The sequence below is a fragment of the Allosphingosinicella sp. genome (genome assembly GCF_036403745.1).
In the GTDB taxonomy this organism is placed as follows: Bacteria; Pseudomonadota; Alphaproteobacteria; order Sphingomonadales; family Sphingomonadaceae; genus Allosphingosinicella.
Window position 1 is genome coordinate 1 of the sequence record NZ_DASWQI010000055.1, and the last position, 113,292, is coordinate 113,292.

Genomic DNA, 113,292 nt, shown 5'->3' on the forward strand with positions numbered 1-113,292 from the left:
GTGCGCGTCGATACCGTCCCCGACCCCAGGATCGCCGACCCCACGGACGTCCTCATCCGCGTCACCTCGACCGCCATCTGCGGCTCCGACCTGCACCTGTACGACGGCTTCATGCCGACGATGCAGGAGGGCGACGTCGTCGGCCACGAGCCGATGGGCGTCGTCGTCGAGGCCGGCAAGGAGGTCAAGAAGCTCAAGAAGGGCGACCGCGTCGTCGTGCCGTTCACCATCTCCTGCGGCAACTGCTGGTTCTGCCAGCGGCAGATGTTCTCGCTGTGCGACACGTCCAACCCCAACGCCGAGATCGCGAAGAAGGTGATGGGCCAGTCGCCCGCGGCGCTGTTCGGCTACTCGCACATGCTCGGCGGCTTCGCCGGCGGCCAGGCGCAGTACCTGCGCGTCCCCTACGCCGACGTCGGCCCGGTCAAGATCCCCGACGGCATGCCCGACGAGAAGGTGCTGTTCCTGTCGGACGTCTTCCCGACCGGCTACATGGCCGCCGAGCAGGCCGAGATCGAGCCGGGCGACACGGTGGCGGTGTGGGGCTGTGGGCCGGTCGGGCTGTTCGCGATCCAGTCGGCGCTGATCATGGGCGCGCACCGGGTCATTGCCATCGATCATTTCCCGCACCGGCTGGAACTGGCCAAGGGCCTCGGCGCCGAGGTGCTGAACTTCCGCGAGGCCGATGTGCGCGATGCACTGTGGGAGATGACCGGCGGCATCGGCCCCGACGCCTGCATCGACTGTGTCGGCATGGAGGCGCACGGCCTCGCCATCGACAATATCGCCGACACGGTGAAGGCCCACACCTTCCTCGGCACCGATCGTCCCGCCGCGCTGCGCCAGGCGATCCTCGCCTGCCGGAAGGGCGGCCGCGTGTCGGTACCCGGCGTCTATGGCGGCATGGCCGACAAATTCCCGATCGGCGCCTTCATGGAGAAGGGGCTGACGATGAAGACGGGCCAGACCCACGTCCAGAAATATACCAAGACCCTGCTCGCGATGATCGAGGAGGGGAAGATCGACACCACCTTCCTCGTCTCGCACCACGCCAGCCTCGAGAACGGGCCGGACATGTACCGGCACTGGCACGACGAGCAGGACAGCTACACCAAGATCGTGCTCCGCCCCGGCATGGAGGGCGTGAAGCATGTCGCCAACGATACAGCCAACCAGGAGAAGCAGCATGAGCCAGCGTAAGTTCGCCATCGTCACCGGCGCCTCGAGCGGCATCGGCTACGAGCTCGCGAAGATCGCCGCGCAGGAGGGGTACGACCTCCTCGTCGCCGCCGACGAGCCGCTGGTCGACGCCTCCTCCGCGTTCCGCAACATGGGCGTCGAGGTGCAGTCGGTCGAGGCGGACCTCTCCACCGAGGAGGGGGTCAATCGGCTCCTCCAGACGGTGGGCGGGCGGCAGGTCGACCTGCTCCTTGCCAATGCCGGCCACGGTCTCGGCCGGGCGTTCCTTGGCCAGGATCCGCGCGAATGGCGGCACGTCATCGACACCAACATCACCGGCACCTTGCTGCTGGTCCAGCCGATCGCGCAGAAGATGGCGGCGCGGGGCGAAGGGCGGATCCTGTTCACCGGGTCGATCGCTGGGCATCTCGCGGGGGCCTATCAGGCGGTCTACAATGGCTCCAAGGCGTTCGTGGACAGCTTCGCCGCCGCGCTCGGCAACGAGCTGAAGGAGACCGGCGTCACCGTCACCTGCCTTAAACCCGGTGCCACCGACACCGAGTTTTTCGAGCGCGCCGACATGATGGACACGAAGGTCGGCACGTCCAAGAAGGACGACCCCGCCGACGTCGCCCGCACCGGTTGGGACGCGATGATGAAGGGCAAGGAATCGGTCGTCCACGGCCTCATGAACAAGGCCCAGGTGCTGGCCTCCGGCGTGCTGCCGGAGTCGGCGACGGCGGTGCTGCATCGCCAGCAGGCGGAGCCTGGGACGGCGAAGTAGGAGCAGGGGACAGTCTATCTGACTGTCCCCATTCGAGCGGTTGGAACGGGGACAGCCAGGCTGTCCCCGCGTCGCGCATCCAGCCACCCCCCGTCGGCCAGCCAATCCGCCAGACGGTCGGGCCAGTGGAGGATCGAGATGCGGTCCGACTCGTCGAGGTTGAAGGCGTGCTGGCCTTCCGCATACATGTGGAGCTCGGCTGAGACGCCGGCCTTGCGGAGCTGTTCGTAGAGGGCGACCGCGGGCGCCGCGCAGCATTCGTCGCGCGAGCCCGCGACGATGAAGGCAGGCGGCGCCTTCGCGATCGCGGCGCCGGGGATGCCGTGCGGGCCGGGAAAGACGAGGATCTGGAAATTGGGCCGGGCGCTCTGGCGGCCCACCGCGTCCGGTGCCATGCGGCTCGCGACCGCCGCCAGCGGGTCCGGCGGCTCGGGGTTGTCGGCGATCAGCGAGACGAGCTCGCCGCCGGCCGAAAAGCCCATCGCCCCGACCCGCGCCGGATCGACGCCGAACTCGTCGGCATGAGCCCGCACCCATTGCACCGCCCGGCGGGCATCCCAGGCCGCCTCGCGGTCGACCTGGAACTTCGAGCCTTCGTCGTTGGCGAGGCGGTATTTCACGACGAACACCGTGAGGCCGTAGCGGGTCAGTGCCTCGCCGACCTTTGTGCCTTCGGTGGTCCAGACGATGATCTTGTGGCCGCCGCCGGGAAAGACGACGATCGCCGCGCCGTTCCTGTGCCGCGGATCGGGCTGGAAGACGGTGATCGAGGGATTGTGGACGTTGCGGACCCAATAGTCCTTCGCCACCTCCGGCTCGCCGCGGCGCGGATCTGCGGCGAGGGCCCAGTCCGGCCACAGCGGGAAGCTGCGCGGCGCCGGCGGCTGGGCGAGGGCGAGGCTGGGGACGAGCAAGGCGAGGAGGGCGATGAGCTTGGCCATGGCCCCACCATGTCAGCCCGGCGCCGTCGTGGGAAGACGCGCCGCTAGGTCGCGGCGGTCCCGCCCTCCGGCTCGGCCGGGTCCTTCGGCGGCGTCGGGCTCGGCGTCGGCGTTGGCTTGGGTGCGGGCGACGGCGGGGGCGTCCTGTCTCCCCGCACGACCATTGTACGGGCCGGCATCGCCGCGGCCGGCCCAGCGGCGTTCGGGTTGACGTTGAAGATCCGTTTGATCAGCTCCTCCAGTGCCTGGAACACCGCCTCGACGCCAAAGCCGGCGATGAACGAGATGGCCGGGCCCGAGAGTCCGACCGGGTCCAGCAACCCCGCTCCGCCTCCCGCCTTGCCCGGGCTGGAGATGAAAAGGCCAATGCATGCCCCGGTGACGGCACCGAGTGCGAGCTGCTGCAGCGACAAGGTCAGGTCGCGTGGGCTGAGCAGGCTGGTCCTGATTTTCTTCGAGATGGTGCGGATCACCGCCGCGGCGGCGCCGAGCAGCCCGTAGAAGAAAGGAAGCACGGCCGAGCCGACGATGTTGGCGCGCAGCGAGGCCTGGGCCGGGGCGTCGTCGGTCTGGTAGTCGCTCGTCCCCGGCGCCGGCGGCGCCGCGCCGGCCTGCGCCCCGCACGGACTCGCGCAGCGAGAGAAGGGCCAGCTGATCCACTGCCGCAGGCGGCGCTTCACCCGGTCGCGGTCGTAGAGCCGCTCCTGTCGCGCCGCGCAGGTCTGGGCCTGAACCGCGTTGGTATAGGGAACGCGGTCGCAAAAGCGGGTGAACGGCTCCAGCTTGCCGTTCGCGTCGGCCGCGCTGGTGCCGGTGTCGGCGCCCCCATTCTGGCCGCTCGCCGCACTCTGTCCGGCGGCCGCATTTTGGCCGGCGGCAGGAGGCGGGGCGGCAGCAGCCGGGCGGGCGGCCGCCGCCGCGTGAGCGACGGGCGCTGGCGTCGCGCCGTTCTTCTCCTTGCCGATCTCCTCGTTGGCGATCGCCTCGTCGAGTTCGGCGATCGCCTCGTTGACCGTCTTGAGCTCGGCCAGCTGCGCGTTGCCGTAGGCGACGTACCAGGAGAGGAGGCAGGCGGCGACGAGGGTGAAGAGCAGCCCCCAGCTGATCCCCCGCATCCAGCGGCCGAAGAGGCGCGCCTTGATCATCAAGTCTGGATAGGCAGTCTCCGCCAGCGAGCGCCGCGTCGGGGAGGCAGCGCCCGAGGCGGCCGCGGCGGCGGCGGCCTCCGCCGCCTTGTCGTCGGCGCTCTGGACGTTGGCTAGCTCGCGCAGCAGCGCCGCGCCGGGCAGCTCGCGCTTCAGATTGCATTGCGTGACGAGCGTGGTGAAGGCGATGGTGAAGCCGCTGGCGGGATAGGAGAGGCGGTTCAAATGGTCCTTGGCACGGATCAGCAACGCCGCATCCTCGGCGCGCTCCTCGCGGGTGCCTTGGGAAGGCCAGGTGATATCGCAGATCCGCTCCAGCCAGTCGCGCGGCAGCTCGCCGTCGCCGCCCGCCTCCACCGTTCGCTCGGAGACGGTTGTCGCCGGATTGGCGGAGACGTTGTCGAGAAGGAGGTGGACCTCCGCAAGCTCGCGTTCGAGCACGAACACCTGCGGATTGCGGCTGCTGCGCCCGCTTGCGCCCGCGGCCGCCGCTTCCGTCGGCGCGGCCGCGCCCTCCGCCGGATCGTCCTGCGCCATCGCGATCTTCCCCCGGCGCGAGATCGGCTCAAATCGACCGGTAGATCACGCCAAGTAAAGGATCATGGCGGGTCTTGGCCAAACCTACAAGTCGGCTCGGCGGCTGGCGCCCGCCGTCGTCAGCCGAGCGCCTCCAAAATTCCCTCGAACAGCCGCCGGCCGTCGGTGCGGCCGTGGGCGTCTTCGGACATGCGCTCGGGGTGTGGCATCATGCCGAGCACGTTTCCTTTGTCGTTCAAGATGCCGGCGATGTCGCGGGCGGAGCCGTTGCATTGATCCGAATAACGGAAGGCGACGCGGCCTTCGCCTTCGAGCCGGTCGAGCGTGTCGGCGTCGGCCTGGAAATTGCCGTCATGGTGGGCGACGGGGATGACGATTTCCTCGCCCGCCTGGTAGCGGCTGGTGAAGGCGGAGGCGCCGTTCTCGACCTTCAGCGGCACTTCCCGGCAGATGTAATGGAGGCCGGCGTTACGCATCAGCGCGCCGGGGAGCAGACCCGCCTCGGTGAGGATCTGGAAGCCGTTGCAGATGCCGAGGACGGCGACGCCCTTGTCGGCTGCCTCGGCGACGGCGCGGAGGACCGGAGAGCGCGCCGCCATCGCCCCGGAGCGCAGATAGTCGCCGTAGGAGAAGCCGCCCGGGAGGCAGACGAGGTCGAGACCTTGCGGAAGCTCGGTGTCGCGGTGCCAGACCATGATCGGCGCCGTCCCGCTGGTCTTTTCGAGGGCGACGGCAAGGTCGCGGTCGCAGTTCGAGCCGGGGAAGACGATGACGGCGCTCTTCACGCCTGCGCCTCCTGAGGCTCCGCGGCGCGCTCGATGCGGAAATTTTCGATGACGATGTTGGCGAGGAGCTTGCGGCACATCGCCTCGACATCCGCGTCGGCGACGGACGGATCAAGATCGAGTTCGATCAGCTTGCCGGCGCGCACGTCGTTGACGCCGTGGAAGCCGAGCCCCTCGAGCGCATGGTGGATCGCCTTCCCCTGCGGGTCGAGCACTCCGTTCTTCAAGGTGACGTAGACGCGGGTCTTCATCTCGTCCTGCTCCGGCTGGGGTCGCGGCGGCTATGGCGCTCCGGGCAGATTCGGGCAAGTGTCGGCTTCGGCCTCCGGCGGCACGCGAAGCACTCGGGAGAGGAAGAATCCGAAGGTGAGCTGCCAGGGTAGATAGAGTGAGAGGAGCACCCCGAAGTCGCTCAGAGGAGTTCCTTCGAGGAAGTCCATTTCGGCAACTCCGACATAGCCGAGAAAGGTGAGAACGACGACTCCGGCGACCATCGTCACGGCCGTCCGGCGTCTGGCGAGGCGCAGGGCCGCGAGCCCGAGAAAGGAGAGGGTGGCGCCGATGACACCGCCGACGGCGCCCGGCGGAAGGATGCCGCTCCGGCCCAGTCCATCGAGGCTGTAGATGGCGGCGAGCACCGCCAGATAGTGGAATGCGGGGACCAGCAGGAGCAGGTAGAGGGCGGTGCGCCACCGCGGGCACCGGCCCAGCAGCAGGAAGGGCAAGCCGAAGAGCGGGATGAGGAGGTCGAACCCGGTGAGCCCATCTTCGCCGACGATCGTCACCCAGACTTTCGCGCCGGCGACGTAGAGCAGAGCGCCGGCGACGAAAAGCAGCATCGGCTCGCGCAATCGAATGTTCATTTGCCTTTCCCCCCGGATTGCGATCGACGAGAGTTATCCGCGCATTTTGAGCGATCGCAAACGGCGGCGTCCCTGCCTCGGGGGCCGCGCCTTCATCTTTTATTTACCAAAGCTTGCGAGATGGGAGGGGTACGAGCGGGAGACGGCCCCATGATGGGTCTCGCATTGATGATGTTTATCGGCCTGTTCGCCTTTGGCGGGCAGCTGCTCGGCTGGTCCGATACGGGCGGCGGGCAGATCCAGCTCGGCCTGTTCATGTCCTTCCTGTTCGGGATCATCTGCGGCTACCGCACGCGCAGCTGACGCGCTTGTCCGCCGACCTGGTCGCGCCTATCTCCAACGCATGGCCGAAGCCCTCGACATTGCCTTGACGCCCGCCGCCGCCGCCCGCGTCGCAGCGATCGCGTCTCGCCAGGGCAAGCCGGCCATCCTGCGCCTCGCCGTCGAGGGCGGCGGCTGCGCCGGCTTCTCCTACCGCTTCGGCCTCGCCGACGCGGCGGAGGAGGGGGATCTTTCCGGCGACTTCGACGGCGCCACTTTGGTGGTCGACGAGATGACCCACGAATTGGTGAAGGGCGGCGCGGTCGATTTCGTCGACAATCTCGGCGGCGCGCATTTCGAGGTCAGGAATCCCAACGCCCAGTCGGGCTGCGGCTGCGGATCGAGCTTCAGCGTCTAGGGACCCTAACCTGGCGCAATTGCCTTTGGCGCGCCACGGTCTATGGATCGGCTCCCCGCTCGAAGGACCCGTGACCCATGTCGGAACGTGAGGATCGCCGCTTCCACGACCAGCTCGATTTTATCGGCGTCCGCGCCCACGTCACCGCGACGGCGGTGCTCCAGATGTGCATCGAGCTGCGCCGCGCCGGCATCTTCGACGACGAGGCGATGGGCCGGATCAAGGATGCCATGGCGAAGGAAGTGGCGCTGTCCCGCCCGCGCGGTATCTACGCCGACGAATATGCCAATGCCCGGCGCCGACTCGACGAGATTTTCGCCGGCCGCGGCAAGCTCGCCAGCTCGGTCGAGGAGCTGGCCGGGCGGGAATAGGGCTTCCGTCCTGCCGCCGGGGGCGGCTAGACCCTCGCCCCATGAAGATCGTCACCTACAATCTGAACGGGGTTCGCGCGCGGCTGCCGCGGCTGGTCGAATATCTCGCGGAGGAGAAGCCGGATGCGGTCTGCCTCCAGGAGATCAAGTGCGCCGACGAGGCTTTCCCGATCGAGGATTTGCGCGCTGCCGGCTATGACGGGGCGTGGCACGGGCAGAAGGGCTTCAACGGCGTCGCCATCCTGACGCCGGTCGGCGGGCCGAAGCCGGAGGTACGGCGCATCGGCCTGCCGGGCGATCCCGACGACACCCACAGCCGCTATATCGAGGCCGAGGTGGACGGGGTGGTGATCGGCTCCATCTACCTTCCCAACGGCAATCCGGTGGGGACGGAGAAATTCGCCTACAAGCTGGCGTGGATGGACCGGCTGCGGGCGCATGCGCTGGAGCTGCTGGCCGAGGAGAAGCCGACGGTGCTGGCGGGCGACTGGAACGTCATCCCCACCGATCATCCCGACGACGTCTTCTCCGCGCGGGCGATGGCGCACGACGCGTTGATGCAGCCCGAGAGCCGCGCCGCCTTCCGGACCATCCTCAATCAGGGCTGGACCGACGCGATCCGCGCGCGGCATCCGGACGGGCCGGTCTACACCTTCTGGGACTATACGGCCGGCGCCTGGCAGCGCGACGCGGGGTTCCGGATCGATCACCTCCTGCTCTCGCCGCTGGCGGCGGACAGGCTGCTCGATGCCGGCGTCGACAAGGCCTATCGCGGCCGCGAGAAAGCGAGCGACCACGCGCCGACCTGGGTGGAACTGGACGGCGGGCGCTAAGGCTTCCTTCACCGGGGTACGCTAGGCAGCCTTCCGTTCGGGAGGAGGCCGGGATGGCGCACAGGCTGAGGAGCAAGGTCAGGGCGGCGGAAGCGGGCGCGGCGCTCGCGCCGGTGTCGCTGGTGGAGTGCCGGCGCGATCCGCACGCGAGCCCTGCCGAAGCGGCGGCCGAGCGGCGCCGGGCGGCGCAGCGGCGGAGTGCGCGTCACCAGGGCGTCGTCGAGCGCGCCGCGATCCAGTTTCGCGGCAAGCCGGCTCTGGTCCAGGTGGTCAATGCCTCCGAGGGCGGGATCACCATCGAGACGGCGCTGCGGCCCGAGCCGGATGAGACGATCGGCGTCGCGCTGGAGGGTCAGCCGCCGCGGACCGGCATCGTCCGCTGGGTGCGCGGCGGCCAAGTCGGTCTCGCCTTTCTCTAGGCGCTAGCGCGGGCCGGCGGGCTCGTTCGAGCCGGAATTGCCCGGCATCGCCTGCCCTGCCGGAAGTTTGGGCGGCGGGACCGGATCGCCGGGCCGGTGCGGCTTCGCGCCCTGCGCGCGGGGCGCCGCCTTCCCGATGGCCGAGGCCTGGACATTGCCGGCCTCCTGCATCGCCGCCTGCGCCGCGTTCGGATCCGAATTGTTGGAGGCGCGAATCTGGTCCGCCTGGTTCTTGAGGACGTTGGCGGCTTCGGGACTGCTCTGCGCGGCGGCGTTATCGAGCTGGCCGGCGCTGTTCTCAGCCGGGCTCGTGTTGCCGCCGCAGCCCGCGACGAAGAGTGCGGCGAGCGCGGCAAAGCTGAGATAAGGGGTTTTCATCGGCCGTCATCCTGTTGCAATGGCGCACGAATAACGACGCGCCGCAAGAAGGGTTGCCGTCCCGAGTCGGGGCGGAAGCGGACGTTTTCGGAGTATGCGTAATGGCCGAAGCTTTGGGGGTGGTCACCCTCGTCATGGTGGGAAGCGTGCTCGTCGAGCACCTCTTCCTCTCCGCCCGCCGCTCGCGCGGCGAAGCGCCCGCGGAGCGGTGACGCCCTGCCGCTACAGCGGCTTCTCGTAGATCCGGTAGACCTTGTTGATCTTGCTATCGATCGCGTCGGCGATCGAGCGCATCGGCTGGTTGTCCTCGAGGATCCAGCCGATCTCGCCGCGCTCCATGCCGTATTTGCCGACGCCGGCGTGGCGGATATATTCGATCATCATGAAGGCGAGCTGGCTGGCGAGGCGGGTGCCGTGGAGGCGCTTCAAGACGCCCATCAAAGGCACACGGGCGCCGACGAAGTTCGCCTTGTGGAGGCGCCACAGCAATTTCGCAAAGCCCGTCGGGAAGAGCTTGCCGTTCAGATCCTTCGTCAGGATGTTGAGATCGGGGAGGGTGAGCATGAAGGCGACCGGCTCGCCGTCATATTCGGCGACGCGAATGAGATCCTCGAACACGATCGGCTTCAGCTTCTTGCCGGCATAGGCGATCTCGGCCGGGGTGAGGGGAATGAAGCCCCAATTGTCCGACCATGCGTCATTGAGGATGCCGAGCAAAAGGGCGGCTTCCTCGTCGAACTTCTTCTTGTTGACGTTGCGAATCCGGATGCGCGGGTTGCGTTCCCCGGACGCGACGATGCGCTGGATGAGCGGCGGGAAATCCTGCCGGACGTCGAGCGCGTAGGTGTAGAGGTCCTTGGCCTTTTCGTAGCCGGCGGCGACGACCCAGCTTTCATAGGCGGGGCTGTTATGGCCCATCATCACCGTCGGCGGATGGTCGTGGCCCTCGATGAGCAGGCCCGGCTCGTCCCAGATGGAGAGGCTGAACGGGCCCATCGAGCGGGTCATGTCGCGGCCGCGGAGCCAGGATTCGGCGCGGTGGATGAGGGCGTGGGCGATCTCCTCGCTCTCCGCCTCGAGCATCCCCCACTGGCCGGTTCCCGCGCCCATATGCTCGAGGACGAGGGTGTCGACCTGCGCCGAGATGCGCCCGACCGGCTTGCCGTCGCGCTCGGCGAGGAACAAGCGGGCCTCGGCATGCTCGAACCAGGGATTGGTGCGCGGATCGAGGAGGCCGTGGACCTCGGTCTTCAACGGCGGGATCCAGCTGGGATCATTCGCATAGAGGCGAAAGGCGAGGTCGACGAAGGCCTTGCGGTCGGAGGCGTCCTCGACGGGGCGGATGGTGAGGCCTGGGGGAAGATCGGTCATGGCGGTTTCGTAGCGGGTCGGTTGGGGGCTGTCACCGCCGCTTCGGCCCCCGCGCGGGAGGGTTCCGGCGCGATTGCTCTTGAAAACCGGCGAAAGATGCCACTTTGGTGCCTGGGATGCGCCTCGTCTCCGACATCGACCGCTACATTGCGCGGCTGATCATCGTGCCGCTGGTCGGCACGCTGACGCTCGCCGCCATGTTGCTGGTGCTCGACCGGATGCTCAAGCTGTTCGATTTCGTCGTCAGCGAGGGCGGGCCCGTCAAAGTCGTCTGGCAGATGCTCGGCAATCTGCTGCCCGAATATCTCGGCCTCGGCATCCCGATCGGGCTGCTGCTCGGCGTGCTCCTCGCCTTTCGCCGCCTCGCCCAGTCGTCCGAGCTCGACGCGATGCGGGCCGTAGGCCTCGGCTACACGCGGCTGCTCAAGGTGCCGTATATGTATGCGGTCGCGCTCCTGCTCCTCAACCTGTTCGTCGTCGGCTTCCTGCAGCCGGTGTCGCGCTACGGCTACGAGCATCTCCGCTTCGACTTGAAATCGGGAGCGCTCGGGGCGTCGATCAAGGTCGGCGAGTTCACCAGCCTCGGCAAGCATATGACGATGCGGGTGGAGCGCAGCGAGAAGGAGGGGCGGCTGCTCCACGGCGTGTTCGTCGCGATCGACAACAAGGACGGCAAGACCATCGCGGTCACCGCCGACCACGGCACCTTCCTCGCCACCGAAGACCCTAACACGATCAACCTGCGGCTATCGAACGGGCGGCTGGTCCACAACCAGCCCGGCTACCGGGCGCCGCGAGTCCTCGCCTTCAAAATCCAGGACCTGCCGGTGAACCTGCCGAAGATCGAGGCCTTCCGCCACCGCGGCGGCACCGGCGCGGCCGACAATGAGGAGCTGACCCTGCCGGAGCTGCTGAAGCTCGGCCAGGCGGCGAAGACCAATCCGATCCGCCGCGAATCGGCGCTGGCCAACTTCTATTTCCGCTCGGCCGAAATCTTGATGATGCTGCTGATGCCGATGCTCGCGGTGGCGCTGGCGGTGCCGCCGAAGCGCAGCACGTCCGGCCTCGGCATATTCATCTCGATCGTGATGGTCGTCGTCTACCACAAGATAAACCAATATGGCCTGCGCATGGGCGAGATCGGCCGGCTCAACCCCCTGATCTCGCTGTGGACGCCGTTCCTGATATTCGCGGGCATCATCCTGTGGATGTACTGGACGCTTGCCTACAAGCCGGGCGGCCAGCCGATCGGCGCCCTCGACCGCGCCGCCGCCAAAGTCGCCAAGGCGATCGGGTCGGTGCTGCGGCTCGGGCGGCGCTCGCGGCGCGGGCGGGCCGCCGAGGCCGGCGCGGAAGCGGCGCCGGCGCAATGATCAACCTCAGCTTCTTTCCGTCGCGGCAGCTCGCCTGGTACATGGCGAAGATGTTCCTGCTGCGGACGCTCGCCGTCATCGCGGCGTTGGTCGTCATCCTCCAGACGCTCGATCTGCTGAGTGAATCCGGCAAGATCTTCGCCCATGCCGGCAATGGCGACGTCGAGCTGTGGCGCTACGTCTCGCTGCGCCTGCCGCAGCTCGTGGCCTTCGTGCTGCCGTTCGGGGCGCTGCTCGGCACGTTGATCGCGCTGGCGACGCTCAACCAGAATAGCGAGGTGGTGAGCATGAAGGCCGCCGGCCTCTCCGCGCACCAGATCATCGCGCCTTTGATCCTCGCCAGCATCCTCCTCGCGGGCGTCAGCTTCGCCTTCAACGAGCGCATCGTCACGCGGGCAAGCGAGACGCTCGCCGACTGGCAGGAGGCGGAATATGGGAAGATACCGCGCGATACCGGCATCCGGCCCAACGTGTGGGTGCGCTACAACGAGGATCTCGTCCTGGCGCGTGAGGTGCGCGCGGCGGGCGCGCAGACCGCTCTTTTCAACGTCACCATCTACGACCGCACCGGCGAGACGCTGCAGGCGATCCTTAACGCGCCGCGCGCCGAGCGGAAGGGGAGGGGGTGGCTGCTCCACGACGTCACCCGCTTCGACGTCACCACCGGCCAGACCAGCCGCGCTTCGACGATGGATTGGGGGGAGGGGCTCGAGCCGCTGCAATTCACCCTCGCCAAAGTGAAGGCGGACCAGCAGACCTTCCCGACGCTGCGGCACTCGATCGCGCAGCTCAAGGCGTCAGGGCGGCCGACGGCGGACCTGGAATCCGGGCTTTGGCATAAATTGTCGAAGCCGCTGTCGATCATCCTGATGCCGCTGCTCGGCGCCATCGCCGCCTTCGGCCTCGCCCGCTCCGGCCAGCTGCTGCTGCGCGCCGTCGTCGGCATGGCGCTCGGCTTCGCCTTTTTCGTCGCCGACAATTTCTCGTTGGCGATGGGTAATTTCGGGGCCTACCCGCCGCTCGTTGCGGCCTGGGCGCCGTTCCTCCTCTTCCTCCTGATCGGCGAGACCGTCCTCATCCGGACGGAGGAGTGAGCGAAGCGAACGTCACCCGCGGCGAGGTGGCGCGCGGCGCCGCGCTCGTCGCCTTCTCCCGTGCCGGCGCCCTCATCGAGGCGGTGGCGCAGCCTTTGTTCATCTGGCTCTACGGGCTCGAGACCTACGGCCTCTATGTGGTTCTGTGGGGCGCCATCAACCTTGCCGAGAACATCGTCGACCTCTCGCTCACCGCCGCCCTCCAGCGCATCGTGCCGCAGGAGGATGAGGAGGTCGCGCACGGGGCGGTGAAGGCGGCGCTGCTGGTCACCGTCGTCCCCGCCGCGGCCGTCGCGCTGGCGGTCAGCCTCGCGGCGCCATGGGTGGCGGGGTTCGTCTCCGCCGCGCCGTCGGACCGGCTGTGGCTGGTGCAGGCGGTGCGGCTGTTCGCCTGGGCGCTGCCTTTGTGGACCTTCGTCGAGGTGGCGACCTCGGCGGCGCGGGCGCGGCGGGCGTTCGGACCGGAAATCCGCCTGCGCATCTTCTGGGAGCAGATCGCGCGGATCGTCTTCGCCTGCGGTTTCTTCGCGCTGGGGGCAGGCCAGCTCGGCCTCGTCCTCGCCCATCTCGGCTCGCTGACCCTTACGGCGGCCTTGTGCGTGCCGCTGCTGGCGCGCTTCTACGACGTGCGGCGGCTGCTCGGCGCGCGGATCGGCCGGCGCCACTTCCTGCTGCTCCTCGTCACCGGCCTGGCGCTGCTCCCCGCCAACGTATCGCGGCGCCTGCTGGTCGACGCGCCGGCTCTGGTCATCAACCTGCTCATTCCCGGCGCCCGCGGGGCGACGGCGGCCGGGCTGTTCGAGATCGCCCGCAAGATCGCGACGCTCCCGCTGTCGGTCCGCCAGGCGTTCCAATATGTGATGGCGCCGCTCACCGCGCACCAGGCGCGAAGCGGCCGCGACGACATCGGCCCGCTCTACCATTTCGCGAGTCGCGTCTCGACCGCCCTCGTCGTGCCGCTCGCCGGCCTCCTCGCCTTTGCGGGACGGGACATCCTCTCCATCTATCGGCCCGAGGCGATGGCGGCCTTGCCGCTGCTCGTCATCCTGGTGACGGCGCGCGCCGCCGAAGCGATCGTCGGGCCTGCGACTCCCATCGTCGAGATGACCGGCCACCGCATCCTCCCCCTCGTCAACAGTCTCGTCGGCGCGGCTGTGTGGGGCTTGCTGAGCCTATTGCTCGTGCCCCGCTACGGCGCTGAGGGGATGGCGGTGGCGGTGGGCGTCGCCACCCTCGCCATCGCCTATGCGGCGACGATCGAGCTGCGCATCTCCGACGGGCTCACGCCGTTCGACCACAAGCTGTTCCAGGGGCTTGGCGCGGCGCTCGTGGGGCTGGCCCTGATGTATGGCGCCGTCCACCTGCTCGGGGGACCCGCGCGCTTTACCGCCTTGCTGCTCCTATGGGCCGCGGCCAGCTGGTGTGCGCTGCGCGTCGGGCTGACCCGCTCCGATCGGGCGGCGCTGGGCGGCTTTGCGCGGTTCGTGCGGCTCGCCTGAGGGGGCGTGGCGGCGCGCGGCGCACCATGCTATGGTCGAGAGGCACGGGAAGGGAGCCTCTCATGATCGGACCCATCATAGCCGCGCTCGCCGGAGTATCGACGATCCACGCGCCCAACCATGGCGTCCAGACCGGCTTTGGCAAGCCCGGCTACAATCCCGACAAGATGATCTGCGTCAGCCGCGACGTCACGGGCTCGCGCCTGCAGGCGGTGCGCGAATGCCATACCGCCCAGCAGTGGCAAGACCAGAAGGAGCAGGAGGTGGTCGGCCTCGCCCGGCAGCAGCATAATGGCGATTCCGGCTGCAACACCGGTCAGTGCTCCGGCATGCCGAAGAACGACACGCCCTGGTGATTGAGGGCGTGCGAAGGCCTCTTCGTACCGCCGACGCGCATGCGATTCTGCCCCTCCCGAGTAAGCGTTTCGAGGAGTGTGGATGATCGTCATGCCGGACTTGATCCGGCATCCATGAACACGGACCGTGAGAGTTAGAACGGAACGGTGTTCATGGACCCCGGATCAAGTCCGGGGGTGACGCCTGGTGGTTCTCAGGCCTTTTCGCTGCCGTCCTTTACCGGACCCGCTCTTCCACCGCCTCGATCGCCGCAGCGATGGCCGCTTCCGCGTCCATGTCGCTGGTGTCGATGCGCACCGCGTCCTCGGCCTGAACCAGCGGCGCGGCGGCGCGGTGGCTGTCGCGGTCGTCGCGGGCGCGAATGTCGGCGAGGACGTCCTCGTAATGGGCGGGGCGGCCCATGCGGACGAGTTCGTCGAAGCGTCGGCGGGCGCGCACTTCAGGCGCGGCGGTGACGAAGAGCTTGGCCTCGGCTTCGGGGGCGATCACCGTGCCGATGTCGCGGCCGTCGAGGACGGCGCCGCCCTCCTGCGCCGCGAAGGCGCGCTGGCGTTCGACCAGCGCCTGGCGGACCAGCGGGTAGGCCGAGATGCGCGAGGCGATGCCGCCGACCGCCTCGGTCTTGAGCTCCGGATCGTCGAAATCGACCTGCGAGAAGTCGCAGGCGCGGGCGGCGGCGAACTCGCTCTCCGGGTCGCCGTGCCATTGCAGGAGGTTGAGGGCGACGGCCCGGTAGAGGAGGCCGGTGTCCATGTGCGGCAGGCCGTAATGGCGGGCGAGCGCCTTCGCGATCGTGCCCTTGCCGCTCGCCGCGGGGCCGTCGACGGCGATGATCATCGGGTGAGGCCCTCGATCATGGCTTCGAAGCCGGGGAAGCTGGTGTCGGCGGGGCTCATGTCGGCGACCGATACCGGGGCGGCGCAGGCGAGGCCAGCCACCGCGAAGCTCATCGCGATGCGATGGTCGAGCCGCGGGTCGATCCGCCCGCCGCCGGGCAGCGGATCGCCGCCGGTACCGTGGAGGATGAGCCCGTCCGCTTGCTCCTCGATGCGGGCGCCGATGGCGCGGAGCCCTTCCGCCATGACGGCGAGGCGGTCCGATTCCTTGACCCGAAGCTCGCCGAGGCCGCTGGTGCGGGTGATACCCTGCGCAAAAGCGGCGGCGATGAACAGGATCGGGAATTCGTCGATCATCGACGGTGCGAGCGCGGGCGGAACGTCGACGCCGCGCAGCGCGGAATGGCGGGCGGTGATGTCGGCGACGGGCTCGCCGCCTTCCTCGCGCTCGTTCTCGATGGAAAGGTCTGCTCCCATCTCCCTCAGCACATGGAAAAGGCCGGCCCGTCCCGGGTTCATGCCGACGCCCTCCACCCGCACCTCGGACCCAGGCACGATCAGCGACGCCACCAATGGGAACGCCGCCGCCGAGGCATCGGCCGGAACCACGACCAGCTGCGGCTTGAGCTCTGCCTCGCCACCGAGGAGGATCTCCTCGCCTTCGACTCTTATGTCGGCACCGAAGGCCTTCAGCATCCGCTCGCTATGGTCGCGCGTCGGGACCGGCTCAATCACCCGGGTGATGCCGGGGATGTTGAGGCCAGCTAGAAGGATCGCGGACTTCACTTGGGCGGAAGCCACGGTCATGCGGTGGGCGAGGGGGATTGCGGGGCAGAGGCCGCGGACCCTCAGCGGCAGCCGTCGGCCGGGACTGCTGTCGATGGCGGCGCCGAGCCGCCGCAGCGGCTCCACCACCCGCGCCATCGGCCGCCGCGAGAGAGACGCGTCGCCGGTGAAGGTCGCGGTGATCGGGTGGCTGGCGACGAGGCCCATGAGCAGGCGGGTCGACGTGCCGCTATTGCCCATGTCCAGTGCGCCGCTGGGCTGGAGCAGGCAGCCGGTGCCGACGCCGTCGACGGTCCAGGCGCCGCCCTCGCGTTCGATCGGCACGCCCATGGCACGGAGGGCCGCGGCTGTTGCTCGCACGTCCTCGCCCTCCGAGAGTCCCTCGATCCGGCTCGTGCCGCGCGCCATCGCCGCGAGCATCAGCGCGCGGTGGGAGATGGACTTGTCGCCGGGGACGCGCGCCGTTCCGCGCAAGGGCGGGGAGGCTCCGAACGTGCCCGGCCGGGCCTCTTTGTGGCTCATGGGCTTGGCTTTTGACAGCGGCCTACCCATGTGGCAAGGCGCCGCCCGACAGGCTGCGACGCGGCCGTTTTCACCTATTTGCGAACTGGAGACATCGCCCATGGCGAAGGCTGAATGGGGCACGAAGCGGACCTGCCCCAAGTGCGCCACCCGCTTCTACGACCTCGGCAAGGAAGATCCGGTGACCTGCATCAATTGCGGGATCGCCTGGGATCCGGAGCCGGTCCTGAAGTCCAAGCAGCCGATGCCGTTCGACGCCCCCAAGAAGGAGGTCGAGGTCGAGAAGGAGGATTCCGATCTCGCGGCCGAGGATCTCGTCATCGACGAGGATGCCGAGGAGAATCCGGACGACGAGGTCGATCTCGGCGGGGACGACGATATCGGCGTGCCGGGTGCCGGCGGCGACGACGAGGAGGTCTGACGCGACCGCCCCGGGGCAATGCTTCGGGGCCATGGTTCGGGACGGTCGAAGAGGCCGTTCAAACAGCCTTGCGCCGGGGGCGGGCCTCCCCTAAGTCCGGCGCCGCACCGCCTGCCTCCCAGGGCAGGTCATGAAGGGTTCGGGGCCGTAGCTCAGCTGGGAGAGCGCTGCAATGGCATTGCAGAGGTCAGGGGTTCGATCCCCCTCGGCTCCACCATTCCCCAGAAAAAACGTCCTGAACCGGCGCCCCGGCAGTCGCTCGAGCGCCGCTCGACGGCGTTCCCGCGCGCCCTGGAGCGGTCGACCCATAGAGCGTGGGCCTGCGCCCTCCGCTTCCGGCAATGGCGGCAGACGCGCTACGCTCCTGACGTCCGCCGTCCGCCCAGGAAGAGCGGCTGCAGCGGCTGATCATCGCCGTCTTTGGAAGGCGGCGCGGGACTCACCTCGCGATCAAGCGATGGTGCCGCGCCGGCTTCAACTTGCCGGCTCCTCGTCTCGTAAGGTTACGAACAGGTAAACCTTAGACAGGCTCATGATCTGGGAATGTAATGCGCCCAAAATGGCGAAACATTCCATGTTGCCAACCCGTTACAACCTGATACCTTGGGCCTGACACGGGGTAGGGGCAAAGACGCAGCTATCGCCACCGGGACGTCGGACGCATGTCATTCATGCGCCGATGAACCCTGTCTGGCGACCGCAGCGGCTCCGTGTCGAGGGGAGGGGCGCGGACCGATGCGGGCTCACAGGTCATCCGAACCGGCGGCGCCGCCCGAGCGCGCCGCAGCGCCATCCCTCATGCCTCCCGCCGCATTTCCAGCCCGATCCAGGGCCGCACAGCACGCGCGACGAATCGCGCCATCAGGGGAGATCTGACATGTCGAAGAAGGTGGAGACGAATGCGGCGAAGGGCCGCGCGGCGCCGGGCGACGCCAACGGGGCGGCGAACGGCGCGGCGGCCGGGGAAGGGCAGGGCGCTCCCGACGCCCCCGCCCCCGCCCCCGCCACACCCGCCGTCTCGCCCGAGCTGCTGGCCCAGATCGGCGCGCTCCGGTCGAAGATTCACACCAGCGTCGGCCAAGTCGTCCTGACGATGATGAACCTGCCGCGCTACCGCCACCAGACGCTGGCCGATCTCGGCCACGTTCTCGTCGACCCGCTGCTGCGCGACCGGCTCGCCATCGCGCACCGCAGCGTCACCGCCGAGGACGGCAGTGTCACGGCCGACGAAGACAATGTCGCCGGCATCGCCATCTGGGCGAGCGTCTCGGCCGAAGTCGACGCCAGGATCGCCGAGCAGGTCAAGGCCGGCGTCTTCCCGGTGAGGCTCGGCGCGGACGATTGGGCGAGCGGCGAGAATGTCTGGCTGCTCGACGTCATCGCCGCGGACCGCCAGGCGGCGACCTCGGTGCTGGCGAACTTCCGCCAGGTGGCGGGCGACAAGCAGATCAAGGTGCACCCGATCGTCGGCCGGCTGATCGATCCCGCCGTGCTCGAGCGGCTGCGGGCCGGCAGCGAGGGGGCACGGGCGCAGGTTGCCGCCGAGCCGGAGGCGAACCCGGCTGCGTAGCCGGGCCGCCTTGACCGGAGCGGGAAGCGGCCGGGGAGTCGGCGAGCGTTCGCGCGCGCGTCGTGACGACCACCGGATGGAGGTGACGGCATGAAGTGGCGTGTGTTGCTCGCCCTCGTCGCGGTCCTTGCGGTGGGAGTGTGGTGGATGACGTCTCCCCGGGACAGCTGGCGGTACAAGATGACGGTGGAGGTCGAAACGCCGGAGGGCGTCAGGACCGGTTCGGCAGTCCGTGAGGTAAGATACCAGGGCCGAAACGGATTCTTTATCGCGGAAAGTCAGCCGCAATGGCGCGTCCATGGTGAAGCGATAGCCGTCGATATGCCAGGAGGCCGGACCGTCTACGCCCTCCTCCGCGGTAATGACGGGGGTGCGGATTACGGGGCCCGGATCGCCGACATGGCCTATAGCGACGACGGCCGAGTTCACGGGTCGCCGGGTCCAGTACAATTGTACCCGACTGCGGCAAACAGGCCACTTCTGCGCAACAGCGACCCGTTGCCGATGCTGGTGATGTTTGCCGACCCTAAAGATCCGAAAACAGTCGAACGGATCGATCCACGGAACATCAGCGCCATTTTCGGTCCCGGATATGCGCTCAAATCCATCACTTTGCAGATCACAGATGAGGCCGTGACCACCGGACTTGAGAAGCGGTTGCCCAGCTTCGGCAAAGGCACAGGCTTCGACCGATGGTACGCCAGCCTTTCGTGGAGCGACCCTCATCGAGTGGGGCTTGAAGATTTTCGTCAAGGGGATCCAAAATGAACCGCCCCATCGCGCAGATAATTACGGTGCGCATGAGAAGGCGGCGCGTGATCGGGCTGCTGGCCGCCCTAGCTTCTGTCCCGATTCTGAGCGGCTGTGGACTCGCCGGCAATTCGATCAGCTATCGTTACCGGATGACGGTCGAGGTCGACACGCCGGAGGGGCTTAAGCGCGGGTCGAGTGTCATCCAGGTCGACGAGTCGAAAGGTACTGGCCTCGGAGGCAGCCACATCGAAGCGCGCGTTACGGGGGACGCGGTAGTGGTCGATCTGCCCGGCGGACAGACTTTGTTCGCATTGCTCGACAGGGCCGTAAAGATAGCGAACTGTGGCGCTCCGCCGGAGCCTCCGGGACCTAACGACCCCGACCAGTGGCGCAAGATAGTTGAAAAGATAAAGGCGCGACCCGGCACATGCGACCTGCCGCGCATGGCGCTCTCTCCGTTCGGCGTGAACGAGATGGAGAACCAGTGGCCGACGCTGGTGCGCTTCGGGGACGTTCATGACCCCCGGACGCTGGAGCGCGTCGATCCCGACAATGCGGAGGCGGCCTTGGGCAGCGGCGTACGGATTACGCGTATCACGGTGCAGATGACGAACGACCCGGTGACGACCGGAATCGAGAAGAGATTGGGGTGGCTAAATCACCTCGAGCAATACCGCACTGACAAAAGCAACCCCTTCACCGAAAACCTCCCCAAAGGTGTTGGCGATCTGCGGATGAAAGGAGAAGTCGTTTGACTATTTCCATAGACCTGCTTGTAGTCACTCTGGCACTTGATTCGTATAATCGTGGGCCTGGCTAAGCCACACACGTGCCAATTGATCTTCAGGGCGCCGGATTCGACGATCGCTGCATTCGTCGGATGCGGTTCGCGTGATCGGGCGGCGGGACGTGCTGCTTGGGGCGGCGGGAGCGACGGTGGGCGCGATGGCGCTCGGCGGTTGCGCCCTCTTTGAAACGAATGCGTCCTATCGCTTCCGGATGACGGTCCACGCCCTGACGCCCGCCGGGTTGAGGTCGGCGTCTACGGTTCTTCAGGTAAACGCGATGAAGGGCGTCAAGCTTCTTCCGGAAGAGCATCCCGGCGGGGTCGGCATCGCCGGCGAGGCGGTCGTTCTCGATTTTCCGCAGGGACCGGTGTTCGCGCTGCTGACCATCGGCGATGCCAAGCAGCTTCTTCCGACCCAGGTCACCAAGGCGCTCGATCCGGCGGTGAATACCGCTGATGCCGCGTCCTTCGTAGCCGCCGTGAAGCGGCTCGGCGGCCGCTCCGCGAACGCCAAGGCCGAACTGACGCGTGACGACTGGCCGATGATGGTGCGGTTCGGCGATCTTAAGGATCCGGCCAGCGTGGAACAGGTCGATCCCGACGCAATCGGTGTCAAGCGCATCTTGCTCGAGACCACCAGAGACCAAGTGACCAAGGGCATTGAAAAGCGGATGCCTCCTTGGTTTATGCAGCTTGTTAAAAGGAAGGCGAGCCTGAGTGGAAGTACGTCCCTCACAATCTCAACCAATGATTTAGCTGACAAGCTGAGTCCAGGCAGCTTCAGCACGGAGATCTGGCGATGAGCAACAACCCCCAGGCAGACCTGATTTACGCATTACTTACTCTCGATTCCTATAATCGTGGGTACGGATCTGGCATTACGAAGCTCTCCGACGACAGTGGAACTCACATCGGTAACTTTACTATCACTAGTCATACCAATGACGAAGCGATCGCGGCGAGGAATTCCGCGTATGCCGACGGGTTCTATGCCATCGCGTACCAGAGTGGTGACCAGACCGTCATCTCGTATCGGGGAACGGACACCAATTTCGACAAGACCGACAGCGGGGCCGGTGGTAGCGACCTGACCCACGGCTACGGCATGGCGCTTGGCCTCACGCCGAACCAGCCCGCGACGGACCAGTCGCAGCTCGCCGCCCAGTTCTATGCGGACGTGACCGGCGGGCGGGAAGGCGCAGCGGCAAGCAACGTCACTCTGGTTGGGCATTCGCTCGGCGGCGGATTGGCCGGATACGTGGGCGCGGTCGCCGGAACGCAGGCGGTCGTCTTCGACAATATGCCGTTCGCGCTGGCTGCGCTCAATCGTGCCGGTGAGATTGGAGTCACCGCTCACATCAGCGACGTAAGAGGTTATTTTACGGAAGGCGAATTCCTGCAGCCGGTGCGAGCAGGCGATTTTCAAGGAATCGTAGGCGGGCTTCTCGCAGGCGTTCCCGGTCTCGGCCCGATCATCGCCGCCTATGGCGTGACCCTAGGGACTCAGACGGCGATACTGGAGGGGCAGGTCCAAAAGGACGCGCTCCATTCGAACTACCTCACGCTCAACCCGCTCGACGTGTTCAGCAAGTTCCACTCGATGGCATTGCTGACCTCCCTGTTGTGGAACCGGGCCTACGGCGACGAGAAGTGGGTGCCGGCTGCGCAACAGCTCTGGGGCGCCTATTTCGATGCGGGCGTCGCCGCGGCTTTGCCGGACGCTCAGGCGCGAACGAAGGCGCCGCTCGGATCGGCGGACAACACGCTGCGAACCGCGATCGCGTATTCCGCTCTTCCCGTCGGTGAGGGGGAGCGGCCGTTCGGCGATACCGCCATCTGGTCGATGTTCAGCGATGCCGGCGATCTGGGTCAGGCGCTGACCGCCGCGAACGGATCCGGCTTCCTCAACGACAGCGAGCCCGACGGCGGCACTTTCCTTGGACTGGCGACGACGAAAAAGGTCAGCCAGATGCTGGCCGATATGCTGGTGCAATATGCGGGCGCGCTCGCGCTGGGTAACATCAGCCAGGCGATGAAGTCCGGAACGGGCGGGAACGACGTGCGGCAAGGCATGCTGGCTTACGGCGCAGGGGCCGGCGGCGGGAGCGGCGTGCTGTCGGTCGACCTTTCCGGAAACATGTGGACGACCTTGCTCGGCAAGGCCGTTACGCCCATCGAAGGGGTGCAATTCCGCGACGCATTCTTCAAGGACGCCGCCGGCAGCGCCTTTCCCGACGCGATCAGAGCCCTCGGCTTCAAATCTGCCGACGATCTCGCGCAGAAGATGTGGGGCGCCAAGGACGCGAGCGTCATCAACCGCTTCGATCTGGCGACCGGCACGTCCGGCGGCGCCTATACGATCGCGTCGCGCAATTATGCCACCACGACCGGCATCGACGTCGACATCTTCGTCGGCACGACGGGGAACGAGCATGTCACCGGCACCGAGGGCGGCGACATCCTCGTCGGCCACGGCGGCGCCGACTTCATGGACGCGGGCGCGGGCAACGACGTGGTCGTCGCCAGCGGCGACCGGAACGCCAAGACGATCGGCGGCCTCGGGCAGGACCGTATCTATAACACCTCGGTCGGCGGCGAGATCTGGGGAGACGTATACAATTCCGAGCTGGATCTGAGCGAGGCCAACGGACATTACGATCAACGCTACTACGTCACGATGGAGGAACACCCCAACGGAATAAGCACTGCGAAGATCAACTACATCGCTGACGATTCGAGCAACGCCGATTATTTCATCTGGTCCGGCGGCACCACGATCAAGGACCCGCAATATCACGACCGGCTGTTCTTCTTCGGCATCCCGCTGATCGGCGGCAACGATACCGGCGGCATGGTCGGAACGATCTTCTCCGGGCTGACCGGCGGCCTCGCCACCGGGGCGCTGGCGCTGGCCCAGGGGCGGACCAAAGCGAGCCAGACCGTCTACACCGACGATATCCTACCGTTCATCACCTACAAGATGGTCGCCAACGCCTATGGCGGCTACGACCTCCACGTCAGCAATATCCTCACCGCCTTCGTCGACGCCTTCGAGGCGCTGACCGGCGACGACGAGTCCGGTCTGGACCAGACGCTGAAGCGCTACCTCGGCACGATGTCGATCGAGGACTTCGTCTCGCCGAAGGACGCGGCGGCGAACAACCTGCCGGTCGCGATCGGCGGCGCGAACTTGGCGGCGCTGAAGCCCGGCAAGCTCGGGCTGACCTTCAAGAAGACGGATCCGCGCACCATCGGCCTTGCCTTCTGGGCGGCGCTCGATCCCTTCTACGCGACCGCGGCCGGCGGCGTGAACGCGCCGCTCGTCGACGAGGCGCTGACCGCCTCTTATTATGCGCGCAAATACAGCAGCGCGCTCAAGTGGACGGCGGCGAACGATCCTTTGGTCCTCGATCTCACCGGCCTGGGCCTCGAGACGGCGGGGCTCGCCGGCAGCAACGTCCATTTCGACTTCGGCAACGATCTGTTCGCCGAGCGGACCGGCTGGCTGCAGCGCCAGGAGGGCTTCCTCGTCCTCGACCGCAACGGCAACGGCCGGATCGACGACGGCACCGAGATGTTCGGCGTGGCCTCGGGATCGGGCTTTGCCGACCTTGCCGCCTATGACGGCAACCACGACCGCGTCATCAACGCGCTCGATGCGGCGTTCCCGCAGCTGCAGGTGTGGGTCGACGCGAACGGCGACGGAGTTACCGACGCCGGCGAGCTGCATACGCTCGCCGACCTCGGCATCGTCTCGCTGTCGCTGAACGCGATCCCGCTCGACGCGACGACCGGGGACGGGACGGCGCTTTCCGCGGTCGCCGGCTTCACCCGCTCCGACGGCAGCAGCGGCGCCATCTACCAGGCTTTGTTCCAGACCGACGAGACCGATACGGCCTATCGCGGCGAGAGCGGCCATCCGGCCTGGGCGCCGGCGATCGACATCAAGGGGTTCGGCGCGCTCACCAACCTCGCCGTCGCGACGGCCAACGATCCCGACTTCGCCGCCCTCGTCACGGCGCGCGCCGCGCAGATGACGACGCCGGACCTGCGCACGCTCGTGGCGCAGGCCGGGGACGTGCTCGGCCAGTGGGGGGAGGCGCAGCCGCTGACCCGCGAGCTGGCCCCGGTGCTGGTCTCGGCCGACGGCAAGACGCTGGTCGACCGCGCGGTCTATGTCGAGGATGCCGCCGGCGGCTATTGGACGCTGGCGTCGCACCATGCGGTGCTCGACGCCGGCGGCAATGCCGTCGCGCGTCCGACGATGGAGCAGGTGCTGGCGCAGGCCACGACGGCCGGCGCGCACTGGCAGCTCGAGCAGATGTGGTCGCCGACCTCGCGCGGCGCTGCGCTCCACGCCCGCACCGGTGCCCCCTATCTCGTGCAGGTCGTCGACGGCCGCGCCATGGTGCTCGACCACGGCGTCCAGCAGGCGGACGGCAGCTGGCGCCTCGCCAGCGGCACGGCGATCCTCGACGCGAACGGCAGTGCGATCGCCCATCCGACGCTGAGCGACGTCCTTGCCCAGGGCCATGCCGCCGGTACCGAATGGCGGACCGAGGCGCTCGGCTACAATGCGCTAGCCAACATCCCGGTCCAGAATATCGGCATCGACATCGTCAACGGCAGCGTCGCCGATTACACCGTCCAGATCACCGACCAGGACGGCACTTTCTACGTCTGGGCGCGCAATCTCGACCGGGCGCTGGCGCTCCAGGCCAAGCAGGGCAATGCGCGCGCGTTCAACCTGCGCAACTACGCCGTGGATTTCACCGCGCTGCAGCAGCAGGTCAACGCCACCGACGACAGCGCCTACCGGATCGAGTTGCTGACCCCGGCCGAGTTCAACTTCGCGCTGGAGATGAGCAGCATCGCCTTCGAGCCGCAGATGCTCTCCGCCTCGATCGACAACGGCACCGGCATCATCTCCTACTCGGTCAATTTTTCGGGCCAGGCGAGCCTGTCCAGCACCTCCTACGTCTCCGGCATCACCCAGGCGATCGGCCTGCTCGACGCGGTGATGAAGGAATATGTCACCGCCAGCCGCGCGATGGCGGTGCGGATGGCGCTGCAGGGCGGCCTGTCCGCATTCGCGCACCGTGGTCGCGCCTGCGACGGGGCACCGATGTGGCGCTATCGGCACGCGCTATTCCTGAAGGCTTGCCGCCGTGCCGGCCGAGGCTATTCAGCGGCTTGGTGACCCCTACGGGAGGAGCCACTTTTGGCAATTAGCTATTTAAAATCAACAGTTTAGCCGCTACAACTTTTTGGCCATTAATGAGGGTTTGTACTACCGTTTTGTACCAGCTCATGCAAGCCGTCAGTCCGAGCTGGCGCACTCGAGCGAGCTGGTGCACAATGGCCGCTAAGCGCCACTCCCAGTCGTTCGCGCCGGGACACAGGGCGGCGAACAGCGGAATGTGCGCATTGGTCGAAATGGAAACACTGGGGGACAGAGAGGAGCGAGCGAAAAGCAATTACACTACGCTACATCCGTTTCCCTTCGGCCGCTCCATCGTTCAAAACCGTGCCACCCGCGCATGAGCGTGGCGGTAGAGGCGGCCTGGGTCACTTTCCATTCCGTGGTCCGAGAGCGAAACTAGGTGGCGTTCGCCCAGCGTCGAAGCTGCCAGAGGGTCGACCGGAGGCGACGCCGCCCTGACCCGTCCCCGAATCGCATATCGTAGGTCGTCGGCCCTTGGCGATAGTTCGTCAGACCCAGCCACGCCGAGGGATATCCGATCGGGACCGCCGCGGCATTCTGCGGCAGGGATTCCGGGGGGTTCACGTATCCATCGGAATATTTGGCGATCAGCCGATCGGCCATCGCCCACCACTCGCTCGCGACCCGCTCGGCGTGCCGAGCGCAGTCCGCGGTCAAGAGCGTCAAATCGCCATCGGCTGCCCGCGCGTCCCATTCAGCCAATGCCGCGATTCCGGCAGCCTCGAGCCTCCGCTGGAGGGGCGCGATGTCGGCTGTGCACATTCGCTGATAGTTGAGCCGCGCCCAGTTGGCGACGAAATCGAACGCCCACCATGCCGATGTTCGGCTGAAGACCTGCGGATCCCCGTTTGGTAGGCGGCCGGGAGGTTCAGGACCTTACTCGGAAAGGGTGCGAAGCAGGTGGTGTAGGCGACGTCGGGGCCGAACCAACATACCCCGCTGGTTGACGCGGGCGCGTCCAGCCGCGCTTGCGAAACGGTGATATAACCTTGGCAAAAGATGGAGATTGCGCGCTCCCAGGCGCCGAACAGCTTCTCATCCGAGATGTTGTTCTGCGCGCCGTCGTAGGGCCCGACGAAGCGATTGGGATCGCCGTACGGCCCCGCTGCGACGCCTTTGGTGAGGTCGAATTCCGTTCCCTCGTAGTGATCGCGGTAGAGCGCGAACACGTCCGTGATCGACAGCTTCTCACGGCGCGACCGAGAAGGGATAGTCACGCGTGAAGCTGCCGCCGTTCACCCACGGGCTGAGCGCCAGATCCGGACTTACGCGGTCGAACACCCGCCAGACCCGCGCAGCGAGTAGTAGGAATGGTTATATTCGCCGTCGCTCACGGAGGGCAGCCAGTCAATCTTGCCGTCGTGCTCCTTGGCCCAGCCGAGCTTGCGCAAGCCGGGGATCAGCAGCGGCGAAAATAGTGCCGATAGCTCGGCTGGCTTGGGCAAGGCGGCGGCTGGCGCAGATGTCTAGTCGCCCGAACGTCCGCTTTCCCACTCGCGCCTACCCGAAAGGGAGGGTCCGGGCCCGGCCAGACCTCCTCATAAAGACACGCGGGTTCTCCTCACGGCCAGCCCGGCCTTAGGAGAAGCACAATGGGACACTCGATCTACAATCCTTGCCAGGAGTATCGCACCGCGTGGAACGCGGGACACAAGGTGGGCGCGAAGCGCCCGCTGAAGCCCAAGCAGGTTGGGGCATCCGGTTTGGCTCGATCGGGAGGCTCGGCTGCGGGATCGCGCGCTTTTCCACCAAGAAGCTCTTGACTAGCCCGTAAGCAGCCGCTCGTTTACATTCCGCCGCCCGGCTTATCCGGCCAATCAGCTCGCGTCGAATAAGGCCCAGTCCGAATTTCATATCTAGCGAAATCCAAAATCGAGGTTCGCGGAGATGCTAAAACGTCGAAGGCCTCTGTTGTAGAACGTAACCACCCACACCGCTCATATTTGCGCGAAGGATAAGGTCATGGGTCGGAGCAAAGTTGCGTTCATACTAGCAACCATCCTCGTTGGCGCATCGTGCTCCGCTAAGGCGGCGCCCAACGATCTTTCGCAGGTGATGATCGACGTGTCTCAAGCGAACGATCTCGCGGCCGTCCTCAAGAATGCAAGGCGGCGCAACATTGAGCTCGTGGTCGCCCGGGCCACAGTGGGGATCGGAGACCCTGACACAGCCTTCGACAAGAATCTCGCGCTGCTCCGCGCATCGAAGGGAATGATGATGGGTGCATATCATGCGCTGTACCCGACACACCCTGGAGCTGAGCAGGCGGCGGAGTTCCTGCGTCGGGTCAAACGATCTTGTCGCGCCGGCGACACGATCTTGCTTGCGGTGGATTGGGAACGTGCGTCGCTTCACCACAAGACCATTGCGCCGGCAGGTGGCGCCATCCTCGCCGACTTTGTGCGCGCAATCGTGACCGCCACCGGGCAGCCCCCGCTTGTCTACACCGATCCCGACGTAATTGCGGCGGACCGCGCCGCCGCTGGTCAGGTGGCATCGGCTCCGCTGTGGCTGTCGACCTATTACACAAAGCTCTCGCTGTTCCGAAAATGCCAGAACGAAAAGAAAAGCGGCATTTCGATCTGCAAAAATTTCATCCGCGGCCTACTCTTCCCCGACGACGCGGATTTCGCGCCGTGGACAGACTGGACGTTCTGGCAGTTCACCGAAGCTAGCAAGGAGGATCCGGCGTATCTGCGGCGAAGGGTGACGAATGATCTGCCGGTCGACGTCAGCTTCTTCGGCGGCAGCCGCGAAGACTTCCATCAATTTTTCGATCAGCATGCAGTCCGTTGCGAAGCTATCAATGTCGCAGATTGACTGGTTGCAGCATTCCATCTGCCGCTAGCATCACCGGAAGGCAGGCCCAGAGCATGAGCCGCGGGCCCTTGAGGGCCCAGGTGAAGTGCTCCGATAGCGCCTGCTGAGAGCCCTTTCCCCATTTCACCGCCAACACCGCCTGGGTGCAGGACGCGGACAACCAGCGCGCGATGCTCGAGGGCTTCGCCACGCAGCTTGTGCCGGAGCGCTCCCTCGTCTTCTACGCGAAGAGAACCCCGCTGGCGGAGGCGGGAAGCGCTATCGTCGCGGACGGGCTGTTCGAGCATGTCGGGCGGGTCGACGAATATCCCTATGCCGGCGGAGCAAACCGACAGCGCAAAAGACGTGGTGGTGGGCGCCTGGGATAGCTTCTGCTCGCGTCGACGTACCTCAGAGGCCGCCTGATCTTGCAGAGTGTCCGCAGCTGCATTAATGGAGGCAGGGCTCACCTAAAGCTGTACAGGTAAGAGTCCCACCTTGAGGAGGCTGTTTGCAGCTAATGCCTGCATGGCCCGCTGTTGCCCAGTTGGCATAGGCGGGACCGTACGTGGTGGTATTCAAAACCCGATTTCTCCAATCTTGGACCGCCTTGGCTTGTGCGTTCGAAAAGTCGGACGAGGAGCCGATGCCCGCCATGGCCGGATAGCAGAATTTGTTCAAAGGGGGCGCCATTTTGCTTACCTTCCCTTCAACAGGTCGCGCCTCACCTGAGAAACCTACCGGCAAGAGGCTCAAGGCGGCTAACGAGACCAGGACCCGTGATGAAATGCGAAACATGTTGACCTCCCCATCCTAATTATACGGACAACAAGATGGGCCCAAGCGCACGATCTAGCAAGCCAGTCGTCTTAGGAGCGTCTTGAGCAGCTGCCCCGCCCGAGCTGTGGCGTCCTTCGACCTGCCGTCTGAGGGAGTGGACATCCGCCATTACCGGCAGACTGTGAGGTAAAAGCAACACCGGTGAAAGCTCGATCGGCAGGCTCAAGGATTATGGTCTCTTCCGGGTCCTATCGCCCGCGCCCTCCTAGTGGGTGAACATCCCTTTGCAGAACCGGGGGATCGACTTCGCTGTCCCGCAGCGCGAATCCTGAAGATAGCGGCCCGGCGTAGCCGATCTAATCCAGTGACGCGATGACCGCGGCGATCGGTGAAGTCCTGCCCGAACCGCTCTGGTCGCGCGGCGGCGAGAATCTGGTCCCGCGTCACGACCAGCCCGAGATTCTAGAGGAAGAGCGCCTCGAGGCGCTTTCGGACCGTCTTCTGCGTGTAGCGGCTCTTGTCGGTGCTGTAGATCTTCTTCTCCGGTATCAAAGCCGTTCCTCCTCGTGCGCGAGCGGTGTCGTATAGGCGCCCGCCCGCACGCGTCCAGAGCCGCGCCCGGGCGCCCTCGGCGGCTGCTTTGGCCATGCTTGCCCGCGATCGGCGTCGTTGGTTGCTCCTCTCCGCGGAAGGGCGCCGGCTTGGCGCTGTCGGCGGTTTTCTCTTGGCCTGAACTGTTCCCTTGCTTTCCCGCGGGAGGGGGCCAAAGCCTCCGGCATCTTTGTCGGGAAGAGTGCAGGCGATGATGTTGGACGGCGCGGCGGTTGCGGGAGAGGAGGTCGAGGAAGAGTACGTCCTCGAAACCGACCAGGCGCCGGAATTCTGGCAATTCCTCGCTGGCCTTCAGGGCGACGACCCGCTGGTCGAGCTGATCGTCAACGATCTCGACGCGAAATCCCCGCGTACCGAGATACGCTTCGAGCCGGAGGGCATGATCTGCACGGGAGCCGGCGACCCTATCGACGGGGACGGGTGGGCGCGGCTTCGCAAGCTCAAGGGCGCCGGCCACGAGGTCAAGGCGAAGGTGGGCCTGTTCGGCGTCAAGAACCACGGTCTGAAGGCGTGCTTCACCCTTGGCGACAGCATCCTCGTTCGCTCCGCCGGCAAGCAGATCCTCCAGACGCTGTTCCGCAATGGCCCCGCGAAGCCCGCCTTCCCGGGCGTGCGTGTGCCGCCGCGCCCTGATCCGGTAGCGCCTCCAACCGGCACCCAAATCCAGGTTCGCTACCGGCGCCGGGCGTTCGTGGCGCCGCATGGCGAATCGCTGAGGTTCGCCGCGGCCGACGACCACGCAGTCAGGGCTATCTACGAAGAGGCGGTCCGTTCGCTTCCCAAGCGGCTTCTCGGAATCGTGCAACCCGGCGTGCTGGAGCAATATACGCTTGCCCTCTCGCATCACGAGCTCGGGTGCCGCACCTTCACTTTCTCTTGCGGGCGCCCGCGCCGGGAGGGGCGCCTCGTCACTTTCTTCCGTGAATGCCGCGAGTTGGGGCCGGTGGGCGACAGCCTCGTCGAGCGCGAACAGGCGGTTCTCTCCGTCTGGTCCCCTGCCGGATTCGAGACGAAGCCGCGCTTCTTCCAGTCCGCGTCCTTCGCCGTGGGCGGGAAGCGATTGTTCGCCAAGGACGGCATCGTCCTCGAGGTCGCGTGGGGAACGGACCGCCAGGGCCGGCTGCGCAACGAGACCGGACGGCTGCGCTACCCCGTCTCCTATCCGGAGCAGGCCGCGGAGGCGCGGACCGGAATGGGGTTTCATTATTCCGGGCCGTTCGTCTCCGACACCGAGCGGTACGACCTCGCCGCGCAGTCGCAGGCGTGGAACGGGAAGGTGGTGGAAGCGTGCGACGGTCTCGCTGCCGCCTGTCTCACGGGTTTCCTCCTCAAGCGCCGCAGCGCGGCCGCGCTCGAGCTGTTCGCGCATGTTGCTCAGAGCGAGCGCCTCACGAAGTTTGTCGTGCAGGCGCTGGCGACGCGCACCTTGCCCGCCGTGGATGGCTCGGGAAAGCCCGTCCTCGTCAAGAGAGGCGCCCAGCTTGTTGTGCCGGCTCATGTCGGCCAGGCCTCGACATGGTCGAGGAAGCTCGCGGCGGTTGCGCCGCCGGGCTCCGCCATCCTCCACCCGGACCCGCCGTCTCCCATCGTTGCGCTGCTCGCCGGCGGGAAATGCCCGGGCTGGTCCGAAAACCATCTTACGTTCGACGAGTTCGACGTGATCGACCGCCTGAAGAGTCGCGAAGCGCAGCATTTTCCGTGGCGCAGCGACGCCGAGTGGCGGAGCACGTTGGGCGGCGCCGTCTCAGCGCGGGCGCACCTCGAGGCGGTCGAGCCGGTTCTCCGGGTGTAGACGGCGGATCGGCCCGGCGGTGCCGACGTGCAATTGCCCGACGTCGACGGACGGCTGCATCCCCCCACCGTGTCGTGCCACCGCCGCCGATCAGCTTGTCGAAGATGGCTAGCGCAATCTGCTCAGTTTCGTCATCGAGTCCGCCCCCCTACCTCAGGCTAAACCTACCCAACTTCCTCTCCCGGGCACCACGAGGTCCCGGCGTTCCGAGACGCATGAGCGCGTTCACCTACGAGGCGAGGAAGCAGCCCCGTCAGCTCTCATCGCCTTCGTCACAACGAGCCCGATGGGGCCGAGCAGCAAGCCGAGAACGAATCCGGACAAGCCGCTGCGACCCTTACGACGCATGATGACGGCGCCGCCTAGGCCCATGGCCAAAGCGAGAGCGACGATGAGCCACTGCTCCAGCGGATGCCGAGTCATCGCTGCGGCAATCTGCTGAAGCCAAAGAGGCCCCCCCAGAGACCGCATCAGGCGACCCTCATGAGTTGGGAGGGGAAGGGCTGGGCAAGCGCGCAGGGGCTCTCCACCTCGCCGTCGAGCCAGGGCTCGTAATCGTCGCGCAGGAGCATAACCGGCATTGCCTTGGGATGGATCGTGGCCACCAGCGGGTTGGGCGCACAGGTGAGGAAGGCGTAGGCGCGGCGGCGGTCGTCGAGCGGCCTCCACACGCCGGCGAAGGCGAAGATCGGCGCCTGGTGCACGCTGAACCAGTGCTCCCGCTTGGAGCCCTTCTCGCCGCTCCATTCGCAGAAGTCTGTCACCGGCACGAGGCAGCGCCGGTTCGGGCGTTTCAGCGCGCCGCGCCAGAACGGGCTGGAGAGATTGCGGACGTTCGTCACCGGCGCGCGGCCGGCGGCGGGAAGCCCCACACCATGCGATCGAGCATTTCCTCGCCGGTCTCGACCCGCGGCACGACCAGCCCCTCTCTGTTCGGGAATAGCTCCGGCTGCGGCCAAGCCAGGTCGGGAGGGACGATCACACCAAAGTGCTCGGCGACCGCGCGCTCCTTCTCAGACATTCGATAGCGGTTGCACATCGGCGGCAGTGTGCCGACCGGCGGCGCCCGCGGCAAGATCGAGCCGTTACGAGTAAGGCACCTCCATTCCGGAGACGATCTTGCTCCACTATGGTGGAGGGCTTACAGTTGGCTCGGGAAAAGGGGGAGCGCATGAGCACTGGCGGACCGGTGTCAGGGGTCGATCCGGCGAAGTTGATCTCGATGAGCCTGGACCTGAGGCGGCTCGCCGACTCTATGCTGCCGCCGGCGCCATCTCCGCCGGTCGATGCGACCTTTGTCAGGCAGGTGATCCGCGGGCGGCGGGAGCGCGACAATCACTTTGATGATGACCTGTTCGCGGATCCCGCTTGGGACATGCTGCTGGACCTGTATGCGGCCCGCCTCGAAGAGCGACGCCTTTCCGTGTCCAGCCTGTGCGCCGCCGCTGCCGTTCCTCCAACAACCGCACTGCGCTGGATCACCGTCCTCTGCTCCCGAGGCCTGGTCGTTAGAGCCTCCGACCCAGTCGATACCCGGCGTATTCTCGTGACGATGACGGACGACGCGTTCGATCGGGTGAGCGCCTATTTCTCCGTGGTGCACCGGCGTGCCGACAGCGCTGTCTAAGTGGAGCGGCTCGCCACTTACGCTCGCGCTCCGGCTTCGCCATCACTCGCGGGGCCGATGGCTAAATCGGCATTCTCCGAAATGCGGCCGAGCGCCGTTAGGTATGCGCCGAGCGCGCTCGCGGCATGATCCGAAAGCTCGATGAACACGCGCCGGCCGTCCTCAGGGTCGGCGACGCGGACGAAGAGGCCCTGATCGCACAGGGCCTTGATCCACCGAAGCGCCGTAGTGGGCGCAACCGCGGCGGCGATGCACAAGCTGGCTACCGCCACCTGCACCCCCTCCAGCCGCGCGGCGTATAGGTCGAGGAGCATGTCCCATGCGGGATCGGCGAACAGGTCTGCGCGAAAAAAATGATCGCGCAATCGCCGGGCGCCAATGATCGAGCAAACCAAGGTGGGGTCCATATGGCCCTGCGCCGGGTCTGGCGGCGCAGATAGCATCGCGTCTGCGCCCTGGCTCGGAGTGGCGCTCGACTCATCCATCTGTTGCGGATCAAACTGCGGATCAGGCCCCATCGACGGTTTCCCCGGTTGTGTTGCGGGAGATTAGTTTAAGTTTTGATCCATTCCAGTGGCGCGTTTCGAACGAATGCGGCTCTACATGTCTAAAGGGGACAAGCGCCTACCGACAACCGCGCCTGAACCCCGGGGGGCGGCCTTCCTCGCGCTGCGGAGGGTGCTCGCGGATTCTCCGCGGAAATCATGTAATCCCCCGGAAGTTTACTTGTAGTCCAGTGCGTCTTCGCGGATATCTGTGATGTATCTTCTCGATCGCTGATTCAGAAAACGCCGCGTTATCAGCGTCAAAGCGCAAATTTTTGTACTGCCCTTGGAATGGGCGCTTGCTTACAAAACTGGAGAATGTATTCATCGTATAAAGGGTCAGATCTTCTGGAACAGTATCGCCTCTAAGTCGCGCGTGGGGCGCCGGCGAGACGCATGAGAGTAAGGGGAACTCGAAATGGTTACGACATCTACACCGCATCACGTCCGCGTCACCGGGGGCCAGCAGGGACAAATCGTCAATACGTCGGCACCAATCGTCGGGCCGGACCTCAGCAAGCCTCTGATCAACGAGCCCGCGCAGGCCAATCCGCCGGCAAATCTCGCGGTGGGGCCGCTGGCGCACCTGCTTGGCACCTGGACGAACGCAAACATCGGCGAGTCGATGCGCGGCGGCCCGGAGAACCCCTTTTCCTACAATCTGATGACGCTGCCGCAGTCGCCGACGGCGGACCCCAAGGACCCGAACGAGTCCCCCTACGGCTACATCCTCAAGAGCATGTCCTATTACGAGGAGATAACCTTCTCGGCCATTCACGGTCCGGCGGCGAACCGCGGCGGGACGGGCAGCCAGATCTCCAACGCCATTCTCTACGAGCAGCGTGTCTATGTCTCGAACGGCCCTGCCGAGGACACGTTGGTCCATTTCGAAAATGGGATCTGGGGCTTCCTTTCGCCGATGGCGCAGGCGCTGGGTCCTTATGGCGATGGCGACGGCACCTCCGCCGGCACGGCAACGTTTGGGTCTGCGCCGCCTCCCCTACAGTACAATATCTTCAAGCAGATCTCCGTGCCTCACGGGAACTCGGTGCTGGCCTGCGGTAACGTCGCCCTCGACGGCACGGGCTCGCCGATCACCCAGTCCGGCGCGCCGAAGATCGGGCCGCCGCCGCAGGTGCTGCCCACCGGCATCAACACGGACATCTACCGGGCGCAGAACAGCGTCCAGAACCTCAATCCGGCTTATGCGCTGAATCCGAACCTGCCTCTCAGCGAGGCGCTCGCACTGAGCGAGATCAGCCAGTTCATCCAGCTCGACGTCTCCTCAATGTCGGGCGGCGGAGCGGTCGCCAACATCGGCTATGAGCAACAGAAGGCCGACGTCACCGAATATTACGCCACCTACTGGCTTGAGGACACGGGCGGCGGGAACTTCACGCAATTGCAATATTCGCAGACGATCCTGCTCCAGATCCCGATCACTCTGCCCGGCGCCAGCGAGCCGACGAACATCATCTTCCCGCACATCACCACCAACACGCTGACTAAGGTGTCCAGCGGGCCGACCTCCGCGAGCGGCCGATGATCGCGGCAGACGCGCGGCGCCACCGCCTGGCGAAGCATGACCCGACGACCCGGCTGACGCCGGCCGAGCGCAAGTTTGTCGCCGAGCTCAACGCAACCAAGACCCGCGATGAGGTGCTGACAGACCTCAAGAACGGACTGCAGTTGGCCGTCGAGGTCGAGCTGGCGACGATCCCCATCTACCTGTTCACTTACTATTCGATCGTGCGCGACGGCGCGAGCGGGGAGGCCATCGATCCGGCACAGGCCTTCGCGAACAAGGCTGGCGGCGTCATCATGAGCGTCGCCGTCGAGGAAATGCTGCACATGTCGCTGTCGGCGAACGTGCTGTTCGCCATGGGCCAGGCGCCACAACTCTACGGCAACGCCCCCGCCAGCTACCCGGCGCTGCTTCCCGGTCACAAGCGCGCGGGACCGCCGGGTCCCAATGGCGACACGTCGGAACTCATCCCTCTGGCACGGTTGACCTTCGACCAGCTCTGGCACTTCCTCCAGATCGAGTATCCGGAGGTCCTGGACGCGCCGCCGCAGGTGAGCGACTGGGACACTATCGGCCAGCTCTATTCGTACGTCCGCTGCCTGATGCGGACCAAGTGGCTGACCGACGCCGATTTCCAGCGCGGCGCGGCGGCGGCGGCGATCCAGCCATACAATTACTCGCCGAACAACGTCGACTCCCTCTACCCCACCGGCAAGTTCGACCCCTGGAAGCCTGCGCCGCCAACGCCGGCGCCGGCGTGGAGCGACGGGTATGCGAGTGCGGCCGACGCGGCGCGCTTCACGAATACAGCCGATAGCCATGCCGGCCGCTCCGAGCTTCTGTGCATCCGCTCGGTGGAGGACGCAGCCGACGCGATCGACACGATCTGCGACCAGGGCGAAGGCTACGCGGTCCCCAATCTCGGCGCGGGCTCATACGACGATCCGTCGAAAGGCGAGCAATCGCATTATGTGAAGTTCCTGTGGCTGCAGGCGCAGTTCGCGGGTTATGATAAGGTCAGAGAGCGGCTCTCCGACGAGCCGCCGGCGCCGCGGCAGCAGCTCCCGGTCATCACGCAGGCCGCGCTGGACGAGGCGAAGTTGGTCGTCGCCTTCGCCGACAACCCGACGAGCGCCTCCTATCCGGAAGCGTACCGGCCGATCGCCGATTTCAGCAGCGCCTTGTTCCAGTACATGCTGATCATGATCGAGACGATCTACCGCGTTCCGCCGGAAGGCCAGAAACTGTTCTTCAACGAAGGCCTGCACCGCTCGATGATCTGGGTGATGGACAAATATATCAGGACGATACGCGAGATTCCGCTCGGGGACGGAACATTCATGGCGCCGCTCTTCGAGAATATCGAACTCGGCGCGCAGGAAATCTCGTTCGCGACGCTGACGCAGATCGGGGCCGCGGCGGTGACGGCCGCGCAGGCGCTTTCGGCACAGCTTCCCGTGGGCGATGGCCTTGCCGGGGTCTACACGGACGTCATCTGGTATATCGCCGTCGCCACCGGACAGCCGGCGACGGTCGAAACCGGCAGCCGCCCCCTCGTCGACGTCGGCCCCTATTGGAGGCATCCATGAGCGAATTGCCCGGCAAGCATGCCAACACTCCCGCCGTCCTCCGCCGCACCCTCCGCATGCGCGGCAGCGAGCAAGTATCCGCGCCTGCGGCTCCATTGCCCGCACCTGGGGTGCCGACGCCCCGACCTTATCCTTATGGCGACGCTCCGCACTTCGTGAAGGCGATCGGGGCGCAGCCTCCGGGCCTGCCGCTCCATGCCTGCATGGGCCTCAACAGCTGCCGCGGCTCCGATCGCTTCGGCACCGAGGGCAGCTCCGACACGGGCGAGCCGAATGCCTGCGCCGGCCAAGGCTATTGCGCGACCGCCTTCGCGCATACCTGCCATGTCCAGAATCACTGCATGAACCAGGGCGGCTGCGGCCTCTACGGCACCGCCGAGGAACTCGACAATCCTGGGCGCAACAGCTGCCAGTCGCTCGGCTCCTGCGCCGTCCCGATCAACGCCGAACGGTTCAGCACCAACGGGCCGAACCAGGGCAAGAGCGTGTGGGTACGCGCCCGCGAAGTCTTCGAGCGGGAAGTCTGGCCCGAAGTGCGCGAGGGATTGCTCGCAAACCAGGCCGGCGAGAACGTTCTGCTGGGAGCCCCTCGCGTGGGTGCCGACCAGCCGCTCCCCGAGACGCTCGGTCGCCCGCCGGCACCCTTCGCGGGTACCGGCCCCACTTACCTGTGGATCAGCGACGACAATGCGGTGCGCAGCAACATGACGGCGTGCGGCGCCAGCGGATTGAGCGGCGCCGGTGGCTGCTCCTGAGCCTGCCCTCGCGGCACTGCCGCACCTAGGTCTGGGGCTAGGCCTGCGCAGCGTCCATTTCGACACGATCCTGCGCGAGCGCCCAGAGATCGACTGGTTCGAAGCGATCTCCGAGAATTTTATGGATTCGCACGGCCGGCCCCGCGCCGTCCTGACCGCCGTCGCAGAGCAATATCCGGTTGTCCTCCACGGTGTTTCGCTGTCCATCGGCAGCACGGATCCGCTCGACTTCGCGTATCTCGCGCGGCTGAAGCAACTCGCCGACGAGGTGAAGCCGGCATGGATCAGCGACCACCTCTGCTGGACGGGGATGCTCGGCCTCAACTCCCACGATCTGCTGCCTTTGCCCCTCACCGAGGAGTCTCTCGTCCATGTCGCGAGACGCGTGCGGCAGGTGCAGGATTTCCTCGAACGGCCGCTCATCCTCGAGAACCCGAGCAGCTACGTGCGCTTCGCCCATGCGGAAATGGAGGAGCCGGAATTTCTCCGCCGTCTTGGGGAGGAGACCGGGTGCGGGCTGCTGCTCGACGTCAACAACGTCCACGTCAGCTGCTTCAACGCAGCTACCGATCCCTCGGCGTATCTCAAGGCCTTTCCGTTCGAGCGGGTGGTGCAGATGCACATCGCCGGCCACCAGCATCTCGGGAACCACATCGTGGACACCCATGACAGCCCGGTCGCGACGCCGGTGTGGGAGCTGTTCAGGCGCGCGTGGCGGCGCACCGGCGGGGCGGGGACCCTGCTCGAATGGGACGACCGCATTCCGTCGTTCCAAGACTGCTGCGCCGAGCTCGCCAAAGCGCGCCAGTATATGGCAGCCGAAGCGGCGACCGACGACCAGGAACTCGCGGACGATGGACCTGAGAGGGTCTCCAACCCCACCGCTTTCCTCGTGCCGCGTGCGATGGACAGCGTCGCCGAGGCGGCATGAGGGACACTCTTCGCTCTCTCGAAGCTTCCCAGGCGTGGCTGCAAGGGGCAATCCTGGCGCCTGAGGCTCCCGCCGCCGATGCGGTGCAGGAGCGTCTCACCGGCTCCGCCGCCTTCCCCGCCGCGGCCGGCCTCTCCGTGTACCGACGGGCCTATATCGCGCGAATCGCGGCGGCGATGCGGGCGCAATTCCCCGCGCTCTGCCACGCTCTGGGGGAGCGGCTCTTCAACGATTTCGCCGCCGAATATGTGCGCCTGCACCCGCCGGAGAGATACACGCTCCACGATCTCGGGCGCCGCTTCACCGTCTTCCTCGAAGAGCAACGCCCCGACGGCGCCGAACCGGTGGAGGCGCGGGAAGTCTGGATCGACTTCATGATCGACCTCGCGCGCTTCGAGCGCCGGCTCTTCGAACTGTTCGATGCCCCCGGAGCCGAGGGCAAAGCCCTCGCCCGCCCAGGCGCCCCCGCCGAGACCCTGCGCCTCCAGCCGGCCTTCATCGTCGCGCGCTTCGACTTCAACGTCGCTGCCTACTACCACGCGGTACGCCGCGGCGAGGCGCCCCCGGCTCCCGTTCAAGGAGCCGTCTTCGTGGCGCTGGTTCGGACCGATTACGCGATCCGCACGATCGCCCTCACCGAACCGGAGTTCCTGTTCCTCGACGCGATGCAGCGTGACGGCTGGATCGCCGGCGGGCTTGCAGCCGTGGCGGCGGCTCTCGAACTCTCCCCTGAACACGCTGCGCAAGCGTGGGACGGAGCCCCGGAAACGCGGGCCCGCTGGATCCACTGGGGCTTCTTCGTCGAGGCACCGGCCAACGAAAGCGCCTCTAGCGCCCGCCCGCGTCAGGCGGGTTCCGCCGCCTCCGCAGGCGACTCCTCCAGCGCTCCCAAATCCAGCTGCTATGTTGAGTAATGAGCCTTACGTGCTTGTCAGACACCGTACAGGGGAGCAGACAAAAGGCCGGGCAGCGCATTGAACGCGGCAAGGCGGGCCCATGAAGAGCTCTGTGGTCCTGGCGACAGGAGCCCCGAGCATCGAAGAGGCGCCAAAGGGCGGAGTGCGATTCCAACGCGGCAGGTTTGAGCGGACGATCGTAATATTTGAGCATCGTCTACACTCGATCATGGAAGGATGGGGGCCATGGATCTCAAACCGGATTTCTCGTTTCGACCGAAGCTCGACCTCAAGAGCGTCGCGCACTTCCCGTTCCCGCAAATCCCGAACCCGCTGGGGCCGTTGGCGGCGCTGCCGGGGGCGTGGATCGGCCATGGCTTCAACACGATCTGGCGTCCGAACCACACGCCCGGGCAGGACCGCTTCCTTGAGCTGAACCTGAGGGACGAGACATTTGAGGCGAACGCCGTCAGCGGTGCGATCCCGAACCGGGGCTCGCTCCAGCAGGACATCAACATGTTCGGCGTCCACTACCTCCAGCAGATCCAGGATTCGAACCTGCACGAAGGGCTCCATTTCGAGCCGGGCATCTGGGCGACCGTTCCGGCCACGAGCGACCCGATCGAGCCGCCGACGGTCGTCCGGATGGGCTCGATCCCGCATGGAACGGTGCTCCTGGCGCAGGGTACGGCGAAGGAGATTGCAGGCCCCCCTGCCATCCCGGCGGTCAACATCGACCCGTTCCCGATCGGCAATCCCGGCGGCCACTCGCCGTTTCCGGAGCAGAACCTCGCCCAATCCACGCCCTTCCGGACGCCGGCCCCCGGAATAAACGGGATCAATCAGGCGATGGTCAACAATCCGAATTCGGTGCTCCAGGCTGCGATCGCCGGTCAGACCATCACGCACACCACGGTGCTCGAGGTCACCACGACCGCGACGCGGGTTCCGGGCGGCGGCACCGCCAGCACCGCTTTCCTGCAGGGCACCCAGCACGGCCCGAATGCCGACGCGGTCCAGGTCGTCGCCACCTTCTGGATCGAGACGGTGAAGGGCACCGGCGGACATCCCGATTTCCTTCAACTTCAATATTCGCAGACGATCCTCCTCAACTTCAACCGACTCTCCTGGCCGCGTGTCACGGTCGGGACGCTGCGGAAGAAGACACCGGTGCAAGTGCCGATCCAGTGGATCGACCCGAAGATCCCGCTCGAACTGCTCCAGCAGGCGGAGAACCGCGGCTGAGCGACAGGCTGCGGGATCCGGCGCGGCTGGTGGCGGTGACGGCGCAGACGTCGGGCGCCGGCGATACGTGAGGAAAGGACGAGGGGGCAGCGCCATGGGCACTAAGGCGACGAAATTCCTGGCGCTCGCATGCATGGGCCTCGCCGCCGCAGCGGCCGCAGCACCGCCTCAGGGCATCGAGGAGATTCAGCTCGACTGGGCCAGGCTACCGCGCATGACGGGCCACCCGCCTTCGCACGCCTTCGGCGACGGCATGGGGGCGACCATGGGCGAGCAGGCGGGTTCGACACATGAGATCGCCTTCGTAACCGGCGCCCGGCCGGAGGTCGTCGTGTCCGGGCAGAACTATGGAGGCCTCGCCCGCATTGGCGCCGACGATCGGATCGTCTACCAGCGCCTTCCGCTCGGGAGCGGACCGCATGGCTTGGCTTTCGATGCTGACGGGCTGCTCTGGGTCACGCTCGAATTCACCGGCCGCGTCGTCGCTTTTTCTGGGGACGGCCGGAAGGTGCGCGACATCGATGTCCGGATCGCGTGCCCGGGCTGCGCCGTCCCGCTCAACCCCCACCCCCACGGCCTTGGCCTCGCACGCGACGGCCGCACGGCCTGGTTCACCGGAAAGGCCACCGGAACCGTATCGCGGATCGCCGCCGACGGCACCGTCGCGACCTACCAATTGCCGACGATCGGCAGCGTACCAATCTACATCCGTCCCGGCCCGGATCCGATCGTGGCTCCGGGAGCGACGCCGCGCGAGACCATGTGGGTGACCGAACTTGCCGGCAACGCAATCGCCGCAATCTCGGTCGCGCCGCCAGGCAGGCGGGGAGATCGCGGCGCTGCGCTCCAGGGGGATATCGTCGAATACGGGATCCCGACGCCGAACAGCAGGCCGATCGCCGTCGAGGAAGGGCCGGACGGGAGGATGTGGTTCAGCGAGGAAGCCGGCGGCAAGGTGGGCCGGGTCGAGGCGAGCGGCAAGATCGCCGAATTCATCCTGCCGACGCCGTCCGGTCGGCCGCCGCTCCTCCTTGCCGCTCTCGCCTTCGACCGCGACGGCAACCTCTGGGTCCAGCAATATGTCGATCACGCCCATCCCGAGCCGGGCGCCAGGGACAGGCTCGTACGAATATCCGCGCGCATCGCGAGGTCGGATCCCGGCGGGCTGCGGCCCGAGGACTTCACCTGCTTCCCGGTCGCGACGGTCCGCACCGTCATGCACCGGATCGCGCGGGCGCCCGACGGCCTCCTGTGGTTCACTGAGATGAACGCGAACAACGCTGGTCGTCTCGATCCGAGGGCGACGGGGCAGACCTGCTGAAGGGGCCGCCGGTTCACCGGCGAAGATGGACGCATCCTGAAATGCTTCGTTGCCATCTCGGCCGTGGGCTAAGAGCCGGATCCGGTCAGGGGAAACCCGACAATAATTTTAGTTAATTCGTCCGTTTCCGATGCATTGTAGATACTGGCTTGCAATTGCTTCCTCTACCTGATCTGTATTGTTGGAACCGTGGGGTAGGCAATGGACGAAAAGGGGATCGAGGCGTTCTACGCCTTGTCGTGTGAGCTGACCGGCTTTGATCGGGTTGAACTCGACGGAACGGGCGTCGGAAATATCTACGTAGAGCAGGTCACGAAGAATATCGGGCCCGATACCGTGGCGACCTTGTTCCGCGTCTGGAGCGACATAGAAAACCGCTGCCCGCAGGGGCAGCGGGAGCGCGAGATCGCCGAGCGCATCTTTGACGAGCCTGAGCTTCGCGCCGCCGCGGAGCGGATCGTCATGCTCTGGTATACGGGCAGCTGGTATTACGTGCCGCCGTTCGACACGCAGGTCGTCTCGGCGGAAACCTATATCGAAGGTCTGATGTGGAAGGCGATCCGAAGCCATCCCATCGCCGCTAAGGCGCAGGGATACGGCGCCTGGGCGCTCCCGCCCCCCTCCGCCGCCTGAAAATAAAGGGAAGCAGCATGCGCCATCAGGTAGCGGCGGACGTGAGCGCCAACAGCTACGACGTCGTCATCGTCGGGGCCGGAATATCCGGATCAATCCTCGCCAAGCAACTCGCCCGCCAGGGACGCAAGGTCCTCATTCTCGAGGCCGGCACCGACCAGGCCTTCGAATATGAAGGCTATCGCAGCAATCTCGACACCTACTACCGCGCGAATGCGAAGGCGACGAACGCACCCTATCCCGCCAACGGCAATGCGCCGCAGCCCGACGTGCTGGACATCATCTCGACCGACCCCGTCGCGGACAGCCGCGGCTATCTGGTCCAGCAAGGGCCCCAGCCGTTCAAGAGCGACTATCCCCGGCAGGGCGGCGGAACGACTTTGCACTGGCTGGGGACGTGCCTCAGAATGCTCCCTGAGGATTTCGAGATGCGCAGCCGTTACGGCGTGGGCCTCGACTGGCCGATCTCCTATCGCGACCTCAAGCCTTATTACGAAATGGCCGAGCGCGAGATCGGCGTGGCGGCCGAGGTCGAGGATCAGGCCGAGCTCGCGCGGATGCTTGGCCTCGGCGACGACTATTTCGGAGCGGATTACGTCTATCCGATGCACCGCATCCCGATGAGCCACAGCGACCAGGTCTTCGCCAAGGGGCTCGGCAATTGCACGATCGACTATGACGGCCGCCCCTATCCGATCCGGGTGACGAGCACGCCCCAGGGCCGCAACGGGATGCCGAACAAGGATTATGCGGGCGGCTACACCCCCGTCGGAGCGGTCGGCAATCCGGAACTCGGCCAACGCTGCCAGGGGAATTCCTCCTGCGTGCCCATCTGCCCGGTCCAGGCCAAGTACAACGCGCTCAAGACGCTGAGCGCGGCCGTCGATACGGGCAATGTCGACGTCCTGACCCAGGCCGTGGCGTCGCAGCTCAAGCTGGACGGGGCCGGGCGCGTGACCGAGGTGGTCTACAAGACCTATGCGGATCCTGCGTCCAATGCATACGACGTCCGCTCCGCCTACGGCACGATCTTCGTCCTCGCGTCTCACGTCGTCGAGAACGTCAAGTTGCTGCTTGCCTCCGGGATCGGCACCGATGCCACCGGTCGCTACCTGATGGACCACCCCGTCCTCCTCAACTGGGGGCTGATCGACCAGGTGCTCGGCACCTTTCGCGGACCGGGATCCACGGCAGGGGTCGAGAGCGTCCGCGGCGGGGATTTCCGCAGTCGCCGCGCCGCCTTCCGCATGGAGATCGACGATTGGGGCTGGAACTGGGCCGCGAACGCCCCCTACAGCACGGTCGAGGACCTGCTCCACGGGAAGCGCCTGTTCGGCAAGGCGCTCCGCAAGTCCCTGTTCGACCACGCGCAACGCCAGGTCCGCTTCGGTTTCCTGATGGAAGTGCCGGCCGACCCGGCGAACCGCATCACCATCGCGGACGCCTATCGCGACCGCATCGACAATTTCCGTCCGGTGATCAATTTCGACCTTCCCGACTACACCAAGGCCGGGATCGCGGAGGCGCGGCGGACGTGTGAGCAGCTCTTCGCCAAGCTGAACATCGAGGACCACAGCCTCTACCTCGATACCGATCCGGGTCATTTCGAGTGGCAAGGCGTCGGCTATACCTGGCAGGGCGCCGGCCATTATATCGGCGGCCACGTGATGGGCACGGAGCGTAGCCGCTCGGTCGTGGATCGCGACCAGAAGGTCTGGGACCATGACAATCTCTGGCTGGTGGGCTGCGGCAACATGCCGTCGGAGGGAACCTCGAACCCGACGCTGACGATGGCGGCGCTCACCTTCCGGGCCGCAGAAAAGATCGGCCTCGCGCTGAACGGAGGTGCGGCATGAGCGATCGCGATCTGCCCAGATATATCCAGACTATCGAGGAGCTGCGGGCGCACCTTCAGGCGGCCGTTGAGCTGGAGCATTCCACCATCCCGCCCTATCTGTGCGGCCTCTACACGATCCGTAGCGGCAAGAACGAAAAGGCGGCCGAGATCATCCGGACGGTGGTCGTCGAGGAGATGCTCCACTTCGTCCTCGCAGCCAATGTGCTGAACGCGGTCGGCGGCTCCCCTTCCGTGGCCTTTCCCAGGTTCGTCCCGGCCTATCCGGCGACCCTGCCGCTCGGCACGGGCGGCAAGCTGGAGATCAACCTTCTCAAATTCTCGGAGGAGGCGATCGATACCTTCCTGGCCATCGAGAAGCCCGCGCAGCCGGCAATGCCGAAACTGCTCGGCACGATGCTGGAGGCTGCGGCGACCAGGCACGTACCCGTCGAGCCGGGGCAGCTCGCCGACATGCTGAGGCGCGGCGAGATCTACGATTCCATCGGCGACTTCTACCAGGCGATAGAGGACGGGCTGAAGGGCCTCGAGGCAAGAGCGCAGGAGGATGCGAAGACCATCTTCGTCCCCGACGACGGCTTCCAGATCACTCGCAATTATTATTACAACAGCGGCGGAGAGGCGTTCCCAGTCAGCGACCTCGACAGCGCCCTGAAGGCGCTCAAGACGATCGTGGACCAGGGCGAAGGCTATGACCGCGAGATTTTCGACGGCGACGATGTCGTTTTCGGCGAACAGCGCGAGCTCGCTCATTATTACCGCTTCAACCAGATCAAGCTGGGCCGATGCTATGTGGCCGGCGACACGCCGCAGAGCGGCCCCACCGGGGCCACTTTCGAGGTGGATTATGGCGGCGACGCCGTCTGGGACATGATGCCGAACCCGTCGATAGCGAGGCTTCCCGAAGGCTCGGTACGCGACGCGGGCGCGCAGTTCAGCGCCATCTACACCGATCTGCTGCGGATGCTCGATGCCGGCGTCAACGGGAAGCCGGACCAGCTCATCCCGGGCGTCGTGCAGATGTTCACCTTGCGCGACGGCGCACTCGCGCTGGTGCGCATCCCGCTGCCGAACGGCGGCAATGCCGGCCCGTGCTTCGAGTTCACAGGAGACCAGCAATGAGCGTCGACACCAATGAAGCGACGGTCGCCCGGCTCGGCAAGGCGTTCGGAAGCGGGGACCTCGAAACGGCGCTCGCTTGCCTCTCGGAGGATGTCGTGTGGGAGCTCCCGGCGCCGTCCCAACTCCCTTATGGCGGCAGTTACCAGGGCCATGCGGGATATTCCGACTGGTAGCGCCGGGTGAAGGACACTCTCCACTTCAAGAAAGTGATTGTCCAGCCGCCGGTCGGACAGGACGGCACGGTCGTTCTCCTGGGCCACGAATTCGGCACCGCGAAGGCGACTGGGCGGGATTACCAATGTACCTGGGCGCAGGTCTACAGCTTCGCCGCCGATGGCCGCATCTCCCACATGCTGCAATATTTCGACCCGGCCGAGATCCTGCGCGCTCTGGCGGAGCCGTCGACGCTGCCAACGATCCCGGCGGGGTTCGGCCTTCCCTTCTTCTATTCCTCGCTCACGAACTTCGAGGTGATGCACCTCGTCGACCCTGGCCGCGTGGCACCGTACCTGGAGGGGACGGGCCTCGCCGCCGCCACCTTCGGAGGCCGCGCCTGCGCCTCCTACAATTACCAGGGCTATACCGGCCCGTTTCCGAACGGCACCGGCTTCACGCAGGAGATCGAGCTCAACATCGTCTCCTATCCTGAGGCGCTCGCCGGCCGGACTGTCGAAATGAGCTTTCAGGAGTTCGTCCTCGGCAACGACCAGACCAAGCTGTTCGGCAGCCACCGGGTCCACGTGCCGTGCGACTCGCCGCCCGCCATCGCGGCCGGCGTTCAGTTGTTCGGCGAGCCGAAATTCCAGACCACCTTCGCCACCAGCATACCGGCGCTGAACGACCCGAGCGTCGAGACATGGACGGTTACCTGCAACGATCCGGACGATCCGAAGGTGGCGATCTTCACCGGTACTGCCGATCTGCGCGGCCTTCCCGTGCTGACGGCCGACATCTCTCCGCAGACCGAATATGGGCGCCACGACGGGGAGCTGATCGGCTGCCGCTGGAACATCCTCCAACCCTATTGCGCCTGCCTGCTCGGCGCCGGCGAGTCGAAGCGCGTCGGCCTGCAGCTCGGGCAAAGCCGCCATCCGATGCGGGCTGATCTGGCCGCGTTGATCGGCGAAGCGCCTGCCGCGGCCGTCAGAACCTTCCAGTCCGCTCCCGCAGCCATACAGAGTCGCGCCTATTTCGTCTGAGCGCCTATCTCTCCGTCGTGCACCGGGCGTCGCGACAGCGTTGTATAAGTGGAGCGGCTCGCCACTGCGGCCCGCGCTCCGGCTTCACCGTCAGCCGCCGCCCGGATGGCCTCGATCAGAATCTCCGACACTCCCCTGGCCGCGGTTGGCTATGCGCCGATCGCGCCCGCAGCATGATCAGAAATTCTGATGAACACGCGAAATCGCTGAGTTGCTAGTGTTTGGTATGTCGCTCAGCAAAACTGGAGGTGCAGCATTGCACTTTGCGCTTAGTCCTCTAAAGTCGAGCCCCGGGGGCCTCAAATCGATAATCGCCCGAAACGTAGGGCTTAAGCCCTGTGTACAGCTGGCTTGCGGGGGGATTCAGCAGGCGGAACTAGGACCCATCTGGAGATCCGGATAATGCCTAGGCGACATAAAAGTGGCGGCAGCGGGCTTTAAGTCGATCGAATCGGGGGTTGGAAGAGGGGACACCTGAAATGGCTGAAATTACCGCGACATTGAGTGATCTTCCGCTCTCGACGCTCCCGATCGCGAACGCGGCCGTCGAGGCGAACCTTCTGGACCATGAGGATGACTTCCTTCCCGGCGCTGCCCGTGAAAAGCTGTGGGAGATTTTTGTCGAGATCGGTCGCACCTGGCAAAACGTTCGTAACGACTCCGCGGGCCTCCGGAGTTCCTGGCTGGAGTTCGTCGAGGCGAAAACCAAGTCTCCGCCGAGCTATGTCGGTGAATATGCCAATGGGGTTTCGGTGATGCAGGAGCTCGTCGGGCTGCTGGGCCGGGAGGAAGCTTACCGGATGCTGTTCTTCGCGAGCGGTGTCCCGGACAAGCCGCCAGTGACCCGACTGGCGCATGCCAAGAAATATGTCGTCGATGAATTTATCGCAGTCCAGATCACCGCAAGTGGTTTTCGCGGCTTTGTGGACAACGAGTTCTCGACCAACCGACCACTCAATTACGCCGGCTTTATCCGTGGCTCACGCTACAACGAACGACCGACTGCACGTTTGTACGCGCCGGCGATGACCACCAGGGCCGCGGAGGAGGCATGATGCCCAAGCATTACCGCTATGTCCTCATCGGCTCCGGGGTCGCCGCCGTCACGCTGGCGAAACAGCTGCTTCAGGAAGACCGGGCTACTTCCATCCTGATGCTCGAGGCGGGACCGCGAGTGCCACGCGGAGACCGACGGGGTTGGTGGGATTATGTCCTGACCGGACGCAAGCCCTATGATTTCTGCTACGACATTCCGGGTGAGAACAAGACTACAGGCGACGGCACTAAGTGGGGTTACGAAGGCGCCCGTATTATGGCGTATGGCGGTTCAACCGGGCATTGGGGCGCGTGGAGTCTGCGCTACAAGCCCGAAGATTTTGAGCTGTTCACCAATACAGGCGAAGGTGCCGACTGGCCGATCGATTATAACGATCTCGACCCCTATTATCAGCAGGCAGAAGACTATCTCTCGGTCTGCGGGGATACGAAGGAAAGCTGGAACGCCAATCGCGCTAATCAGCCTTTCCCGCGCCCGGTTTTCGGTTGGACCGAGGCCGATGGTCTGATGGTCGAGTCGTTCAAGAAGAACGGCATCGAGCCGGGAAACATGCCCATCGCGCGCTACCGCAAATGCATGGCCACCGGCACATGCAAATATTGCCCGATCGGCTCCCGCTACACGGCGCACGACGTGCTGGACGAGCTCGTTGAGGACCCCCGCCACGTGAATTTCGTGATGCGCTGCCTGTCGCCTGTGACAAAGCTCGTTGCCGACCGGAAGTCGCATATTGCCGCCGCAGAGTATCTGGATACCAAGTCGGGGGAGACGATCTCCGTCACCGCGGACATCTTCGTGGTTGCCGGCGGGACATATGAAAGCCCGAAATTGCTGATGCGCTCTAAGAGCGCCTTCTGGCCCCAGGGTATTGGCAACGACAACGACCTGGTGGGTCGCCACATCGTATCGCACTCCTTCCTGCGCGTCAGCGGGACTCTCCCGGCCAACCGACGGCGCTGGCTGCAGGAATTCGATTTTCCAACGCTGATGTCCCGCACCTACGACGCCCCCGAATATCAGCAGGACGGCAAAATCTTCCTGTTCAAAAACCGTGCCTTGCCAAACGTGGATATCGCGCGGCTGATGAAGAAGGGGCAAACTCGCGAACAGATCCGGGCAATCCTCTCCGGTCCGATGACCTTCGAACTGCAGGCATTTTACGAGGAGAAAGGTCAGTATCAGAACCGCCTTATTGAGCGGCCTGGGACTAACCGTTTCGGGCTGCCGCTGATGAGCATAAATTATTCGCGCGAGACGAAGTTCGGCGAGCGCACCCAGCGCCAACTGGCACGGATGAAGCCCGTGATCGACGACATGGGATGCGGGGAGGTCAAGACCTTCGTCGATGATCCAGGCGGGCACCATGCCAGCGGCACGTGTCGGATGGGCGAAACGCCCGAACATGGCGTCACCGACAAAGACATGAAGGTATTCGGCACCGACAACCTCTACGTCTGTTCGAACGCCGCGTTCCCGACCTGTGCGGCGGTTAATCCGACGCTGACCCTGGCGGCTCTGACATTGCGTCTGGCCGAACATTTCATCGGCAATTCGTCCGTACGGGTCGCCCACGAGACGGTGCAACCAACGGTGGAGATTTCCGCGTGACCGCCATCTCTCCTGAGCAGCCTGCCATCCTGGATTTAGTCACGCGGCTGCGGGCTGCCGAGCTCGTTGCGGGCGCGGAAAACAAGGCCGATCAGCGGAGCGCAATCATCTCGGCGCTGAACGGGGCAGTCACCCTCGAATTCGCCACCATTCCGCCCTACCTGACGGCCCTCTGGACGATTAGGGACGAGCGCCATCCGCTGGCCAACTCGCTGCGCAACATCCTCCAGGAGGAAATGCTGCACCTCGCACTGGTGTGCAACATGCTGGCCTCGATCGGGGGTGAACCACGGATCAACTCGGCTGCTCCGACCTATCCCGGCAAGCTCCCGCTGGGGGTGCACCCCGAACTCACCATCCCGCTCGGCCGCTTCTCAAAAGAGATGCTTCAGGTGTTCATGGAGATCGAACGCCCTGCGCATATCGATCCCGCCCATGAGATCATCGACGAGGAAATCGGCATCGATGGCCATGGCGATTTCACCATTGGGCAGCTGTACGGCAAGATCCTCTCTGCCTTTCAGCAGCTCGATCCTGAATTCTCGCAGGACCGGCAGGTCACCGGCCCTTTGTCGTGGATTCCGATCCTGTCCCTCGAGGACGTCGCGAAGGCGATCGACATCATCGAGAGGCAGGGGGAGGGCAGTATCGGCCGCCCGGAGGAGCGCCGCGGCCATCTCGCCCACTATTGGAGGTTCGCTGAAATGTATCACCTCCAGCAGCTGGAAAAGGACGCCAACGGCGCGTGGCGTCTCGGCGCCCCGATCGAATTCGATTTCGACGCCGACGTGTGGCCCGTGGCCAATGTGCCGGAGGGAGGATATCAGCTCGACGAGGCCGCCGAACCCGAAGCGAGGCATCTGCTTCGCCAGTTCAATCTGACCTACTCGAAGCTGCTCGATTGTTTGCAGGGAACGTGGTCCGGCGACAGCGGGCAGGCGATGATCTTGAAAGCCATCGAGGCGATGTTCGACCTCGAAAAATACGCCAAGCCGCTGATGCAAATGCGCCGGCCGGGCGGGGAGTCCAATTACGGTCCAGACTTCCGCTACATTCCTGCGTATGAAAGGGAAGGTTCGTCATGGCCGGTGATGGCTACCAACATTGGAGAGTTGTCCGAACCGTCGGACTTGCTGCTCCGCGCGACGCCGTCTGGGATCTGATTGGCGGCTTTTACACGATCCATCATTGGCATCCTGATATAGCCCTCACGGAGCTTCCTCAGGAGCAATGCGATACGCGTCAGGTGCGGCGGCTGCTCACGTTTCCGGGGCAGCCAAAGACGACTGAAGAGCTGGTGATGATGGACAATGACGACTGCCATTATCGATACAAATGGCATGCCGGCCAGTGGGGCGAAGAAGTCCGGAACTATCACGCCTCGCTTCGAGTGATTGCGGGGGATCTGGACGCGGTCTGCATGGTGCAGTGGGCCTGCGAGTTCGACTATCCCAGCGATGCGATCAGCACATTCTACGGGAACGGGTTCCGGTCGCTTTCCGAGCGTTTTTCGGCGTCGTAAAGGAGTAGTTCAAGTGGGAAGCACCTTAGAAATCAATGACACCCTTCAGCTGACGACCGCTCAGGGCTTTCCCGCCGAAATATTCAACCTCGAGCGGCACCGCCAAAACCCTATAATGCTGGAGGAGGTCGGAGACCGGCTGTTCAGTTTTCAAGGCAAGGTGGGCCCGCGTTTCTTCCATCTCGACCCTGTCCGAGTTTTCTGGTTCCATAACCTTGGCGGACGATGGCTGGCGTGGGGACATGTGCTCATGCAGATGCAGACAATCTCGCGCAATCCGGATGCGGCCACGCACAGAGGCGCAGCTAACGTCAGCGAAGCCAATCAATGGGTCACGAGCGGCACGTACAAGGTCGCGCAAATCTATGACCCGGACTATCAGCGAGCGTTCACGCGCAACGACCTTCCGGCGTCGCTTTCCTATTCGCCTGATTAGAGCTTCGTTGCTCCAGCAGGACGGCATGAGCCAGACGACGGCATATGTTCTCGTGGTTCCAGCGAAAGGGGGGAATGATGCGGTACTTCATCGGAACGACTGCAGGTGTGGCTTTGGTCGGCGGGATCTGCGTTGCACTGGCGATTCCTGCCGCCTCACGCCCCCCTGCGCATCGGGCGGCCGCGCACGCTCCCGCCAAGGCCAGTCAAGCGTCTGGAAGCTGTCCCGTTGCGGGGATCGATCCCGAGGCCAATCAGCCCTTGGCCGAGTGGAAGGAGCCTGGCGTCTCGACCTGCCGACCGCGAATGGTGAACGGCTATCCGGTTCCCGACGCCACTTGCACGCCGGGCGCGATAAATCCGACCTTGACGCTTGCCGTTCTTCAGAACCCGAAATTCAGGACAGGGCTGTGTGTTCGCGACAACGCAACATCGCCCGGACAGAAGGACAAGACCTACCGATGGTATGGCATCCCAAAGCCTGCTCACAACACCGGGCAGACCCAGACATGCGAAAAGGACCATCTTATATCGCTTGAGCTGGGGGGTGCCGATACCCTCGCCAACATATGGCCCCAATGCGGCCCATCGAAGACGGTTCTGCGAAAGCGCTATTTCAAGCAAAAGGATCTGGTTGAGAACTTTCTCGCCGATCAGGTTAGAGAAGGCGCCATTCCGCTCGCCGATGCGCAGCAGGGCGTTGCGAGCGACTGGACGCAATATATCGATGCGGCAACGGCATATTACGCCCGTCACGCCGCGACACGTCGACATCCCTCGGATCAATAGCCGCGGTCCACGCTGGATCGGCAGTGCCACGGCGTGCGTGCGACTCCGCTAATTGGCATTCCTGCGAGGGCAGGGCTCGCCGCTGTAGGACACGGCGAGCCTTCGGATCAGAAGCCGTCTGCGGCCGTTTGCGCGCAGGCTGGGCCTTATCCGTGGGGACGTGGGGTCAGGCTGCCGCCGCACGCCGGCGCGGCGGTCGACGACGGCCACATGGTGTTCAGCACCATCGCCAGCCGCGCCCCCGCCTTTATGAGCTGGTCCGCCTGCGTCTTCGTCCGGGCCTTTGAATAGGCCTGCGCGTTGCCGACCTTCACGTCCCAATGATTTTTCTGGCCCGAGTCTGGGGTGTAGGTGAGGCCCTTATAGGCGGCGCTGGCGGCGATGACGCTTTCACTGGCCCAGCTCTCGGGTGATCCTGTAGCGGATGCGGGCCCGTAGGCGATGCGGCAGCCGCGGGCGATCGCGGCGGCGCTCGGCGTGGTCCCAAGTCCAGGGGCGATCTCGTCCCAGCTATGGTGGAGGTTCTCGCCGCCCCTGCCGGACTTGAGCAGCAGCGCATTGCCACCGGTGGTCGCGCGCCCGTGATCATCGCCGGCCGCGTTCGAGCCATCTAGATAGACCGCACCCACATGGAGCGGCTGGTGCAGGTCCCCCATGAAGTGCGTGAGGAGGAATAACGCCTCGCGCTTGTCCTTGATGTTGAATGGGCCTGCGGTGGGGCAGGTCTGGCCTTCCAAGCACCCGAGTACCGTGATGGCTGCCTTGATCGCCTGGACGACATCGCCAGAGCCAGCGCCGAAATAGCCTTCGTCATAGCGGTTGTGGATTTTGACGTTCACGTCGGCAAAATGGTAAGCGAGGTTGCACTTCGTGCGCTGGCCGGAATATTCGCAATTGGTCCAGTTGCGAGACGCATAGTCGGTCATTCGCGCCTGCTCCGCACCACCGTCCGCGAAGACGTTGCAGGCCTTGGACGTGTATTTGTCGACAGTGAAGGTGAAGGTGCCGTCTGCGCTCGCATTCACGCTCCGGACGCAGTCTGGCCACACCGCCGCATGCGTGAGGCCAACGTTCGCGCCCAGTAAGGCGGCAACATGAGCGCGTGCATTCGCGTTGAGCAGGGCCCAAGCAAGGCTGCCAACATATTGGTGGCCCTGGGCGCCCCACGCGCCTGCAGGTGTCATGCCGGTGAACGCCAGCGCGGCGGCAGCCGCTCCCAGTGCAATCGAGCGCAGGCGGTGTGTTGATGTCGTCATTTGCCACTCCCCAGAACGTCGGTGGAAACTAGCACGTCCAAGCCGAGCCCTGAAGCGGCTTTGCCCATGCCGCCGCCTCCCGGCTTTTGAGTGCCAAGCCCGATACGAAACGCGCTCCGTCAATGAGCCGTGGCTGGTGCCTTCGCCGGCGGCGCCGGAGCCGCAGCCGGTGCACTGCCATCCGGGACCGTCGCTCGCGCGCCGAGGGATCTCAACGCTTCAGCTGCCTCGGCATGGTGCCACTTCATGGCCCGATCGAGCGGAGTCCAGCCTCTGGCGTCGCGTGCATTCAGGTGCGCGCCATGCGCGACCAACAGACGAATGATCGGCACATTTCCGTTCTGGGCGGCGATATGGAGCGGTGCGAGGCGGCTCTTGTCCAAGGCGTTTACATCCGCGCCGCGAACGAGGAGGAACCTGGCCATCGCCTCCTGATTATTCGCCACGGCATCGTGGAGCAGTGATTCTCCGTTCCACTCCGTGCTTCGGATGAGACTTGGATTGCGGTCGAGCGCCGATCCCACAGTCGCGACGTCGCCGCTCGTAGCTGCAGCGTCCAGCGGCGTGTACTCGGCCGTGTTGTGCTGCGAATTCACCACGGTCCCGCACGCGCCGCAGGCAAAGATTGCTGCCCCAAGCACTATCCACCCGGCCCGGATCGCATGAGTCATCGACATCACTCCTTCAGTGCGGGAAGTCCGCTTGTAGCAAATCATCGTAGGCGCCTGGTGGCCGGGCGGGATGGTTACGGATCGCATCAAGCGCCTGCTGGAAGTTCTCCTGGATCGGAGTTTCAGGTTTGGTGTTCGGCACCCGGCCGCCCGGTTTCGGCTCCAGCGCCAGATAGGCTTCAAGAGAGCCGATCACCGGCGCGGGGGAATCCCTGCCGGCATTGGTGAGGACCGCGGAGACGCTGCCTACCGGCCTCGCATCGACCAACGGGGAGTAGCTGCCGCCGTCGAACGTGTCGCCGATGAACTTCAGGATCGAGGTATGATCCATCAGCGCATGGTGCACGCTCCCGGGAACGACGAAAGGGGAAATGACGAGGGCGGGAACGCGGACCCCGAGCGAGGTAAATTTCTGTTTGTAGAGAGCGTCTGCAGGTGGAAGCGTTTCGATCAAGGGCGGCGATACATGATCGAAAAATCCGCCATGCTCGTCATAGCTGACGATCATCGCGGACTGGTTCCACAAGTCGGGGCTTCGAGTTAGCGCGCGATAGGCTTCGAGCACAAATTCCTGACCGCCCTTGATGCCGGCCGGAGAATGGTCGTCACAGCTAGGACCGATGTGCGGCGCGTCGGAATAGGCCGGTTCAAGGAACACTACCTGGGGAAACTCGTCCGGCGGTTCGCTTTCTACATCCTCAAAAAATTCGGCGAACGGTCGAAAGTGCGGTCCGAGCACCTCGCCGACGCGATCGAGCATCAGCGCGAAGAACGGGATTCCGACATGATAAACGCGCCAGCGTATGCCGCGCTTCGTCAGCCAGTCGTAGACGAGCTCCTGGTTAGGAAGAGGCGTCTTGTTGTCTTCGATCCGCGTGAAGCCGCTCATCGCCATCAGCCGATTGGGCTGAGTGCCCGCCGGGAGGGCGGCGTGCCAATGATCACAGATCGCGTAATGCTGCGCGAGAAAGGCGGTCACCGGCGCGTGCTCGGCGGTGAAATACCCCATCACCGGAGGTTCGCTTCCCGCCGCGATGGGCGTCAAGCCCTTGGCGGTTGCGTAGCTGGAGACGAACCCGTCCATTGGGAATATGTCGCCCACCCGCTGGCCGAGTTGGGTGGTGATATCGGCCCGCCCGTGGGGCGGGTCGGCCGCGATCGCGTCATAGGGGTCGGTCAGTGGAGACGGAGGGAAGCGCTTACCGCCGTAGGTGCTGGCGACTTTGTCGCGCCAGGCAGGGTCCGAGGAAAGACCTTCGACGTCTCCCCGGTGAAGAGCAAGATAACCGAGGAGATGATCGAAGGAGCGATTCTCCATCATCAGGACAAAGATGGTGCTCACCGGCATCACTATGGACCCCCTCAGACGATTGCTTGCGGATTACCTCCGAAGGCTGTGGACCGGATTCAGACTTTGCTCCCACATTCATGAGACTCGCCTCGAGTGGATCAAACTGTCATGATGTCGAAACAAAGTCTAGTGCTCCGGCAGCAATCGGCCGAGCCCGGTTCATCTGCACCGCGGACCAAGAGAGGAATGGCATCGAAGTCGGTGCCGTTGCTCTGAAGAACAGCCTGAGGGAAAAAGGCAGATGCACCATAACGACGTTCAATATTGGCGCTTTCTCCAGAGCCTTCCGCCTGGGGATCCCGAGCTGCCGTCGGAGCGAACCTGCCGGCAATTGCTCAGGATGTTCGAGCGCTGGAAGGGTCGGCCGGGCTGGCTGGCCGAGGAGCAGGTCGGCCATCTTTTCCTCGGCCGCGACGACCTTGACGATGCTGAGAAGCGAGAGCTCGCGGGGGCCCCTGTCATAATCCGCAAGGCGCTGGCGACAAAGCGTATGCTCGAGCTCATCATGGATCCGGACGTTGCCGCCCGCTCGGGAAGCTCCGGCCTCTCGGCGGACGAGGCGATCGTGGGAACGCTTCCGCCCTTTGCAGTCGGTCAGGGCAAGGAATTCGTGCGCTATCTGACGGAGGCCGAGACGCTCGCGGGCCAGCTCGATTTCCTCAACGAATTGTCGCCGATGGGGCATATTGTCCCAAACCACAGAACCATGATCGAACGCGGGCTGGAGGCTATCGCCGAGGAAGCCCGGCGCCGCTCCGCCGATCCGCATGTCGGGGCCGGTGCCGCCCATTTCTATGAGGCGGTGGCGATCTGCGTCGACGCGGCGATCGCGTACGCCGACGCCTATGCTCGGCTCGCGCGTGAAGCCGCAGCCGCGTTGCCCGACCACGACACCAATCGGGCGAACATGGAAGCGGTTGCGCTCTGTCTCGAAGCAGCGCCCCGGAAGCCGGCGGCGACTTTCCGCGAGGCGCTGCAGGCGATCTACATCGTCCATTGCGCGCTTCATTGGACGGTGGAGATCGTGCCGATCGGGCGTCTGGACCGATTGCTGATCGATCTTTATCGCGCCGACCTCGCGGCAGGCCGGCTGACGGAGGCTGAAGCGCAGGAGCTGGTCGACTGCTTCTGGGTCAAGCTCGACGAACGGGTTATCCTGAACTTCCGCCACGCCGAGAACCGCTTCACCGCGGCCGATGGGGTGATGACGGGCTATTATGGGTCGTCCAATTTCGACCAAGGGGGGCTGCTGAACCAGTGGATGCAGCAGATCACGATCGGCGGCGTCCTCGCAGCGGAAGGGGAACCAGTCGACGGGTGCAACGAGGTGACGCGCATGTGCCTCCACGCCGCGCGCCGGCTGCCGCTCAACAGTCCGACCCTCGACCTGCGCGTTCACCGCGGCACGCCTGACGATATCCTTGATCTCGCCGCGGCCGCCTTGCTGAGCGGAGGAGCCCACCCGGTGCTGCTCAACGACGACGTGATCGTGCCGGCGCTTGCCGACCACAGCCTCGCGCCGATCCCACTCGCCGCCGCGCGCGATTATGCCTGCGACGGCTGCTACGAGACGATGGTCGCGGGGCAAAGCGAATTCAGCTTCGGCTTCGTCTCGGCGCCTGAGATGATCGAGAAGACGCTCAACCGGGGGGCAGGGCTAGGTGCGGCCGGTCCCATCAACCTGCGGGGCAACAAGGACAGCTGGCGGACGCCTTTCGCGGCCGACATCGCCGACTTCGGCAGCTTTCGCGAAATCCTGCGTTCGCACTTGCTATTGCAGTGCAACCGCTACGTAAAAAATCTTCTGACCTTCTACGGCAACAAGTCGGCGATCTGTCCCTCGCCCTTGCTGTCGGCCTTGATCAGCGGATGCATGGAGGCGGGCCGAGATCTCACGGCCGGCGGCGCGAATTACCATATCTTCTCGCCTTTGCTGATCGGCGTCAGCACGGCGGCGGATTCGCTGCAGGTGATCGAAAAACTGGTTTTCCGCGAGAAAGCCTTTTCGCTCACCGAACTCACCACATGCCTTGCTACCGACTGGGGCCACCGGCTGCTCGACGTTGCCGGTGGCAAGGTCCCCGCTTTTGGGCCCTATGCCGCGCCCGAGCGTATCGCTGAGATAAGGGCTCTAGCGCTGGCGGAGCCCAAATTCGGCAATGGCGTAGAGGAAGTCGATCGCTGGGCGTGGTGGCTGCTCGATAGTTTTGCCGATTGCCTCATCGAGGCCGTCAACGATCCGCTGCACGCGCCGGGCTTCGCGCAGTTGCGCGATCGGTTCGGAAAGGACGGCGCGTTCGATCTCCACATCGCTCCGGGGGTTGGGACGTTCGAGCAATATGTCGGCATGGGCGGCTTCTACGGTGCCTCGGCCGACGGTCGCCGCTCGGGCGGGGCGCTGGCCTCCGATCTGTCGCCGGCTCCGGTTCCAGGAGATCTGCCGCCGCTGGGCGCGGACGGCACGCATGCCCGCTCGTACAGGCTCGCTGAGTCCCTTCGAAGCTACCACAACGCGGCGATGCGGCGCTTCGGGGATGGGGCTCCGGTCGACTACAATGTGCGGGAGGACATGCCGCGTGACGAGCTGACGGCGATGCTGCGCGCCTTCGCGGACGGGAAGGGCGGCTCTATCTGCACATTTACGGTTGCGGATCCGGAGACGCTCCTGGCCGCCCAGCGCGATCCCGAGGGACACAATCTGGTGCGGGTGCGAATGGGCGGCTGGACCGAATTCTTCATCACCCTGTTTCCCGACCATCAGGAGCAGCACAAGAGGCGTCCGCTTTATGCCTGATACCGCCTGCCCACGGCCGTTGCCCGCGCGCGACGGACCCTATCAGCCGGGCATCACCAGCCCCGCTTGGCCGAGCGAGCCACCGCGCGGCGTCGATCCCAATGCCTATGGAGCGCAATATGCCGGCCAGATCGACCGCCAGCGGCATTGTCACATCGTCTTTGCGGACGTCGCCCTGTCCACCCGGGCGGAACTGAGGGGCCTACTCGAGAAGCTGACTCGCTTCGCGCGGCATCAGATGGACAAGAAGCCGATCCAGCCTGACCGCAGCTTCGACGCCGCAGTCACGGACCGGCGCGTCAGCGTCACGATCGGCTTCGGCGCCTCGCTATTCACGACGCCGCAGGGCGACGACCGCTTCGGGATCGCCGCGCTCAAGCCGCGGCATCTCAAGATCATACCGCGGGTGGACGGGGACGAGGATTTCGATCCGTCGCTGGAGGTCACTGATCTCGTCATCATCATCGCCAGCGACGACATGTACGTGAACGAGTATATTTTTGGCCGGCTGTATTATGGGGGCGTCCATCCTGGGATCGTTGTGCGCCGGCTTGAGCGCGGCTATTCGCGCCCCGACAGCCGCGAGCCGTCCGGCTTCGAGGACGGCATATCCAACCCGAAGGCCGGCGCGAGTGCTGAGAGCGCCGAGAGCTTCGTGTATGTGGGCAAGCAGGATGACGAGCCGTCATGGTGCCTCGACGGCACCTACCTCGCCTACCGCAAGATCAGGCGGCGGCTGAGGAGCTTCTTCAAGCTCGACGATGACCGAAGGGCCGCGGTGTTCGGCATCGACGCCGCGACGGGGGAGCGCCTCCCCGACGCGGCGCCGCACGCCCACGCGCAGAAGATCAACCCGAAGCGAGCCAATCACCGGGACCTGTTCGGCCAGGTCGACGTCGAGCGCCGCTTCATCAGGCGGCCCTATTTCTTCGACGACGGCGTGGATGGGACAAGCGACGAGATGCGCGGCGTCCACCATATGAGCTTCGTGCGTGGACTTATCGACCAGTATGAATGGCCGATGCTCATGTGGCAGACCAATCCGGACTTCCCGACGAAGGGTGCGGGTGGGGATGCGCTCTACGCAAGCGGGGGCGCCAGCAATATGACCGCCGGGTATTATTTCATGCCGGGAGCGGCGCCGGCGGCGCCTTATGTGGGATCGGGTCTGCTCGATTGACATCCGCAAGCCCTTTGTCGTTTACCTGCGTCTCGATCCGGTCAAACTCTCGGAGAAGATGTGTACTCCTTGCCATCCGGGCCGTCACGCAATGGAAACGGCTGCTCGCCTCCAGCGGCAGCGAGGCCGCCTTGCATTGACAATGGTGACGCCGACGGGAGGAGCCGCTTTGGGCATTTACCTATCTAAATCAGTAATTTAGCTGCTCGATCATTTTGGTCAATAACGAGGGTTGGTACCACCGTTTTGTTCAAGCTCTTGCAAGCCGTCAGTCCGAGCAGGGGCACTCGAGCGAGCTAGTGCACAACGGCCGCTAAGCGCCATTAACGGACATCCCAAGGCCGGCCGCCGACAGCCGGAAACGGACATTGAGCCTGCAGGGGTCTCCAGGCACTCACCCCCACCGTCGCAATCCGGACTCGACACCGATCAGCGTGGTCGCGGCGGGTCCGGTGAGCCCGCCTCGCTCAATGTCGGCAATGCCTCGATCAACGGCGCGGCAGGCGTGGCCGGTTTGCTGACCGCCGCCGGCGGAGCGACCGTCACCGGCCCTCCATCGACACGCTTAACGCCAGCGGAGGTATCTCGGGAGGCAGCGCGGGGATTTCCGGCGGGCCGTTGGGGCTATTCGGCCAGACATCCGTCTGCATGACATCAGGTGACGGAGGTCCCGCTGGCGGATCCGGTCAGGCCCCGGATCGGGGTCGTGACCAGGCCATTTTGAACCCAGGTGCCGCCGACGAGCGAATATTTGTAGAGGCCGCCGCCGCTCGCCGCCGCGCGATCGTCGCTGAGGTACAGCGTGTCGACGCCCGGTACCGACGCGGTGAGGTCGGCAAAATAGAATTGGTACGGAGAAAGCGCCGTATTGCCGCTGCCGTTGGTCAGCGGAATGCCGGGGAGCTGGGTGATGGTTTGACCCGAGGTGGTCGGCTCTCCGCTGCCGACGGTGCCGAGGCGGAGCGAGCCCGAGCTGCTGCTGACGTAAAGCTGCCCGTCGAAGATATCGATGCCGCGCAGGTTGACGGTGCTCGAGCTGACCACCGTCGAGGAGGTGCTGCCGAGCGTCGTGGTGACGACCCCGGTGACGGAGCCGTCCGCCCAGAAGTGCGTGCCGTCGCTGCTGGTGGCGCCGCGAATGTTGCCGCTGCTGAAGGCGCTGCCAAGAGTCGTCGAGGTATCGATGTTGCCGGACGCATCGACGCGGCCAATGACGCGGCTCGCGATAGTCGAAGTCGTGCCGGCGACGCTGGCCGTCCCCACCGCCGCATCATAGCCGGTCAGGATCAGGTAATGGCTGTCGGCGCTGAGGGTAAGCAGACCCTCCGTTCCCGAGTTTCCGGCTGCGGTCAGCATCTGGTTCGAGCCCGAATCCGCCGTCGGCAGGGGGATGGACTGCACGAGGACGCCAGCCGGCGTGTATTCGTCGAGGAAGACCTGCGTTGCTGCACTGCCCAGTGCAGCGGCGCCCGTTCCGACGCGATAGACGACGATGTTACCCGGGGTGAAAGCAGCCATGACGGTCTCCGACTATGAACGCGTGGTCATCTCGAGCTCTCGCTCGCACGTAGGCATGGGCACACGCCGGCTCCCCGCCGCCGCGTATCCGTTTCGTTGTCAGGGCTGATGAGGCGGCCGCTGGACCGTCCCCCTGTCTCCCCCCACCGGCGCGCTCCGAAGCGAATCGCGCCGCGCCGATAATTCGCATACGATGACCTGCGTGAACAGTCGTCGCGGCGTCATGACGGCGCGGATTCGACCCTGCCCGTCGCCATCGCCTCTGCGGCGCAATCCTTGCAGTCCAATGACATACGTCGCCGTCGCCCGGCTTGCCGCGGTCTGCCAAGGCCGCGAGCGTCGGTGACTTCGCGCGGGTCTCGAAAAGCTCGGTGACCCCGTACCCCGCCGAGTTTCTGTCCAATGCTTAATCTGCAGCAGTTTTTCGGGCATCCGTTCGGCTGCGTAATGTCGGCAAGCAGACAGACAGGCCTCCGCGCCTTTGATAGACCCGGCGGCGGGGAAGGGCTCCGGCGTCGCGGTGGCGCTGGACCAAGCGGGGGTATGCGTTGCCGAATACACGCCATTTCGCGAGCAACCGGCTGCTCGCCACGTTCACGCCCAGCGACCGTCAGCTGATCGAGGCATCGGCGGCGATCGTCGAGCTGCGCCGGGGCGAAGTCCTGTTCGAGCCGGGAAGCGACGTCCCCGCAACCCATTTCCCGTCCGAAGGAACGGTGGTCGCCCTCGTCGTCGGCATCAGCGACGGCCGCACCGTCGAAGTCGCGACGATCGGCAAGGAAGGCGCCGTCGGCGGCATCGTCAGCGGCGGCCATGCGCCGGCTTACGCCCGCGCCGTCGTCCAGATTCCCGGCGCCGCGCTGAAGGTCGAGCTGAGGGCGCTCGAGCAGGCGAAGCTCCGCTCGCCGCACATTCGCGAGCTCTTCGCCCGCTATTCGGACGCCTTGCTTGCGCAGGTCATGCAGTCGGTCGCCTGCAACGCCTTCCACCCGCTCGAGGCGCGCTGCTGCCGGTGGCTGCTCACCGCACAAGATCGCGCCGGCGGCGAGACCATCCCGCTCACCCAGGAATATCTCGCCGAGATGCTTGGCGTGCAGCGCACCACGGTCAGCGCCGTCGCCAGCGCGCTGCAGGAGCAGGGGCTGATCGCCTACCGCCGCGGCGCCATCACCGTGCTCGACCGCGTCGGCGTCGAGGGCAGGGCCTGCGAATGCTATTCCGCCGTCGAGCGCCACTTCCGCGACGTGCTGCCCGAAGTGCGGCCGCAGAAGATACTCGACGCCGGGAACGGCGGCTCGTGAGCGGACCGCCCGATCCGGCCGAGTTCGACGAAGCCTCCATCCCGCTCCTCGAGCTCCGCCACCGGATGAAGAACCTCATCGCCGTCGTGCAGGCGGTGGCGAACCAGACGTTGCGCAGCGGCCGTTCGATCGACGAAGCCCGACGCGCCCTCGACGGCCGCCTCGCTGCGATGGGGCAGGCGGTCGACATGCTGCTCGGCAGCGGCTGGACGGCGGGGAGCCTGCGTGCGCTGATCGAACGGGCCCTGGTCCACGACCACGCGCGGGTGCGGATCGACGGCCCGGACGTGACGCTCGGCGCCGATGCCGTGATGGCGCTGACTTTGGTGTTCCACGAACTCGAAAGCAACGCCGTCAAATATGGGGCCCTCGCCGACGGGAACGGCAGGGTGGAGGTCGCCTGGACTCTCGACGACGACCGCCTCAGCCTGACGTGGTCGGAGCATGACGGCCCACCCTGCGTCGACCCCTCGCGCCAGGGCTTCGGCTCCCGCATGATCGCCAAGCTGCTCGGCGGGAGGTTCCGGGGGAACGTCGAGACGGAATATTGCCCGGACGGGCTAAGGTGGCGGCTCAGCGCACCGCTGACGGCGCTGGGGGGGTGACGCCCCTACGCCCGAGGGTGCCGGCCGCAGATGGATCGCGCATCAGGTGATGCCATATGCGTGGTCCACCCGGCCGATCTTGCTCATCCGGACATAGGCTCCGTCAAGGTCGGCGTGAGCCACCGTATCCTCGGGCACTGCACCGGCCGGCGCTGCGGCCGGATCAAGGGCGTGGACCGTCGGCGTACCGTCTTGCACCGAGCATGCAACGATCAGGAAGACATGGCCTCCGCCCGAGGTCCAGGCGACTCGGCAGGGGACAGGCCTTTGGTTGGCAATCTCCTCAACGAGCAGCTCGAAAGGCGGAGGCCGGCCGACACTAAGGTCTCCGCTCAGCAGCCCTATCTCCGGGAGCGTGACGCCGAGGGAATGCTCATCGTTACAACTTGCAGAGCATGCGACATCCGTGCACTCGCCGCCCGTTTGATGACCCTCGTTGCCCCCGCCGCACGTGTAGCGGCGGCCGGTACGGTTCAGATGCGTCGTGACGATCTCCTCCTGAGTGGCGGTGTCGCCTCTGCAGCGAAGGAGGCTTTGGATCAGCGCTGCCCAGCACCAGTTCGATTGCTGCTGCGCATCGACCGAGATCTCCGCGACTCGCACCGGGCAAGCTGCCATTGCGCTTTCGAGATTCAACGCTCTTCTCCCCGCTCCTCGTCCTACTTCTTTGCTCCGCCCGAGACCGCGTCCTGAATCGTGCTTTTCAGAGCCTTCGACAAATCATCCTTGTTGCCGTCAAAGGCCGAAATCAGAGCATCAAGTGCGATGCTCGAGCCCTCGCTTTCCGCAACCACCGCTGTGACCATTGTCTGGGCCGACCTGGGCAGGCTGGTGACGGCGGTGGACGAGCCCAGCAGGCGTTTGTCGTAGACCCTGCCCACGTCGAGGCGGCCGAGGTTGAAGCGCAGGACAGCCGCTTTCGCAGTGTCGGGAACGCCTGCGGCGCCGGCAGTGGCTTCCAGCGTCTGGGGCGAGAACGCCAGAACGACGCTTACGTCCTTGCGGCCGCTACCCCGGACGGGAGCGCTCGTCTCCGCGTAGCGCAACTCGTAGGGTGTCGCGTGGAGTGCCGCACCCGCTGGTCCTTCGTCCGCGCCCGCTGCCGCTTCGCCCGCACCCGCCGGGTGCGCGCCGGGCCGGGGCGCCGGTGCCGTCAACGCATCGAGTGTCAGATCGACTTTGAAAAGAAACGCCGGCTCTCCTCGAAAAGTTGGATGCGACGCTCCTCTTGCATCGACTGCGGTCGCGTCGGCGAGGACGCCGCGGACCAGCGTGAGGCAGAATGTCCGCGGAGCCGGCCTGGGGTGAATCCCGCTCGCCTCGGCAGAAGCGGCCCAAACCGCATTTCGGCCATCCCTCTGACGCTTCAGAAGCGCGCTTGCCGCAGAGACGGCAAAGTCGACCCCAATTCCGATCAGAGCAGCCCCGACGAGACCGCCTGCCGCATCGGGGGCACGGGGAGAAGCGCACGTGCCGGAGTCGACAAAAATCGCGGTAGCCTCGCGTTCCCCCGCGGGAATTGGCGGTACATCGGTGGAGGCATAGCGCAGCGAATTGGACGCGCAGCCGCTCAAAAGACTGATGATCGCTGCGACGCCCGCTATGTGATTCCGCATGGAGCTTCTCCCTGTTGCGAGACCGATTTAGCGGCGACGTCCGCCGCATACCGTGATCGCCGTCACGCTCTTTTCGGAGGCTGCATCGCATTAACCCGCGTACGCGCCGACCTCGCGGAGTGCTGCCGCCCACCGGAGACGAGATCATGTCATCGAAGGAAATCCTGTTCGCCGTCGGCGGTGTCACGCTTCTCATCGGAGCGGCTGTGGCCTTGGCTTACATTTCCTGCCCCGCCGGCACCCGCGGTGACGAAACCTTCCGCTTCATCACCTTACTCATCATCGTCATGGCCGGACTGACGGTCGCGGCCGGCGTCTTCGTCCGCTTGGGGGTGGCCAGTCCGGGCGAGGCGTTCGCGCTCCCGAGCGGCTCCGTGCGGGTGCTTCTGGCGATTGGGATCATGCTTCTCTTCGTCGTGTTCGGCGTGCCCGCGGTGACGCCGCTCCCGTCAAGCGAAGCCCGTCTCGCGGACACGCCGATGGCGAGGCTCTCTGTGCCTGCGGCCGAACGCGACGGGGTGGCCAACTTCCACCGCTCCGAGGGGTTCACCGTCATCGTCAACAGCTACGGGAATGCCAACACGCCGGCGCAAATCAGCGTCTACGCGAAGGTGAAGAGTCGACCTGCCGCCGAACTCGACCTCGTGAAGCAGCTTCTCACGGCGCTCGTGACGGCGCTGACCACCATCCTCGGCTTCTATTTCGGCGGCCGTTCGGCGAGCGACGCCGTCCGCGCGATCGGCACGGCCGTCGACATCGCCAACAAAAACAGCGCCTAGGCGCGTCAGGAAGGATCCTGGCGCAAGAGATCGGCTCCCTCTGCGCGCCCCGCCACGGACGGCGTCGGGACGCGCATGGCGCGACCCTTAGCCGAATGGCCCATGGCCGCTGTCCCAAACCTTGCCTTCCGAGCCCCCCGCACCCATCTCGCCACCGTCCGCGTTGACGTGTCGCGCGAGCGCCTCTACCTTCGGAACATAGCTGGAACCCCCTAGGCCAATGCTGACCCACCTTTCCGTGCGCGGCGCGCGCGAGCACAACCTCAAGAATGTCGACATCGACATTCCGCGTGAGACGCTGACCGTCATCACCGGCCTGTCGGGCTCGGGGAAGAGTTCGCTCGCCTTCGACACCATCTATGCCGAGGGGCAGCGGCGCTACGTCGAGAGCCTCAGCGCCTATGCGCGCCAGTTCCTCGAGATGATGCAGAAGCCCGACGTCGACCATATCGAGGGCCTGTCGCCGGCCATCTCGATCGAGCAGAAGACCACGTCCCGCAACCCGCGCTCGACCGTCGCCACGGTCACCGAAATCTACGATTACATGCGCCTGCTCTGGGCGCGTGTGGGTGTGCCCTACAGCCCGGCCACCGGCCTCCCCATCTCCGCCCAGACAGTCAGCCAGATGGTCGACCGCGTCATGGCGCTCCCCGAAGGGACCCGCCTTTACTTGCTCGCCCCCGTAGTGCGCGGCCGCAAGGGCGAGTATCGCAAGGAGCTGGCCGAGTGGCAGAAAGCCGGCTTCACCCGCGTCCGCATCGACGGCACGCTCTACGACATCGAGGAGGCGCCGGCCCTCGACAAGAAGTACAAGCACGACATCGAAGTGGTGGTCGACCGGCTGGCGGTGCGAGAAGGCATCGAGACGCGGCTGGCGGACTCACTGGAACAGGCGCTCAAGCTGTCGGAAGGCCTGGTTTATCTGGATCCGGCGGACACGCCAGCGCAGGATCCACCTGGTGCGGAGCGCACCGGGGTGGCCGCCGCTTTGGAAGAGGCGCACGAGCGCGCCGTCCTGTCCGACAACGCTCCTCCGGGCCGCATCGTCTTTTCCGAGAAGTTCGCGTGCCCGGTTTCCGGCTTTACTATCGCCGAGATCGAGCCCCGGCTGTTCTCGTTCAACGCGCCCCAGGGGGCCTGCCCGGCCTGCGACGGCCTGGGCGAGAAGCTCCTCTTCGACCCCGAGCTCGTCGTCCCCAACGAGAATCTCTCGATCAAGAAGGGCGCCGTCGTCCCCTGGGCCAAGTCAAACCCGCCCAGCCCCTATTACATGCAGGTGCTCGGCTCCCTCGCCCGCGAGTTCGGGTTCAGCCTCGACACGCCCTGGAACGACCTGCCGGACGAGGTGCACTCGATCATCCTCTACGGCACCAAGGGCAAGCCGGTCACCCTGACCTTCGTCGACGGCCGCAAGAGCTACGACGTCCGCAAGCCCTTCGAAGGCGTGATCGGCAATCTCAACCGCCGCATGCTCCAGACCGAGTCCGCCTGGATGCGCGAGGAGCTGTCGAAGTATCAGAGCGCCGCCCCCTGCGAGACCTGCCACGGCGCCCGCCTCCGGCCCGAGCCGCTCGCGGTCAAGATCGCCGGCGAGGACATCAGCCAGTCGACCCGCCGCTCGGTCCGCCACGCGCTCTTATGGTTCAGCGCGCTCGAGCCCAAGCTCTCCCCACAGCACCAGGAAATCGCCCGCGCCATCCTCAAGGAAATCAACGAGCGCCTCGGCTTCCTGAACAATGTCGGCCTCGACTATATCTCGCTCGACCGCACCTCCGGCACCCTGTCGGGCGGCGAGAGCCAGCGCATCCGCCTCGCCTCGCAAATCGGCTCCGGCCTCTCCGGCGTCCTCTACGTCCTCGACGAGCCGTCGATCGGCCTCCACCAGCGCGACAACGACCGGCTGCTGATCACGCTCAAGCGCCTGCGCGATCTCGGCAACACCGTGCTCGTCGTCGAGCATGACGAGGACGCGATCCGCACCGCCGATTATGTCATCGACATGGGGCCCGGCGCCGGCGTCCACGGCGGCGAGGTGGTCGCGCAAGGGTCGCTCGAGGAGGTCCTCGCCAACGAGAACAGCCTCACCGCCGACTATCTCACCGGCCGCAAGTCCGTCGCCGTCCCTTCGAAACGCCGCAAGGGTAACGGCAAGAAGCTGACGGTGCGCGGCGCCCGCGCCAACAACCTCAAGGACGTCACCGCCAGTCTCCCACTGGGCACCTTCACCTGCATCACCGGCGTCTCCGGCTCGGGCAAGTCGAGCTTCACCATCGACACCCTCTACGCCGGCGCCGCCCGCGCCCTGAACGGCGCCCGCGTCGTCTGCGGCCCGTGCGAGAAGATCGACGGCCTGCAATATCTCGACAAGGTCATCGACATCGACCAGTCGCCGATCGGCCGCACCCCGCGCTCCAACCCGGCCACCTACACCGGCGCCTTCACCCAGATCCGCGACTGGTTCGCCGGCCTCCCCGAAAGCCAGGCCCGCGGCTACAAGCCCGGCCGCTTCAGCTTCAACGTCAAGGGCGGCCGCTGCGAGGCGTGCAAGGGCGACGGCCTCCTCAAGATCGAGATGCACTTCCTCCCCGACGTCTACGTCACCTGCGACGTCTGCCACGGCCAGCGCTACAACCGCGAGACGCTGGAAGTGAAGTTCAAGGGCCGGAGCATCGCCGACGTCCTCGACATGAATGTCGAGGACGCGGTGGAATTCTTCAAGGCGGTGCCGCCGATCCGCGAGAAGATGGCGATGCTGGCCGAAGTGGGCCTCGGCTACATCAAGGTCGGCCAGCAGGCGACGACCTTGAGCGGCGGCGAGGCCCAGCGCGTGAAGCTGGCGAAGGAACTGTCGCGGCGGGCGACGGGGCAGACCCTCTACATCCTCGACGAGCCGACCACGGGCCTGCACTTCGAGGACGTCCGCAAGCTCCTCGAAGTGCTCCACGCGCTGGTGGAGCAGGGGAATTCGGTGGTCGTGATCGAGCACAACCTCGAGGTCATCAAGACGGCGGACTGGGTGCTGGACCTTGGGCCCGAGGGCGGAGACAAGGGCGGCGAGATTGTCGCGGAGGGGACGCCCGAGGAGGTGGCGGCGGAGCCGCGGTCTTACACCGGCGGGTACCTGAAGGAGCTGCTCGCAAAATCCATCCGTTCCGACACGTCACCCGCACTGCCGAAGAAGAAGCGGGGTTCCGTCTCGATGCGCGAGCGAGAGGCTGCTGAATAAGCCCTGCTAGCGACGATCCTGGCAAACTTCACACACGCGCCACCACCGGAGGAAAGCCCGCGAGAGCGCAGGGTTTGCCACGAGTGGGAGACGCTAGGAGCCTCCCGCTGTTCCAGGACTCTGCTCGCTGAGAGTCGCGTCTTCTATGGGCGGAGGATCGTCGTCTCCGCCGCCTAAAGCTTCCTGCATCGGGGACTCCCGAAGGGGCTCTTCAAATGTGTCCTCGAAGGCCGTCTGAAACTTTGCGTCATCCCGCACAGGCCTAAAAACCGGGGATATCTTAAAATCTTTTTTGGTCAACTTAGTGCCGTCTTTGAACCTTGGCATTAAATCTACAACGGTATCAACATCCTTGCGCAGAGCAGCCTCTCGAATCTGAAACTCTTCCGCCGATGCTGACCAGTCGTAAGCCTTGAGGGTACTGGCGGCCGCGGGGGCCTCACCCATCAGAGATTGTGCCGTCGCAAGATTTAAGCACACGAGTTTACGGGCGTACTCACCGTATCCTTCCTTCTCGAAAGACAGAAGAAATCCTAGAATCCAAACGCCGAGTTCATGCCGTCCCGATGCGATAAACCGTTCAACTCGGCTGTTCAGCGATCTGACGCGCTCGTCAATCTCCTGCGGGTGCCTCTTGACACCGTAGGCGAAGTCGCAAAGGCAGGCAAACTCCGCAAATATGTCTAAAGTTCGCCTGAGATAGCTGGGATCGATCTGAACCCGGGCGCCCCGAAGCTGGTTACAAGTTCTACCGAACCCCTTCAAATTTCTGCAATAGGAATCATTGTATTTCTGAATTCCATGTGCCGTTAGATTTCTTCGTTCGAAAATCTCTAGATAGTCAATCTTCCGGGAATATCGATCAAGCGGATCAAATCGACAAACTTTCTTGATATAATCGGTTTGTTTCAAGTGCGAATCGCGGAGCACCTGCTCGACTTCCTGGTCGATGATATCAGATTTTAACTCTTCGAGGCTCTTTGCGGATATTACATCCCGAAGTGTAAGCTGCCGATCACTGTACGATAGGGGTTCATCTGACTCAACTATCGCTTGACGGATAAAATCTGCTAGGAAGGCATCGAAGGATGCCACAAAGGCCATCAGTAGGGCGCCGGGCACCGCTCTTGCTGCCCGCGTCACTGACGCGGCCCGCCTCACTTCGTCGAAGTAAGGCCCTATAGCAGCAAGCGGGACCTTAATGATCCGATGCTCTTTGTATTCCTCAACTGCCGCTCCAGCTTCTATGATTGCTCCGATCGACGCGTCGAACTGGCGTGCCGGGGGTATGAACAAAACCCGCTGTATGGTACGAATTAAAAACCGCTGATCTCCATTAGCAGCAAGGTATCTTTCTAGGGCGTCCTGCTCAGCGGCGTCTGGTGCGTCCGGCACCTTCTTACCACTCTTCGCATCCTGCTTCTCCTTCGTTTGATCAATGAGAAGCTTAACTTCCTCCGGCGTGGCAGCGAATTCGCAGTCTATGCCCTTGACCTTATCGCCCATTGGCGCGCCGACGAACAGATCATCAGGAAACGGATCTTGGGGAGCGGTCGATTCAGACATCAAGGATGATCCAATTGGGCCCGGTCGCAGCCGATCTAGGAGAGCTGGTGATATCGTATGCTGTTAGTTGGTAGAAGCCAACGCATTTCACTGATCCGGCGCAAGAGCGGTCCTCCTGACAAAGCTTTCCAGCACTCCGGCGCTGTGCTGGCTGACTACTGATGACCGACCAATGTGTGGTGAGTGATCGCGGTGACGTCACGTGCTCAGTGAATAGCGGGGCGCGGTGGCGGGAATTCACCGCCGCCTTACTTTGAGAGCCCCCTCTCAATCAGCCGCCTGATTGCCTCCGACCGCGAAGGCTTGGGCTCCGGCTGCTGCTCGATCCAGACGTCGATCTTCGCCTCCAGCTCCGGGGGCATGCGGACGCCGCGCATGGGGTGGACGCCCGTCCGAGGGCGGCCGCGCGGTCTTTTTTGTTTATCTGCTATTGATCTCGCCCCGTTTTCCGTTTAGCTAGAAATCAGCCGGACCAAGGCTGCCGCCTGGCGCCGGCTCGAACAAGTTTATCCTGAGCGCTTGCGACTGCAAGCAGCCGCAGGGCCCACGCATCCGAGGAGGAGGCGAAGGATGGCTGACGCGCACCTTAGTCTCACGCGGCGGGCGCTGCTAGCCGGCGTCTGCACTGTGCTGACGGGTGCAACCCGTCACCCCGGACTTGATCCGGGGCCCACCTCACTTTCGGCAGCGTCCGAGAAGAAAAGGTGGATGCCGGATCAAGTCCGGCATGACGGGAAGGATCAGGTCCGGGATGACGAGAAGTGGAAGAAGGCCCTGGCCCGCTTCCAGAAGGCCGAAGCCGCCCTGACCGCCGCCGCCCACACCCACGACGAAGCCCTCTACGACCGCCTCGGCACCCGCCACGAAGCCGCCCTCCAGCGCCTGCTGCGCACCCCGGCTCCCAATATCGCCGCGCTCGCCGCCAAGCTCGACCTCGCCCTCTATCAAGACGCCGTCGAATTCATCGGCGATGCGGCCGCCATGCGCGCCATCAAGCAGGACGCCCGCCGCCTCGCCGGCTTGGCGGGTTAGGCGCGGCAGCCAGCGCCTATCCCAAATGCTCGCACCAATGCCTATCGCAGGTGCACGCCCAGCAGGCGGGCCGTCTCCGTGCCGACCTTGCCGTCGACGACCAGGCCCTTCAGCGCCTGCAAGGCGGCGACGGCCGAACCGGTCAGCGGACCGAAAACGCCGTCGATCGGCCCCGGATCGGCTCCCGCGGCGGCAAGCGATTGCTGGATCTCGCGCACGACGTCCGGGTCGAGGCCTTGCCGGCCGATCGCATAGAGCAGCTGCGGCGGCGCCACCTGCACCCCTGCATTGGGAGCCCCATAGGTGATTCCGGGAACGAGCACGCCGGTGTCCCAGTCGCGCCCGTCGGCGGAGGCCCGGCAGACGCCGTAGGCGTGGCCGCGTGCCTCGACCGTGCCGCCATTGCCGTCGCTCACCGCGATGTGCCCCATCGTCCCGGGCTGCGGCGGGTAGCGCAGCAGCACCGCGCCCACCGTCGCCGCCGCCTGCTGCCACGGAATTCGCTGCCCCCGCCTGGCGGAATCGCTCTTCCAGGAGCCGGTATAGGCGTCGGCGGTGGCCGGCGGATCGTTGTCGTCGGTGCAGCCGTAGAGCTGCCCGGAAACCTGGTAGACGAGCCAGGACATGAACTCGGCGCAGTCCCAGGGTCCGTGCCAGTTGGCGTCGTCCTTCGGCACCTGCACGTTCACGTACGCCTCGCCGACGCGTGTCGCTGCGAGTGCGAGCATCTGTTGTCCTGTGGCCATGTGACGTTCTCCTGAATTGTTCGGATCGAAGGGCCGCGGCCACAGGGCGTGGCCTCAGCCCGCCGGCGGCTACACCTTCGCCCGCAGGATGCACTTTTGCAGCCGCGGCTGCAGTGTCCGCAGGTGGAGCAAGGTCGTGGCGACGTCGGCCTCGGTGCGGGTGGCGAGGAGGCCTTGCGCGAGGTTCAGCCGCAGCTGCCTCGCGATCGCATTCGGGCTGCCGCCGACGCCGGCGAGGCTCCGGACGATATCCGGGTTGTTGAGCTGCGCTGACCATCTCGACATGTCCTGCGGCGTCGCCGCCGCGCCGGCGGGCTTGGCCGCCTCCACCACCTGCTTGGCGTCGGCATCGGCCTTCGGCTTCTCCTTGGCCTCGGCGTCCGTCTTGGCCTTCTCCGCCTTCTCGAGCTCGGCGATCACGCCCGCAGCGTCGAATGGCGTTCCGGCCGTGCTCAGCTTCTGCGCGGCGACACGCTCGATCGAGAGCAGGGCGCCGGCGACCATGTCGAAATATTGGGCGGAGACGGTGACGCGGATCGTCGGGTCGCTGTCGTCGGCCGGACTGTCGCCGACCGCCGCCCGGACGCTCTTGCCTTGGGCGTTCTCGACCGTGCCGATCGCCTCGAGCGTATAGCCGTCGAGGCCGACCGCCTCCTCCTTGATGCACAGCATCGCGTCGAGGGCGTGATCGTAGATCTCGGCCTTGCGTTGGGGCGCATAATATTTGCCGCCGTTGGTGAAGAGCGAATTGCCCACGGTACCCGCGATGGCGACATTCGGTCCGGCGCCGAAGGCCGTAGCGGCGGCGGTTCCGATCAGCGCCAGGAAGGCGGGGATTTCCGAAGCCTGGCGCCCGTTCGCCGCGCTGTGAGCGCGGCAGCGGTACATGTAGATGAAATTGTCGATCAGCCGGCGCGCACCGGTAACGTCCTCGGTAATCGGGATGAGGGCCTGGTTCGCATCGAGCCGCTGGGTCGGCATGCACCGCTCTCCCATGCTCGAGTTGCTGCCGACGACCCTGGTCTGGTTCTCGAGATCGACGCTCGGCGGCGCGAAGCTGGTGGTGGCGCAGCCGGCGAGCGAGCCGCTGGCGAGAAGCAAGAATGCGAGGCGCATGGCGAAACCCTCCTGTTTCACCCTATAGTGGCGCCTGTTCGCGCCTCCGCGCGTGACGGGCGTCACGGACTAATCGCGAAACAATCGCTTGATGGTCGCCCTTATTGCCCGAGCCGGCGCAGCGAAGATGCGCAAGTCCAGCTCGGCAGTCGCTCATTCACTCCCGGCATTGTCGATCGCCCGCACCGCCACCGCGGTCCCGCCAAACCGCGCCCCACCAGGCGCCTCCGCCCCGAAGCCGTCGAACAGGCGCGCGTTGACGCCCATCTTGCCGAAATCTTCGCCGAGGGTGCGCCAGTGCGTGCCGCAGCCGCACACCGGGCAATGGTGGATGCCGATGCAGCGGTCGCCCCACACATAGGCCGCCGTCTCGCCCTCCACCCGCACCGCGCCGTCCGGATAATAAGCGACCAGCCAGCCGGTCCGCCGGCACAAGGAGCAATTGCACGAGGCGACCCACTCCGGCGGCGCCGGCGCCTCGAGCCGTACCGCGCCGCAATGGCAGCTGCCGGTAATCGCCATTCCTCACTCCCCGTTGGCCGGGAGGGTAACAGCCCAGGGCAGGCGCAAAAACAACTTTCCTACACCCCCCGGATCATGATCTAAGAAGGAGTGGAACAGATAAGGAACACGCGAGTCGCTGCCGTGTCGCCGAGGCCCTTCGTCCGGCAAGGCCCGGCCTCGTGGGGAAGATCCCCCCGCAATTCCGTATCATTGTCGTCTCTTTCGTCTCTTTCGTCTCCACCCGGCTGGTGTCACGCGGGCGGGGCACGATCGGGCCTGGCAGCCAAGCCTTTCCTGTCGAGCGGCCCCAGCCGCGCCCTGCCTATAGGGGCCCGCGCTCCTCGTCGACGCGGCGGCGGGCCTCGTCGCGGGCAGCGGCGCCGCGCAGCGAGGTGAGCTCGCCGGTTTCCTTGCGGAGCTGCGCATTCTCGGCCTCGAGCCGCTTCACCTCCTCGCGCCGCAGATCGGCTTCCTCGCGGTACCGCGCCTTCCACTTGCTGCCGCCGCGCAGGGCCATGCCGACGACGATGCCGAGCAGGAAGATGAGGCCGATGATGAGCCATTGGTCGGGCGTGAAATCGGGCACAGGCTTCCTCCGTCGCGAACTGCGGGACGAAGGGAATAAAGGCGACGGAGGCGGATTGTTCCGCCCCCGTGCCTTTCGCGTCCCGGCTCAGCCCTTGAGCAGGTTGTCGGAGATCGAGCAGCTCGCCGGGCCGAGGATGACGATGAACAGCACCGGCAGGATGAAGAGGATCAGCGGCACGGTCATGATCGCCGGCAGCCGCGCGGCCTTCTCCTCGGCGCGCATCATCCGCTCATTGCGGAATTCGGCCGACAGGACGCGGAGCGCGGAGGCGAGGGGGGTGCCGTATTTCTCGGTCTGGATCATCGTCGTCACCACGCCGCGGACCGATTCGAGGTTGATGCGGGTGGCGAGGTTCTCGAACGCCATGCGGCGGTCGGTGAGGAAGCCCAGCTCGATGGAAGTCAGGGCAAATTCGTCGCCGAGTTCCGGATAGGCCTTGCCCAGTTCGCGGGCGACGCGGCTGAAGGCGGCGTCGACGGTGAGGCCGGCCTCGGCGCAGATGACGAGGAGGTCGAGCGCGTCCGGCAGGCCCTTGCGGATGGCGCTGGTGCGCTTGGTGACCTTGTTCTTCAGCCACAGGTCCGGCGCCTTGTAGGCGAGGCCGAGAGTGCCGGCGACGAGGGCGTATTTCTTGAACGCGCCCCACGCCGGGAACCAGTCCAGCAGATACACGCCGACGATGACGATGGTGCCGAGCACGACCGGGAGCACGAGGCGCGCGAAGATGACGACGAAGGCGAGATCCTTCGAGCGGATGCCGGCCTGCATCAGCCGCTGCTGCGCCCTCTCGACCTGGCTGTCCTGCAACATCTTCAAGGAGCCGAGGACGCCGCGGACCTTGTCGGCCATCTCGTTCTTGTTGGTGATCGAGCGGCGGCGCTTGGAGCTGGAGGCGACGATGCCCGCCTTCAATTGTTCGCGCCGTTCGTTCAGCGCCTTGACGCGCTTGGCCATCGGGTCGCGCACCGTGGTGGCGGCGTAGATGGCGACGAGCACGGCGAAGGTGGCGATGGCGGCGAGGAAGGTCGCCACCATCAGCACGTCGATGCCCATGAGGGTCGGGCCTGTGGGGGGGGTCGCGTTCTGCATGTCAGATCTCGAAGTCCACCATCTTGGCCATGATGAACACACCGATGCCCATCCAGATGAGACCGCCGGAACCGACGATGATCAGCCGCTGATCGACGAAGAAGGTGTGCATGTAATTGGGGTTGATGAAGAGAACGAGCGCGAAGACGATGAAGGGCAGGGCGCCGACGATCCAGGCCGAAGCCTTGGATTCCGACGACATGGCCTTGATCTTCAGCTTCATCTGCGCGCGCTTCCTGAGCACGTCGGCGAGGTTCGCGAGCGTCTCGGCGAGATTGCCGCCGGTCTCGCGCTGGATGGCGAGGGTGATGACGAAGAACTGGAATTCGGCCGTGCCCATCCGGTCGGCCGATTCCTGCAGCGCCGCCTCCATGGTGCGGCCGATCTTCATCTTGTCGGAGACCGAGCGGAACTCGTCCTGGATGGGCCCCGCGACTTCGTCCGCGACGATGCCCATCGTCTCGGAGATGGGAAGGCCGGAGCGCAGGCCGCGCACCATCAGCTCCAGCGCGTCGGGGAACCGGGAGTTGAACTTGGCGACGCGGCGCTTGATCAGCTTGCCGACGACGTAATGGGGGACGCCGACGCCGACGAACACGCCAACGAGGACCGCCAGGAGGATCGGCATGCCGCGCATCTTGAGGAGCAGGGCGACGACCACGACGATGGCGATGCAGCCAAGCGCATATTGGCCGAGGGACCAGGTCTTGCCGGTCTGCTGCAGCCGCGCCTTGAGCAGCGCCGGCTTCGGGATGAAGCGCTGGGCGAGGCCGTCCATCCGGTTCTGCGAGCGGTTGGCGAGCAGGCGCTTGAGCTGCGCCTGGGTCGCCACCTCGTTCGACTTGCTGTGCCGCTCGCGCAACGCTTCGAGCCGGCGCGACTGGGCCTTCGAAGCCGAAGGTCCGCCCATCGCGGAGGCGCCGAGGAACAGCGCGCCCACCACGCCGGCGATCAGCAACAGAATCGGAAGACTCAGCACATTGCGTTCCCTGTCTTCGTGCGGCGGGGCGCGAGGCCCCGGCCGCGTGTCACGCGGTCGCCTTCGCGGCCTTGGGCGATTTGGCGAGCAGGCTCTTCAAGCTCAGCTTGTCCATCAGCGACACCGCCGCCTTGCCCTCGTCCGGAGCGCCTTCGGGCGAGTCGACGGTGGAGATCGTCGACTGGACGAGCAGCGCCAGCGGCTGGGCGACCTTCGCACCGGTCGCGACCTTGGCGAAGGGCTGGCCGAGCTTGGCCGCCTGTCCGGCCGCCTTGAGGTCGAGCGGGATCGAGACGTCGACCTTGCGCTCGATCGACTGCTCGAAATCCTTGCGGGTGATCTCCTGCTGCGCGGAGGAGACGCGGTTCGCGACCACCACGACCTTCGACTGAGGCGCGTTCGCCTTCAGCCAGGAGAGGATCCGGATCGCGTCGCGGGTCGCGGCGAGCGTATATTCCACCACCACCACCGCGACATGCACGTCGTGGACGAGGTGAGGATGCTGGACGAGCATCGAGCGCGGCAGGTCCATGACCGTGCTCTCGAACGCGTTCCGGATCTCTTCCTGCAGCTGGTAGAAGGCCGAGCCGTCGTTCATCAGCGGCTGGTTGAGCGGCGCTTCGGCCGACAGGATGCATAGCTTCTCGTTTGCGCGCACCATCGCCCGCTCAATGAACAGGCCGTCGATGCGGCTCGGATTCTCGATCGCGTCGGTAAGGCCGCGGCCCGGCTCAAGGTCGAGCGAGAGCGCGCCCGTTCCGAAATGGACGTCGAGGTCGAGCAACGCCGTTGAGCGGTTCGCCTTGTCCCCGAGCATCCACGCCAGCGACGTCGCGATCGTCGAGGCGCCGACGCCGCCGCGTGCGCCGATCACCGCCGCCACGACATGCGGCTTGTCCGTCGTCGCCTCGTTGAGGCGGGGGCCGGAGATGGTCAGCTGGGCATGGGCGAAGGTGTCGCGGAGGTGGTCGGGGGTGAAAGGCTTCAGCAGATAGTCTTGCAGGCCCGAGGCGACCAGGTCGCGGTACAGGCGGACGTCGTTGACCTGACCGGCTGCGATGACGACGGTTCCGGGTTCGCAGACCTCGGCAAGCGCATTGATGTCGTTGAGCGGGTCTCCGCTTTCGGACAGGTCGACGAACAGGATCGACGGGCTCGCCGACACCGACAGCGTCTGGATGGCGTTCCGAAGGCCGCCCTTGTTGACCTTCTCCGGCGCCCAGCCATGCTCGACCGCGATCGGCCGCAGCATCTCGGCGGTGGCGTCGTCGCAGACGAAGGCGGAGAACGGATCGCGCAGGCTGGTCGCGCGCGACGCGTTGAATGGCGCATTCATTACTTGCCACCTCCCTGAGTAGACGCCTTGTCGAGACCCTTGACGCCGCTCGGCGGGGTGTCTCTGTAAACCTTGATCGCCTTGGCGGCAGTGCCGGTGTCGCGGGTGCCGCTGCCCGCCTGGCCTAGGACCAGATCGGACGGATCGGCGATCATCGCCGCCAAATTCGAATTGGTGCTGCAGCCGTAATTGGCCGAGGTGGAGCTCGGCCCGCGATTGCCCTCGCCGAAGGGGCAGCCGGGCACGTAGGCGAAGCTGCGGCTGACGATGACCCGGACGGTGCCGGGCTGGACGTTGCCGGCGGTGACCGGAGCGCCGTCGGAGAGCAGCAGGCCGTATTCGGCGGCCACACGGGCGACATCCTGCCGCGCCGAACTCGGCCCGTAAGGCTCATCGACCCAGATGCGGTCGCCATAGCCGATGCCGAGCGAACCGAACCAGGCGTTCAACCGGCTGCGCTCGGTCGGCGACAGGCGATCGTCGCGCGAGGTCAGGTCCATCACATAATCGGTGCGCTGGACGACCGGCTGGGCCGGCGAGTCGAGCCCGTGCTCGATCGCCCGAAGCTTGTCGCGGGCAGCGGCGGGCGCCGCGAGCGTCGCGCCGGCGGCGAGGAGGGCGATCAGGAAAGTGCGGGTCGGGGTCATCGTGAAGTCCTCTTCCTGACGCTCAGAAGCTGAAGCCGGGGGCGGCCGAGTTGGACGGCTGCTGCGGCTCCGCGGGGCGAACCGCGGTGGGCCGGGCCTGCGCTTGCTGCTGGCGGACGGGCGCCGCCGGCACCGGCACCGGTGCGGCGCTGGAGATGGCCGGCGCCGCATTCGGCACCGCCATGGTCGGCATCGGCCGCCGCACACCCGCCGGATTATATTCGTTCTTGTCGAGCAGCACCCGCTCCAGCGTGCCCGCATTGCGGATATTGTCGGTGGGCAGGGCGATCTGGTTGGCGTTGACCGGCCGCACCAGATAGGGCGTGACGACGATCACCAGCTCGGTCTCATTGCGGTTGAAGGCGTTCGACTTGAACAGCGCGCCGATGATCGGCAGGCTGCCGAGCAGGGGCGCCTTGTTGGTGGTGTTGCCGCTCGAATTTTTGAGCAGGCCGCCGATCATGAAGCTCTGGCCGGAGCCGAGCTCGACCGTGGTCTCCGCCCGGCGGGTGGTGAGCGACGGGACGGCGAAGCCGTTCAGCTGGATCGAGCCCGCCGATGACAGCTCCGACACTTCCGGACGGACGCGCATCGAGATGCGGCCGCCCTCGAGTACGGTCGGGGTGAAGGCGAGGCTGACGCCATATTGCTTGAACTCGACCGAGACGCCGTTGAGGCCGCTCGACGTCGGGATCGGGAACTCGCCGCCGGCAAGGAAGCTCGCCGTCTCGCCCGAAAGCGCGGTGAGGGTCGGCTCGGCGAGCGTGTGCACGGCGCCGACCTGCTCGTTCAGATGCAGCGTCGAAAGCAGATCCATGCCCAGCAGGTGCTTTGCAAAGCCCAGGGTGGTGCCGGTCGTACCGGGCGCGAAGCTGTACTGGGTCGCGCCGGCGGGCAGGCCGGTCGTGCCGGGCGCCGTCACCGTCTGGATGGTGCCGGGATTGCCCTGCGACACGCCGAACAGGAAGCCGCCGCTATTGTCGCGGTTGAGCAGGTTGACGCCGATGTCCTTGACGAGCGTGCGGCTGACCTCGGCGATCGTCACCTTGAGCGTCACCTGCAGCGGCGTCGCAGTCTTGAGGCGGCTGATCACCTGGGTGCCGGCGCCGACGAAGCCCTGGACCAGCCGAGTCGCTTCCTCGACGTCCGAGGGCGTCGCGACGGTGCCGGTCAGCAGCACCATGCCGTTGATCGGCGTGGCGCGGACCTGCGCTTCCGGCATCGCCACCCGCAGCAGCTCGTCCAAGGAGCCCATGTTGGTGCCGACGCGGACGTTGGCGGAGAAGATGGTGCGGCCGGCCTTGTCGGTGGCGAACACCGTCGTCTCGCCCGGCGACTTGCCGAAGACGTAGATCTGGTTCGACGAGCGGACCTGGACGTCGGCGATCGCATCGTTGGCGACGAACAGGTCGGTCATCTGCCCTTCGAGGCGGACCATGCGGCCGGTGCCGACCGAGAGGGTGAGGTCGCTGGACGGCTTGACCGACGGGGCGGTGCGGTTCGGTGCCGAGACCGGACCGTAGCCCTGGGGAACCTGGGCCGCACCGGAGACGCTGGCGCCGAGCAAGGCGGCGATGGCGGTGCCGACGAGCGCGCGGCGGGCGAAGTTCGAATAGGTCATCTTACTTGGCTCCGACCGGAACGATGGTGATGGAATTGCCGCGGGCGACCCGGACGACCGGACCGGTGGGAACCGCGGGCGCAGCGGGGCCGCCCTGAGGCTTGCCGCCGCTCAGTGCGCCGGCGAACGATCCCATCGCCTTGGCCCACTGGTCCGCGGGGTTCGACTTGTCGTCCTTGCTGCCGCCCTTGGAAGGCACGGTGCTGCGCTGGAAGCGCGAGACCTCGGCGCCGACCGTGTAGGTGGAGCGCGTGTCGATCGGCTCGTTCGCCACCGGCAGCAGGACGCGGCCGCCGGGGCCCTTCTGGGCAACGGCTTCGCCAGAGGCGAGCGCCTTCTGGAGGTCGGCGCTGGTGTCGGCGAGCGAGCGCAGCGACAAGGACAGCTGGCCGATCGTCTGGGCGACGGCGATCTTCTCGGCCATTTTGGGCGAAGCTTCGAACGTCACCAGCGAGAAGGGCTCGACGACCGGCTTGCCTTCCTTGTCCTGGCTCGGGGCCATGCGCTGGTTGGTGGCGAGGACGCGCATGTTGCGCATGATCGTCTCGGACACCTTCAAGGGGAGGCCTTCGCCGCCGCCCGCAACCTGCTGGGTGAGGACGATGTCGACGCGGTCGCCCGGGAAGATGAAGCCGGCGACGCCGCTGGTCACGGAGACCGGGACCGTGACGGCGCGCATGCCGGGCGACAAAGCGGCGGCGAGGAAGCCGCGCTCGCCGGGCTTGACCACCGAACCCTGCGGGAGCGGCTGGCCGGCGCTGATCTCGTTGCGCACGACGGTGCCGATCAGCGACTGGGCGGTCGGGCCAGGCCTGCCCTTGATGAAATAGGCCGGCTGGACGAGGGCTTCCGGCCAACGCTGGTAGTGGAGCGCCTCCGCATCGATGATCGTGCCGACGGGGAGGGTTCGCGTCGCGACCAACACTTCCGGGCCGACCGGCACGGGTGCGGCGGCGACGGCGGCGGGTGCCGCGGAGCCGCTGAACATCTTGCGGGCGGTGACGGCGGTGACCGCAGCGACCACCAGGGCCCCGATCAACAGCACGAGCTTTTTCACATCCATGACGCCAGTCGCCTCCTAGCCGCTCTCAAACAGCGGCCTTGTTCATCGGACAAATTGGTTAAGAAACGGTTCGCCAAGCAGCCACAGGCCGGCAAAAGCGATTGCAATTCCGTACGGTATCTCGAGCTGCCCTTCGGCCTTCGCCATGCGGTGGCGCACGACCATCGCGAGGGTCAGCGCGCCGCCTGCCAGCGACATGATCACGACCAGCTGCACGACCGCCATCGGCGGCAGCCACAAAGCCAGCGCGGCGAGCATCTTGACGTCGCCGCCGCCCATCATGCCCAGGTGAAAGGCGAGGGCGAAGATGGCGAAGATCGCCGCAGCGACCGCAATATGGATGGCGACGTCGGGCCAGAGCGGCATCCGGGTCGCGATCCAGAAGGGGATGGCGCCGAGCGCAATGGCGGCGTTCAGCCAGTTGGGGATGATGCGGCTGCGCCAGTCCATCGCCGCCGCGGCGACCAGGCCGCAGGCGAGCAGGACGAGCAAGAAAAAGGCCATTCGCCCGATCATGGTGAACAGCCTCTAGACGGAGGGTCTTTCGAAACCGTAACCGCCCGCCATGGCTAAAACCCCCTTCGATCGCCGCGCGATTCCCGCCGGCGCAACGCTGTCCAGCTGGGCGGCACCGGACGGCTGGGCGATCCGGCGGCTCGACTGGCGCCAGCCCGAAGACGCGGCGGCGCGCGGCAGCCTGCTGTTCGCGGGCGGGCGCGGGGACTTCATCGAGAAATATCTCGAAGCCGACGCGCACTGGTTCGGCCGCGGCTGGAACGTCACGGCGTTCGACTGGCGCGGGCAGGGCGGCTCGCGCGGGACCATCGAAGGCGGCCATTATGGCAGCTTCGACCCCGTCGTCGGCGATCTCGACGCGCTGATCGCGGCGTGGCGGGCGGACACGCCGGGGCCGCACGTCGCCATCGGCCATTCGATGGGCGGGCACATCCTGTTGCGCGTCCTAGCCGATCGCCACCCGCCGCTCGACGCCGCGGTGCTGGTGGCGCCGATGCTGGGGATCAACAGCGCGCCGGTGCCTGCCTTCGCGGCCGCGGCGACGGCGACCACCATGACGGTAGTGGGGCTCGGGCGGCATCCCGCCTGGCACCAGGACGAGGCGCCGCCGCCTGCCGGCTCGCTCCGCCAGAAGATCCTCACCGGCTGCCCGGAACGCTATGAGGACGAGCTCTATTGGTGGAAGAAGGAGCCCGGCTACAGCCTCGGCGCGCCGAGCTGGGGCTGGCTCAAAGCCGCCTACGAATCGATCGCGCGGCTGACGCCGGTGAAGCTTGCTGCCGTCGACCTTCCGGTGCTGCTGGTGATGGCGGAGCGGGACCGCCTCGTCAGCCCCGACGCGATCCGCGAGGCGGCACGGCAGCTGCCGCGGGCGGAGCTGATCGCCTTTCCGGACGCCGCGCACGAAATATTGCGGGAGGCGGACCCGGTGCGGCTTGAGGCGTTCGCCGCCATCGACGCCTTTTTCGACGCCCACGCCGCTCCGTGAGCCGCCGCTACGACATCGCGATCGTCGGCGCCGGCATGGCGGGGGCGAGCCTCGCCGCCGCGATCGGCGAGGCGGCTTCGGTTGTGCTGCTCGAGGCGGAGGCGCATCCCGGGTACCATTCAACGGGCCGCTCCGCCGCCTTCTGGTCGGAAAGCTATGGCGGGCCGCTGGTCCAGCCGCTCACCACCGCGTCCGAAGCCTTCCTGCGAGACCATGGCTTCCTGAAGCCCCGCGGGGGGCTCCACATCGCCGATGCGGGCGGGGAGGGGGCGCTCGAGGCGTTGCGGGCGGAGCATGGCGGCAAGGTGCGGCTCGAGCCTCTCGGTCGCAGAGACCTGGAGGCGATGGTCCCCGGCCTCCGTCCGCGTTGGAACGCCGGCGTGTACGAGCCGACCTGCACCGACATCGACGTCGCCGGCCTCCACGCCTTCTACCTCACCGCGGCTAAACGGGCGGGGGCGGCGCTGCTCACCGACGCGGCGCTGCGGGGGGCGCAGCGGGCGGACGGCGTGTGGCGCCTCGACACGGCGGCGGGGCCGGTGGAGGCAAAGGTGCTGGTGAACGCCGCCGGCGCCTGGGCCGACCCTGTGGCGCGCCTCGCCGGCGTGCGGCCGCTCGGCATCCAGCCCTACCGCCGCACCGTCGCGCAGCTGCGGGTCGCCCCGCCCGCGCCCGCCGACCTGCCTCTGGTCATGGACGCGCGCGAAACCTTCTACTTCAAGCCCGAGGCCGGGGGCCGCATCTGGCTGAGCCCGCAGGACGAGACGCCGTGCGAGGCGGGGGACTGCGCGGCGGAGGAACTGGACGTGGCCATCGCGATCGACCGGCTGGAAAAGGTGGTCGACTGGAAGGTGCTCCGCGTCGAGCGCGCCTGGGCCGGCCTCAGAAGCTTCGCGCCGGACCGGCTGCCCGTCTACGGCTTCGACCCGCGGGTGGCGGGTTTCTTCTGGTGCGCCGGGCAGGGCGGCTTCGGCATTCAGACCGCGCCGGCGGGCGCGGACCTGGCGGCGGGGTTGGTGCTGGGGCGGCAAGCCGAGGGGCCTGGAGTAGGCATTAACCCGCAGCCGTATGTGCCCGACAGGCAAGTGCTCACGGAAGGACGGCGTCCGGCTTAGTAGCCGTTTATCTCCCGTCGCACGGTTTCAGCTTCTCGGCGTATCTCGTTTATGCGGGTGTCCAAGTCAGTGATCTCTCCTAGAACGCCTTGGACCTCTTCAGAGTAGTTTTCTAAGAGCGCGCGCTTAAGAGCGAAGCGCACGTGCACCATCATGAAGGAGTCCCCGCCTACGCCTCCTCCCGTGGCATAGCTGGTCAAACCGACGAGCTCCCATCCCTTTGAACCGAGGGCTGACAACGCTGCGGGCTCCAGATCATCATCCACCCGATACTCCCACTTTGGGGCATTCGCCGCCGCCTCAATGTCCATCATTTTTGCGGCAGCCTCTCTCTTCGAGGCGATCAAACCGTCAACGACATTCGCTTCGTTAAAAAGAGCGTTATGCCTCTCTTGCAGCAGGCGGAGTTCCTCGCGCCGAAGCGCCCGTTCCTCAGAATTTCCGAAAAGACCCATCGTCCGCCTCCTCCCGATCTGCGATTACTGAATGCGGAGCCGTCCCGTTCCAGCGAAAAGGACGTGTTTGCGTTTCCCTTCGGCGCAGGTCAGCACGGGCCGTACCAGAAAACGCCGCCATAGACCTTTGAATAGCAACCTTGCGGGTTTGGCAGATCTTTCCTGTTGCGGGCGATTTGATAGCCCCAGCCGCCGTCGAAAGAGGGCTTCACGACTATGTCGACGCCCCAGCGATAGACGGTCACATGCTCCGGCTTGAGGCTCGCGATCGCCGCAGGCCATTGCTTCTCAGGGACGTTCGCCCAATCGTTGGGAGGCTTGACTGGGTGAGTGGCCATCAACGCGGCGGCTTCGCTCCTTATCGCGTGAAGCGTCGCCGGATTCCGGGTGGGAAAGGCGCAGGCGCTCAGCGATGCCGCGGCACAGGCGACGGCGAGGACGCGCCTCACCGCCTCTGGAACAGCGCCGCCGCGGCGCAGGCGAGTTGGTCGGCGCGTTCGTTTTCGGGGTGGCCGGCGTGGCCCTTGACCCATTGCCAATCGATCGTGTGGGGCGTGGCGGCGTCGAGGAGTTCCTGCCAGAGCTCGGCATTCTTGACGGGCTTCCTGTCGGCGGTTTTCCAGCCGTTTTTGCGCCAGCCGTGGATCCACTTGGTGATGCCGTCGCGCAGGTAGATGCTATCGGTGTAGAGAATGATGGCGCAGGGGCGCTTCAGCGCCTGGAGGGCGCGGATGGCGGCGAGCATCTCCATGCGGTTGTTGGTGGTGAGGGGCTCGCCGCCCGACAGCTCCTTCTCGCGGGCGCCGGCGCGGACGATCGCGCCCCAGCCGCCGGGGCCGGGATTGCCCTTGCAGGCGCCGTCGGTGAAGATCTCGACCGCCGTTAAAGCGGGAGGCGGGGGTGCGTCAGCCAGCGGCTTCGAGCCCGCGCGGGAGCTTGAACACCATCCGCTCGACGACGCCCTCGCTCTCGATCTCGGTGACGTCGAAATGCTCGCGGAGACGGTCGACCAGCTCGCGGACCAGCAATTCGGGCGCGGAGGCGCCGGCGGTGAGGCCGAGGGTCGAGATGCCGTCGAGCCAGGCGAGGTCGAGTTCAGCGGCGCGGCCGACGAGACGGGCGCGGGCGCCCTCGCGCTCGGCGACCTCGACGAGGCGGACCGAATTCGAGCTGTTGGGGGCGCCGATCACCAGCACGGCGTCGCAGCGGCGGGCGATCTCCTTGACCGCCGCCTGGCGGTTGGAGGTGGCGTAGCAGATGTCGTCGGCGCGTGGCGCCTTGATCGAGGGGAAGCGGCGCTCGAGGATGGCGACGATTTCCGCCGTGTCGTCGACCGACAGCGTGGTCTGGGTCAGGAAGGCGAGATTGGCGGGGTCGCCGGGGGCGACGGCCTCGGCGTCGGCGGCGGTCTCGATGAGGGTCATGCGGCCTTCGGGGACCTGGCCGAAGGTGCCGATCACCTCCGGGTGGCCGGCATGGCCGATGAAGAGGATGTGGCGGCCCTGCTCGACGAGGCGTTCGGCCTGGCGGTGGACCTTGGAGACGAGTGGGCAGGTCGCGTCGAGGAAATCGAGGCCGCGCGCCGTCGCGGCGGCGGGCACCGTCTTGGGAACCCCGTGGGCGGAGAAGACCACGGGGACGCCGTCCGGCACCTGGTCGAGATCGGCGACGAACACCGCGCCCTTTTCCTTCAGACTGTCGACGACGAACTTGTTGTGGACGATTTCGTGGCGGACGTAGACCGGCGCGCCGTGCCGCTCCAGCGCCAGCTCGACGATGCGGATGGCGCGGTCGACGCCGGCGCAGAAGCCGCGCGGGGCGGCGATGTGGAGGGCGAGGGGGGGCTTCGTGGCGGTCATGGCGGGGATGGCGCAGCCTTTACGATGCCGGGCGGGCGAGGTCCATGGCAGCGGCGGTGGAATATCGGTGCAGGCGGGGCCGGCGCCCTTCCTTGTTGCCTCTCTCACCCCCCCTTCCTATGATCCGCGCCGATCCGGCCGGGTGCCCCCGCCCGCTCTCGAACAAAGATGAGGACCCAAAGCACGTGTTCAAGCTCAAGGCGGCCGGTGCCGCGACGATAGCGCTGATCCTCGCCGGCTGCAGCACGGAAGGCCAGATCCGGAACAACGGCGTCGTCGTCAACCGCTCCGCCTGCCCCGCCGTCGCCATCCCCGCCGAGACCGGCGACGTCACCCTCTTCAACCCGGAAAACAGCCGCGACCAGAACGCGATCGACGTCGTTGCCAACATCACCAACGTCCGCTCGACCTGCGACGAGACGGGGGCGAACATTGTCACCAACGTGACGTTCGACGTGCAGGCCCAGCGCCGGAACGCCACCGGCGCACGCGACGTCGTGCTGCCTTATTTCACGGTGGTGGTGCAGGGCGGCACCAACGTCCTCTCCAAGTCTGTCGGGCGGGTCGGGCTGCACTTCGATGCGGGCCAGCTGCGCGCATCGAGCCGCGGTACCGGCGCGGGTTCGATCAGCCATGCCGCCGCGACCTTGCCCGAAGACGTGCGCCAGCAGATCACCCGCGAGCGCAAGCCGGGGGACGCGTCGGCGGCGGTCGATCCGATGTCGGACCCCAAGGTCCGCGACGCGGTGCGGGCGGCGAGCTTCGAGCTGCTCGTCGGCTTCCAGCTGACCCCGGACCAGATCCGCTACAACGCGACTCGTTGACAGGGGCGCGGGGCGGCCTAAAGCGGCCCCGTCGCCGTTCCGCAACGAACGGTGTCCGTGCGGGAGAGAGTGCCGGCTTGCCGGCGCCGCCGAAGGAGCAACCGCCCCGGAATCTCTCAGGCAGGCAGGACCGCACGGGCAAAGACACTCTGGAAAGCGTTCCGCTTCGGCCTGGGCTGAGGCGGGGCCACCGAAGGTGTAACCCGCTGGCGCCACGGCCAAGGCGGGGAAAGCTCTCAGGTCTCGTGACAGAGGGGGAGATCGGCCGGACACCTTCCACTGCGGTGGACGTTGACCGGCGGCCTCTTTGCGCTGGAGACGATGCGTGGACGATAGTGAAAGCCGCCCCCTGCCGCTAGACGCCTGGCACAAGGGCCGCGGCGCCCGCATGGTGCCCTTCGCCGGCTATGCGATGCCGATCCAATATGAGGGGATCATCGCCGAGCATAAGTGGACGCGCGAATCGGCGGGGCTGTTCGACGTCAGCCACATGGGCCAGCTGATCGTCGCCGGCGCCGAGGCGGAGAAGGGGCTCGAAAGCGTCCTTCCCGCCGATCTCGCCATCCTCAAGGACGGGCGGCTGCGCTACTCGCTGCTGCTGGCCGACGACGCCGGCATCATCGACGACCTCATGGCGACGCGGCGCGGCGACCATTTCTACGTCGTCGTCAACGGTGCCACCAAGGAAGGCGACATCGCCTACCTCCAGGAGCGGCTGCCGCGCGGCGTCGTCCTCGACCATATGAAGGAGCAGGCGCTGCTCGCGCTTCAGGGCCCTAAGGCTGTCGAGGCGCTGTCGCGGCTCGTGCCGGGGGTGGAGGCATTGGGCTTCATGACCGGCGGCGCCTTCCAGCTCGCCGGCACCGCCGCCTGGATCAGCCGCTCGGGCTATACGGGGGAGGACGGGTTCGAGATTTCGGTCCCTGGCGCCAGGGTCGCCGACGTCGCCGAACTGCTCGCGTCGCAGCCGGAGGTGAAGCCGATCGGCCTCGGCGCCCGCGATTCGCTGCGGCTGGAGGCGGGGCTGCCGCTCTACGGCCATGACCTCGACACGACGACGACGCCGGTGGAGGCCGATCTCACCTTCGCCATCTCGAAGCGGCGGCGGGGCGAGGGCGGGTTCGCCGGCTGGCACCGCATCGCCCGCGAGCTGGAGGAAGGGCCGCTGCGCCGCCGCGTCGGGCTCTCCGTCGAAGGCCGCCAGCCGGTCCGCGAGGGCGCGATGGTCGTCGACGGCGAGGGCAACGAGGTCGGCAAGGTGACGAGCGGCGGCTTCTCGCCGATCCTCGAGGCGCCGATCGCCATGGCCTATGTCCCCACCGCCTCCGCCGAGCCGGGGAGCAGCATCACGCTCGCCCAGCGCGGCAAGCTCTTCCAGGCGAAGGTCGTGCCCATGCCCTTCGTCGCCCATCGTTATCACCGCAAGGGAGCCGCCTGATGACCGTCTATTATACCAAGGAGCATGAGTGGATCAGCGTCGAGGGCGACCAGGCGACCGTCGGCATCACCGATTTCGCGCAGGGCCAGCTTGGCGACGTGGTGTTCGTCGAGCTCCCTGAAGCGGGCCGGCAGGTCAGCCGCGGCGGCGAGGCCGCGGTGGTCGAGTCGGTGAAGGCCGCTTCCGACGTCTACGCGCCGGTCTCCGGTGAAGTCGTCGAGGCCAACCAGGCGCTGGTCGACGACAGCGCGCTGGTGAACAGCGATCCGGAAGGGCAGGGCTGGTTCTTCCGCCTCCGCCTGTCCGATCCGTCCGAGCTCGAAGGGCTGATGGACGCCGACGCCTATAAGAGCTTCTGCGACAGCCAGTGACGCTCAACCCCTCCTCGCGCTGGTCCCCGACGGACTATGCGTCCAACGCCGGCTTCGTGCCGAAGCTCGGCGCGGCGGCGCTGGCGTTGCTCGATCCGCAATCGGGCGAGATGATCGTCGATCTCGGCTGCGGGGACGGGCAGCTGACGCTCCAGATCATGGGGTCGGGGGCGCGGGTGATCGGGCTCGACGCCTCGGCCGACATGGTCGAGGCGGCGCGGGGGCGGGGCGTCGACGCGTTCGTCGCGGATGCCCAGGCGCTCGATCTCGAGGCGCAGGCGGGTCGCTTCGGCCAGTTCGACGCGGCTTTTTCCAACGCGGCTTTGCACTGGATGCTGGACCCGGACGCGGTGGCGTCGGGCGTCTTCGCGGTGCTGAAGGCGGGTGGCCGCTTCGTCGGCGAGATGGGCGGCATCGGCAATCTGGAGGCCCTGCGCTCGGCATTGCGGGCGGAGCTGGAGGCGCGCGGCTATCCGGTGCCGGCCGAGGATCCGCAATGGTATCCCAGCGTCGAGGAATTCACCCGGCTTTACGCCTGCGCCGGTTTCACCGGCATCGTTGCCCACCTCATTCCCCGGCCGACGCCTTTGCCCTCGGGCGTGGCGGGCTGGGTGCTGACCTTCCGCGCCGGGATGCTCGACATTGCCGGCGTGCCGGAGGGCGAGCGCGAGGCCGTCGCCCGTGCCGTCGAGCAACGCCTCCAGCCCCTTCTCCAGCAGCCCGACGGCGGCTGGAGCGCCGATTATGTGCGGCTCCGTTTCCAGATGAGGAAGCCTGACTGATGCGATACCTCCCCCTCGCCGAAGCGGACCGGCAGGACATGCTGCGGACGATCGGCGCCGCCTCGGTGGACGATCTGTTCGTCGACGTGCCCGAAGCCGCGCGGCTCACCGGCGCGATCCACGGCCTGCCGGACCACGCCAGCGAGATGGCGGTCGAGCGGGCTTTGGGCGCCATGGCGCGCAAGAACCTTGCCGCGGGCGAGGCGCCCTTCTTCCTCGGGGGCGGGGCGTACAAGCATCACATCCCCGCCTCGGTCGACCACCTCATCCAGCGCGGCGAGTTCCTGACCAGCTACACGCCCTACCAGCCGGAGATCGCGCAAGGCACGCTGCAGGCTTTGTTCGAGTTCCAGACCCAGGTGGCGCGGCTCTACGGCTGCGACGTGGCGAATGCGTCGATGTATGATGGGTCGACCGCTTGCTGGGAGGCGATCGGCATGGCGCGGCGGGTGACGCGCCGGGGCAAGGCGATCCTCTCCTCAGGCCTCCACCCGCACTACGTGTCGCTCGCCAAGACGATGGCGCGGTTCACGGGCGATGTTCTCGAGACGTCGCTGCCCGAGCTGGGAGCGGATCCGGACACGCAGGCCCTGATCGAGGCGGTCGACGGCGAGACGAGCTGCGTCGTCGTCCAATATCCCGACATCCTCGGCCGCATCGGCGACCTCTCCGAACTCGCGGAACGGTGCCATGCCGCCGGCGCCCTTTTGGTCGCGGTGGTGACGGAGCCGGTGGCGCTGGGGCTGATCCGCGCGCCGGGCGAGATGGGCGCCGACATCGTGGTCGGCGAAGGCCAGTCGATCGGCGTCGGCCTGAACTTCGGCGGGCCCTACGTGGGCCTGTTCGCGACCCGCGATAAATATGTGCGGCAGATGCCAGGGCGCCTCGCGGGCGAGACCGTGGATGCGGAAGGGAAGCGGGGCTTCGTCCTGACGCTGTCGACGCGCGAGCAGCATATCCGCCGGGAAAAGGCGACGTCGAACATCTGCACCAATTCCGGCCTCTGCGCGCTGGCCTTCTCGATTCACATGACGCTGCTGGGTGAGAAGGGGCTGCGGACGCTGGCGGAGATCAACCACCAGCGCGCCTCGGCTGCGGCGGACCGGCTGGCGCGGGTGCCGGGAGTCGAACTGGTCAACGACAGCTTCTTCAACGAATTCACCCTGCGCCTGCCGAAGGAGGCGCGGCCGGTGGTGCGTGCGATGGCGGAGAAGGGGGTGCTGGGCGGCGTGTCGCTCGGCCGGCTCTATCCGGGCGCCGAGGCGCTCGCGAACGGCCTCGTCGTCGCCGTCACCGAAACCAGCACCGAACAGGATGTCGAGGCGCTTGCCGGCGCGCTCGAGGAGGCATTGGCATGAGCATGAACCGCGAGGGACGGCCGACGCGGCCCGAGGAGGCCAGCAGCGACGGCCATAGCTGGACCGGCAACCGCGCGCTGATGCTCGAGGAGCCTTTGATCTTCGAGATGGAGGAGCAGGACGGCTGCGGCGTGGATTTCGATACCCCCTCTCCCTTTCGGGGGAGAGGGGGAGTCTCCGGAGACGATGGGGCCTCCTCGACTGCCCCTCTCCCAACCCTCTCCCCTGAAGGGGAGAGGGCTAGCCGCCTTGCCGGTCTCCAGCGCAATCGCCCCATCGGCCTGCCCGGCCTCTCCGAGCCGCAGACCGTTCGCCACTACACCCGGCTCAGCCGGCAGAATTACGCGATCGACCTCGGTCTCTTCCCCCTCGGCTCGTGCACGATGAAGCACAATCCGCGGCTGTGCGAGCGGATGGCGCGGCTGCCGGGCTTTGCCGACATCCACCCGCTCCAGCCGACCGACACCGTTCAGGGCGCGCTGCAGGTGATCCACGAATTGGGCAAATGGCTGGTGAGATTGACCGGCATGCATTCGGTGGCGATGAGCCCCAAGGCCGGCGCGCATGGCGAATTGTGCGGTCTGCTCGCCATCCGGGCCGCGCTCGAGGCGCGGGGCGATGCGCGCGAGGTGGTGCTGGTGCCGGAGAGTGCGCACGGCACCAACCCCGCCACCGCCGCCTTCGCCGGTTACCGGGTGGAGAGCATCCCCGCGAACGAACGCGGACGGGTCGATCTCGACGCGCTGAAGGGCCGGCTCGGGCCGGACGTGGCGGCGGTGATGATCACCAACCCCAATACGTGCGGGCTGTTCGAGCCGGACATGATCGCCATCTCCGAAGCGGTGCACGCGGCGGGCGGGCTGGTTTATTGCGACGGCGCGAATTTCAATGCGATCGTCGGGCGGGTGCGTCCGGGCGATCTCGGCATCGATGCGATGCACATCAACCTCCACAAGACCTTCTCGACGCCGCATGGCGGCGGCGGGCCGGGCTCCGGCCCGGTGGTCTTCTCGGAAGCGCTGACGCCGTTCGCGCCTTTGCCGTTCGTCGAGCGCCAGGGCGATCATTATGCGCTGATCGAGGAGGAGAGCGCGGGCGACCATCACGGCCAGAGCTTCGGCCGGATGACCGCCTTCCACGGACAGATGGGCATGTTCTCGCGGGCTTTGGCCTACATCCTCAGCCACGGCGCCGACGGTCTGCGGCAGGTGTCGGGCGATGCCGTGCTCAACGCCAACTACATCCTGCGCTCGCTCGACGGCGTGCTCGACGCGCCGTTCGGGGCGAGCGGGCCGTGCATGCACGAGGCCTTGTTCAGCGACAAAGGCTTTGGCGGGGGGCTGACGACGCTCGACCTCGCCAAGGGCCTCATCGACGAGGGCTTCCACCCGATGACGATGTATTTCCCGCTCGTCGTCCACGGCGCGATGCTGGTTGAGCCGACCGAGACCGAATCGAAGGCGACGCTCGACCAGTTCATCGGCGCGCTGCGCTCGGTGGCGGAGCGGGCGAAGGCGGGGGACCAGAGCCTCAAGGCGGCCCCCATTTACGCGCCGCGTCGCCGGCTCGACGAAACCCAGGCTGCGCGCCGGCCGATCCTCGTCTATCAGGAGCCGAAGCAGGCCGAAGCGGCCGAATAAGGGGAGCAAGGCATGCAAGGCAGCGCGGGCACACCGACACCGGTGATCGGCTACGTCATCATGGCGGTGGTGCTGGTGGTCGTTCTTGGCCTCCGGATGCGCAGCGTCGGGCGCGAGAGGCCCTTGAAGCTCGGCCAGCTGTGGATCGTGCCGATAGTTTATGGGGTGCTGACGACGGCTTTCTTCGTTTTCACGCCGCCGGCCCGGTCCGTGGATTGGGCGATCGCCCTGGCCGCGCTCGCGATCGGCGGCGCGGTGGGCTGGCAGCGCGGACGGTTCATCCACATTTCGGTCGATCCCGAACGGGGCGAGGTGCGGATGAAGCAGTCGCTGATGGGCGTCCTGTTCATCGTCATCATCATCGCCTTGAAGCTTGGCATGAACGGCGTGGCGCGGAACGGCGCCACGGGCTTGTTCGGAATGCCTCCCCAGACGCTCACCGATATTGCGCTCGCCTTCATGCTCGGCGTGTTCGGCGTGCAGCGGATCGAGATGTACCTGCGCGCGCGCCGGCTGCTCGGGGAGGCGCAGGCGCGTTGACAAGCGGGGCGGCGCCGGTGCCGTTCGTCCTTGGCCGGGGCGGCGGAGATCCGCGCCGGTCCGCGCCGCATGTGGCGCGCAATGCCGAGCCAATCGCCGAGATTCTGCGCGCGGTCTTGCCGGAGCGGGGCTTGGTGCTGGAGATCGCCAGCGGCACCGGGGAGCACGCCCTCCATTTCGCGCGCGCCTTTCCGGGTCTGACGTGGCAGCCGAGCGATCCTGATCCGGTGGCCCTCGCTTCAATCGGCGCGTGGCGCGAGGCGGCCGGGGCGGCGAACCTGCTGGCGCCCGTTCAGCTGGATGCGGCGGCGGAGGACTGGCCTGTGGCGGCGGCGGACGCGATCCTGTGCATCAACATGGTCCATATCAGCCCGTGGAGCGCGACCGGGGGGCTGATCAGCGGGGCGGGGCGCTTGTTGCCGTCCGGGGCGCCGCTGGTCCTCTACGGGCCTTATCGGCGCGCTGGCGTGGCCACGGCGCCGAGCAATGAGGCGTTCGACGCGTCGCTCAGGTCCCGCAATCGGGAATGGGGATTGCGCGAGCTGGAGGCGGTTGAGGCTGAGGCGAAGGGGCACGGGCTCCGGTTCGACCGGCTGTGGGAGATGCCGGCGAACAACCTCACCTTGGTGTTCCGCCACACTTGATCGTCATCCCCGCGGAGGCTGGGATCCCAGCGGGTGAAGAACGCCGGCGCCTTTCACCCCCTGGGGCCCCAGCCTTCGCTGGGGCGACGCGGGTTACTTCTCGTTGAACCTCGGCAAGTTCGCCTGCTCGGGCTTGTCGCTGTCGCGGACGCGGGTGACGCCGTCGCCGTCGCCCACCTCCTCGTGGAGCTCGTCGCGGGTGCCGATGTCGCGCTGGAGGTTGCCGCCCCGGGCGATGGCGAAGGCGGGGGCGTCCTCCATGCTGTCGATGAGGTCGCTGTCGTCTGTCCGGCGGGCGGTCTCGGCGCGATCTGCGCCCCGGTCGTTGCGGTCGGTCATCATGGTCTCCTTGTCAGGAGATCAATGCAGACGCAGCGAGGCCGTTCCCGCGGCCAGCCGCACCAGGAGCAAGGTCCACCCCGCCCCGAAGGCCCAGCCGCCGATCACGTCGCTCGGCCAGTGGACGTGGAGGACGAGGCGGGTGAGGCCCACCGTAACGGCGAGGAGGACGGCGGCGGCGACGGCTGCCGTCCGCCGCGCCGGCGGGGCGAGGAGCAAAGCGAAGGCGAGCCAGGTGATCATCGAGTAAGCGGCGTGGGCGCTCGGAAAGGAGAGGCTGGTGACGTGGGCGAGGCGACCGGCAATGTCGGGCCGCTGCCTGGCGAGCTCGATCTTCTGGACCTCGACCAGCAGGCGGCCCGCCAGGGTGATGGCGAGGAACAGGACGGCCCGCCGCGGCGACGTGGCGAAGATGAGAATGAGGGTCGCGGCGGCGGTCAGCGGCAGAAGGATTGGCCAGTCGCCGAGCCAGGTTACGACGCGCGCCGCCGGGACCAGCGCCGGATAATGGAACAGCGCCGCGAGCGACGCGTCGGCGGCGGTGTGGGGACCGCCGAGCAGCAGCATGGCAAGCCACAGCCCGAAGAGGATTGCGGGGAGGGACCAGGGGGCGCGCGGCAGCGTCACCGGCGCGCTCTTCCGCGTCTCTCGGCATCCTGTCCAGCACGAAGCGGCGGGGCGTGTCGGCTGGCCGTGCACGGCTTGCGACGGACCGGATTCGACTCTGCGCAAATCCATGTTAGTCCTCGTCTCGGGGAGCGGGACATCGCGATGGAAAGCAACGAACGATATTTCGCGCGCCGGGCCAGCGAGGAATTGCGGGCGGCCGCGCGGGCGATAACTCCGGAAGCCCAGGCGCGGCGCCGGGCGCTCGCCGAAGCCTTTGCGATGAAGGCAAAAATCTCCCTCGGCGAAAGTGGGCGCGAGCTGATCCTCGGCTGATTTCCCGACCATGAAGCGGCGGGATTTCCTGGCTGGGAGCGCCGCCTCCGCGGCCGTCGCGGCCGCCGCTCCGATTCGCAGCCGTAACATCGCCCCACCATTCGCGCCGACATGGGAATCGCTCGCCGGCGGCTACCGCGCGCCGGACTGGTTCCGCGACGCCAAGTTCGGCATCTGGGCGCATTGGGGCCCGCAATGCGTGCCGGAGGCGGGCGACTGGTACGCGCGCATGATGTATCTCCAGGGCAACCCGGCCTACGCGCACCACCGCGAGCATTACGGCCACCCCGCCGACACCGGCTTCCTCGACATCATCGGCCGCTGGAAGGCGGAGGCGTGGGATCCCGACGCGCTCGTCCGCTTCTACAAGGAGAACGGCGCCCGCTATTTCGTGGCGCTCGCCAACCATCACGACAATTTCGACTGCTACGCCTCGTCGCACCATGGCTGGAACAGCCTGCGGGTGGGGCCGCGGAAGGATCTAATCGGCGGCTGGGCGCGGGCGGCGCGGAAGGCCGGGCTGCGCTTCGGCGTCAGCAACCATTCGGCCCATGCCTGGCACTGGTACCAGCCGGCTTATGGCTACGATCCTGTGGGGCCGCGCAAGGGCGAGCGCTACGACGCCTTTCGCCTGCGGACTGCCGACGGGGGCGGCACATGGTGGGCCGGGCTGGACCCGCAGGCGCTTTACGTCGGGCCGAGCTTCGTCCTGCCCGACGGCGTCGACAGCATCGCGGCAATGAACGCGTGGCACGACAGCCACGACGGCCAGTGGCTCGAAACGCCGCCGCCGGCGCATCCGGAGTTCGCCGCCCGCTGGCTCGCGCGCTGCAAGGAACTCACCGACCGCTACGATCCGGACCTGCTCTATTTCGACGACACTGGGCTGCCGCTGGAGCGCTACGGCGTTGAGGCCACCGCGCACTTCTACAACCGCAACATGGCGCGGCGCGGCGGCCGGCTCGAGGCGGTGGTGACGGGCAAGCAGCTCTCCGACCCGCAGCGGCGGGGCATCGTCGAGGATGTCGAGCGGGGCTTCAGCGACCGGCTGCGGCCGGAGCCGTGGCAGACCGACACCTGCCTCGGCGACTGGCACTATAATCGCGCCCGCTTCGAGCAGCACAGCTACGTGCCGGCCAAGGCGGTGGTCCAGCGGTTGTCCGACACGGTGGCGAAGAACGGCAACCTGCTGCTCAGCGTGCCCGTGCGCGGCGACGGCTCGATCGACGCCGACGAGCGGCGCATCGTCGGCGACATCGGCGCGTGGCTGAGGGTGAACGGCGTGGCGATCTACGGCTCGCGGCCCTGGCGGCGCTACGGCGAAGGGCCGACCAGGCCCGTCGCGGGGATGATGAACGAGGGGCAGGCAAAGCCCTTCACGTCCCGCGACATCCGCTTCACGACCGGCGGCGGGGCGCTCTACGCAATCGCCCTCGACACGCCCGGTGACGGGCGCCTGCGCATCGAAAGCCTTGGGTCGGACGCCGCCGGGCCTGTCGAGCGCGTCGAACTGCTCGGGGGAGGACCGCTGCCGTTCCGCCAGGAGCCTGCGGCGCTGGTGGTCGAAGGGGTGATCGGCGGGCAGCTTGGAATACCGAGCCTGAGGGTGCGCGGCGCCGGCCTCGGGTCCGTTCGATAACCTGCCGCATTGACGGCATGGAAGTCAGACACTTACACTCCCCTCCTCGCGTTGAGTAGGAGCGTAGCGTCGGGTGGAACGGGGGAGCGGGGATCGCTTGGCGATCGAGCATGAGCGGCCCGACCCGAAATTAGCCCCCTACGTATCCGGCTATCACCGCTACACGATCAGGATCGATGCCGGCGAGCGCATCACGGACGTGCTCTTTCCCGGCTGGGCCAATCTGCGGTTCAGCGTTCAAGCCGATCCGTGGCAGGTGCGGCTGGGTCGCCGAACCTTTTCACCGGTGCCCGAGGCCGCCCTGTTCGGCCCCAGCAGCCATGCCGGCTATGTCGAGGCCGGCAGCGGCACGCTGATCGGCGCGGGCATAACACCGATCGGCTGGGCTCGGCTGTTCGCCGAGGAGGCGTCCGCCTTTGCGGACCGTGTCGTTCCGCTGGAGCGGTTGATTGGACCTAATGCCGAGCGGCTCGCTTTCGAACTGGGCGGCGGCGCCGCGCCTGCGGCGGTTTTCGACGCCTTCTTCCTCGCGAGGCTGGAGCAGGCGCCGGCCGAGCCTCCGGAGGTGGCGGCCTTGCTCGCCGCTCTGGGCGACACCCGCATCGACACCGTCACCGCACTGGCGGAGCGACTGGGAGTTCCGCTCCGCAGCGTCAGCCGCGTCAGCCGCAGCGCCTTTGGCTTCACCCCGAAGCGGCTTCTGCGCCGCGCGCGGTTCATGCGCGCCTTGCTGGCCGCCCTGGCCCTGGGGCGGGGCAGGTGGTCGGAGGCGCTCGGGCCCGCCGGCTATTACGACCAGTCGCATCTCCTCAAGGACTGCCGGCTGTTCCTCGGCTGCTCGCTCGGCGCCTTCGCGGCGTACCCGAAGCCGCTGGCCGAGCTCAGCATCAAGCTGCGGGACCAGGCCCTCCACCCAGGCGCCGAAATACCGCCCGAAATGGTCGGGTTGTAAGAATTTCCCCTGTCTGAAGAACGCTCAAGCCAATATGCTGAAGAGTGTGAGGGGGAAGTCTCGCGGAAGCGGCTTTACCTGAATTATATTTGATCGGCCGGCGGCCGGTTCGTTGGGCGTTCGCTCGCGGACCGGCCCGTCCCGGCGAAAGGGAGCGGACCATGACCGTCGGAACCGAGGGCAACGACCAGCTGACCAACGACACCAGCAAGCAGACCGAGACCGTCTCGGCGCTCGGCGGCGACGATGTGGTCACGATCAATTCGCCCCGGGTGATTGCCTCTTCAGCCGATATCAGCGTCGACGGCGGCAGCGGCTACGACATCCTGGCGGTGAGCGCGCTACAGTTCCGGTCCTTCGCCAACACCGGCGTCGACGGTTCGCTCGCCGTTCGTGACAGCAGCCAGTTCAACTATTTCGTCTCCTGGGCAGGCATTGAGGAACTGCATCTCGACGGCGATCTGTTCCAGCCCGGCACCTACAGCCTTGGCGGCACGGTCGACATCCTCCACCTCGGCACCATTTTTGCCGGTAGCTACCTGCTCCAGACGAACGGCGGCAACGACCAGATTTACTGGCAGCACAGCGGCAGCGGCACCAACATTACGATCGACGCCGGCGCGGGGAACGATCTCATCGATTTCACCGGCTCCGGCCAGGGCGCACAGACCGGCCAGGGCGGCGATGGCAACGACACCCTAATCGGCAGCGCCGGCAACGACCGCCTCGAAGGTGGCAACGGCGACGACGTCATCGACGGCAAGGCCGGCGGCGACACCATGCTGGGCGGCGCCGGCAACGACATCTATTATGTCGATATGCTGCCGAGCGGCGGTCTTCCCGGCGACACCGTGATCGAAAACGCCAACGAGGGGACGGACGAGGTCCGCACCGCGCTTGCCGCCTACGCGCTGACGGCAAATGTCGAAAACCTGACGGGCACGTCCAGCTCCGGCCAGGCGCTGACCGGCAATGGTCTCGACAATCACATCGTCGGCGGCGTCGGCAACGACACGCTGACGGGGGGCGACGGCAACGACATCCTCGACGGCGGCGCCGGTGCCGACGCGATGGCGGGCAGCCTCGGCAACGACATCTATTATGTCGACGATGCCGGCGACACCGTCACCGAAAATCCGGGCGAGGGCACGGACGAGGTCCGCACGAGTCTTGCCAGCTACACGCTCGGCCCGAACGTCGAGAATCTCACCGGCCTCACCGCGGGACAGACTCTGAGCGGCAACGGGCTCGCCAACGTCATCACTGCGGCGCCGGGAAGTGCGGTCCTCCACGGCGCGGCGGGCGACGATGTGCTGAAGATCGCCGGCTCCGGCCAGGCCTTCGGCGACACCGGCAGCGACACGCTGGTCGCCGATTTTGGCGCAGCGACGGGTTCCGTCACCGTCTCGACCAGTGCGAACGCCACCGACGGCGGCTCCGATCTCGTGATCACCGACGGGGCCCTCACCGTCTCGGGCTATTCGATCGAGAACCTCGTCCTCACCACCGGCAGCGGCAACGACAGCTTCTCCGCGACGCAAGGCGACGACGTCGTCAATCCCGGCTCGGGCACCGACAGTGTCAGCACGCTCGGCGGCAACGACACGATCAGGATCACCGCTTTCGGGGTGAAGACGGTCAATGCGGGCACCGGCAACGACTTCCTCCTCATCGACTGGAGCAACGCTACCGCATCGGTGACCAGGCCCAGCGGACCGACCGTCAACGGCACGGACGGCGGCTGGGATGGCCAGTATCGCAACAACATGGACGGCAGTACCGTCACCTACTCCTCCGTCGAGCGGTTCGACATCAGCACCGGCAGCGCCGGCGATTTCATCACGACGGCCAGCGGCGACGATGTCGTCCACCTCGGCGGCGGCGACGATTATGTGAATGTCGGCAGCGGCAATGACACCGCCGACGGCGGCGCCGGCATCGACGCGATCTCGGCCAATCTCTCCGCCGTCACGGGAGCGGTCCTCTGGAACCTGCAGACCGGCAGCTATTCGGGTCCCATCGGAAATTTCGTCAACTTCGAATATTTCGGGACCCTCCAGACCGGATCCGGAAACGACGTGATCGTCACCACCAGCTTGAATGCGGGCGAGACGATCATAACCGGCGCCGGTGACGACAGCGTCACCATTGCCGGGGGCGGCGACTCGGTCGATGGCGGTCTGGGCACCGACACCCTCATCGTCGATTATTCCGCCGCCACGCAGTCGGTTACCGAATACGGTCCGACGGCGAACGCCTCCGGGGGGTATGACGGGCAGTTCCACAATTTCGGCGAAGGCGCATTCGTCAGCTACTACTCGATCGAGAAATTCAACATCACCACCGGGTCGGGTGCCGACACCATCGTCACGAAGGACGGCGACGACGTCGTGCACCTTGGCGGCGGCGACGATTTCGTTGATGTCGGCACGGGCGGCGACACCGCCGACGGCGGGGCGGGCGTGGACGGCATTTCCGCCAACCTGCTCGACACCGCCGGCGCGGTCGTCTGGAACCTCCAGACCAACAGCTTCTCGAACCCCGGCGGGCCGGACAGCTTCGTCAATTTCGAATATTTCGGCACGATCATCACGGCCGGCGGCAACGACGTCATCACCACCGCCGCGGGCGGCCACAACGAAACCATCACCACGGGGGCCGGCAACGACACCGTCACCGTCCTCGACGGCGCCGACCATGCCAATATGGGGATCGGCACCGACACCCTCGTCGTCGATTATCATGCGGCGACGCAGGGCGTGATCACCAACATCGGCCCAAGCGCCAACGGCGTCGACGGCGGCTGGGACGGCGAATATTACAACAACACCGACAACAGCCACGTCGACTACAATTCCGTCGAGCGGTTCGTCATCACCACCGGCGGCGGCAACGACAATATCGTCACCAAGGACGGTAACGACGTCGTCACGCTGAACGGCGGGGACGATTTCGTCGATGTCGGCACCGGAACCGACAGCGCCGACGGCGGCACGGGCATCGACGGCATCTCGGCGGACCTCAGCGATGCCACCGGCGCAATCGTGTGGAACCTCAAGACCAACAGCTTCTCCGGCGGGCCGGACAGCTTCGCCAATTTCGAATATTTCGGCGCGGTCACCACCGGCGGCGGCAACGATATCATCACCACCGCGAGCGGCGGCCATAACGAGACGATCAACACCGGCTCCGGCAACGACATCGTGAAGGTCGTCGATGGCGCGGACCAGGTGAATGGCGGCAGCGGGATCGACCGGCTCGTCATCGACTATACCGCGGCGACGCAAAGCGTGATCACCAACGTCGGCCCGAGCGCCAATGCGGCGCTCGGCGGCTGGGACGGCGAATTTTACAACAACACCGACAACAGCCGCGTCGATTACAGCTCGATCGAAGGCTTCGACATCGCCACCGGCAGCGGCAGCGACAGCATCACCACCGCCGATGGCAACGATCTCATCCTCACCGGCCTCGGCGACGATGTCGTCCACGCAGCGGGCGGCGACGACTGGGTCGAGGGCGGCGGGGGCAACGACACCCTCGACGGCGGCACCGGCATCGACACCTTGTCCTACGCCTCCGCCGGCTCCGCGGTGACCGTCGACCTTTCGAACGCGGCTCAGCAGGATACCGTGGGCGCCGGCCTCGACACGCTCAGCAACTTCGAGATCCTGATCGGCTCGGCCTATAACGACACGCTCACGGGCAACGGCGGCGCGAACCGGATCGACGGCGGTGCGGGCGCGGACTCGATGACGGGCGGCGCCGGCGACGACGTCTACATCGTCGACGACAATGGCGACAGCGAGCACGAGCTTGCCGGGGGCGGCTTCGACGAAGTGCGCTCCACGGCGACGATGACGGTGCTCGGCGCCGAGGTCGAGAAGCTCACCGGCCTTCTCGCCACCGGCCAGTCGCTGATCGGCAACGCCAGCGACAACATCATCACCGGCGCCGCCGGCGACGACACGATCTTCGGCGGCGCGGGCGCCGACGCGATGACCGGCGGCAAGGGCAACGACACCTACGACGTTGACAATGCCGGCGACACGGTGGTGGAGATCGACGGCGAGGGGACCGACACCGTCCGCACGTCGCTCGCCTCCTACCTTCTCGCCGCCAACGTGGAGAAGCTCGTCGGCACCGCCTCCTCAGGGCAGGCGCTGACCGGCAACGGCCTCGACAACGACATCACCGGCAGCACCGGCAACGACACGATCGACGGTGGCCTCGGCGCGGACCACATGGCCGGCGGCAAGGGCGACGACATCTATTATGTCGACAGCCTCGCCGACGTCGTCGTCGAGCAGGCCGACCAGACGCTATTCTTCCCCGGCGTCGGCACGATCGGCCAGCCCGGCTACTTCCCGCCCAGCTCCAGCACGATCAGCTACGGCGCGAACGACCAGATCATCACCGGCCTCGCCGTCTATACCCTGCCCGACAATGTCGAGATCCTGACCGGCACGTCGAACGCCGGCCAGAAGCTCACCGGCAATGCCGGCGGGAATGCCCTTTACGGCGCCGACGGCAACGACGTTCTGGCCGGCGGAGGATCGACCAGCGGCGACTATCTCGACGGCGGCGCCGGCGACGACCGGCTGGTGATTTCGACCGGGCTCAACTCGATCGTCCATGGCGGCGGCGGCACCGACACGATGGTCGTCCAGCTCGGCGGCCAGAGCGTCGACATCAGCCTCGGCACGCCCGAGGCGGACCCGGACGGCGGCTATACGGGGCAGCTCAGTGGGGCTGGCGACAGCGTCGGCATCTACTTCGACGGCGTCGAGAAATTCGATATCACCACCGGCAGCGGCAACGACACGGTCGTCACCGGCGGCGGCGGCGACATCATCTCGACCGGCGCGGGCAACGACGTCCTCGACGGCGGCGCGGGCGCCGACACGATGACCGGCGGCACCGGCGACGACGTTTATTATGTCGACGACGCCAACGACGTGGTGGTCGAGAATGCCGGCGAGGGGACGGACGAGATCCGCACCACGCTGTCGAGCTACACGCTGACGACGCCGAACGTCGAAATGCTGACCTATGTCGGCAGCGGCGACTTCCACGGCACCGGCTCGGGCGGCAGCGACACCATCACCGGCGGCAGCGGCAACGACGTGCTCGAGGGCATGGACGGCAACGACTATCTCGACCTGTCCGCCGGGGGCAACGACCGGGCCGTGGCGGGCGCCGGCAGCGATGCCATCTATTTCGGCGGTGCTTATGCTGCGGGCGACATCGTCGACGGCGGCACCGGTACCGACACGGTGGGCCTGCGCGGCGACTATAGCGGCGGCGTGACCATCGCGGCGGGCACCTTCTCGAACGTCGAGGTGCTGAGCCTGATGACCAGCCTCACCGCCACCCCGACCGGCTACGACATTACGTGGGAGGACGGCAATCTCGCCGCCGGGCAGAGGATGGCGATCTACGCGGGCAACCTCCAGTCGGGCGAGAACGTCACCTTCGACGGCTCGGCCGAAACCCACGGTTACTTCCTGATGTACGGCGGTCTCGGCGACGACGACCTCACCGGCGGTTCGGGCAGCGACGGCTTCTACTTCGGCCCCGGCAAGTTCACCCAGGCGGATCATGTCGACGGCGGCGGCGGCACCCAGAACCAGCTCGGCATCGACGGCAGTTACGATTTCTCGGCCGCATCCGCGCTGGGCACGTTCGGCGGCAATTTCGCCAACATCCAGACGATCGTCCTCTACGCCGGGGACCCGCGCGACGCGGCGAACCCCAGCCCCAACGTCTATCATATAGAAACCAACGACGCCGCGGCCGCGGCCAACCAGACGCTGACCATCTACGGCACGCCCGTGACCACCGACCTCTATTTCGATGGTTCGGCGGAAACCGACGGCGCCTTCAAGATCCTGTCCGGCACCGGCAACGACACGCTGATCGGCGGCGACGGCAACGACTGGATGTACGGCAATCTCGGCGCCGACACGCTGACGGGCGGACTGGGCGACGATACCTTCGCCTACACGGCGGTTGGGCAATCGGCGGGGACGGCGATCGACACGATCACCGATTTCGGCACGGGCGACCGGTTCGACCTCTCGCAGATCGATGCCGACACGACACAGGCCGGCGACCAGGGCTTCTCCTACATCGGCGCCAGTGCGTTCGGCCACCATGCGGGTGAGCTGCGCGTGGAGTTCGACCAGGCCAACAACGTCTGGAACGTCGAGGGGGACGTCGACGGCGACGGCGTCGCGGACTTCATCCTCCACGTCGCGACGGCGGGCGGCCACCAGATAGTTTCGACCGACTTCGTTGCCTAACGCATTGGCTTCGGCTGATCGGGTGGCTGAGAGGAGATGCCTGTAGCCGCGGAGACTTGTGCTCCTGCACCGTCGGGTGTGGGAGTCGACAGGTCGATGTGTGGGAGCATATGCTATCAGTCGCGATCGTGGAGTATCGATATGGGCTCGTCGAGCTACGCGCTGGTGCTGGCGGTTACTCTGTCTCTGTCTGGGCCGGGCCTCGCGCAGAGCCCGGCGGAAAGGGACGAGTCACCAGACGGCGGCCCGGGGCAGATCGTCGTGACCCGGCAGAGGGAGCGATATTCCGGGGCGTCCGCCGATGTGCGCAGCATCACCCGGGCTCCGGAAGATGTCGTCGCCAGGTTCGAGACTCCCATATGTCCCCTCGCCCTCGGGCTCCCGCCTGAGACTGCACGGGCCATCGAGGCGCGGGTTCGAGCGGTAGTGCGGAGCCTGAACCTCGGGGCGGCCCCCAGTGGCTGTCGCCCCAACCTCACGCTCGTGGTGGCGGACGACGGCATTGGCACCATCGCAGCCCTTCAAAAACAGCGGCCAAACCTGTTCCAGACTTTGTCGGGCGCCGAGTTGAGGGCGCTCAAGTCGGCCTGAGGACGGGTTTGGACGTGGTACGAATACGACCAGAAGCGGCGCGATGGCGGCCCGGTCGAACACATCACCCTGCTCGACGGCAATCCTCCGCGGCCGCTGTCGCCGCACGCGTATATTGCCACCAACGCGCAGCTGTCCCGCCTGGCGAGCTCGATCCGGGTCGATCTGATGCTTGCCTTCGTCGTCATCGACACCCGCGCCGTCCGGGGGCTCACAGTCCAGCAACTGGCTGATGCCACTGCCGTTCTCGGCCTCTCGATGATTGATACCCGCCGGGCGCAGAGCCTGAGCCACGCCTCCGCGCTGCAGCTGTTGCGAGACCCCGCCAGCCGAGGGCGGATAACCGGCTTGCGCTTCGACGGCACCTACCTTCACGCCCTCTATTCGGGGGATGCCGGACTTACTTCCGGCCAGCGTACGGCGCTGATGGCACAGGAGATCGTGCGGACGGGGCAGGGGCGGGGCGCGCCGGCGAAGAGCCCTGTTCAGCCTCCCGAGCGCGACGAAAATTGGTGAGCCCTGCTGGATTCGAACCAGCGACCTACTGATTAAAAGTCAGTTGCTCTACCGACTGAGCTAAGGGCCCTCGCCCGGCCCATGCCCTCAGCGGGAAGCGCGGTCAACCGGGCGGGGGTGGCGCAAGAGGTGGAGGAGCTGGGCGATCGTGGCGCCGCTCAGAGGGTCGGGCCAGCCGGGGGCGACCTCGGCCAAAGGCTCGAGCACGAAGGCGCGGGTGCGGAAGGCAGGGTGGGGCACGATCAGCCCCGGTCCCGCGAAAGCGCCTTCGGACCACAGGATGATGTCCAGGTCGAGCACGCGCGGCCCCCAGCGGCGCCCGCCGCGGCGGCCGAAATCGCGCTCGGTCTGCTTGAGGAGGCGGAGCAGGGCAGGGGGGTCGAGGTCGCTCTCGAGGATGGCCGCGGCATTGGCGAAGCCGCGCCCGGCGGGGCCGACCGCCTCCGTACGGAGGATGCGCGACAGGTGCACGACGCCGAGCGCGTCGGCCGCCGCACGCACGGTCTGGGCGGGGGAGCCCCGCCGCCCGGGCCGGTTGGAGCCCAGCGCGATCGCATAGCTTGTCAGCGCCATCGGGTGGGCCCTAGACGCTGCCGATGCTCCACGTCACCTCCCCCGTTCCGGCCCAGGAAGCGCCGCGCGACTGCCCGCTCTGCCCGCGCCTCGTCGCTTTTCGGCACGCGCTCAGGGCCGAGCATCCGGACTGGTGGAACGCACCGGTGCCGCATTTCGGCGACCCGGAGGCGTGGCTCGCCATCTGCGGCCTCGCGCCGGGCAAGCAGGGGGCGAACCGGACGGGGCGGCCCTTCACCGGAGATTTCGCCGGTCTGCTGCTCTACGAGACGCTGGCCAAGTTCGGACTCGCCGAGGGGGCTTACACGGAGCGGCCGGACGACGGGTTGACCTTGCGCGGCGCCGTCATCGTCAATTCCGTGAAGTGCGTCCCGCCCCAGAACAAGCCGACGCCGGAGGAGATCGCGACCTGCACCGCCACCTATTTCCGCCCGTCGCTGGAGGCGCTGCCCAATGTGCGGGTGCTCGTCGCTTTGGGCCGCATCGCCCATGACGCCGCGGTCCGTTCCGCTGGGGGGCGCCTTGCCGCCTTTCCTTTCGCCCACCTCGCCGAGCATCGCCTGCCCGACGGCCGCCTGCTCATCGATAGCTACCATTGCTCGCGCTACAACCAGAACACGAACCGCCTGACGCGGGCGATGTTCGAAGACGTGTTCGCCCGGGCCGTGGCCGTCAGGACCGACGGTCGGTAGTCGAAACTTGGCTCAGGCGGCAGCGCCTGCGGCCATCGCAATTATGGATGCCGTGCGCGCCCTGACGGCGGGATCCGCAACGCAGGTCGCGACGGCTTCATAGCCACGCCCGCCCGGCTGCAGGCTCGCGTGGAAGGGTACGGAATGATTGGCGGGGCAGTAGATTACCGTCTCGCCGGCGCCCGCCAGATCCAGGTCGAGGACCGCGGAGGAACGCGTCATGAGGAACACGGCGTCCTTCCGACCGGGCTTCACCCGCAGGAATGTCATCACCGCGCGCTGACTGGCCTCGCACAGCCCCTCTTCGACCATGTCGACGACGAGAATTTCCGGGGACTCGGTCTCGATCGCGATCACCAGCGCCCGCAACGACGCCGTCGGCACGGCCCCTTCCTCGACCAGCCAGCCGGTCGTGCGTTCCACACGCGCGGCAAGATCGGCATCCTGTTCGACCCGCTCCGCCCACGCCGGGTCGTGCTGCCGTTCCGGCCCTAGAAAGTGCCCGCCGGGAAGCGCGAGTGCGAGCCGCTCCGCGAACCGCGTCTTGCCGCTTCCCAAAGGGCCGGTGATGAAATTGAGCGGTGGAATATCGCGAAGCTCGAACCACTCCCCCGCCCACGGCCACGGCAGCTCGAAGCCGGCCCGGATCGCAGGCTCGCGCCGGAGAGCGTCGTCCACGGCAGCAGCGTCGAGGGCCTTTCCGCAGCGAATATCCTCGCGAAGGCTCCGCAACCTCCTCAGCGTTTGATCGAGATGCCCTGCCTGCCGCGTCAGCCGTTCCTCGTGGGCCGCGAGCGCGGCGTCGATCGCGCTCGCGTCGCCGCTCAGCACCCGCGCGACCTGTGCGAGGCTGAGCCCAAGCGCCCGCAACGACAGGATCGCAGCGGCCCGCTGCAAATCCGCCGGACCGTAGAGCCGCCATCCCCCCGGGGAGCGCCCGGGGGCGATCAGAGCCTGCTCTTCGTAAAGGCGAAGCGCCTTCGCCGACACGCCAAGATGGACGGCCGCCTGCGACGGGGTGAGATTGCGGGAGCCTGGCGGGTTCATGAGCACCTCGAATGCATTGGACCCGCTTCCTGTAGAGTCGGACCCAAGGTCCGGATCAAGGGAAATATCGTGCCGCGATCCTCGCGGCATCGGCTCCGCGACGGCCGCCTGCTCATCGACAGCGACCTTTGCTCGCGCACCAACCGGAACACCGACCGGCTGACCCGCACCATCTCCGAAGCGGGTACGCTGCGGCCACGGCGGTGCGGAGCGGCGCAAGTTTCGAACTTTCCTGAAAAATAAAAAAGTTTCGCTCACCGCCTGTCTCGCGAACGCGTGCGGCGATAGGTGATTCCACGCCGCGGCGTGAAGCCGAAGAAGCGGTCGCGCGCCTCCGCCCCCTGGGCGACGTGCTCCGCCGCGCGGGCGGCGAGCGCCTTTTCCTCGGCTTCCGAGAGCGGCCGGGCGAAGCGCGGATCGGCGGGATCGCCGTCATGATCGCGAAAGCCCGGCGGCGGCGGAAAGCTCGTCCACCAGCGCCCGCCTGCGTCCCGCCAGACGCGGAAGCCCCCTTCGAGGGCGCCGGTCTCGAGCCGGTCGAGGGTGCCCTGCCAGTCCGCGGCGCACGCCTCGCTCTCGGCCGCGCCAGGGCCGGCGAACAGCCCCTCGGCCTTTTCGAGCAAGGCGAGGAGCAGCCTCGGCGAGCGCACCCGCTCCTCGGAGACCAGCTCGCCATGATAATAGCGGCGGACGAGGCGGCCGTTCACCGCCTCGTCGATGATGGCGGCGCGGCCCTGCTCGCCGAGCCCCTTGCGCAGCGCCGCGTCCCAGGCCGCCGCGAAGCCCTCGGCGCCCGCCCGGCGGCGCAGCGCGCGGGCGCTCTGCGCGGTCATGCCGACGAGCGCCGCTGCCGCGTCGACCGACAGCGTCTCCGCAAGATGCTCGACGAACGCCCGCTGCCGCGCCGGCGTCCACCCGTCTACGCGCGCGCGCACCGGAACGGGGGTGAAGGCGGGGTGGGTGCGCGCATCCTGCTGCGGCGGGAGGATGGCCGGTGCGCCGGCGGGCGCCTCCTGTACCAGTGCCGGGTCGCGCGCCGTATCTGACGCACATGGCCCCTCCGGAGCCTGCCGATTCGCTTCCTGTTCCACCCTGTAGGCTAAACCAGACGAACTCCTACATTGCAACCCCCTTTTGTTCCACCTTCTGAGGTTGAGTGCGCGGCGGGTGCGAGCGCCGGTGAGGCGGTGCCGGGCCGCTGCCGTGTCAATGCCGGGTTGCTGCCGGGTGAGTACCGTCCCGGTGCCGGGTCTTAACCGTGCGCTTGCCGGGTGAGCACTGGGTGATTGCGGGGCGGGAACGGTAGACGTGCGCGCGAGGTCCAGAATTCTGCGGCATTCGGGGTGCCTGAATATGGCTTTCACGTACCGACTTGACGCGGCTTGCCGGGCGAAGTCGAACGAAGATTCAACTTACGGAGCCGTAGCTTTGGCCGCGGTGCGAGTGAAGCCTCTAAAGGTAGTCGGCGAGGACGAGGGTGACGGTCGTGACCTTGCCGTTGCGCTCCACGGTGAGGGGAACGGCCGAGCCGGCGGGGCCTTCGAGGCGGTCGAGCAGGTCCTTCCAGACGGCGCCCTCGATGCGATCGCCCACCTCCAGACCGGCGGCGCCGGCAGGGCTCGCGGGGGCGACGGCGCCGATGCGGATGCCGTTGCCGGCGCGGTCGAGCCACAGGCCCGCGCGGTCGTAGCGTTCGGGCTGCGGCGGCAGGGCGTTTGGCTTCAGCCACAGCGCGCTGCGGTGGGCGTCGACCGCCAGGTTGAACCGGCGCAGGACGGGAAGGCCGAGCAAGCCGTCGCCGTAGACGCTGCGTTCGATCCCCGAGGTTTGGAGGTCGACGAGCGGGCGGTCGAGGGTCAGGCCGGCGAGATCGAGCCGGGTGGCGCGGACGAGGCGGCCCCGTCCTTGCGGCGCGGCGGGCGCCCATCGCTCGCTTGCCAGGAGGCCGCTGCGGCGCGTGGCCTGAGGGAGCAGCCGGGTCGCGGTCGGCATGCCGGTGTCGAGCGCGAGCCGGAAGAGCCGCCCGTCGATGGTCGCGCCAGCGTAAAGATAGGGGCTGCCGGCGACGATGCCGCCGTCGATCCGCGTCCATCCGTCCATTGACGGCAGGCCGCCGGCGTAGAAGCGCCAGGCGCCTCCGTCGAGATCGAGGATATGGTCGTGGCCGCGCACGAAAGGCCCGCCCAGCGTTCCGTCAATGCCGTCGCCAAGCTCGGTCTCAGGGCCGGCGAGGGCGAAGCGCTGCGGGCCGATGCCGATGGTACCGTCCAGCGCAATCTGTCGCGCTTCGACGACTTCGAAGGCGCCTGCGCGGCCGCCCGTGTGTAGCTCGCGCTGGCCGACGGTGGGCAGGCGCAAGGCGCGGGCGACGTCCGCGCGAAGCAGGCTGTCCGAACCGCCCGTGTCGATGGCGAGGGTCAGGCGCGTTCCGCCGACCGCGGCGCGGACGGCGAGGCGCCGGCCGACGGACTCGACCCGGGCCGTGGCGGCGGGCGCAGCCTGTGCCGAAGACTGCGTTCCGCGCAGCAGCGCGGCGGCGGCGAGCCCGTGCAGGACGGCTCGACGCGTGGGGTCGGCGGGTGTCACGCGACGAGCTGATGGGTGAGAAACAGTGATGGCGCAAGAGGTTGATCCCGGATCCACCTCCTCGGCCTCGACCCGTGCGGGCAGCGCCACAGAAGCCGGCCGCGCCCCCCGTTCGCTATCGGCGCAGGAGGGCGGTGATATCCGGCCAGGCGTAGGCGACCTCGTCGTACGTCGCTCCGGCCTCCGTGACGGTCTTCTCGCCGGCGGGTGTGCCGCCGAGGGCCTCGTAGAAGCGCCGGGCGGTGGCGTTGGCGCGGAGGACCCACAGACTTGCCGCCTGCCGCCCCTGGTCGAGAAGCCGCAGCGCCATCAGGCGCATCAGCGCGCGGCCGATGCCGGCGCCCTGGTGGGCCTGGAGGACATACACGGCGCCGATCTCGCCGTCGATGCCGCGCGCCGCAAGCGCTTCGTCGCGCTGGGCGAAGCAGGCGCCGAAGCCGACCATCGCGCCCTCGCTCTCCGCGACGAACAGGGCGGCGTCGCCATAGCCGGACGGGTCGTCGAGCACGGCGCGCCACATGGCCGCCGACCGGTCGGCGGACAGGCTGTCGAGGAGAGAGGGTGGGAGGATCCCGGCGTAGGCCTCCCGCCACGCGGCGACGTGGAGTGCGCCGAGCGCCGCGGCGTCCGGCGGCTCCGCTTCGCGCAATCGAATCGTGTCCATCTGCTCCATCTGTCCCTAAAAGCGGGTCTCCTCCGCGTCCAATTCGCGGAGGATGTCGCCGCGTTCGTCGCAGACGAAGGCGTGGCGGTAGAAATGCTGCCCGTGCCTGCCCTCTCCGCCCTCGGTGCCGGAGCGGAGGTCCTCTCTAAGCGCCTCATCCGTAACGCGTTCAGTGGAAATGCGCTTGCGCGGCTGCCACATTTGTAGCAGCACTTCCGACCTTGCGACGGGAGTATTGTGAATGCGCGCCAGCGGATCTTCGGCCTTTGTCGGCGCCGCTCTGTCGATGATATCCATGCCGGCGATCGCGCAATCGACAGGATCGGGTGCCCCTGGGGGCGGGCAGGCGAACGCGACGGCGGCGGCCAAGCGTGTCTACACCGCCGCTGACTTCGCGCGCTTCGCACCGAAGACGGCGTTCGACATGCTCACCCAGGTCCCGAGCTTCAGCATCCAGACCGCCGATACGAGCACCCGCGGCCTCGGCCAGGCGTCCGAAAACGTGCTGATCAACGGGCAGCGGATCACCAACAAATCGGGCGGGGCCGTCGACCAGTTGCAGCGAACGGCGGCATCGAATGTCGAGCGTATCGAGATCGTCGACGCGGCGAGCCTCGGCATTGCGGGGCTGTCGGGACAGGTCGCCAACGTCGTCCTCAAGCAGACCGCCAAGGCGTCCGGCCAGTTCGAATGGGATCCGACGATGCGCGCGCATTACGCCCGCCCCGAGTGGCTCGGCGGATCGGTGAGCTATTCCGGAAAGAGCGGGCCGCTCGATTATACCGTCTCGGCGCGGAACGGCGCGGGCCGGGGCGCCTATGGCGGCCCAGTCCTCATCTTCGACCGCAACGGCGTCCTGACCGAGAGCCGCAACGAGATCTACCATGGCGAATATGACGAGGCGAACGTCCAGGCGAAGTTCGGGCTCGCCGGGCCGGGATCGTCGACCGGCAACCTGACCCTCGGCTACACGCCTTACTGGAGCCCGGGCGACCTCAGGGACAGCCGGGTCCTCGCCGGCGGCGAGATCCGGCACCGGACCAACGTGCAGGCGGGCAACGGCTATCTGGCGGACATCAACGGCAATTACGAGTTCGCCCTCGGCCCCGGCCGCCTCAAGGTCATCGGCCTCACCCACTGGGAGCATAATCCGTCTGTCGCGACCCAGATCCTCACCTTCGACACGAGCGGCGCCGCGGCCCAGGGCAGCCGCTTCACGCGCGACAGCCACGTCCGCGAGACGATCGGACGCGGGGAATATCACTGGAGAAGCGGCAGGAACGATTGGCAGCTTTCGTTCGAGCGGGCTTTCAACTCGCTCGACCAGGTGGGCGGCCTGTACGGCCTCGACGCGAGCGGGTCGTTCGTCGCCGTGCCGTTTCCCGAAGGCACCGGCAAGGTGACCGAAACCCGTTACGAAGGTCTCGGCACGTTCAGCCGGGCGCTGCGACCGAACGTCAACCTCCAGGTCGCGGCCGGAGCGGAGACGTCCACCCTGGGACTGGTGGGTGGCGTCCAGCCACCGCGTCAATTCTTTCGTCCCAAGGGGAGCATCGACCTCGGTTGGCACCTCGCGAAGACATGGGACCTGAGCCTCAAGCTGCGCCGGCGGGTGGGGCAGATCAACTTCTCCGACTTCCTGTCCCAGGCGGTGCTGAGCCAGGACCGCACCAACGCGGGCAACGTGAACCTCGTGCCGCCGCAGAGCTGGGAATTCGAGACCGAGGTTACGCACGACCTCGGCCGCTGGGGCAAGACGCGGCTCAACCTTCATTATTATCGGGTGGAGGACATCGTCGATGTCATCCCGATCGGCGCGGACGGGCAGGGGATCGGCAATTTGCCACGCGCCGACCGGCTGGGGTTCGAGAGCAACAGCACCTTTCTGCTCGATCCGATCCATTGGACCGGCGCGAAACTGGACCTCACCCTCGGCGCGGAGCGGACCCGGGTGCGTGACCCGCTGACCGGCGGGGGACGAGAGATAAGCGGGGTGCGCGACCGCTGGATGAGCGCACAGGTGCGGCACGATGTTCCGCACACGCGGCTGGCTTGGAGCGCCTATGTCCAGTACAACCACTATTCCCGATATTATTACCTGACGGAGGTCTTCCGCAGCCTGGATCTGCCGTGGATCGCCGGCTTCTATGTCGAGGACAAGAACGTGCGCGGCCTCACGGTGCGGCTGTCGGTCGACAATGTGTTCAATGGCCGGCACCTGCTCGATCGGACGGTGTTCAACGGTTTCCGGGACCGCGCGCCGATCCTGTTCATGGAGAAGCACGACCAGCTGGTCGGACCGCTGTTTCGCCTTTCGGTGAAGGGCACCTTCTAGGATTCGGCGATGAGACGAGCGGCCGGGCCGAAGTCGGGCCGGCCATGGGCTTCCCGCCCGCGCCGGGTGGCTTAGACGTCCTGCGCCAAACGGCCGTACAGATCCGGCCGGCGGTCGCGGAAGAAGCCGAAGGCGGCGCGGTGTTTCTTTGCCTGGGTGAGGTCGAGCACGGCGTCGATGACGCCCGTCTCTTCGGCTCCGAATTCGGCGAGGATGTCGCCGCGTTCGTCGCAGATGAAGGAGTGGCCGTAGAAACGCTGCCCCGCGCCGTCTTCTCCCCCTTCCGTGCCGATGCGGTTGGCGGCGACGACGGGGACGACGTTCGAGACGGCGTGGCCGATCATGGCGCGGCGCCACATCCGGCTGGTGTCGAGGTCCGGATCGTGCGGCTCCGTGCCGATCGCGGTCGGGAAGAGCAGGATTTCGGCGCCGTCGAGCATGAGGGCGCGGGCGGTCTCGGGATACCATTGGTCCCAGCAGACCGCGGGGCCGACCTTGCCGTAGCGGGTCTTGTAGGTCTGGAAACCGGTGTTGCCGGGGCGGAAGTAGAATTTCTCGGAATAGCCCGGGCCGTCGGGGATATGGCTCTTGCGGTAGACGCCCATCACCTTGCCGTGGTCGTCGATCATGGCGAGGCTGTTATAATGGTGGTGGCCTTCCGCCTCGAAGAAGCTGGTGGGGATGTAGACGCCAAGCTCCTCCGCCAGCGCCTGCATGGCGAGCACGGCGGGGTGCTCGCCGACGGGCAGGGCTCGCGCGAAATGGCCCTCGTCGTGGCTGCGGCAGAAATAGGGGCCCTCGAACAATTCGGGGGGCAGGATGAGCTTCGCGCCGCGGCCGGCGGCCTCGCGC

The 113,292-nt window shown here is 66.4% G+C and carries 110 protein-coding genes, 2 tRNA genes and 1 riboswitch (1 of these 113 only partly in view); of the genes, 65 read left to right on the top strand and 47 right to left on the bottom strand.

Annotation, left to right across the window (positions count from 1 at the left end; translation table 11 throughout):
• Together VGC56_RS10290 and VGC56_RS10295 are read left to right on the top strand one after the other, a co-directional pair.
• Positions 1–1,200: zinc-dependent alcohol dehydrogenase (locus VGC56_RS10290; protein WP_464124811.1), on the top strand; the 1,200-nt coding region annotated here is incomplete at its 5' end.
• On the top strand, positions 1,187–1,963 hold the full coding sequence (locus VGC56_RS10295; protein WP_464124812.1) for an SDR family NAD(P)-dependent oxidoreductase: 777 nt from the start codon (positions 1,187–1,189) through the stop codon (positions 1,961–1,963). The genes VGC56_RS10290 and VGC56_RS10295, both read left to right, overlap by 14 nt.
• A 14-nt stretch (positions 1,964–1,977) precedes the next feature.
• On the opposite strand, the gene VGC56_RS10300 is transcribed toward VGC56_RS10295, so the two are convergent.
• The 5 genes from VGC56_RS10300 to VGC56_RS10320 all read right to left on the bottom strand — a co-directional run bounded on the left by VGC56_RS10300 (position 1,978) and on the right by VGC56_RS10320 (position 6,234).
• A complete protein-coding gene (locus VGC56_RS10300) occupies positions 1,978–2,904 on the bottom strand; it encodes an alpha/beta hydrolase (RefSeq protein WP_464124813.1) in 927 nt (308 codons plus the stop codon).
• Positions 2,905–2,948: 44 nt separating this feature from the next.
• The gene (locus VGC56_RS10305) at positions 2,949–4,586 is read right to left on the bottom strand and encodes a hypothetical protein (RefSeq protein ID WP_464124814.1); all 1,638 of its coding nucleotides are present in this window, start codon (positions 4,584–4,586) and stop codon (positions 2,949–2,951) included.
• A gap of 119 nt (positions 4,587–4,705) precedes the next feature.
• Entirely contained in the window at positions 4,706–5,371 is a 666-nt protein-coding gene (gene purQ / locus VGC56_RS10310) for a phosphoribosylformylglycinamidine synthase subunit PurQ (protein ID WP_464124815.1), read from the bottom strand.
• Positions 5,368–5,622, bottom strand: coding sequence for a phosphoribosylformylglycinamidine synthase subunit PurS (gene purS / locus VGC56_RS10315; RefSeq protein WP_464124816.1), 255 nt, complete (start codon positions 5,620–5,622; stop codon positions 5,368–5,370). The genes purQ and purS overlap by 4 nt, the downstream gene beginning before the upstream one ends.
• A gap of 30 nt (positions 5,623–5,652) precedes the next feature.
• Positions 5,653–6,234: a hypothetical protein gene (locus VGC56_RS10320; protein WP_464124817.1), complete on the bottom strand. Its 582-nt coding sequence runs from the start codon at positions 6,232–6,234 to the stop codon at positions 5,653–5,655.
• A 150-nt stretch (positions 6,235–6,384) separates the two neighbouring features.
• On the opposite strand from VGC56_RS10320, the gene VGC56_RS10325 reads away from it, so the two are divergent.
• From VGC56_RS10325 to VGC56_RS10345, 5 genes are all read left to right on the top strand, one after another.
• On the top strand, positions 6,385–6,537 hold the full coding sequence (locus tag VGC56_RS10325; RefSeq protein WP_464124818.1) for a hypothetical protein: 153 nt from the start codon (positions 6,385–6,387) through the stop codon (positions 6,535–6,537).
• A gap of 40 nt (positions 6,538–6,577) precedes the next feature.
• Positions 6,578–6,913 (top strand): HesB/IscA family protein, encoded by a 336-nt coding sequence (locus VGC56_RS10330; protein WP_464124819.1) that lies wholly within the window; start codon positions 6,578–6,580, stop codon positions 6,911–6,913.
• 77 nt (positions 6,914–6,990) lie between these two features.
• Entirely contained in the window at positions 6,991–7,284 is a 294-nt protein-coding gene (locus VGC56_RS10335; RefSeq protein ID WP_464124820.1) for a hypothetical protein, read from the top strand.
• A gap of 41 nt (positions 7,285–7,325) precedes the next feature.
• Positions 7,326–8,117, top strand: a complete 792-nt coding sequence (gene xth / locus VGC56_RS10340) for an exodeoxyribonuclease III (protein ID WP_464124821.1) — start codon at positions 7,326–7,328, stop codon at positions 8,115–8,117.
• A gap of 53 nt (positions 8,118–8,170) precedes the next feature.
• Positions 8,171–8,536, top strand: coding sequence for a PilZ domain-containing protein (locus VGC56_RS10345; RefSeq protein ID WP_464124822.1), 366 nt, complete (start codon positions 8,171–8,173; stop codon positions 8,534–8,536).
• A 3-nt stretch (positions 8,537–8,539) separates the two neighbouring features.
• Here VGC56_RS10345 and VGC56_RS10350 read toward each other — a convergent pair whose 3' ends face one another.
• A complete protein-coding gene (locus VGC56_RS10350; RefSeq protein WP_464124823.1) occupies positions 8,540–8,914 on the bottom strand; it encodes a hypothetical protein in 375 nt (124 codons plus the stop codon).
• Positions 8,915–9,136: 222 nt separating this feature from the next.
• A complete protein-coding gene (locus tag VGC56_RS10355; protein WP_464124824.1) occupies positions 9,137–10,285 on the bottom strand; it encodes an N-acetyltransferase in 1,149 nt (382 codons plus the stop codon).
• A 116-nt stretch (positions 10,286–10,401) separates the two neighbouring features.
• Between VGC56_RS10355 and lptF the strand changes: the two genes are divergently transcribed.
• From lptF to VGC56_RS10375, 4 genes are all read left to right on the top strand, one after another.
• A complete protein-coding gene (gene lptF, locus VGC56_RS10360) occupies positions 10,402–11,658 on the top strand; it encodes an LPS export ABC transporter permease LptF (RefSeq protein WP_464124929.1) in 1,257 nt (418 codons plus the stop codon).
• Complete coding sequence (gene lptG / locus VGC56_RS10365; RefSeq protein ID WP_464124825.1) at positions 11,655–12,752, top strand: LPS export ABC transporter permease LptG; 1,098 nt, start codon at positions 11,655–11,657, stop codon at positions 12,750–12,752. Before lptF ends, lptG begins: the two co-directional genes overlap by 4 nt.
• Positions 12,749–14,251 carry a lipopolysaccharide biosynthesis protein gene (locus VGC56_RS10370; RefSeq protein WP_464124826.1) on the top strand — a complete coding sequence of 501 codons (1,503 nt, stop codon included), beginning with the start codon at positions 12,749–12,751 and terminating at the stop codon, positions 14,249–14,251. The genes lptG and VGC56_RS10370 overlap by 4 nt, the downstream gene beginning before the upstream one ends.
• A 62-nt stretch (positions 14,252–14,313) precedes the next feature.
• On the top strand, positions 14,314–14,607 hold the full coding sequence (locus VGC56_RS10375) for a hypothetical protein (RefSeq protein ID WP_464124827.1): 294 nt from the start codon (positions 14,314–14,316) through the stop codon (positions 14,605–14,607).
• Positions 14,608–14,824: 217 nt separating this feature from the next.
• Here the strand turns inward: VGC56_RS10375 and cmk are convergent, their stop codons facing one another.
• Together cmk and aroA are read right to left on the bottom strand one after the other, a co-directional pair.
• Positions 14,825–15,445, bottom strand: a complete 621-nt coding sequence (cmk, locus tag VGC56_RS10380) for a (d)CMP kinase (protein WP_464124828.1) — start codon at positions 15,443–15,445, stop codon at positions 14,825–14,827.
• Positions 15,442–16,752: a 3-phosphoshikimate 1-carboxyvinyltransferase gene (gene aroA / locus VGC56_RS10385; protein ID WP_464124829.1), complete on the bottom strand. Its 1,311-nt coding sequence runs from the start codon at positions 16,750–16,752 to the stop codon at positions 15,442–15,444. Before aroA ends, cmk begins: the two co-directional genes overlap by 4 nt.
• Before the next feature lie 100 nt (positions 16,753–16,852).
• Between aroA and VGC56_RS10390 the strand changes: the two genes are divergently transcribed.
• The 7 genes from VGC56_RS10390 (at position 16,853) to VGC56_RS10420 (ending at position 25,483) form a co-directional block, all read left to right on the top strand.
• Positions 16,853–17,173 (top strand): TIGR02300 family protein, encoded by a 321-nt coding sequence (locus VGC56_RS10390; protein WP_464124830.1) that lies wholly within the window; start codon positions 16,853–16,855, stop codon positions 17,171–17,173.
• Between the two features lie 141 nt (positions 17,174–17,314).
• Positions 17,315–17,390, top strand: a tRNA-Ala gene (locus VGC56_RS10395).
• A gap of 660 nt (positions 17,391–18,050) precedes the next feature.
• Positions 18,051–18,743 carry a toxin-activating lysine-acyltransferase gene (locus VGC56_RS10400; protein ID WP_464124831.1) on the top strand — a complete coding sequence of 231 codons (693 nt, stop codon included), beginning with the start codon at positions 18,051–18,053 and terminating at the stop codon, positions 18,741–18,743.
• 90 nt (positions 18,744–18,833) lie between these two features.
• Complete coding sequence (locus VGC56_RS10405; RefSeq protein ID WP_464124832.1) at positions 18,834–19,511, top strand: hypothetical protein; 678 nt, start codon at positions 18,834–18,836, stop codon at positions 19,509–19,511.
• Entirely contained in the window at positions 19,508–20,251 is a 744-nt protein-coding gene (locus VGC56_RS10410) for a hypothetical protein (RefSeq protein ID WP_464124833.1), read from the top strand. Before VGC56_RS10405 ends, VGC56_RS10410 begins: the two co-directional genes overlap by 4 nt.
• A gap of 181 nt (positions 20,252–20,432) precedes the next feature.
• Positions 20,433–21,086 carry a hypothetical protein gene (locus VGC56_RS10415; RefSeq protein WP_464124834.1) on the top strand — a complete coding sequence of 218 codons (654 nt, stop codon included), beginning with the start codon at positions 20,433–20,435 and terminating at the stop codon, positions 21,084–21,086.
• Positions 21,083–25,483 (top strand): hypothetical protein, encoded by a 4,401-nt coding sequence (locus VGC56_RS10420; protein WP_464124835.1) that lies wholly within the window; start codon positions 21,083–21,085, stop codon positions 25,481–25,483. Before VGC56_RS10415 ends, VGC56_RS10420 begins: the two co-directional genes overlap by 4 nt.
• Positions 25,484–26,169: 686 nt before the next feature.
• On the opposite strand, the gene VGC56_RS10425 is transcribed toward VGC56_RS10420, so the two are convergent.
• Together VGC56_RS10425 and VGC56_RS10430 are read right to left on the bottom strand one after the other, a co-directional pair.
• Positions 26,170–26,724, bottom strand: coding sequence for a C69 family dipeptidase (locus VGC56_RS10425; RefSeq protein WP_464124836.1), 555 nt, complete (start codon positions 26,722–26,724; stop codon positions 26,170–26,172).
• Between the two features lie 48 nt (positions 26,725–26,772).
• A complete protein-coding gene (locus tag VGC56_RS10430; protein WP_464124837.1) occupies positions 26,773–26,952 on the bottom strand; it encodes a hypothetical protein in 180 nt (59 codons plus the stop codon).
• Between the two features lie 610 nt (positions 26,953–27,562).
• On the opposite strand from VGC56_RS10430, the gene VGC56_RS10435 reads away from it, so the two are divergent.
• Together VGC56_RS10435 and VGC56_RS10440 are read left to right on the top strand one after the other, a co-directional pair.
• Entirely contained in the window at positions 27,563–28,327 is a 765-nt protein-coding gene (locus VGC56_RS10435; RefSeq protein ID WP_464124930.1) for a glycoside hydrolase family 25 protein, read from the top strand.
• Between the two features lie 143 nt (positions 28,328–28,470).
• Positions 28,471–28,695: a hypothetical protein gene (locus tag VGC56_RS10440; protein WP_464124838.1), complete on the top strand. Its 225-nt coding sequence runs from the start codon at positions 28,471–28,473 to the stop codon at positions 28,693–28,695.
• A gap of 853 nt (positions 28,696–29,548) precedes the next feature.
• Here VGC56_RS10440 and VGC56_RS10445 read toward each other — a convergent pair.
• A complete protein-coding gene (locus VGC56_RS10445) occupies positions 29,549–29,734 on the bottom strand; it encodes a hypothetical protein (RefSeq protein WP_464124839.1) in 186 nt (61 codons plus the stop codon).
• Positions 29,735–29,888: 154 nt separating this feature from the next.
• On the opposite strand from VGC56_RS10445, the gene VGC56_RS10450 reads away from it, so the two are divergent.
• The gene (locus VGC56_RS10450) at positions 29,889–31,490 is read left to right on the top strand and encodes a hypothetical protein (RefSeq protein ID WP_464124840.1); all 1,602 of its coding nucleotides are present in this window, start codon (positions 29,889–29,891) and stop codon (positions 31,488–31,490) included.
• A 470-nt stretch (positions 31,491–31,960) separates the two neighbouring features.
• Here the strand turns inward: VGC56_RS10450 and VGC56_RS10455 are convergent, their stop codons facing one another.
• Both VGC56_RS10455 and VGC56_RS10460 read right to left on the bottom strand, forming a co-directional pair.
• Positions 31,961–32,362: an SOS response-associated peptidase family protein gene (locus VGC56_RS10455; RefSeq protein ID WP_464124841.1), complete on the bottom strand. Its 402-nt coding sequence runs from the start codon at positions 32,360–32,362 to the stop codon at positions 31,961–31,963.
• Positions 32,329–32,511, bottom strand: a complete 183-nt coding sequence (locus VGC56_RS10460; RefSeq protein WP_464124842.1) for a hypothetical protein — start codon at positions 32,509–32,511, stop codon at positions 32,329–32,331. Before VGC56_RS10460 ends, VGC56_RS10455 begins: the two co-directional genes overlap by 34 nt.
• A 150-nt stretch (positions 32,512–32,661) precedes the next feature.
• Here VGC56_RS10460 and VGC56_RS10465 point away from each other — a divergent pair, with 150 nt between their 5' ends.
• Positions 32,662–33,117 carry a winged helix DNA-binding protein gene (locus VGC56_RS10465; RefSeq protein WP_464124843.1) on the top strand — a complete coding sequence of 152 codons (456 nt, stop codon included), beginning with the start codon at positions 32,662–32,664 and terminating at the stop codon, positions 33,115–33,117.
• A 17-nt stretch (positions 33,118–33,134) separates the two neighbouring features.
• Here the strand turns inward: VGC56_RS10465 and VGC56_RS10470 are convergent, their stop codons facing one another.
• On the bottom strand, positions 33,135–33,635 hold the full coding sequence (locus tag VGC56_RS10470) for a winged helix DNA-binding protein (protein WP_464124844.1): 501 nt from the start codon (positions 33,633–33,635) through the stop codon (positions 33,135–33,137).
• A gap of 445 nt (positions 33,636–34,080) precedes the next feature.
• On the opposite strand from VGC56_RS10470, the gene VGC56_RS10475 reads away from it, so the two are divergent.
• The 18 genes from VGC56_RS10475 to VGC56_RS10560 all read left to right on the top strand — a co-directional run bounded on the left by VGC56_RS10475 (position 34,081) and on the right by VGC56_RS10560 (position 52,144).
• On the top strand, positions 34,081–35,208 hold the full coding sequence (locus VGC56_RS10475; protein ID WP_464124845.1) for a heme-binding protein: 1,128 nt from the start codon (positions 34,081–34,083) through the stop codon (positions 35,206–35,208).
• Entirely contained in the window at positions 35,205–36,776 is a 1,572-nt protein-coding gene (locus VGC56_RS10480) for a ferritin-like domain-containing protein (RefSeq protein ID WP_464124846.1), read from the top strand. The genes VGC56_RS10475 and VGC56_RS10480 overlap by 4 nt, the downstream gene beginning before the upstream one ends.
• Positions 36,773–37,531 (top strand): hypothetical protein, encoded by a 759-nt coding sequence (locus tag VGC56_RS10485; RefSeq protein WP_464124847.1) that lies wholly within the window; start codon positions 36,773–36,775, stop codon positions 37,529–37,531. Before VGC56_RS10480 ends, VGC56_RS10485 begins: the two co-directional genes overlap by 4 nt.
• Positions 37,518–38,462, top strand: coding sequence for an MNIO family bufferin maturase (gene bufB / locus VGC56_RS10490; protein ID WP_464124848.1), 945 nt, complete (start codon positions 37,518–37,520; stop codon positions 38,460–38,462). Before VGC56_RS10485 ends, bufB begins: the two co-directional genes overlap by 14 nt.
• The gene (locus VGC56_RS10495) at positions 38,459–39,376 is read left to right on the top strand and encodes an HvfC/BufC family peptide modification chaperone (RefSeq protein ID WP_464124849.1); all 918 of its coding nucleotides are present in this window, start codon (positions 38,459–38,461) and stop codon (positions 39,374–39,376) included. The genes bufB and VGC56_RS10495 overlap by 4 nt, the downstream gene beginning before the upstream one ends.
• A 228-nt stretch (positions 39,377–39,604) precedes the next feature.
• The gene (locus tag VGC56_RS10500) at positions 39,605–40,603 is read left to right on the top strand and encodes a heme-binding protein (protein ID WP_464124850.1); all 999 of its coding nucleotides are present in this window, start codon (positions 39,605–39,607) and stop codon (positions 40,601–40,603) included.
• 94 nt (positions 40,604–40,697) lie between these two features.
• Positions 40,698–41,924, top strand: a complete 1,227-nt coding sequence (locus VGC56_RS10505; protein ID WP_464124851.1) for a Vgb family protein — start codon at positions 40,698–40,700, stop codon at positions 41,922–41,924.
• Between the two features lie 201 nt (positions 41,925–42,125).
• On the top strand, positions 42,126–42,557 hold the full coding sequence (locus tag VGC56_RS10510; RefSeq protein ID WP_464124852.1) for a hypothetical protein: 432 nt from the start codon (positions 42,126–42,128) through the stop codon (positions 42,555–42,557).
• A gap of 17 nt (positions 42,558–42,574) precedes the next feature.
• Positions 42,575–44,413, top strand: a complete 1,839-nt coding sequence (locus tag VGC56_RS10515) for a GMC family oxidoreductase (protein WP_464124853.1) — start codon at positions 42,575–42,577, stop codon at positions 44,411–44,413.
• Positions 44,410–45,534: a ferritin-like domain-containing protein gene (locus VGC56_RS10520; protein WP_464124854.1), complete on the top strand. Its 1,125-nt coding sequence runs from the start codon at positions 44,410–44,412 to the stop codon at positions 45,532–45,534. The genes VGC56_RS10515 and VGC56_RS10520 overlap by 4 nt, the downstream gene beginning before the upstream one ends.
• On the top strand, positions 45,531–45,707 hold the full coding sequence (locus VGC56_RS10525) for a nuclear transport factor 2 family protein (protein WP_464124855.1): 177 nt from the start codon (positions 45,531–45,533) through the stop codon (positions 45,705–45,707). Before VGC56_RS10520 ends, VGC56_RS10525 begins: the two co-directional genes overlap by 4 nt.
• Before the next feature lie 6 nt (positions 45,708–45,713).
• Positions 45,714–46,733, top strand: a complete 1,020-nt coding sequence (locus tag VGC56_RS10530) for a nuclear transport factor 2 family protein (protein WP_464124856.1) — start codon at positions 45,714–45,716, stop codon at positions 46,731–46,733.
• A 479-nt stretch (positions 46,734–47,212) separates the two neighbouring features.
• On the top strand, positions 47,213–47,788 hold the full coding sequence (locus VGC56_RS10535) for a hypothetical protein (RefSeq protein ID WP_464124857.1): 576 nt from the start codon (positions 47,213–47,215) through the stop codon (positions 47,786–47,788).
• Entirely contained in the window at positions 47,788–49,398 is a 1,611-nt protein-coding gene (locus tag VGC56_RS10540; protein WP_464124858.1) for a GMC oxidoreductase, read from the top strand. Before VGC56_RS10535 ends, VGC56_RS10540 begins: the two co-directional genes overlap by 1 nt.
• Positions 49,395–50,561, top strand: a complete 1,167-nt coding sequence (locus tag VGC56_RS10545) for a ferritin-like domain-containing protein (RefSeq protein ID WP_464124859.1) — start codon at positions 49,395–49,397, stop codon at positions 50,559–50,561. The genes VGC56_RS10540 and VGC56_RS10545 overlap by 4 nt, the downstream gene beginning before the upstream one ends.
• Positions 50,480–50,920: an SRPBCC family protein gene (locus VGC56_RS10550; protein WP_464124860.1), complete on the top strand. Its 441-nt coding sequence runs from the start codon at positions 50,480–50,482 to the stop codon at positions 50,918–50,920. The genes VGC56_RS10545 and VGC56_RS10550 overlap by 82 nt, the downstream gene beginning before the upstream one ends.
• Positions 50,921–50,933: 13 nt before the next feature.
• On the top strand, positions 50,934–51,356 hold the full coding sequence (locus VGC56_RS10555) for a hypothetical protein (RefSeq protein WP_464124861.1): 423 nt from the start codon (positions 50,934–50,936) through the stop codon (positions 51,354–51,356).
• A 77-nt stretch (positions 51,357–51,433) separates the two neighbouring features.
• Positions 51,434–52,144 carry a hypothetical protein gene (locus VGC56_RS10560; RefSeq protein ID WP_464124862.1) on the top strand — a complete coding sequence of 237 codons (711 nt, stop codon included), beginning with the start codon at positions 51,434–51,436 and terminating at the stop codon, positions 52,142–52,144.
• A gap of 146 nt (positions 52,145–52,290) precedes the next feature.
• Here the strand turns inward: VGC56_RS10560 and VGC56_RS10565 are convergent, their stop codons facing one another.
• From VGC56_RS10565 to VGC56_RS10575, 3 genes are all read right to left on the bottom strand, one after another.
• A complete protein-coding gene (locus VGC56_RS10565; protein ID WP_464124863.1) occupies positions 52,291–53,400 on the bottom strand; it encodes a S1/P1 nuclease in 1,110 nt (369 codons plus the stop codon).
• A gap of 119 nt (positions 53,401–53,519) precedes the next feature.
• Positions 53,520–54,071: an ankyrin repeat domain-containing protein gene (locus VGC56_RS10570; RefSeq protein ID WP_464124864.1), complete on the bottom strand. Its 552-nt coding sequence runs from the start codon at positions 54,069–54,071 to the stop codon at positions 53,520–53,522.
• 13 nt (positions 54,072–54,084) lie between these two features.
• Positions 54,085–55,413: an alkaline phosphatase family protein gene (locus VGC56_RS10575; RefSeq protein ID WP_464124865.1), complete on the bottom strand. Its 1,329-nt coding sequence runs from the start codon at positions 55,411–55,413 to the stop codon at positions 54,085–54,087.
• A 250-nt stretch (positions 55,414–55,663) separates the two neighbouring features.
• Here VGC56_RS10575 and VGC56_RS10580 point away from each other — a divergent pair, with 250 nt between their 5' ends.
• Both VGC56_RS10580 and VGC56_RS10585 read left to right on the top strand, forming a co-directional pair.
• Entirely contained in the window at positions 55,664–58,216 is a 2,553-nt protein-coding gene (locus VGC56_RS10580; protein WP_464124866.1) for a pyruvate formate lyase family protein, read from the top strand.
• A complete protein-coding gene (locus VGC56_RS10585) occupies positions 58,209–59,396 on the top strand; it encodes a Dyp-type peroxidase (protein WP_464124867.1) in 1,188 nt (395 codons plus the stop codon). Before VGC56_RS10580 ends, VGC56_RS10585 begins: the two co-directional genes overlap by 8 nt.
• A 654-nt stretch (positions 59,397–60,050) precedes the next feature.
• Here VGC56_RS10585 and VGC56_RS10590 read toward each other — a convergent pair.
• Positions 60,051–60,914, bottom strand: a complete 864-nt coding sequence (locus VGC56_RS10590) for a hypothetical protein (protein WP_464124868.1) — start codon at positions 60,912–60,914, stop codon at positions 60,051–60,053.
• 548 nt (positions 60,915–61,462) lie between these two features.
• On the opposite strand from VGC56_RS10590, the gene VGC56_RS10595 reads away from it, so the two are divergent.
• Together VGC56_RS10595 and VGC56_RS10600 are read left to right on the top strand one after the other, a co-directional pair.
• Positions 61,463–62,215 (top strand): Crp/Fnr family transcriptional regulator, encoded by a 753-nt coding sequence (locus VGC56_RS10595; protein WP_464124869.1) that lies wholly within the window; start codon positions 61,463–61,465, stop codon positions 62,213–62,215.
• The gene (locus tag VGC56_RS10600; protein WP_464124870.1) at positions 62,212–62,820 is read left to right on the top strand and encodes a sensor histidine kinase; all 609 of its coding nucleotides are present in this window, start codon (positions 62,212–62,214) and stop codon (positions 62,818–62,820) included. Before VGC56_RS10595 ends, VGC56_RS10600 begins: the two co-directional genes overlap by 4 nt.
• Before the next feature lie 42 nt (positions 62,821–62,862).
• Here VGC56_RS10600 and VGC56_RS10605 read toward each other — a convergent pair whose 3' ends face one another.
• On the bottom strand, positions 62,863–63,456 hold the full coding sequence (locus tag VGC56_RS10605) for a papain-like cysteine protease family protein (RefSeq protein WP_464124871.1): 594 nt from the start codon (positions 63,454–63,456) through the stop codon (positions 62,863–62,865).
• Positions 63,457–63,479: 23 nt separating this feature from the next.
• Positions 63,480–64,436, bottom strand: a complete 957-nt coding sequence (locus VGC56_RS10610) for a hypothetical protein (RefSeq protein ID WP_464124872.1) — start codon at positions 64,434–64,436, stop codon at positions 63,480–63,482.
• 119 nt (positions 64,437–64,555) lie between these two features.
• Between VGC56_RS10610 and VGC56_RS10615 the strand changes: the two genes are divergently transcribed.
• A complete protein-coding gene (locus tag VGC56_RS10615; RefSeq protein ID WP_464124873.1) occupies positions 64,556–65,215 on the top strand; it encodes a hypothetical protein in 660 nt (219 codons plus the stop codon).
• Between the two features lie 220 nt (positions 65,216–65,435).
• Positions 65,436–68,441: an excinuclease ABC subunit UvrA gene (uvrA, locus tag VGC56_RS10620; RefSeq protein WP_464124874.1), complete on the top strand. Its 3,006-nt coding sequence runs from the start codon at positions 65,436–65,438 to the stop codon at positions 68,439–68,441.
• A gap of 93 nt (positions 68,442–68,534) precedes the next feature.
• Here uvrA and VGC56_RS10625 read toward each other — a convergent pair whose 3' ends face one another.
• Positions 68,535–70,007 carry a hypothetical protein gene (locus tag VGC56_RS10625; RefSeq protein ID WP_464124875.1) on the bottom strand — a complete coding sequence of 491 codons (1,473 nt, stop codon included), beginning with the start codon at positions 70,005–70,007 and terminating at the stop codon, positions 68,535–68,537.
• Between the two features lie 708 nt (positions 70,008–70,715).
• Here VGC56_RS10625 and VGC56_RS10630 point away from each other — a divergent pair.
• Positions 70,716–71,039 carry a hypothetical protein gene (locus tag VGC56_RS10630; RefSeq protein WP_464124876.1) on the top strand — a complete coding sequence of 108 codons (324 nt, stop codon included), beginning with the start codon at positions 70,716–70,718 and terminating at the stop codon, positions 71,037–71,039.
• Between the two features lie 41 nt (positions 71,040–71,080).
• On the opposite strand, the gene VGC56_RS10635 is transcribed toward VGC56_RS10630, so the two are convergent.
• From VGC56_RS10635 to VGC56_RS10685, 11 genes are all read right to left on the bottom strand, one after another.
• Positions 71,081–71,785, bottom strand: coding sequence for a peptidoglycan-binding domain-containing protein (locus VGC56_RS10635; RefSeq protein ID WP_464124877.1), 705 nt, complete (start codon positions 71,783–71,785; stop codon positions 71,081–71,083).
• Between the two features lie 69 nt (positions 71,786–71,854).
• Positions 71,855–72,901 carry a hypothetical protein gene (locus VGC56_RS10640; protein WP_464124878.1) on the bottom strand — a complete coding sequence of 349 codons (1,047 nt, stop codon included), beginning with the start codon at positions 72,899–72,901 and terminating at the stop codon, positions 71,855–71,857.
• 153 nt (positions 72,902–73,054) lie between these two features.
• Positions 73,055–73,423 carry a GFA family protein gene (locus VGC56_RS10645; RefSeq protein WP_464124879.1) on the bottom strand — a complete coding sequence of 123 codons (369 nt, stop codon included), beginning with the start codon at positions 73,421–73,423 and terminating at the stop codon, positions 73,055–73,057.
• A 304-nt stretch (positions 73,424–73,727) separates the two neighbouring features.
• Entirely contained in the window at positions 73,728–73,991 is a 264-nt protein-coding gene (locus VGC56_RS10650) for a LapA family protein (protein WP_464124880.1), read from the bottom strand.
• Between the two features lie 87 nt (positions 73,992–74,078).
• Complete coding sequence (locus tag VGC56_RS10655; RefSeq protein ID WP_464124881.1) at positions 74,079–75,083, bottom strand: type II secretion system F family protein; 1,005 nt, start codon at positions 75,081–75,083, stop codon at positions 74,079–74,081.
• 1 nt (position 75,084) lies between these two features.
• Complete coding sequence (locus VGC56_RS10660; RefSeq protein WP_464124882.1) at positions 75,085–76,062, bottom strand: type II secretion system F family protein; 978 nt, start codon at positions 76,060–76,062, stop codon at positions 75,085–75,087.
• A gap of 49 nt (positions 76,063–76,111) precedes the next feature.
• Positions 76,112–77,398 (bottom strand): AAA family ATPase, encoded by a 1,287-nt coding sequence (locus VGC56_RS10665; RefSeq protein ID WP_464124883.1) that lies wholly within the window; start codon positions 77,396–77,398, stop codon positions 76,112–76,114.
• Positions 77,398–78,045: a CpaD family pilus assembly protein gene (locus VGC56_RS10670; protein ID WP_464124884.1), complete on the bottom strand. Its 648-nt coding sequence runs from the start codon at positions 78,043–78,045 to the stop codon at positions 77,398–77,400. The genes VGC56_RS10665 and VGC56_RS10670 overlap by 1 nt, the downstream gene beginning before the upstream one ends.
• A gap of 22 nt (positions 78,046–78,067) precedes the next feature.
• Positions 78,068–79,666, bottom strand: coding sequence for a type II and III secretion system protein family protein (locus VGC56_RS10675; protein ID WP_464124885.1), 1,599 nt, complete (start codon positions 79,664–79,666; stop codon positions 78,068–78,070).
• Between the two features lies 1 nt (position 79,667).
• The gene (gene cpaB / locus VGC56_RS10680; protein WP_464124886.1) at positions 79,668–80,729 is read right to left on the bottom strand and encodes a Flp pilus assembly protein CpaB; all 1,062 of its coding nucleotides are present in this window, start codon (positions 80,727–80,729) and stop codon (positions 79,668–79,670) included.
• A 42-nt stretch (positions 80,730–80,771) separates the two neighbouring features.
• Positions 80,772–81,233, bottom strand: coding sequence for an A24 family peptidase (locus VGC56_RS10685; protein WP_464124887.1), 462 nt, complete (start codon positions 81,231–81,233; stop codon positions 80,772–80,774).
• A gap of 61 nt (positions 81,234–81,294) precedes the next feature.
• Between VGC56_RS10685 and VGC56_RS10690 the strand changes: the two genes are divergently transcribed.
• Both VGC56_RS10690 and VGC56_RS10695 read left to right on the top strand, forming a co-directional pair.
• Complete coding sequence (locus VGC56_RS10690; RefSeq protein WP_464124888.1) at positions 81,295–82,233, top strand: alpha/beta hydrolase; 939 nt, start codon at positions 81,295–81,297, stop codon at positions 82,231–82,233.
• Positions 82,234–82,268: 35 nt separating this feature from the next.
• Positions 82,269–83,348 (top strand): NAD(P)/FAD-dependent oxidoreductase, encoded by a 1,080-nt coding sequence (locus VGC56_RS10695; RefSeq protein ID WP_464124931.1) that lies wholly within the window; start codon positions 82,269–82,271, stop codon positions 83,346–83,348.
• Here the strand turns inward: VGC56_RS10695 and VGC56_RS10700 are convergent.
• From VGC56_RS10700 to ispH, 4 genes are all read right to left on the bottom strand, one after another.
• Entirely contained in the window at positions 83,345–83,803 is a 459-nt protein-coding gene (locus VGC56_RS10700) for a hypothetical protein (RefSeq protein ID WP_464124889.1), read from the bottom strand. The two genes, VGC56_RS10695 and VGC56_RS10700, sit on opposite strands and share 4 nt — an antisense overlap.
• A gap of 89 nt (positions 83,804–83,892) precedes the next feature.
• Positions 83,893–84,252: a hypothetical protein gene (locus VGC56_RS10705; RefSeq protein WP_464124890.1), complete on the bottom strand. Its 360-nt coding sequence runs from the start codon at positions 84,250–84,252 to the stop codon at positions 83,893–83,895.
• A complete protein-coding gene (rnhA, locus tag VGC56_RS10710) occupies positions 84,249–84,716 on the bottom strand; it encodes a ribonuclease HI (RefSeq protein WP_464124932.1) in 468 nt (155 codons plus the stop codon). The genes VGC56_RS10705 and rnhA overlap by 4 nt, the downstream gene beginning before the upstream one ends.
• On the bottom strand, positions 84,709–85,662 hold the full coding sequence (gene ispH, locus VGC56_RS10715) for a 4-hydroxy-3-methylbut-2-enyl diphosphate reductase (RefSeq protein ID WP_464124891.1): 954 nt from the start codon (positions 85,660–85,662) through the stop codon (positions 84,709–84,711). The genes rnhA and ispH overlap by 8 nt, the downstream gene beginning before the upstream one ends.
• Positions 85,663–85,847: 185 nt before the next feature.
• Between ispH and VGC56_RS10720 the strand changes: the two genes are divergently transcribed.
• The 8 genes from VGC56_RS10720 (at position 85,848) to VGC56_RS10755 (ending at position 93,259) form a co-directional block, all read left to right on the top strand.
• The gene (locus tag VGC56_RS10720) at positions 85,848–86,486 is read left to right on the top strand and encodes a hypothetical protein (protein WP_464124892.1); all 639 of its coding nucleotides are present in this window, start codon (positions 85,848–85,850) and stop codon (positions 86,484–86,486) included.
• A 50-nt stretch (positions 86,487–86,536) separates the two neighbouring features.
• A riboswitch (glycine riboswitch) is annotated at positions 86,537–86,629 on the top strand.
• A gap of 182 nt (positions 86,630–86,811) precedes the next feature.
• On the top strand, positions 86,812–87,924 hold the full coding sequence (gene gcvT, locus VGC56_RS10725) for a glycine cleavage system aminomethyltransferase GcvT (RefSeq protein WP_464124893.1): 1,113 nt from the start codon (positions 86,812–86,814) through the stop codon (positions 87,922–87,924).
• Positions 87,924–88,295, top strand: a complete 372-nt coding sequence (gcvH, locus tag VGC56_RS10730) for a glycine cleavage system protein GcvH (protein WP_464124894.1) — start codon at positions 87,924–87,926, stop codon at positions 88,293–88,295. Before gcvT ends, gcvH begins: the two co-directional genes overlap by 1 nt.
• Complete coding sequence (locus tag VGC56_RS10735; protein ID WP_464124895.1) at positions 88,292–89,077, top strand: class I SAM-dependent methyltransferase; 786 nt, start codon at positions 88,292–88,294, stop codon at positions 89,075–89,077. Before gcvH ends, VGC56_RS10735 begins: the two co-directional genes overlap by 4 nt.
• Positions 89,077–90,435, top strand: a complete 1,359-nt coding sequence (gcvPA, locus tag VGC56_RS10740; RefSeq protein WP_464124896.1) for an aminomethyl-transferring glycine dehydrogenase subunit GcvPA — start codon at positions 89,077–89,079, stop codon at positions 90,433–90,435. Before VGC56_RS10735 ends, gcvPA begins: the two co-directional genes overlap by 1 nt.
• The gene (gene gcvPB / locus VGC56_RS10745) at positions 90,432–92,075 is read left to right on the top strand and encodes an aminomethyl-transferring glycine dehydrogenase subunit GcvPB (RefSeq protein WP_464124897.1); all 1,644 of its coding nucleotides are present in this window, start codon (positions 90,432–90,434) and stop codon (positions 92,073–92,075) included. Before gcvPA ends, gcvPB begins: the two co-directional genes overlap by 4 nt.
• A 12-nt stretch (positions 92,076–92,087) precedes the next feature.
• A complete protein-coding gene (locus tag VGC56_RS10750) occupies positions 92,088–92,615 on the top strand; it encodes a CcdC protein domain-containing protein (RefSeq protein ID WP_464124898.1) in 528 nt (175 codons plus the stop codon).
• On the top strand, positions 92,612–93,259 hold the full coding sequence (locus VGC56_RS10755; protein ID WP_464124899.1) for a DUF938 domain-containing protein: 648 nt from the start codon (positions 92,612–92,614) through the stop codon (positions 93,257–93,259). Before VGC56_RS10750 ends, VGC56_RS10755 begins: the two co-directional genes overlap by 4 nt.
• A gap of 93 nt (positions 93,260–93,352) precedes the next feature.
• Here VGC56_RS10755 and VGC56_RS10760 read toward each other — a convergent pair whose 3' ends face one another.
• Both VGC56_RS10760 and VGC56_RS10765 read right to left on the bottom strand, forming a co-directional pair.
• Positions 93,353–93,598 carry a hypothetical protein gene (locus tag VGC56_RS10760; RefSeq protein WP_464124900.1) on the bottom strand — a complete coding sequence of 82 codons (246 nt, stop codon included), beginning with the start codon at positions 93,596–93,598 and terminating at the stop codon, positions 93,353–93,355.
• Positions 93,599–93,619: 21 nt separating this feature from the next.
• A complete protein-coding gene (locus VGC56_RS10765; RefSeq protein ID WP_464124901.1) occupies positions 93,620–94,225 on the bottom strand; it encodes a phosphatase PAP2 family protein in 606 nt (201 codons plus the stop codon).
• Positions 94,226–94,369: 144 nt separating this feature from the next.
• Between VGC56_RS10765 and VGC56_RS10770 the strand changes: the two genes are divergently transcribed.
• From VGC56_RS10770 to VGC56_RS10795, 6 genes are all read left to right on the top strand, one after another.
• Positions 94,370–94,540, top strand: coding sequence for a hypothetical protein (locus VGC56_RS10770; RefSeq protein WP_464124902.1), 171 nt, complete (start codon positions 94,370–94,372; stop codon positions 94,538–94,540).
• 10 nt (positions 94,541–94,550) lie between these two features.
• Positions 94,551–96,179 (top strand): alpha-L-fucosidase, encoded by a 1,629-nt coding sequence (locus tag VGC56_RS10775; RefSeq protein ID WP_464124903.1) that lies wholly within the window; start codon positions 94,551–94,553, stop codon positions 96,177–96,179.
• A gap of 97 nt (positions 96,180–96,276) precedes the next feature.
• On the top strand, positions 96,277–97,131 hold the full coding sequence (locus VGC56_RS10780) for a helix-turn-helix domain-containing protein (RefSeq protein ID WP_464124904.1): 855 nt from the start codon (positions 96,277–96,279) through the stop codon (positions 97,129–97,131).
• A 161-nt stretch (positions 97,132–97,292) separates the two neighbouring features.
• Positions 97,293–103,436 carry a hypothetical protein gene (locus VGC56_RS10785; protein ID WP_464124905.1) on the top strand — a complete coding sequence of 2,048 codons (6,144 nt, stop codon included), beginning with the start codon at positions 97,293–97,295 and terminating at the stop codon, positions 103,434–103,436.
• A gap of 141 nt (positions 103,437–103,577) precedes the next feature.
• Entirely contained in the window at positions 103,578–104,027 is a 450-nt protein-coding gene (locus VGC56_RS10790; protein ID WP_464124906.1) for a hypothetical protein, read from the top strand.
• A 168-nt stretch (positions 104,028–104,195) separates the two neighbouring features.
• Complete coding sequence (locus VGC56_RS10795; protein WP_464124907.1) at positions 104,196–104,543, top strand: hypothetical protein; 348 nt, start codon at positions 104,196–104,198, stop codon at positions 104,541–104,543.
• On the opposite strand, the gene VGC56_RS10800 is transcribed toward VGC56_RS10795, so the two are convergent.
• Both VGC56_RS10800 and folK read right to left on the bottom strand, forming a co-directional pair.
• Positions 104,538–104,613: transfer RNA gene (locus tag VGC56_RS10800), tRNA-Lys, on the bottom strand. The genes VGC56_RS10795 and VGC56_RS10800 overlap by 6 nt on opposite strands.
• Before the next feature lie 17 nt (positions 104,614–104,630).
• Positions 104,631–105,116 (bottom strand): 2-amino-4-hydroxy-6-hydroxymethyldihydropteridine diphosphokinase, encoded by a 486-nt coding sequence (gene folK / locus VGC56_RS10805; protein WP_464124908.1) that lies wholly within the window; start codon positions 105,114–105,116, stop codon positions 104,631–104,633.
• Between the two features lie 23 nt (positions 105,117–105,139).
• Between folK and VGC56_RS10810 the strand changes: the two genes are divergently transcribed.
• Positions 105,140–105,808: a uracil-DNA glycosylase gene (locus tag VGC56_RS10810; protein ID WP_464124909.1), complete on the top strand. Its 669-nt coding sequence runs from the start codon at positions 105,140–105,142 to the stop codon at positions 105,806–105,808.
• A gap of 12 nt (positions 105,809–105,820) precedes the next feature.
• Here VGC56_RS10810 and VGC56_RS10815 read toward each other — a convergent pair whose 3' ends face one another.
• The 5 genes from VGC56_RS10815 to VGC56_RS10835 form a co-directional block, all read right to left on the bottom strand.
• Positions 105,821–107,113: a MerR family transcriptional regulator gene (locus tag VGC56_RS10815; RefSeq protein WP_464124910.1), complete on the bottom strand. Its 1,293-nt coding sequence runs from the start codon at positions 107,111–107,113 to the stop codon at positions 105,821–105,823.
• Positions 107,110–107,946, bottom strand: a complete 837-nt coding sequence (locus VGC56_RS10820; protein WP_464124911.1) for a hypothetical protein — start codon at positions 107,944–107,946, stop codon at positions 107,110–107,112. Before VGC56_RS10820 ends, VGC56_RS10815 begins: the two co-directional genes overlap by 4 nt.
• Before the next feature lie 361 nt (positions 107,947–108,307).
• Positions 108,308–109,441 carry a retropepsin-like aspartic protease gene (locus VGC56_RS10825; RefSeq protein WP_464124912.1) on the bottom strand — a complete coding sequence of 378 codons (1,134 nt, stop codon included), beginning with the start codon at positions 109,439–109,441 and terminating at the stop codon, positions 108,308–108,310.
• Positions 109,442–109,556: 115 nt separating this feature from the next.
• Positions 109,557–110,114 carry an N-acetyltransferase family protein gene (locus VGC56_RS10830; protein WP_464124913.1) on the bottom strand — a complete coding sequence of 186 codons (558 nt, stop codon included), beginning with the start codon at positions 110,112–110,114 and terminating at the stop codon, positions 109,557–109,559.
• Between the two features lie 6 nt (positions 110,115–110,120).
• Positions 110,121–110,402, bottom strand: coding sequence for a hypothetical protein (locus VGC56_RS10835; RefSeq protein WP_464124914.1), 282 nt, complete (start codon positions 110,400–110,402; stop codon positions 110,121–110,123).
• Between VGC56_RS10835 and VGC56_RS10840 the strand changes: the two genes are divergently transcribed.
• Complete coding sequence (locus VGC56_RS10840; RefSeq protein ID WP_464124915.1) at positions 110,401–112,440, top strand: TonB-dependent receptor plug domain-containing protein; 2,040 nt, start codon at positions 110,401–110,403, stop codon at positions 112,438–112,440. The genes VGC56_RS10835 and VGC56_RS10840 overlap by 2 nt on opposite strands.
• Positions 112,441–112,511: 71 nt before the next feature.
• Here the strand turns inward: VGC56_RS10840 and aguB are convergent, their stop codons facing one another.
• Positions 112,512–113,292, bottom strand: partial view of an N-carbamoylputrescine amidase gene (aguB, locus tag VGC56_RS10845; protein ID WP_464124916.1) — the 3' portion only. Its footprint extends 83 nt past the window's final position; only the last 781 of its 864 coding nucleotides appear in the window; the start codon falls outside the window, past its right edge; its stop codon occupies positions 112,512–112,514.

What these genes read in the sequence shown, in the direction of transcription:
- VGC56_RS10295 (WP_464124812.1), top strand. Translation starts at nt 1,187, where the DNA reads ATGAGCCAGCGTAAGTTCGCCATCGTCACCGGCGCCTCGAGCGGCATC.
- VGC56_RS10300 (WP_464124813.1), bottom strand. Translation starts at nt 2,904, where the DNA reads ATGGCCAAGCTCATCGCCCTCCTCGCCTTGCTCGTCCCCAGCCTCGCC.
- VGC56_RS10305 (WP_464124814.1), bottom strand. Translation starts at nt 4,586, where the DNA reads ATGGCGCAGGACGATCCGGCGGAGGGCGCGGCCGCGCCGACGGAAGCG.
- purS (WP_464124816.1), bottom strand. Translation starts at nt 5,622, where the DNA reads ATGAAGACCCGCGTCTACGTCACCTTGAAGAACGGAGTGCTCGACCCG.
- VGC56_RS10320 (WP_464124817.1), bottom strand. Translation starts at nt 6,234, where the DNA reads ATGAACATTCGATTGCGCGAGCCGATGCTGCTTTTCGTCGCCGGCGCT.
- VGC56_RS10325 (WP_464124818.1), top strand. Translation starts at nt 6,385, where the DNA reads ATGATGGGTCTCGCATTGATGATGTTTATCGGCCTGTTCGCCTTTGGC.
- VGC56_RS10330 (WP_464124819.1), top strand. Translation starts at nt 6,578, where the DNA reads ATGGCCGAAGCCCTCGACATTGCCTTGACGCCCGCCGCCGCCGCCCGC.
- VGC56_RS10335 (WP_464124820.1), top strand. Translation starts at nt 6,991, where the DNA reads ATGTCGGAACGTGAGGATCGCCGCTTCCACGACCAGCTCGATTTTATC.
- xth (WP_464124821.1), top strand. Translation starts at nt 7,326, where the DNA reads ATGAAGATCGTCACCTACAATCTGAACGGGGTTCGCGCGCGGCTGCCG.
- VGC56_RS10345 (WP_464124822.1), top strand. Translation starts at nt 8,171, where the DNA reads ATGGCGCACAGGCTGAGGAGCAAGGTCAGGGCGGCGGAAGCGGGCGCG.
- VGC56_RS10350 (WP_464124823.1), bottom strand. Translation starts at nt 8,914, where the DNA reads ATGAAAACCCCTTATCTCAGCTTTGCCGCGCTCGCCGCACTCTTCGTC.
- VGC56_RS10355 (WP_464124824.1), bottom strand. Translation starts at nt 10,285, where the DNA reads ATGACCGATCTTCCCCCAGGCCTCACCATCCGCCCCGTCGAGGACGCC.
- lptF (WP_464124929.1), top strand. Translation starts at nt 10,402, where the DNA reads ATGCGCCTCGTCTCCGACATCGACCGCTACATTGCGCGGCTGATCATC.
- lptG (WP_464124825.1), top strand. Translation starts at nt 11,655, where the DNA reads ATGATCAACCTCAGCTTCTTTCCGTCGCGGCAGCTCGCCTGGTACATG.
- VGC56_RS10375 (WP_464124827.1), top strand. Translation starts at nt 14,314, where the DNA reads ATGATCGGACCCATCATAGCCGCGCTCGCCGGAGTATCGACGATCCAC.
- cmk (WP_464124828.1), bottom strand. Translation starts at nt 15,445, where the DNA reads ATGATCATCGCCGTCGACGGCCCCGCGGCGAGCGGCAAGGGCACGATC.
- aroA (WP_464124829.1), bottom strand. Translation starts at nt 16,752, where the DNA reads ATGAGCCACAAAGAGGCCCGGCCGGGCACGTTCGGAGCCTCCCCGCCC.
- VGC56_RS10390 (WP_464124830.1), top strand. Translation starts at nt 16,853, where the DNA reads ATGGCGAAGGCTGAATGGGGCACGAAGCGGACCTGCCCCAAGTGCGCC.
- VGC56_RS10400 (WP_464124831.1), top strand. Translation starts at nt 18,051, where the DNA reads ATGTCGAAGAAGGTGGAGACGAATGCGGCGAAGGGCCGCGCGGCGCCG.
- VGC56_RS10405 (WP_464124832.1), top strand. Translation starts at nt 18,834, where the DNA reads ATGAAGTGGCGTGTGTTGCTCGCCCTCGTCGCGGTCCTTGCGGTGGGA.
- VGC56_RS10410 (WP_464124833.1), top strand. Translation starts at nt 19,508, where the DNA reads ATGAACCGCCCCATCGCGCAGATAATTACGGTGCGCATGAGAAGGCGG.
- VGC56_RS10420 (WP_464124835.1), top strand. Translation starts at nt 21,083, where the DNA reads ATGAGCAACAACCCCCAGGCAGACCTGATTTACGCATTACTTACTCTC.
- VGC56_RS10435 (WP_464124930.1), top strand. Translation starts at nt 27,563, where the DNA reads ATGATCGACGTGTCTCAAGCGAACGATCTCGCGGCCGTCCTCAAGAAT.
- VGC56_RS10445 (WP_464124839.1), bottom strand. Translation starts at nt 29,734, where the DNA reads ATGGCCAAAGCAGCCGCCGAGGGCGCCCGGGCGCGGCTCTGGACGCGT.
- VGC56_RS10450 (WP_464124840.1), top strand. Translation starts at nt 29,889, where the DNA reads ATGATGTTGGACGGCGCGGCGGTTGCGGGAGAGGAGGTCGAGGAAGAG.
- VGC56_RS10460 (WP_464124842.1), bottom strand. Translation starts at nt 32,511, where the DNA reads ATGTCTGAGAAGGAGCGCGCGGTCGCCGAGCACTTTGGTGTGATCGTC.
- VGC56_RS10465 (WP_464124843.1), top strand. Translation starts at nt 32,662, where the DNA reads ATGAGCACTGGCGGACCGGTGTCAGGGGTCGATCCGGCGAAGTTGATC.
- VGC56_RS10470 (WP_464124844.1), bottom strand. Translation starts at nt 33,635, where the DNA reads ATGGGGCCTGATCCGCAGTTTGATCCGCAACAGATGGATGAGTCGAGC.
- VGC56_RS10475 (WP_464124845.1), top strand. Translation starts at nt 34,081, where the DNA reads ATGGTTACGACATCTACACCGCATCACGTCCGCGTCACCGGGGGCCAG.
- VGC56_RS10480 (WP_464124846.1), top strand. Translation starts at nt 35,205, where the DNA reads ATGATCGCGGCAGACGCGCGGCGCCACCGCCTGGCGAAGCATGACCCG.
- VGC56_RS10485 (WP_464124847.1), top strand. Translation starts at nt 36,773, where the DNA reads ATGAGCGAATTGCCCGGCAAGCATGCCAACACTCCCGCCGTCCTCCGC.
- VGC56_RS10495 (WP_464124849.1), top strand. Translation starts at nt 38,459, where the DNA reads ATGAGGGACACTCTTCGCTCTCTCGAAGCTTCCCAGGCGTGGCTGCAA.
- VGC56_RS10500 (WP_464124850.1), top strand. Translation starts at nt 39,605, where the DNA reads ATGGATCTCAAACCGGATTTCTCGTTTCGACCGAAGCTCGACCTCAAG.
- VGC56_RS10505 (WP_464124851.1), top strand. Translation starts at nt 40,698, where the DNA reads ATGGGCACTAAGGCGACGAAATTCCTGGCGCTCGCATGCATGGGCCTC.
- VGC56_RS10510 (WP_464124852.1), top strand. Translation starts at nt 42,126, where the DNA reads ATGGACGAAAAGGGGATCGAGGCGTTCTACGCCTTGTCGTGTGAGCTG.
- VGC56_RS10515 (WP_464124853.1), top strand. Translation starts at nt 42,575, where the DNA reads ATGCGCCATCAGGTAGCGGCGGACGTGAGCGCCAACAGCTACGACGTC.
- VGC56_RS10520 (WP_464124854.1), top strand. Translation starts at nt 44,410, where the DNA reads ATGAGCGATCGCGATCTGCCCAGATATATCCAGACTATCGAGGAGCTG.
- VGC56_RS10525 (WP_464124855.1), top strand. Translation starts at nt 45,531, where the DNA reads ATGAGCGTCGACACCAATGAAGCGACGGTCGCCCGGCTCGGCAAGGCG.
- VGC56_RS10535 (WP_464124857.1), top strand. Translation starts at nt 47,213, where the DNA reads ATGGCTGAAATTACCGCGACATTGAGTGATCTTCCGCTCTCGACGCTC.
- VGC56_RS10540 (WP_464124858.1), top strand. Translation starts at nt 47,788, where the DNA reads ATGCCCAAGCATTACCGCTATGTCCTCATCGGCTCCGGGGTCGCCGCC.
- VGC56_RS10550 (WP_464124860.1), top strand. Translation starts at nt 50,480, where the DNA reads ATGGCCGGTGATGGCTACCAACATTGGAGAGTTGTCCGAACCGTCGGA.
- VGC56_RS10560 (WP_464124862.1), top strand. Translation starts at nt 51,434, where the DNA reads ATGCGGTACTTCATCGGAACGACTGCAGGTGTGGCTTTGGTCGGCGGG.
- VGC56_RS10565 (WP_464124863.1), bottom strand. Translation starts at nt 53,400, where the DNA reads ATGACGACATCAACACACCGCCTGCGCTCGATTGCACTGGGAGCGGCT.
- VGC56_RS10570 (WP_464124864.1), bottom strand. Translation starts at nt 54,071, where the DNA reads ATGACTCATGCGATCCGGGCCGGGTGGATAGTGCTTGGGGCAGCAATC.
- VGC56_RS10580 (WP_464124866.1), top strand. Translation starts at nt 55,664, where the DNA reads ATGCACCATAACGACGTTCAATATTGGCGCTTTCTCCAGAGCCTTCCG.
- VGC56_RS10585 (WP_464124867.1), top strand. Translation starts at nt 58,209, where the DNA reads ATGCCTGATACCGCCTGCCCACGGCCGTTGCCCGCGCGCGACGGACCC.
- VGC56_RS10590 (WP_464124868.1), bottom strand. Translation starts at nt 60,914, where the DNA reads ATGGCTGCTTTCACCCCGGGTAACATCGTCGTCTATCGCGTCGGAACG.
- VGC56_RS10610 (WP_464124872.1), bottom strand. Translation starts at nt 64,436, where the DNA reads ATGCGGAATCACATAGCGGGCGTCGCAGCGATCATCAGTCTTTTGAGC.
- uvrA (WP_464124874.1), top strand. Translation starts at nt 65,436, where the DNA reads ATGCTGACCCACCTTTCCGTGCGCGGCGCGCGCGAGCACAACCTCAAG.
- VGC56_RS10625 (WP_464124875.1), bottom strand. Translation starts at nt 70,007, where the DNA reads ATGTCTGAATCGACCGCTCCCCAAGATCCGTTTCCTGATGATCTGTTC.
- VGC56_RS10630 (WP_464124876.1), top strand. Translation starts at nt 70,716, where the DNA reads ATGCCGGATCAAGTCCGGCATGACGGGAAGGATCAGGTCCGGGATGAC.
- VGC56_RS10635 (WP_464124877.1), bottom strand. Translation starts at nt 71,785, where the DNA reads ATGGCCACAGGACAACAGATGCTCGCACTCGCAGCGACACGCGTCGGC.
- VGC56_RS10640 (WP_464124878.1), bottom strand. Translation starts at nt 72,901, where the DNA reads ATGCGCCTCGCATTCTTGCTTCTCGCCAGCGGCTCGCTCGCCGGCTGC.
- VGC56_RS10645 (WP_464124879.1), bottom strand. Translation starts at nt 73,423, where the DNA reads ATGGCGATTACCGGCAGCTGCCATTGCGGCGCGGTACGGCTCGAGGCG.
- VGC56_RS10655 (WP_464124881.1), bottom strand. Translation starts at nt 75,083, where the DNA reads ATGCAGAACGCGACCCCCCCCACAGGCCCGACCCTCATGGGCATCGAC.
- VGC56_RS10665 (WP_464124883.1), bottom strand. Translation starts at nt 77,398, where the DNA reads ATGAATGCGCCATTCAACGCGTCGCGCGCGACCAGCCTGCGCGATCCG.
- VGC56_RS10670 (WP_464124884.1), bottom strand. Translation starts at nt 78,045, where the DNA reads ATGACCCCGACCCGCACTTTCCTGATCGCCCTCCTCGCCGCCGGCGCG.
- VGC56_RS10675 (WP_464124885.1), bottom strand. Translation starts at nt 79,666, where the DNA reads ATGACCTATTCGAACTTCGCCCGCCGCGCGCTCGTCGGCACCGCCATC.
- cpaB (WP_464124886.1), bottom strand. Translation starts at nt 80,729, where the DNA reads ATGGATGTGAAAAAGCTCGTGCTGTTGATCGGGGCCCTGGTGGTCGCT.
- VGC56_RS10685 (WP_464124887.1), bottom strand. Translation starts at nt 81,233, where the DNA reads ATGGCCTTTTTCTTGCTCGTCCTGCTCGCCTGCGGCCTGGTCGCCGCG.
- VGC56_RS10690 (WP_464124888.1), top strand. Translation starts at nt 81,295, where the DNA reads ATGGCTAAAACCCCCTTCGATCGCCGCGCGATTCCCGCCGGCGCAACG.
- VGC56_RS10695 (WP_464124931.1), top strand. Translation starts at nt 82,269, where the DNA reads ATGGCGGGGGCGAGCCTCGCCGCCGCGATCGGCGAGGCGGCTTCGGTT.
- VGC56_RS10700 (WP_464124889.1), bottom strand. Translation starts at nt 83,803, where the DNA reads ATGGGTCTTTTCGGAAATTCTGAGGAACGGGCGCTTCGGCGCGAGGAA.
- ispH (WP_464124891.1), bottom strand. Translation starts at nt 85,662, where the DNA reads ATGACCGCCACGAAGCCCCCCCTCGCCCTCCACATCGCCGCCCCGCGC.
- gcvH (WP_464124894.1), top strand. Translation starts at nt 87,924, where the DNA reads ATGACCGTCTATTATACCAAGGAGCATGAGTGGATCAGCGTCGAGGGC.
- gcvPA (WP_464124896.1), top strand. Translation starts at nt 89,077, where the DNA reads ATGCGATACCTCCCCCTCGCCGAAGCGGACCGGCAGGACATGCTGCGG.
- gcvPB (WP_464124897.1), top strand. Translation starts at nt 90,432, where the DNA reads ATGAGCATGAACCGCGAGGGACGGCCGACGCGGCCCGAGGAGGCCAGC.
- VGC56_RS10750 (WP_464124898.1), top strand. Translation starts at nt 92,088, where the DNA reads ATGCAAGGCAGCGCGGGCACACCGACACCGGTGATCGGCTACGTCATC.
- VGC56_RS10760 (WP_464124900.1), bottom strand. Translation starts at nt 93,598, where the DNA reads ATGACCGACCGCAACGACCGGGGCGCAGATCGCGCCGAGACCGCCCGC.
- VGC56_RS10770 (WP_464124902.1), top strand. Translation starts at nt 94,370, where the DNA reads ATGGAAAGCAACGAACGATATTTCGCGCGCCGGGCCAGCGAGGAATTG.
- VGC56_RS10775 (WP_464124903.1), top strand. Translation starts at nt 94,551, where the DNA reads ATGAAGCGGCGGGATTTCCTGGCTGGGAGCGCCGCCTCCGCGGCCGTC.
- VGC56_RS10785 (WP_464124905.1), top strand. Translation starts at nt 97,293, where the DNA reads ATGACCGTCGGAACCGAGGGCAACGACCAGCTGACCAACGACACCAGC.
- VGC56_RS10790 (WP_464124906.1), top strand. Translation starts at nt 103,578, where the DNA reads ATGGGCTCGTCGAGCTACGCGCTGGTGCTGGCGGTTACTCTGTCTCTG.
- VGC56_RS10795 (WP_464124907.1), top strand. Translation starts at nt 104,196, where the DNA reads ATGCTTGCCTTCGTCGTCATCGACACCCGCGCCGTCCGGGGGCTCACA.
- folK (WP_464124908.1), bottom strand. Translation starts at nt 105,116, where the DNA reads ATGGCGCTGACAAGCTATGCGATCGCGCTGGGCTCCAACCGGCCCGGG.
- VGC56_RS10810 (WP_464124909.1), top strand. Translation starts at nt 105,140, where the DNA reads ATGCTCCACGTCACCTCCCCCGTTCCGGCCCAGGAAGCGCCGCGCGAC.
- VGC56_RS10830 (WP_464124913.1), bottom strand. Translation starts at nt 110,114, where the DNA reads ATGGAGCAGATGGACACGATTCGATTGCGCGAAGCGGAGCCGCCGGAC.
- VGC56_RS10840 (WP_464124915.1), top strand. Translation starts at nt 110,401, where the DNA reads ATGCCGGCGATCGCGCAATCGACAGGATCGGGTGCCCCTGGGGGCGGG.
- VGC56_RS10835 (WP_464124914.1), bottom strand. Translation starts at nt 110,402, where the DNA reads ATGGATATCATCGACAGAGCGGCGCCGACAAAGGCCGAAGATCCGCTG.